This window comes from Rhizobium sp. CCGE 510 (genome assembly GCF_000292525.1).
In the GTDB taxonomy this organism is placed as follows: domain Bacteria; phylum Pseudomonadota; class Alphaproteobacteria; order Rhizobiales; family Rhizobiaceae; genus Rhizobium.
Genome location: NZ_AEYF01000045.1, coordinates 110,695 through 224,031, shown reverse-complemented (window position 1 = coordinate 224,031; position 113,337 = coordinate 110,695). Strand labels below are relative to the sequence as shown.

At 61.4% G+C, this 113,337-nt stretch carries 105 protein-coding genes (2 of these 105 cut by a window edge); 72 read left to right on the top strand and 33 right to left on the bottom strand.

The window, feature by feature from the left end; all coding sequences use genetic code 11:
- A protein-coding gene (locus RCCGE510_RS25140) for an aspartate aminotransferase family protein (RefSeq protein WP_007634618.1) crosses the window boundary here: on the bottom strand, positions 1-1,321 show its 5' portion. The gene continues 56 nt to the left of window position 1, outside the view; the window shows 1,321 of its 1,377 coding nt (coding positions 1-1,321); the start codon lies at positions 1,319-1,321; its stop codon lies beyond the left edge, outside the window.
- Positions 1,322-1,334: 13 nt separating this feature from the next.
- On the bottom strand, positions 1,335-2,168 hold the full coding sequence (locus RCCGE510_RS25135) for a GNAT family N-acetyltransferase (protein WP_007634616.1): 834 nt from the start codon (positions 2,166-2,168) through the stop codon (positions 1,335-1,337).
- Between the two features lie 394 nt (positions 2,169-2,562).
- Here RCCGE510_RS25135 and RCCGE510_RS25130 point away from each other — a divergent pair, with 394 nt between their 5' ends.
- The gene (locus tag RCCGE510_RS25130) at positions 2,563-3,231 is read left to right on the top strand and encodes a haloacid dehalogenase type II (RefSeq protein ID WP_007634614.1); all 669 of its coding nucleotides are present in this window, start codon (positions 2,563-2,565) and stop codon (positions 3,229-3,231) included.
- A 176-nt stretch (positions 3,232-3,407) separates the two neighbouring features.
- Here RCCGE510_RS25130 and RCCGE510_RS25125 read toward each other — a convergent pair whose 3' ends face one another.
- The 3 genes from RCCGE510_RS25125 to RCCGE510_RS25115 form a co-directional block, all read right to left on the bottom strand.
- On the bottom strand, positions 3,408-4,865 hold the full coding sequence (locus tag RCCGE510_RS25125; RefSeq protein WP_007634612.1) for an NAD-dependent succinate-semialdehyde dehydrogenase: 1,458 nt from the start codon (positions 4,863-4,865) through the stop codon (positions 3,408-3,410).
- Between the two features lie 269 nt (positions 4,866-5,134).
- Positions 5,135-6,589 (bottom strand): aldehyde dehydrogenase family protein, encoded by a 1,455-nt coding sequence (locus tag RCCGE510_RS25120; RefSeq protein WP_007634610.1) that lies wholly within the window; start codon positions 6,587-6,589, stop codon positions 5,135-5,137.
- Between the two features lie 126 nt (positions 6,590-6,715).
- Positions 6,716-7,993, bottom strand: coding sequence for an FAD-binding oxidoreductase (locus RCCGE510_RS25115; RefSeq protein WP_007634608.1), 1,278 nt, complete (start codon positions 7,991-7,993; stop codon positions 6,716-6,718).
- Between the two features lie 376 nt (positions 7,994-8,369).
- On the opposite strand from RCCGE510_RS25115, the gene RCCGE510_RS25110 reads away from it, so the two are divergent.
- Positions 8,370-9,089, top strand: a complete 720-nt coding sequence (locus RCCGE510_RS25110; protein WP_007634606.1) for a cupin domain-containing protein — start codon at positions 8,370-8,372, stop codon at positions 9,087-9,089.
- A gap of 87 nt (positions 9,090-9,176) precedes the next feature.
- On the opposite strand, the gene RCCGE510_RS25105 is transcribed toward RCCGE510_RS25110, so the two are convergent.
- From RCCGE510_RS25105 to argE, 3 genes are read right to left on the bottom strand one after another with little or no spacing between them, the layout of a single operon-like run.
- Positions 9,177-9,533, bottom strand: a complete 357-nt coding sequence (locus RCCGE510_RS25105) for a cupin domain-containing protein (protein ID WP_007634604.1) — start codon at positions 9,531-9,533, stop codon at positions 9,177-9,179.
- 14 nt (positions 9,534-9,547) lie between these two features.
- The gene (locus tag RCCGE510_RS25100) at positions 9,548-10,471 is read right to left on the bottom strand and encodes a glyoxylate/hydroxypyruvate reductase A (RefSeq protein WP_007634603.1); all 924 of its coding nucleotides are present in this window, start codon (positions 10,469-10,471) and stop codon (positions 9,548-9,550) included.
- A 15-nt stretch (positions 10,472-10,486) separates the two neighbouring features.
- A complete protein-coding gene (gene argE / locus RCCGE510_RS25095; RefSeq protein ID WP_007634602.1) occupies positions 10,487-11,614 on the bottom strand; it encodes an acetylornithine deacetylase in 1,128 nt (375 codons plus the stop codon).
- A 242-nt stretch (positions 11,615-11,856) separates the two neighbouring features.
- On the opposite strand from argE, the gene RCCGE510_RS25090 reads away from it, so the two are divergent.
- The 11 genes from RCCGE510_RS25090 to RCCGE510_RS25040 all read left to right on the top strand — a co-directional run bounded on the left by RCCGE510_RS25090 (position 11,857) and on the right by RCCGE510_RS25040 (position 23,367).
- A complete protein-coding gene (locus RCCGE510_RS25090; RefSeq protein ID WP_007634601.1) occupies positions 11,857-12,732 on the top strand; it encodes a GNAT family N-acetyltransferase in 876 nt (291 codons plus the stop codon).
- A 327-nt stretch (positions 12,733-13,059) separates the two neighbouring features.
- Positions 13,060-14,511 carry an NADP-dependent succinate-semialdehyde dehydrogenase gene (gabD, locus tag RCCGE510_RS25085; protein ID WP_007634600.1) on the top strand — a complete coding sequence of 484 codons (1,452 nt, stop codon included), beginning with the start codon at positions 13,060-13,062 and terminating at the stop codon, positions 14,509-14,511.
- Between the two features lie 247 nt (positions 14,512-14,758).
- Positions 14,759-15,025, top strand: a complete 267-nt coding sequence (locus RCCGE510_RS25080; protein ID WP_037079663.1) for an acylphosphatase — start codon at positions 14,759-14,761, stop codon at positions 15,023-15,025.
- A 152-nt stretch (positions 15,026-15,177) separates the two neighbouring features.
- Entirely contained in the window at positions 15,178-15,831 is a 654-nt protein-coding gene (locus RCCGE510_RS25075) for a Rieske (2Fe-2S) protein (RefSeq protein ID WP_007634598.1), read from the top strand.
- On the top strand, positions 15,828-16,673 hold the full coding sequence (locus RCCGE510_RS25070; protein WP_007634597.1) for an aromatic ring-hydroxylating dioxygenase subunit alpha: 846 nt from the start codon (positions 15,828-15,830) through the stop codon (positions 16,671-16,673). The genes RCCGE510_RS25075 and RCCGE510_RS25070 overlap by 4 nt, the downstream gene beginning before the upstream one ends.
- Positions 16,670-17,332 carry a glutathione S-transferase family protein gene (locus tag RCCGE510_RS25065; protein ID WP_007634596.1) on the top strand — a complete coding sequence of 221 codons (663 nt, stop codon included), beginning with the start codon at positions 16,670-16,672 and terminating at the stop codon, positions 17,330-17,332. Before RCCGE510_RS25070 ends, RCCGE510_RS25065 begins: the two co-directional genes overlap by 4 nt.
- 1 nt (position 17,333) lies before the next feature.
- Positions 17,334-18,713, top strand: coding sequence for an amidohydrolase (locus RCCGE510_RS25060; RefSeq protein WP_007634595.1), 1,380 nt, complete (start codon positions 17,334-17,336; stop codon positions 18,711-18,713).
- A gap of 24 nt (positions 18,714-18,737) precedes the next feature.
- Positions 18,738-19,835 (top strand): BMP family ABC transporter substrate-binding protein, encoded by a 1,098-nt coding sequence (locus tag RCCGE510_RS25055; protein WP_007634594.1) that lies wholly within the window; start codon positions 18,738-18,740, stop codon positions 19,833-19,835.
- A gap of 3 nt (positions 19,836-19,838) precedes the next feature.
- Positions 19,839-21,359, top strand: a complete 1,521-nt coding sequence (locus RCCGE510_RS25050; protein WP_007634591.1) for an ABC transporter ATP-binding protein — start codon at positions 19,839-19,841, stop codon at positions 21,357-21,359.
- Complete coding sequence (locus tag RCCGE510_RS25045; RefSeq protein WP_007634589.1) at positions 21,359-22,459, top strand: ABC transporter permease; 1,101 nt, start codon at positions 21,359-21,361, stop codon at positions 22,457-22,459. Before RCCGE510_RS25050 ends, RCCGE510_RS25045 begins: the two co-directional genes overlap by 1 nt.
- On the top strand, positions 22,456-23,367 hold the full coding sequence (locus tag RCCGE510_RS25040) for an ABC transporter permease (RefSeq protein ID WP_007634587.1): 912 nt from the start codon (positions 22,456-22,458) through the stop codon (positions 23,365-23,367). Before RCCGE510_RS25045 ends, RCCGE510_RS25040 begins: the two co-directional genes overlap by 4 nt.
- Before the next feature lie 130 nt (positions 23,368-23,497).
- On the opposite strand, the gene RCCGE510_RS25035 is transcribed toward RCCGE510_RS25040, so the two are convergent.
- On the bottom strand, positions 23,498-24,031 hold the full coding sequence (locus tag RCCGE510_RS25035; protein ID WP_007634586.1) for an NUDIX hydrolase: 534 nt from the start codon (positions 24,029-24,031) through the stop codon (positions 23,498-23,500).
- A 95-nt stretch (positions 24,032-24,126) separates the two neighbouring features.
- Between RCCGE510_RS25035 and RCCGE510_RS25030 the strand changes: the two genes are divergently transcribed.
- From RCCGE510_RS25030 to RCCGE510_RS25005, 5 genes are all read left to right on the top strand, one after another.
- Positions 24,127-24,771 (top strand): DUF47 domain-containing protein, encoded by a 645-nt coding sequence (locus RCCGE510_RS25030; protein ID WP_007634584.1) that lies wholly within the window; start codon positions 24,127-24,129, stop codon positions 24,769-24,771.
- Positions 24,771-25,775: an inorganic phosphate transporter gene (locus RCCGE510_RS25025; RefSeq protein WP_007634582.1), complete on the top strand. Its 1,005-nt coding sequence runs from the start codon at positions 24,771-24,773 to the stop codon at positions 25,773-25,775. The genes RCCGE510_RS25030 and RCCGE510_RS25025 overlap by 1 nt, the downstream gene beginning before the upstream one ends.
- 468 nt (positions 25,776-26,243) lie before the next feature.
- Positions 26,244-27,557 carry a CmpA/NrtA family ABC transporter substrate-binding protein gene (locus RCCGE510_RS25015; protein ID WP_007634579.1) on the top strand — a complete coding sequence of 438 codons (1,314 nt, stop codon included), beginning with the start codon at positions 26,244-26,246 and terminating at the stop codon, positions 27,555-27,557.
- Positions 27,558-27,616: 59 nt separating this feature from the next.
- Positions 27,617-28,510, top strand: coding sequence for a nitrate ABC transporter permease (gene ntrB / locus RCCGE510_RS25010; protein WP_007634577.1), 894 nt, complete (start codon positions 27,617-27,619; stop codon positions 28,508-28,510).
- Positions 28,511-28,521: 11 nt separating this feature from the next.
- Complete coding sequence (locus RCCGE510_RS25005; protein WP_007634574.1) at positions 28,522-29,319, top strand: ABC transporter ATP-binding protein; 798 nt, start codon at positions 28,522-28,524, stop codon at positions 29,317-29,319.
- Between the two features lie 86 nt (positions 29,320-29,405).
- Here RCCGE510_RS25005 and RCCGE510_RS25000 read toward each other — a convergent pair whose 3' ends face one another.
- A complete protein-coding gene (locus RCCGE510_RS25000; protein ID WP_007634571.1) occupies positions 29,406-30,080 on the bottom strand; it encodes a GntR family transcriptional regulator in 675 nt (224 codons plus the stop codon).
- Between the two features lie 339 nt (positions 30,081-30,419).
- Here RCCGE510_RS25000 and RCCGE510_RS24995 point away from each other — a divergent pair, with 339 nt between their 5' ends.
- Genes RCCGE510_RS24995 through RCCGE510_RS24955 form a run of 9 tightly spaced genes read left to right on the top strand, consistent with a single transcriptional unit; the run spans position 30,420 to position 38,984 of the window.
- Positions 30,420-31,547, top strand: a complete 1,128-nt coding sequence (locus RCCGE510_RS24995; protein WP_007634569.1) for a BMP family ABC transporter substrate-binding protein — start codon at positions 30,420-30,422, stop codon at positions 31,545-31,547.
- A 20-nt stretch (positions 31,548-31,567) separates the two neighbouring features.
- Positions 31,568-32,695: an ABC transporter permease gene (locus RCCGE510_RS24990; protein ID WP_007634567.1), complete on the top strand. Its 1,128-nt coding sequence runs from the start codon at positions 31,568-31,570 to the stop codon at positions 32,693-32,695.
- Positions 32,695-33,621: an ABC transporter permease gene (locus tag RCCGE510_RS24985; protein WP_007634566.1), complete on the top strand. Its 927-nt coding sequence runs from the start codon at positions 32,695-32,697 to the stop codon at positions 33,619-33,621. Before RCCGE510_RS24990 ends, RCCGE510_RS24985 begins: the two co-directional genes overlap by 1 nt.
- 12 nt (positions 33,622-33,633) lie before the next feature.
- Entirely contained in the window at positions 33,634-34,650 is a 1,017-nt protein-coding gene (locus RCCGE510_RS24980) for a formamidase (RefSeq protein WP_007634565.1), read from the top strand.
- Positions 34,651-34,661: 11 nt separating this feature from the next.
- Positions 34,662-35,363 (top strand): isochorismatase family cysteine hydrolase, encoded by a 702-nt coding sequence (locus tag RCCGE510_RS24975; protein ID WP_007634564.1) that lies wholly within the window; start codon positions 34,662-34,664, stop codon positions 35,361-35,363.
- A complete protein-coding gene (gene atzD, locus RCCGE510_RS24970) occupies positions 35,363-36,418 on the top strand; it encodes a cyanuric acid amidohydrolase (RefSeq protein ID WP_007634563.1) in 1,056 nt (351 codons plus the stop codon). The genes RCCGE510_RS24975 and atzD overlap by 1 nt, the downstream gene beginning before the upstream one ends.
- Before the next feature lies 1 nt (position 36,419).
- Entirely contained in the window at positions 36,420-37,970 is a 1,551-nt protein-coding gene (locus RCCGE510_RS24965; RefSeq protein WP_007634562.1) for an ABC transporter ATP-binding protein, read from the top strand.
- Entirely contained in the window at positions 37,970-38,638 is a 669-nt protein-coding gene (locus tag RCCGE510_RS24960) for a cysteine hydrolase (protein ID WP_007634561.1), read from the top strand. Before RCCGE510_RS24965 ends, RCCGE510_RS24960 begins: the two co-directional genes overlap by 1 nt.
- Positions 38,631-38,984: a cupin domain-containing protein gene (locus RCCGE510_RS24955; protein ID WP_007634560.1), complete on the top strand. Its 354-nt coding sequence runs from the start codon at positions 38,631-38,633 to the stop codon at positions 38,982-38,984. The genes RCCGE510_RS24960 and RCCGE510_RS24955 overlap by 8 nt, the downstream gene beginning before the upstream one ends.
- A gap of 51 nt (positions 38,985-39,035) precedes the next feature.
- Here RCCGE510_RS24955 and RCCGE510_RS24950 read toward each other — a convergent pair whose 3' ends face one another.
- From RCCGE510_RS24950 to RCCGE510_RS24935, 4 genes are all read right to left on the bottom strand, one after another.
- Positions 39,036-39,827 carry an amino acid ABC transporter ATP-binding protein gene (locus RCCGE510_RS24950; protein ID WP_007634559.1) on the bottom strand — a complete coding sequence of 264 codons (792 nt, stop codon included), beginning with the start codon at positions 39,825-39,827 and terminating at the stop codon, positions 39,036-39,038.
- The gene (locus tag RCCGE510_RS24945) at positions 39,824-40,492 is read right to left on the bottom strand and encodes an amino acid ABC transporter permease (protein WP_007634555.1); all 669 of its coding nucleotides are present in this window, start codon (positions 40,490-40,492) and stop codon (positions 39,824-39,826) included. Before RCCGE510_RS24945 ends, RCCGE510_RS24950 begins: the two co-directional genes overlap by 4 nt.
- Positions 40,489-41,130: an amino acid ABC transporter permease gene (locus tag RCCGE510_RS24940; RefSeq protein WP_007634553.1), complete on the bottom strand. Its 642-nt coding sequence runs from the start codon at positions 41,128-41,130 to the stop codon at positions 40,489-40,491. The genes RCCGE510_RS24945 and RCCGE510_RS24940 overlap by 4 nt, the downstream gene beginning before the upstream one ends.
- 98 nt (positions 41,131-41,228) lie before the next feature.
- Positions 41,229-42,056, bottom strand: coding sequence for a transporter substrate-binding domain-containing protein (locus RCCGE510_RS24935; protein WP_007634551.1), 828 nt, complete (start codon positions 42,054-42,056; stop codon positions 41,229-41,231).
- Between the two features lie 225 nt (positions 42,057-42,281).
- Here RCCGE510_RS24935 and hutC point away from each other — a divergent pair, with 225 nt between their 5' ends.
- The 4 genes from hutC to RCCGE510_RS24915 all read left to right on the top strand — a co-directional run bounded on the left by hutC (position 42,282) and on the right by RCCGE510_RS24915 (position 45,963).
- Positions 42,282-42,989, top strand: coding sequence for a histidine utilization repressor (gene hutC, locus RCCGE510_RS24930; protein WP_007634549.1), 708 nt, complete (start codon positions 42,282-42,284; stop codon positions 42,987-42,989).
- A gap of 30 nt (positions 42,990-43,019) precedes the next feature.
- On the top strand, positions 43,020-43,958 hold the full coding sequence (locus RCCGE510_RS24925) for a LysR family transcriptional regulator (RefSeq protein WP_007634547.1): 939 nt from the start codon (positions 43,020-43,022) through the stop codon (positions 43,956-43,958).
- A gap of 113 nt (positions 43,959-44,071) precedes the next feature.
- Entirely contained in the window at positions 44,072-45,427 is a 1,356-nt protein-coding gene (locus RCCGE510_RS24920; RefSeq protein ID WP_007634545.1) for an LLM class flavin-dependent oxidoreductase, read from the top strand.
- Positions 45,424-45,963, top strand: coding sequence for a flavin reductase family protein (locus RCCGE510_RS24915; protein WP_007634542.1), 540 nt, complete (start codon positions 45,424-45,426; stop codon positions 45,961-45,963). The genes RCCGE510_RS24920 and RCCGE510_RS24915 overlap by 4 nt, the downstream gene beginning before the upstream one ends.
- On the opposite strand, the gene RCCGE510_RS24910 is transcribed toward RCCGE510_RS24915, so the two are convergent.
- Positions 45,940-47,103 carry an aminotransferase gene (locus RCCGE510_RS24910; RefSeq protein WP_007634541.1) on the bottom strand — a complete coding sequence of 388 codons (1,164 nt, stop codon included), beginning with the start codon at positions 47,101-47,103 and terminating at the stop codon, positions 45,940-45,942. The two genes, RCCGE510_RS24915 and RCCGE510_RS24910, sit on opposite strands and share 24 nt — an antisense overlap.
- Before the next feature lie 96 nt (positions 47,104-47,199).
- On the opposite strand from RCCGE510_RS24910, the gene speB reads away from it, so the two are divergent.
- On the top strand, positions 47,200-48,255 hold the full coding sequence (speB, locus tag RCCGE510_RS24905) for an agmatinase (protein WP_007634540.1): 1,056 nt from the start codon (positions 47,200-47,202) through the stop codon (positions 48,253-48,255).
- A 78-nt stretch (positions 48,256-48,333) separates the two neighbouring features.
- On the opposite strand, the gene RCCGE510_RS24900 is transcribed toward speB, so the two are convergent.
- Both RCCGE510_RS24900 and RCCGE510_RS24895 read right to left on the bottom strand, forming a co-directional pair.
- Positions 48,334-48,918, bottom strand: a complete 585-nt coding sequence (locus tag RCCGE510_RS24900) for a cysteine hydrolase (protein WP_007634539.1) — start codon at positions 48,916-48,918, stop codon at positions 48,334-48,336.
- Between the two features lie 75 nt (positions 48,919-48,993).
- Complete coding sequence (locus RCCGE510_RS24895; protein WP_192815346.1) at positions 48,994-51,384, bottom strand: EAL domain-containing protein; 2,391 nt, start codon at positions 51,382-51,384, stop codon at positions 48,994-48,996.
- A gap of 103 nt (positions 51,385-51,487) precedes the next feature.
- Between RCCGE510_RS24895 and RCCGE510_RS24890 the strand changes: the two genes are divergently transcribed.
- On the top strand, positions 51,488-52,294 hold the full coding sequence (locus RCCGE510_RS24890) for a transporter substrate-binding domain-containing protein (RefSeq protein ID WP_007634536.1): 807 nt from the start codon (positions 51,488-51,490) through the stop codon (positions 52,292-52,294).
- A 102-nt stretch (positions 52,295-52,396) separates the two neighbouring features.
- Here RCCGE510_RS24890 and fdhA read toward each other — a convergent pair whose 3' ends face one another.
- Entirely contained in the window at positions 52,397-53,587 is a 1,191-nt protein-coding gene (gene fdhA, locus RCCGE510_RS24885; protein WP_007634530.1) for a formaldehyde dehydrogenase, glutathione-independent, read from the bottom strand.
- 656 nt (positions 53,588-54,243) lie between these two features.
- Here fdhA and RCCGE510_RS24875 point away from each other — a divergent pair.
- Entirely contained in the window at positions 54,244-54,678 is a 435-nt protein-coding gene (locus RCCGE510_RS24875) for a hypothetical protein (RefSeq protein ID WP_007634521.1), read from the top strand.
- Between the two features lie 162 nt (positions 54,679-54,840).
- On the opposite strand, the gene RCCGE510_RS24870 is transcribed toward RCCGE510_RS24875, so the two are convergent.
- Positions 54,841-55,746, bottom strand: a complete 906-nt coding sequence (locus RCCGE510_RS24870) for an EamA family transporter (RefSeq protein ID WP_007634519.1) — start codon at positions 55,744-55,746, stop codon at positions 54,841-54,843.
- Positions 55,747-55,858: 112 nt separating this feature from the next.
- On the opposite strand from RCCGE510_RS24870, the gene RCCGE510_RS24865 reads away from it, so the two are divergent.
- Positions 55,859-56,734, top strand: coding sequence for a LysR substrate-binding domain-containing protein (locus RCCGE510_RS24865; RefSeq protein WP_037079898.1), 876 nt, complete (start codon positions 55,859-55,861; stop codon positions 56,732-56,734).
- Here the strand turns inward: RCCGE510_RS24865 and RCCGE510_RS24860 are convergent.
- On the bottom strand, positions 56,709-57,767 hold the full coding sequence (locus RCCGE510_RS24860; protein ID WP_052029496.1) for a GlxA family transcriptional regulator: 1,059 nt from the start codon (positions 57,765-57,767) through the stop codon (positions 56,709-56,711). The genes RCCGE510_RS24865 and RCCGE510_RS24860 overlap by 26 nt on opposite strands.
- 38 nt (positions 57,768-57,805) lie before the next feature.
- Between RCCGE510_RS24860 and RCCGE510_RS24855 the strand changes: the two genes are divergently transcribed.
- From RCCGE510_RS24855 to RCCGE510_RS24810, 10 genes are all read left to right on the top strand, one after another.
- Positions 57,806-58,708, top strand: a complete 903-nt coding sequence (locus RCCGE510_RS24855) for a 3-keto-5-aminohexanoate cleavage protein (RefSeq protein WP_037079655.1) — start codon at positions 57,806-57,808, stop codon at positions 58,706-58,708.
- A gap of 7 nt (positions 58,709-58,715) precedes the next feature.
- Positions 58,716-60,206, top strand: a complete 1,491-nt coding sequence (locus RCCGE510_RS24850; RefSeq protein ID WP_007634515.1) for a carnitine 3-dehydrogenase — start codon at positions 58,716-58,718, stop codon at positions 60,204-60,206.
- A 10-nt stretch (positions 60,207-60,216) separates the two neighbouring features.
- On the top strand, positions 60,217-61,377 hold the full coding sequence (locus RCCGE510_RS24845; RefSeq protein ID WP_007634507.1) for an acyl-CoA dehydrogenase family protein: 1,161 nt from the start codon (positions 60,217-60,219) through the stop codon (positions 61,375-61,377).
- Between the two features lie 4 nt (positions 61,378-61,381).
- The gene (locus RCCGE510_RS24840) at positions 61,382-63,436 is read left to right on the top strand and encodes an acetate--CoA ligase family protein (protein ID WP_007634505.1); all 2,055 of its coding nucleotides are present in this window, start codon (positions 61,382-61,384) and stop codon (positions 63,434-63,436) included.
- 6 nt (positions 63,437-63,442) lie between these two features.
- Positions 63,443-64,225, top strand: a complete 783-nt coding sequence (locus RCCGE510_RS24835; protein WP_007634503.1) for a carnitinyl-CoA dehydratase — start codon at positions 63,443-63,445, stop codon at positions 64,223-64,225.
- A 117-nt stretch (positions 64,226-64,342) separates the two neighbouring features.
- The gene (locus RCCGE510_RS24830) at positions 64,343-65,932 is read left to right on the top strand and encodes an ABC transporter substrate-binding protein (RefSeq protein WP_007634501.1); all 1,590 of its coding nucleotides are present in this window, start codon (positions 64,343-64,345) and stop codon (positions 65,930-65,932) included.
- 88 nt (positions 65,933-66,020) lie between these two features.
- On the top strand, positions 66,021-67,028 hold the full coding sequence (locus RCCGE510_RS24825) for an ABC transporter permease (protein WP_007634499.1): 1,008 nt from the start codon (positions 66,021-66,023) through the stop codon (positions 67,026-67,028).
- Positions 67,025-67,852: an ABC transporter permease gene (locus tag RCCGE510_RS24820; protein ID WP_007634497.1), complete on the top strand. Its 828-nt coding sequence runs from the start codon at positions 67,025-67,027 to the stop codon at positions 67,850-67,852. Before RCCGE510_RS24825 ends, RCCGE510_RS24820 begins: the two co-directional genes overlap by 4 nt.
- Complete coding sequence (locus RCCGE510_RS24815) at positions 67,845-69,476, top strand: ABC transporter ATP-binding protein (RefSeq protein ID WP_007634496.1); 1,632 nt, start codon at positions 67,845-67,847, stop codon at positions 69,474-69,476. Before RCCGE510_RS24820 ends, RCCGE510_RS24815 begins: the two co-directional genes overlap by 8 nt.
- 21 nt (positions 69,477-69,497) lie before the next feature.
- Complete coding sequence (locus RCCGE510_RS24810; RefSeq protein WP_085989777.1) at positions 69,498-71,507, top strand: CocE/NonD family hydrolase; 2,010 nt, start codon at positions 69,498-69,500, stop codon at positions 71,505-71,507.
- Between the two features lie 356 nt (positions 71,508-71,863).
- Here RCCGE510_RS24810 and RCCGE510_RS24805 read toward each other — a convergent pair whose 3' ends face one another.
- Positions 71,864-72,775, bottom strand: coding sequence for an alpha/beta hydrolase (locus tag RCCGE510_RS24805; RefSeq protein WP_007634494.1), 912 nt, complete (start codon positions 72,773-72,775; stop codon positions 71,864-71,866).
- A gap of 262 nt (positions 72,776-73,037) precedes the next feature.
- On the opposite strand from RCCGE510_RS24805, the gene RCCGE510_RS24800 reads away from it, so the two are divergent.
- Together RCCGE510_RS24800 and RCCGE510_RS24795 are read left to right on the top strand one after the other, a co-directional pair.
- The gene (locus tag RCCGE510_RS24800; protein WP_007634492.1) at positions 73,038-73,562 is read left to right on the top strand and encodes an RNA polymerase sigma factor; all 525 of its coding nucleotides are present in this window, start codon (positions 73,038-73,040) and stop codon (positions 73,560-73,562) included.
- Positions 73,559-75,703: a VWA domain-containing protein gene (locus tag RCCGE510_RS24795; RefSeq protein WP_007634490.1), complete on the top strand. Its 2,145-nt coding sequence runs from the start codon at positions 73,559-73,561 to the stop codon at positions 75,701-75,703. The genes RCCGE510_RS24800 and RCCGE510_RS24795 overlap by 4 nt, the downstream gene beginning before the upstream one ends.
- 236 nt (positions 75,704-75,939) lie before the next feature.
- On the opposite strand, the gene RCCGE510_RS24790 is transcribed toward RCCGE510_RS24795, so the two are convergent.
- Positions 75,940-76,866, bottom strand: coding sequence for an SMP-30/gluconolactonase/LRE family protein (locus RCCGE510_RS24790; RefSeq protein WP_007634488.1), 927 nt, complete (start codon positions 76,864-76,866; stop codon positions 75,940-75,942).
- A 225-nt stretch (positions 76,867-77,091) separates the two neighbouring features.
- Between RCCGE510_RS24790 and RCCGE510_RS24785 the strand changes: the two genes are divergently transcribed.
- Positions 77,092-78,159, top strand: a complete 1,068-nt coding sequence (locus tag RCCGE510_RS24785; protein WP_007634486.1) for a LacI family DNA-binding transcriptional regulator — start codon at positions 77,092-77,094, stop codon at positions 78,157-78,159.
- Between the two features lie 58 nt (positions 78,160-78,217).
- On the opposite strand, the gene RCCGE510_RS33720 is transcribed toward RCCGE510_RS24785, so the two are convergent.
- The 3 genes from RCCGE510_RS33720 to RCCGE510_RS24765 all read right to left on the bottom strand — a co-directional run bounded on the left by RCCGE510_RS33720 (position 78,218) and on the right by RCCGE510_RS24765 (position 81,099).
- A protein-coding gene (locus tag RCCGE510_RS33720) for an IS5 family transposase (protein WP_085989775.1) occupies positions 78,218-78,969 on the bottom strand; the annotation gives its coding sequence in 2 pieces (ribosomal slippage) (positions 78,218-78,633 and positions 78,633-78,969; 753 coding nt in all).
- Positions 78,970-79,115: 146 nt separating this feature from the next.
- The gene (locus tag RCCGE510_RS24770) at positions 79,116-80,147 is read right to left on the bottom strand and encodes an L-idonate 5-dehydrogenase (RefSeq protein WP_007634479.1); all 1,032 of its coding nucleotides are present in this window, start codon (positions 80,145-80,147) and stop codon (positions 79,116-79,118) included.
- A 10-nt stretch (positions 80,148-80,157) separates the two neighbouring features.
- Positions 80,158-81,099 (bottom strand): 2-hydroxyacid dehydrogenase, encoded by a 942-nt coding sequence (locus tag RCCGE510_RS24765; RefSeq protein WP_007634477.1) that lies wholly within the window; start codon positions 81,097-81,099, stop codon positions 80,158-80,160.
- A 135-nt stretch (positions 81,100-81,234) separates the two neighbouring features.
- Between RCCGE510_RS24765 and RCCGE510_RS24760 the strand changes: the two genes are divergently transcribed.
- The 12 genes from RCCGE510_RS24760 to RCCGE510_RS24705 all read left to right on the top strand — a co-directional run bounded on the left by RCCGE510_RS24760 (position 81,235) and on the right by RCCGE510_RS24705 (position 93,163).
- Positions 81,235-81,999 (top strand): SDR family oxidoreductase, encoded by a 765-nt coding sequence (locus RCCGE510_RS24760; protein ID WP_007634475.1) that lies wholly within the window; start codon positions 81,235-81,237, stop codon positions 81,997-81,999.
- Positions 82,000-82,012: 13 nt separating this feature from the next.
- Positions 82,013-82,570, top strand: a complete 558-nt coding sequence (locus RCCGE510_RS24755) for a gluconokinase (protein ID WP_007634474.1) — start codon at positions 82,013-82,015, stop codon at positions 82,568-82,570.
- Positions 82,560-83,453: an NAD(P)-dependent oxidoreductase gene (locus tag RCCGE510_RS24750; protein WP_007634473.1), complete on the top strand. Its 894-nt coding sequence runs from the start codon at positions 82,560-82,562 to the stop codon at positions 83,451-83,453. The genes RCCGE510_RS24755 and RCCGE510_RS24750 overlap by 11 nt, the downstream gene beginning before the upstream one ends.
- 108 nt (positions 83,454-83,561) lie before the next feature.
- Entirely contained in the window at positions 83,562-85,058 is a 1,497-nt protein-coding gene (locus RCCGE510_RS24745; RefSeq protein WP_007634472.1) for a sugar ABC transporter ATP-binding protein, read from the top strand.
- A gap of 18 nt (positions 85,059-85,076) precedes the next feature.
- Complete coding sequence (locus tag RCCGE510_RS24740; protein WP_007634471.1) at positions 85,077-86,117, top strand: ABC transporter permease; 1,041 nt, start codon at positions 85,077-85,079, stop codon at positions 86,115-86,117.
- A 51-nt stretch (positions 86,118-86,168) separates the two neighbouring features.
- The gene (locus tag RCCGE510_RS24735) at positions 86,169-87,266 is read left to right on the top strand and encodes a substrate-binding domain-containing protein (protein ID WP_007634470.1); all 1,098 of its coding nucleotides are present in this window, start codon (positions 86,169-86,171) and stop codon (positions 87,264-87,266) included.
- 96 nt (positions 87,267-87,362) lie between these two features.
- Positions 87,363-87,701, top strand: coding sequence for a hypothetical protein (locus RCCGE510_RS24730; RefSeq protein WP_007634469.1), 339 nt, complete (start codon positions 87,363-87,365; stop codon positions 87,699-87,701).
- Between the two features lie 233 nt (positions 87,702-87,934).
- Positions 87,935-88,960, top strand: coding sequence for an ABC transporter substrate-binding protein (locus tag RCCGE510_RS24725; RefSeq protein ID WP_007634468.1), 1,026 nt, complete (start codon positions 87,935-87,937; stop codon positions 88,958-88,960).
- Positions 88,961-88,994: 34 nt separating this feature from the next.
- On the top strand, positions 88,995-89,903 hold the full coding sequence (locus RCCGE510_RS24720) for an ABC transporter permease (protein ID WP_007634467.1): 909 nt from the start codon (positions 88,995-88,997) through the stop codon (positions 89,901-89,903).
- Entirely contained in the window at positions 89,879-90,670 is a 792-nt protein-coding gene (locus tag RCCGE510_RS24715) for an ABC transporter ATP-binding protein (RefSeq protein WP_007634466.1), read from the top strand. The genes RCCGE510_RS24720 and RCCGE510_RS24715 overlap by 25 nt, the downstream gene beginning before the upstream one ends.
- Positions 90,667-92,034 (top strand): LLM class flavin-dependent oxidoreductase, encoded by a 1,368-nt coding sequence (locus RCCGE510_RS24710; RefSeq protein ID WP_037079650.1) that lies wholly within the window; start codon positions 90,667-90,669, stop codon positions 92,032-92,034. Before RCCGE510_RS24715 ends, RCCGE510_RS24710 begins: the two co-directional genes overlap by 4 nt.
- Positions 92,035-92,092: 58 nt before the next feature.
- On the top strand, positions 92,093-93,163 hold the full coding sequence (locus tag RCCGE510_RS24705) for an LLM class flavin-dependent oxidoreductase (protein WP_007634464.1): 1,071 nt from the start codon (positions 92,093-92,095) through the stop codon (positions 93,161-93,163).
- A gap of 4 nt (positions 93,164-93,167) precedes the next feature.
- On the opposite strand, the gene RCCGE510_RS24700 is transcribed toward RCCGE510_RS24705, so the two are convergent.
- Positions 93,168-94,844: a GGDEF domain-containing protein gene (locus tag RCCGE510_RS24700; protein WP_007634462.1), complete on the bottom strand. Its 1,677-nt coding sequence runs from the start codon at positions 94,842-94,844 to the stop codon at positions 93,168-93,170.
- 500 nt (positions 94,845-95,344) lie between these two features.
- On the opposite strand from RCCGE510_RS24700, the gene RCCGE510_RS24695 reads away from it, so the two are divergent.
- The gene (locus RCCGE510_RS24695; protein WP_037079647.1) at positions 95,345-97,330 is read left to right on the top strand and encodes a methyl-accepting chemotaxis protein; all 1,986 of its coding nucleotides are present in this window, start codon (positions 95,345-95,347) and stop codon (positions 97,328-97,330) included.
- Positions 97,331-97,410: 80 nt separating this feature from the next.
- Here RCCGE510_RS24695 and mctP read toward each other — a convergent pair whose 3' ends face one another.
- The 5 genes from mctP to RCCGE510_RS24670 all read right to left on the bottom strand — a co-directional run bounded on the left by mctP (position 97,411) and on the right by RCCGE510_RS24670 (position 101,927).
- Positions 97,411-98,886 carry a sodium:solute symporter family monocarboxylate transporter gene (gene mctP, locus RCCGE510_RS24690; protein WP_007634459.1) on the bottom strand — a complete coding sequence of 492 codons (1,476 nt, stop codon included), beginning with the start codon at positions 98,884-98,886 and terminating at the stop codon, positions 97,411-97,413.
- On the bottom strand, positions 98,876-99,073 hold the full coding sequence (locus tag RCCGE510_RS24685; protein WP_007634458.1) for a DUF3311 domain-containing protein: 198 nt from the start codon (positions 99,071-99,073) through the stop codon (positions 98,876-98,878). Before RCCGE510_RS24685 ends, mctP begins: the two co-directional genes overlap by 11 nt.
- 248 nt (positions 99,074-99,321) lie before the next feature.
- Positions 99,322-99,993 carry a response regulator transcription factor gene (locus RCCGE510_RS24680; protein ID WP_007634456.1) on the bottom strand — a complete coding sequence of 224 codons (672 nt, stop codon included), beginning with the start codon at positions 99,991-99,993 and terminating at the stop codon, positions 99,322-99,324.
- Positions 99,990-101,375, bottom strand: coding sequence for a cache domain-containing protein (locus RCCGE510_RS24675; RefSeq protein WP_007634454.1), 1,386 nt, complete (start codon positions 101,373-101,375; stop codon positions 99,990-99,992). Before RCCGE510_RS24675 ends, RCCGE510_RS24680 begins: the two co-directional genes overlap by 4 nt.
- 87 nt (positions 101,376-101,462) lie before the next feature.
- Positions 101,463-101,927: an Lrp/AsnC family transcriptional regulator gene (locus tag RCCGE510_RS24670; protein ID WP_007634452.1), complete on the bottom strand. Its 465-nt coding sequence runs from the start codon at positions 101,925-101,927 to the stop codon at positions 101,463-101,465.
- A gap of 161 nt (positions 101,928-102,088) precedes the next feature.
- Between RCCGE510_RS24670 and RCCGE510_RS24665 the strand changes: the two genes are divergently transcribed.
- The 8 genes from RCCGE510_RS24665 to RCCGE510_RS24630 all read left to right on the top strand — a co-directional run bounded on the left by RCCGE510_RS24665 (position 102,089) and on the right by RCCGE510_RS24630 (position 109,361).
- Positions 102,089-102,868, top strand: coding sequence for an ATP-binding cassette domain-containing protein (locus RCCGE510_RS24665; RefSeq protein ID WP_007634451.1), 780 nt, complete (start codon positions 102,089-102,091; stop codon positions 102,866-102,868).
- Positions 102,869-102,916: 48 nt separating this feature from the next.
- Positions 102,917-103,690 carry a transporter substrate-binding domain-containing protein gene (locus RCCGE510_RS24660; protein WP_007634450.1) on the top strand — a complete coding sequence of 258 codons (774 nt, stop codon included), beginning with the start codon at positions 102,917-102,919 and terminating at the stop codon, positions 103,688-103,690.
- A 12-nt stretch (positions 103,691-103,702) separates the two neighbouring features.
- A complete protein-coding gene (locus tag RCCGE510_RS24655; protein WP_007634448.1) occupies positions 103,703-104,428 on the top strand; it encodes an ABC transporter permease subunit in 726 nt (241 codons plus the stop codon).
- A gap of 10 nt (positions 104,429-104,438) precedes the next feature.
- Entirely contained in the window at positions 104,439-105,128 is a 690-nt protein-coding gene (locus RCCGE510_RS24650; protein ID WP_007634445.1) for an ABC transporter permease, read from the top strand.
- A gap of 120 nt (positions 105,129-105,248) precedes the next feature.
- Complete coding sequence (locus RCCGE510_RS24645) at positions 105,249-106,157, top strand: homocysteine S-methyltransferase family protein (RefSeq protein ID WP_007634443.1); 909 nt, start codon at positions 105,249-105,251, stop codon at positions 106,155-106,157.
- A 182-nt stretch (positions 106,158-106,339) separates the two neighbouring features.
- Positions 106,340-107,458 carry an ABC transporter substrate-binding protein gene (locus RCCGE510_RS24640; RefSeq protein WP_007634442.1) on the top strand — a complete coding sequence of 373 codons (1,119 nt, stop codon included), beginning with the start codon at positions 106,340-106,342 and terminating at the stop codon, positions 107,456-107,458.
- A 65-nt stretch (positions 107,459-107,523) separates the two neighbouring features.
- Positions 107,524-108,576, top strand: coding sequence for an iron ABC transporter permease (locus RCCGE510_RS24635; protein WP_007634440.1), 1,053 nt, complete (start codon positions 107,524-107,526; stop codon positions 108,574-108,576).
- A complete protein-coding gene (locus RCCGE510_RS24630; protein WP_007634439.1) occupies positions 108,573-109,361 on the top strand; it encodes an ABC transporter ATP-binding protein in 789 nt (262 codons plus the stop codon). Before RCCGE510_RS24635 ends, RCCGE510_RS24630 begins: the two co-directional genes overlap by 4 nt.
- Positions 109,362-109,379: 18 nt before the next feature.
- Here the strand turns inward: RCCGE510_RS24630 and RCCGE510_RS24625 are convergent, their stop codons facing one another.
- On the bottom strand, positions 109,380-109,814 hold the full coding sequence (locus tag RCCGE510_RS24625; RefSeq protein ID WP_007634438.1) for a helix-turn-helix domain-containing protein: 435 nt from the start codon (positions 109,812-109,814) through the stop codon (positions 109,380-109,382).
- A gap of 198 nt (positions 109,815-110,012) precedes the next feature.
- Between RCCGE510_RS24625 and RCCGE510_RS24620 the strand changes: the two genes are divergently transcribed.
- The 3 genes from RCCGE510_RS24620 to RCCGE510_RS24610 all read left to right on the top strand — a co-directional run bounded on the left by RCCGE510_RS24620 (position 110,013) and on the right by RCCGE510_RS24610 (position 112,652).
- A complete protein-coding gene (locus RCCGE510_RS24620) occupies positions 110,013-111,824 on the top strand; it encodes a chloride channel protein (RefSeq protein ID WP_007634437.1) in 1,812 nt (603 codons plus the stop codon).
- Positions 111,825-111,966: 142 nt separating this feature from the next.
- The gene (locus tag RCCGE510_RS24615; RefSeq protein ID WP_007634436.1) at positions 111,967-112,233 is read left to right on the top strand and encodes a type II toxin-antitoxin system Phd/YefM family antitoxin; all 267 of its coding nucleotides are present in this window, start codon (positions 111,967-111,969) and stop codon (positions 112,231-112,233) included.
- Positions 112,230-112,652, top strand: a complete 423-nt coding sequence (locus RCCGE510_RS24610) for a type II toxin-antitoxin system VapC family toxin (RefSeq protein WP_007634435.1) — start codon at positions 112,230-112,232, stop codon at positions 112,650-112,652. The genes RCCGE510_RS24615 and RCCGE510_RS24610 overlap by 4 nt, the downstream gene beginning before the upstream one ends.
- A 25-nt stretch (positions 112,653-112,677) precedes the next feature.
- On the opposite strand, the gene RCCGE510_RS24605 is transcribed toward RCCGE510_RS24610, so the two are convergent.
- A protein-coding gene (locus RCCGE510_RS24605) for an ABC transporter ATP-binding protein (RefSeq protein ID WP_007634434.1) crosses the window boundary here: on the bottom strand, positions 112,678-113,337 show its 3' portion. It continues 111 nt past the right edge of the window; only the last 660 of its 771 coding nucleotides appear in the window; its start codon lies off the right edge, out of view — the gene reads right to left on this strand; the stop codon is at positions 112,678-112,680.

Sequence of the window (113,337 nt, the reverse complement as noted above, 5' to 3'; positions counted from 1 at the left end):
TGCGCGTGCGCTCGATGATCGCGTCGATGTCGGCGTCGGTGCAGCAGAGCGGCGGCGCATAGCCGAGGACGCCGTTGCCGAAGGCACGGATGATCAGGCCGTTTTCCCAAGCGCGGTCGAAGACCCGGCGAGCCGGATCGGCGGCCGCCGGCAACGGCGTCTTCTTCTCCTTGTCGACCACGAGCTCGACGGCGGCCAGCATGCCGCGGCCGCGCACATCGCCGACCAGGGGATGGTCCTTGAGGCCTTCAAGCCCCTGCATCAGCCTTGCGCCGGCTTTCCGGCCGTTCGCCAGCAGGCCGGTTTCATAAAGGTTCAGCACTTCGAGGCCGACGGCGGCGCTGACGGGATGGGCCGAATAGGTATAACCGTGACCGACGGCTGCGCCACCGGCACCATCCGCAATGGTTTGGTAGACGTGGTCGGCCATGAAGACCGCCCCCATCGGCACATAGCCGGAGGTCAGCCCCTTTGCCGTGGTGATGAAGTCCGGAACGACCTCGTCCTCTTCGCATGCAAAGAGCGGGCCGGTGCGGCCGAAAGCGGTGATCACTTCGTCGGCGACAAACAGGATGCCGAGCTCGCTGCAGAGCGCGCGCATCGCCTTCATCCAGCCCTTCGGCGGCACCAGCACGCCGCCCGAACCCTGGATGGGTTCGGCGTAAAAGGCGGCGACACGATCGGAGCCGATCTCTTCGACCTTGCTCCGCAATGCTGCGAGGGAAGCGTTGATGATAGCCTGCGGATCCTGGCCGACCGGGTTGCGATAGGCGTAGTGGGAGGGGATTTTATGCTGCCAGTCGAAGGGAATGCCGAAGCCGGCGTGGAACGACGGAAGCGCCGTCAGCCCTGCCCCGACAGTCGAAGAACCGTGATAACCTTGCTCGAGCGAGATGAACTGGTCGCGCTGCGGCTGCCCGCGGGCGATCCAGTAGTAGCGGATAAAACGGATCGTGCTGTCGACGGCATCGGATCCGCCCAGGGTGAAGTAGACATGGTTGAGGTCGCCTGGGGCCCGTTCGGCCAATGCCGCGGCAAGCCGGATCGCCGGTTCCGAGCCGAGACCGAAATAGGTTGTCGCATAGGGCAGGTCGCGCATCTGCCGCGCCGCTGCCTCGACGATCGATTCATGACCGTAACCGGCATTGACACACCACAGGCCGGCAAAGCCATCGACCAACTGCTTGCCGGAAGCATCGGTCACCGTCGCGCCTTTGGCGGAAGCGAGCACACGTACGCCGAGCTTTTCATGATTGCGGTAGGAGGCAACGGGGTGCACGAGATGGGCGCGGTCGAGTTCGACAAGGGAATTGCTGTGCATCATACTCTCCGGATCAGCCGAGCGCCTGGTTGGCGAGGGCGAAGATGGTGGCGGCGGAATCGGCGTCTGGAATCGATGGCTTCATCATGGCGATGCCGCCGCCGACATGGGCGAAGCCCTGTTCGACCAGCCAGTCGGACAGGCCGGCGGCAGCGGTGGTATCGACCCTGAGAAACACGCCGGGCCGCCGGGCGATGAAGTGAGCGACGAGCGCTTTGGCGTCCTCCAGGTTGCCGGCAATGACGGGGCCGATGACCTCGCCCCGGCCGAAGGTGCGAAGGACCGCAAAACCGGTGACCCGTCCGTTGCGGCGGACCACGGCAAGTTCGCCGACCTTGGCGAGATATGCGATCAGATCGGCGCGATCGGCGCCGAAGGCCTGTCGATCGAGTTCGGCAATAGGGGTGAAATCGGCCTTAGCGGCGGCCGAGGTGGTCTTTGGCGCCACGACCTCGCCGGCGATGCCTTGGTGCTGCAGAATGCGGCCGGTCTGGCGGAAGCCGAGCTTCTCATAGAGCGGCAGGCCATCGGCGGTCGCAACAAGCCTGAGCGGGCGTTTGCCGGCAAGCTCCATTGCAGCATCCATGAGCCTGCGGCCAAGCCCGCGGCCGCGCATGGCTTCATCGACGATGACCATGTTGATCGTGGCGCAGTCTTGCTTGTAGGAGGTTACGAGCACGGTGCCGACCACCCGGTCGTTCTCGATGGCCACGACGCCTTCGCTCAAGGCAAGCGCCATCTGCCAATCCTCCGGACGATGGGGCCAGCCTGCCTGCCGCGACAGGTTGAGGGCGGCATCCAGGTGTTCGGTGCCGAAAGCGGCGAAATCGATCTGGCTTGTCTGCATGACACTTCCTTCATTTCCTGGGTGGAAGTGTGAAGGAGTGCCGGTTGCCTAATCGTCTGAAGGCTACGCTCTGAGCGGTATCTTATCGTTTTCCCTTTATCGCCCGCCGCATCTTATGCTGGCATGTGGGCTCACGGGGTGGATCGCGCGCAAAATTCGCTGCACTTACTGCGACGAGCCGGTCAAAACAGAGGGATATAACATAGGGTGACCTAGCCGATGGTCCCCCGTCCTTCCGCATCCGCCGGCGGCAGGAACCCGCAACCATCTGCCAAAGCCAGCTTTCGACACGAAATAATCTGCTTCGATAGCCGTCACATTCAGGCGAGCCGCGGGGCGGGCCGCGTTTATCATGAGTTCAAATGCCCCGGTCCACTCTCCAAAGGATATGCCCATGACCCTCGCGCGTCCGAAATACATCACCTTCGACTGCTACGGCACGCTGACCAACTTCCAGATGGCGGAAGCGGCGCACGACCTTTACAGCGACCAGCTCGATGAACCCCGCATGGCCGAGTTCATCCGGAATTTCGCCGCCTATCGCCTCGACGAGGTCCTGGGCGACTGGAAACCCTATGCCGAGGTCGTTCACAATTCGATCGAGCGCACCTGCAAGCGCAACGGCGTCAAGTTCAACGACGAAGACGCCCGCACGGTCTACGAGCGGGTGCCGACCTGGGGTCCGCATGCGGATGTACCGGCTGGCCTTGCGAAGGTTGCCAAGAAGATCCCGCTGGTGATCCTGTCGAACGCGATGAATTCGCAGATCATGTCGAACGTCGAAAAGCTCGGCGCTCCCTTCCATGCGGTCTACACGGCCGAACAGGCGCAAGCCTACAAGCCGCGCCTGCAGGCCTTCGAATACCTGTTCGACATGCTCGGCTGCGCCCCCGAAGATGTCGTCCATTGCAGTTCCTCGTTCCGTTACGACCATATGTCGGCTAACGATATCGGCATCAAAAACAAGGTCTGGGTGAACCGCGGCCATGAGCCCGCCAACCCGTTCTATGGTTACGTCGAGATCGCCGACATCTCCGGCCTCCCCGGTGTTTTCGGCCTCTAAAGCCGAAGGAAAGCGCGGGCGGCTTTTCCGCCAGCGCTATCTTTAAGTGGTCGGCCGTGCTCGCGGGCCGACCGAAGCCGAAGGATTGCCAAGCCCGTGTGTTGCGATGGCTGCAGAAAAAATGGCGCACCCGCGTGCGCCACATCGCTGGTTCTCATCTCGTAATCGTTTCAGGCTCAGCTCAGCCCACCGATGTGGAAGCTCTTCATTTCGAGATATTCCTCGATGCCAACCTGCGCTCCCTCCCGGCCGAGGCCAGACTGCTTGACGCCGCCGAACGGGGCGACTTCGGTCGAGATCGCGCCGGTGTTGAGCCCGATCATGCCGAACTCGAGGGCTTCGCCGACACGCCAGGAGCGCTTCAGGTTTTCGGTGTAGAAATAGGCAGCCAGACCAAACGGTGTGCCGTTGGCGATTGTGATCGCCTCATCTTCCGTCTCGAAGCGGAAGAGCGGTGCAACCGGGCCGAAGGTTTCTTCGCTGGCAAGCAGCATATCGGTCGTCGCCTCGGTCAGCACCATCGGGGCGGCGTATTGCGAGCCCTCCGCCACGGAATTGCCCCGTGCGGCGATCTTGGCGCCTTTGGCCAGAGCGTCATCGACATGGCGGGTGATTTTCTCGATCGCCGCCGTGTTGATCATCGGGCCGATGACATTGCCAGGTTCCGTGCCGGGGCCGACCTTCATGGCGTTGACGCGGGCACCGAGTTTCTCGGCAAAGGCATCATAGACGCCGGCCTGCACCAGGATGCGGTTGGCGCAGACGCAGGTCTGGCCGCCGTTGCGGAACTTGGACAGGATTGTGCCTTCGACCGCGAGATCGAGATCCGCGTCATCGAAAACAATGAAAGGCGCATTGCCGCCAAGTTCTAGCGAGAGCCGCTTGACGCTGTCGGCGGCGCCGCGCATCAGAAGTGAGCCGATCCGGGTCGAGCCCGTGAAGGAGATCTTGCGCACCGTTGAGTTTTCCATGAACTCGTTGCCGATCTCCGTCGGCAGTCCGGTGACGATGTTGATCACCCCTGCCGGAATGCCGGCGCGCTCGGCAAGAATACCCATGGCGAGCGCCGAATAGGGGGTGAACTCGGAAGGCTTGATGACAACCGTACAGCCGGCCGCCAAAGCGGGCGCCACCTTTCGGGTGATCATCGCGATCGGAAAATTCCACGGGGTGACGATGGCGCAGACGCCGACCGCTTCCTTGAGGACGAGGATGCGGCGATCCGGTGTCGGCGAGGGAATGGTGTGGCCGCCGATGCGGCGGGCTTCTTCGGCAAACCATTTGACGAAGGAAGCCCCGTAACGGACCTCGGCGCGCGATTCATCGAGAGGCTTGCCCTGCTCGAGCGTGATGAGAAGCGCCAGATCCTCGAGATTTTCGATCATCAGCGCATACCAGCGCTCGAGCAGAACCGCACGCTCGGCATGCGTCCTCTTCTTCCATAGGGTGAAAGCGGCCCGGGCTGCGTCGATCGCCGCGCGGGTCTCGGTGGTTCCCATGTCTGGAACGATGCCGAGGTTCTCCTGAGTGGCGGGATTGACGACATCCACCGTCTTGCCCGAGGCTGCACGCGACCAGATCCCGTCGATCAGGCCGGCCTGCTGGAAAAGGTCTTTGTCTTTCAACTCAAGCATATCGTTTCCTCTCTGACCGTCAGTTTGAGCCAAGCCTACCGAAACAGGACAAGCAGCATGCATCGACCGTGGCTGCCGGCGCGGTGGAAAATAACGTTTTGGGCGATGCGACAGTCATCTTCGGCTGTTGCCCGGAGGCTCCCGCAGTTGTCGTCGAGAGTTTCTTTTGGAAGTGCCGAGGGGCCGATAAACCGGTGAAACCCGGCGTCGGCGAGAAGGTGCCGGATAGGAATATCAGCGGCCTGCACGGCAGAGAACGATGCGATACTCTAGAAATAGCCTAGAATGGATTTGACCTCGAGGTATTCGAGCATGCCCTCAATGCCGAATTCGCGTCCGTTTCCAGATTGCTTGAAACCGCCGAAAGGCGCGTGTGGATCCCAGGCCGGATAGTTGAGATGCACTTGACCGCAGCGGATCCGTGACGCGACCTCCTTGACGACGTCTATATTCTTGCCCTGCACATGCGCACCCAGGCCGTAGACGGTATGGTTGGCGATGGCGATGGCTTCCTCCACCGTTTCGTAGGGAATGAGACAGAGGACCGGGCCGAAGATTTCCTCCTGGGCGATGCACATGTCCGTGCGCACGTCCGAGAAAACCGTCGGTTTAACGTAGAACCCGGCATTCAGACCGGCTGGGCGACCCTCTCCGCCTGTGATGAGCGTCGCGCCTTCCGCAATACCGACGCCGATCATGGCTTGGATCCGGTCGTACTGGGCGCGGTTGGCGATCGCACCGTGCGTGGTGGCGTTTGAACGGGGATCACCGACGACGATCTCATCTGCAGCTCTCTTGGCAATTGACTCGATCTCGGACAGCCGTGCGCGCGGCACGATCATCCGGGTCGGCGCGCTGCATGATTGGCCGAGATTGCGGAAGGCAGCCGCTACGCCCATGGAAACGGCTCGATCGAGATCGGCGTCCGGCAGGACCACGTTTGGTGACTTGCCGCCAAGCTCCTGCGCAACGCGCTTGACGGTCGGCGCGGCTGCCTGAGCCACTGCGATACCGGCGCGGGTGGAACCGGTAATGGAAATCATGTCGACATCCGGATGGGACGCAAGGACCGAACCGACGGAGGGGCCGTCACCATTGACGAGGTTGAAGACGCCGTTGGGAAAGCCGGCTTCCTCGATCGTCTCGGCAAACAGCAGCGCGTTGAGCGGCGAAAGCTCGCTGGGCTTCAGCACCACAGTGCAGCCCGCGGCGAGTGCCGGCGAAACTTTGGCGGTGATCTGGTAGAGCGGCCAGTTCCATGGCGTGATCAGTGCGCAGACACCGATCGGTTCGTGGGTGATGGCGGTGTGGCCGCGCTGCTTGACGAAGGGGAAGGCTTCCAGGACCTCGCGAGCGACCTTGACATGGGCGATCGCCAGCGGCACCTGCGCGGTGCGCGCATATCCGATCGCCGCGCCCATTTCGAGGCTCAGGCATTGCGCAAACAGTTCGCTACGTGCTTCGAGCAGCGCCTGCAGACGATCAAGCAGACCCGCACGGTATTCCGGTTTGGTGCGGCTCCAGGTGGCGAAGGCCTGTCGGGCGGCGGAAACCGCCGCCTCGACATCCCAGCCGTTTCCGAGCGCAAAGTGGGTCACCACCTCTTCCGTGGCAGGATTGACCACGACGCCCTTGGCGCTGCCCCTGGGTTCAAGCCATTTGCCGTCGATGAAGAACTTGTCCAGACGGCCGTTGCGGGACAGGTGTTCGAGAGGCGTGATCATCTTACAAGGTCCTTCATGCGGCAATTGCGCGGAGGATCGGCAGGGACCATGGGTGCCCGTCCATAACGTCGTCGGCCGTCCCCAGGTGAGGCCGTCTAGCCGCGACCGGCGCGGCGCCAGGATCGGTCAGGGCAGCAGGTCCTTCATGCGGTAATAGGTGCCGACGATCGGCAGGAACCACGGATTCCCGGTATGCATCGGAACGGCGGGCCAGGCGAAGCCGTCGAGTGGATTGGCGCCCTTGCGCCCCATCGCCATATTGGCCAGCGCACTACCCATGAAGGTCGACAACTGGGCTCCGTGGCCGGAATAGCCCATGCTGTAAATCACACCCTCGGCGCTGCCCGCGCGGGGATAGCGGTCTTGCGTGCAACCGACGAGGCCGCCCCAGCAATAGTCGATCTCGACGTCTGCAAGCTGCGGAAACATGCCGAGCATCTGCTGGCGCAGAAGCTGGCCGGAGCTGACGTCGGTTTTCTGGTTCGACACAGCCGAAAATCTCGCCCTCCCCCCGAACAGCATGCGGTTGTCGGGCGTCAGGCGGAAATAGTTGGCGATGTTGAGCGAGTTGGTGAAGTTGCGGTTGCCCGGCACCGTCGCGGCGACCTCCTGCGGGGTAAGCGGGCGCGTCGCGATGATAAAGGAAGCAATCGGCATCAGCCTTCGGCGGAAATAGTTAAAGACGCTTGGCGTATAGGCATCGGTCGCCAGGATGACCTGGCGGGCGGTGAGCGAGCCGGTCGGGGTGGTCAGCCGCCATCCATTCGGCACGGGCTCGCGGGCGGTGACCGGGTTTCGCTCCCAGATCGCCGCGCCATGGCGGCAGGCGGCCTGCGCCACGCCATTGGCGTAGTGTCCCATGTGCATCATGGCGGATTTCGGATAGAGAATCCCGCCATGAAAGGCATCCGATACCACCTCCTTGCGGAGGTCCTCGCGCGTCAGCCATTCGGCTGACGGGTCGACCTCGCGGCGGATTTCTTCTGACATCGCCTGCAGCTTGCCGACATGAGAGGGCTTCGAGGCAAGCTTGAGCTTGCCGCCTCTGCGAAAATCGCAAGCGATCTTTTCTTCCTCGATGATCTGTTCGATCATGTCGATCGAGTCATCATAGGCTCGCCACAAGCGGCGCGCCCGGTCTTCCCCGAGATGCTGCCTGGCGGCGCTGAAGCTTGCGAAATGACCGCTGTTAAGGTGCCCGCCATTGCGGCCGGACGCACCATAACCAACGTGCTCGGCTTCCAGCAGAACGACCTTCACACCGGATTGCGCCAGCGTGCGCGCGGCGTTGAGCCCGGTGAAGCCGGCGCCGATCACCGCAACCTCGAAATCTCCCGAGACGGGGTCGGCGATGGCTCCGGCGAATGGGATCGAGGTGTCATGCCAGTAGGAAGCAAATTTCATTGGCGCATGCCCTTATGCTCGTCTGATCCGATGCATGAAGTATAGGCCTGCTTGCGCTGGAGAGGTGCGGCGCTGGCAGCCTTGTTTCGCAACAATTGCCTGTGTTGCGGGCAGTAAACCAAAGGATATTCTGTTTATGCGCCAACTCCGCAGCCCACCCCTTGAAGCCACAGATTAGGATCTAAGCAGAATTCGGTCCCCCGGGCTTCCAGGAGCAGGCCATGCCCAATGATGCTCAACTGTTGCCGAAGTGCTGCTGCATCGGGGCGGGTCCAAAGGGCTGGGAACGAGCCTGGTCTGGTCTGGTAAATCGGCTTGCGGCCCATCGGCACCAGCACCGGACATATGAATGTCGCACCAAATTGGGAGTCAGACGATGACCGGTAAGACCATTCTCCTCTACGAGGCGAAAAGCCGAACCATTCCGGAAGGCCAGCGAAGCACTTTAGGACCAGACGACATATTCGGCGCCGGCCGCGATATCGTCTGGAGTGCTTCCGGCGGGGTTTCTGCCGGATCGGTGCATTGGAACGGAAAAGCCTCAATCGCCAGCTTTCCTCATACGGAATCCCTGGTCGTCGTGGCAGGGCGACTTGTCCTGCATTCGGGCGGCTCAACGTTTGATCTCACATCCGGCGACAGCGCGGTCATCGGCCGGGGCAAGGACGTCGCGGCGGAAGCGGAAAAAGGCACTCGCTGGATCTTCTGTGCGACGACTGCGCCAACATTGAGCACGCAAGGGGTCGTGACGATCGACAGGGATGTGGCACTTGCCCCCTCCCCGCCGCCTCCGGCGCAGTTCCTGGAAGGGGACACGCCTCAGTGCAGTTACTTCAGGGCATTTTCCGACGAAGCCGCCGGCTTTCGGGCTGGTGTCTGGGCGACGACGCCGCACGTCCGGCTGTCGCGCCCTCATCCCGTCCATGAATTGATGTACATACTGGAAGGCCAGGCTGATGTGACCGATGGAGACGGCACGAAAACGGCGGTCGAGGCGGGAGACGCGATCTTCGTCGGCCGCGGAACCGTCAACCGCCTATCGATCCACGGCAACCTCAAGAAGATCTTTGCCATCGTCGAAGGCCTGGAGACTTAACCGGATCCACGGCCTCGTCTGCCAATAGTTGGGTGCTTCTATTCGGCAGGCGCGCCCATCTTTCGGGCGCGCCCCATTGGCGCTCGCTCAGCCGTAAACGCAGACGTAGATCTTGCGCACGGTTTCGATGGTACGCCAGACGCCGACAAAACCAGGCTTCATCACGAAGCTGTCGCCGGTGCGATAAGTCTTCGTCTCGCCGTCTTTTTCGTCGATTTCAACGACACCGGAGATAATGTGGCAGAATTCGTAGACCGTGCCCTTGATGGAATGGTGCTCGCCGGGCGTCGCTTCCCAAATGCCGGTCAGCACCTTCTCGCCTTTTGAGGCGTCTTGCGCCCAGGTCTTGTAGACGGGATTGCCTGAAATCAGCCGCTCTGCGTCCGGCACGGCCTGTTTTGGGGTGAAGTTTGGATCGGTATCGATGGTCAACAGAAGCGACATGTCATTTTCCTTGTTTAATAACCGCGTGTCCGATCGACCAGGCCGATCAGCTTTTCGCCGGCGCGGTGGCGCCGAATATTTTCGGTGACCGATTGCGCTGCCGTTTCCGGTTGCGTGACGGAGGCGATGTGCGGCGTGATCGCTACTTTCGGGTGTTGCCAGAGGGGATGTTCTGCCGGCAGCGGCTCGGGATCGGTGACATCGAGCATTGCCGCGGCAAGATGACCGCTATCGAGAGCCTCGATCAAAGTTGCGTGGTCAAGGTGCGGCCCGCGGCCCACATGCAACAGCCGTGCGCCGGCCGGCAGCTGTGAGAAGAGTTCGGCATTGAGGATGCCGCGCGTCTCGTCGGTCAGCGGCAGCAGACAGACCAGAATGTCGGTCTTCGCCAAAAAGTCCGCCAGTCCATCCGTGCCATGGTGGCAGGTAACGCCGTCAATTTGCTTCTTGCTTCGGCTCCATCCTGCGAGTGGAAATTGGAACGGCTTCAAGCGTTCGATCGCCGCCTGCGCCAGGATGCCGAGGCCCAGAAAACCTATGCGGCGCTCGGCGGCCTGCGGCGCGGCGAGCGTCTGCCAAACAGACTGTCTCTGCAGCTCCCGGTAGGCGAGAATATCGCGGTGGAGCGTCAGGACGCCGAGAGTGACGTATTCCTGCATCATCCGGATAATGCCGTCCTCGACCATGCGGACGACCGCTACGTGGTCCGGCAGGCTTTCCTGTTTGAGCTGATCGACGCCAGCGCCGATACAAAACAAAACCTCCAAATTGCGGTAACGCGACATATCGCCTGGGATCGTCCATGTCAGCAGATACCGCACCCTTTCCGGATCCACCGGCTGGCCCTGCGCGACGAACTCCAGATCCGGCAGTTCGCGCGCAAAAATCTCCTGGAAAACCGCACCGCGTGTGGCATCGGAGTTGAAGAGAAAAGCCATAAAAATCGCCTTCGTTCAGTTTTCGGCAAGATGGGCGCCGAGTTCCTCGATCATCGTCTGGCATGCTGCGAGCTCGCCAACTTCGATGTATTCGTCAGGCCGGTGTGCACGACCAATATCCCCGGGTCCGCAGATGATGGAAACGATGCCAGCCTGCTGGTAGAGCCCGGCCTCCGTGCCATAGCTTACGGCAGCAAGCGGCTCCAGCCCCGTCAATTCCTTCAGCAGCGTTGCGAGGTTGCTGCCTTCGGGGAGCGCAAGTCCGGGATAAGCGCTCAGCTCGTGCCAGCCGACGTCGAAGCCCTGGTCTCTGAAAGCAGCGAGCCTAGCCCTTACCGGCTCCAGCAGAGATGATGGGGAGATACCCGGCACAGCGCGGACCTCGATATCGGCGGTGCAGCGATCCGGTATGATGTTGACCGCCTGGCCGCCGGTAATGACGCCAACTTGCAATGACGAGTAGGGAGGCGCAAAATCATCGTGGAAGGGACCGTTCGTCAGGGACTTGCCGTATTCCGCAACCTCGGTGATCAAACTGGCCATGGCATGAATGGCGTTTAGTCCAAGATCCGGACGGGAGGAATGCCCCGAGCGCCCGATCACCTCGAGGCGGACGGCTGCCTTGCCTTTGTGCGCCCGCACTGCCTGCATCCGGCTCGGTTCACCGATGATCGCTCCCAGCGGGGCATTGCACAGGTTTGGCAGCTCCGCAATGAGATGCGGTACGCCACGGCTGCCTGCCTCCTCGTCATAGGAGAAGGCAAGGTGAATTGGCCGCCGCAGCTTCATGGCGGCAAGCTTCGGCAATGCGGCCAAGGCGCAGGCGAGAAAGCCTTTCATATCGCTGGTGCCACGTCCGAAAAGTCTGTCCCCCTCAGCGCGCAGGACGAAGGGATCCGAACTCCATTCCCGTTCGCCGGCCGGCACGACATCCATGTGCCCGGACAGAATGTAGCCTTGGCCATCGCGCGGTCCGATAGTCGCAAAAAGGTTGTACCGGTCACCTTCCGGGCCGAGATGGACCGTCACATCGGCTCCCGCCTTCTGACAGTAATCATGTACCCAGTCGGCAATCTCGCCGTTGGGCGTGCCGACAACGGAGGGGAATGCGATCAATCTTGCAAGAATTTCTTTGACGTCCATGGGAGCGAGCAAGTTGCCTTCAGAGTGGTCGAGATGTTACCTAACCTAATGCCGGGGATGCGTGTTACCTGCTGAGTAGGGCTTCGGTTCAGCTGAAGATTTTGAATTGTGGTGATGAACAAGCCAATCCTGCCGGCCTTGGCGTGCAATATTGTGACTTGGTTGCAATCGGCGCATGATCAAAGACACTGTCTTCCTCCAGTGGAGCTTGTTGATCCGGCGAACGGAGCGGATATCCGAAAATGCAAAAATCAGTGCGCCTGAAATCATTCGAATTGATCGCGCAGGATATAAACAGTGTCGATGTCAGCCTGCTTCACGCGCTGTCGATCGGCGTCGGCTGGCCGCACCGGCCCAAAGACTGGGATCTCCTGCGGCGCGCTGGGCTGGGTATCGTTGCGGTCGATGGCATAGGACGCGTCTTCGGAAGTGCGATGTGGTTTCCGCATGGCGATGATTTCGCCACGATCGGGCTGGTGATCACCTCGCCTCGCACGCAGGCGCAGGGGACCGGGCGATGGCTCATGGACCAAGTATTCGAACAATGCGGCGACCGTAATCTGAGTTTGAATTCAACCCATGCAGCTTACAGACTTTATGTTTCTCTCGGTTTCACCAAGGAGGCGATTGTCTATCAATACCAGGGCGATGTTGGGTCGAAGCTTCCTCCGCTGCCGGAGCTGAATGGGCAGTTGAGCGAACTGTCCAGCGACAAAATCGAGGAGATCAATGCTCTCGATACGCGAGCCTTCGGCGCCGATCGCGGCAAGTTGGTCGCTTTGCTTGCTGAGGGGGCGTCCATTTGCACACTCCGGCGAGGCGATGAAATCGTCGGCTATTCCATGTGTCGCGAGTTCGGGCGCGGCCATGTGATTGGTCCGATCGTGGCAGGCAATGATCAGGACGCGATCAATCTTGCCGCAGTACATCTCAAGGATTTGGCAGGCGGGTTCGCACGTGTTGATACCCGAGCGAAAGGCCTGTTCGCCGAGTTCCTTCAACAGAGCCGGCTCGCCGTCTCCGATACCGTTACGACCATGTCCAAGGGGCGTAATTTCTTGAATAGGCAGAGTGGCGAACCGGCGGTTTATGGTTTGGCCGGCCATGCGCTAAGCTAATATGATGGACTGGCGAAATCTAATTTTACGCTGATGGATCTCCTTCTCCCCGTTCTGACGGGCAGAAGGAACGTGCCCTACAAGACGCTGGTGACGGAGAGGCTGCGGCATGTCTTTTCGCCCGTTTACGGGGTCCGAAGGACGGGTCGCGACCCGTGGCTCGACCCCGGTCGGTCGCGGCAGCCGGATGGGCAGTTGTCCGCGATCGCGTGCCTGAGGTGTCGAGCGCGTTCCCGCAAAATTGTGTGGTGGTTGCACAAACACGAAAAGAGATAGAGCATCCCTGCGACTCGAAGAAACAGAAATGGTCTATCTGAGGAGACAGTCATGGAATTGAAGGACGCAACGTTGTTTCGGCAGGCCGCATTGGTCGGCGGCGATTGGATCGAGGCCGGGGACAATGCGATCGCCGTGGATAACCCCGCAACCGGCGAGATCATCGGCCGCGTTCCCAATCTGGGCGCCGCCGAAACCAAGGCGGCGATTGCCGCAGCCGAGATTGCGCAGAAGGAATGGGCAGCCCGCACCGCCAAGGAACGGTCGGTCATCCTCCGTCGCTGGTTCCAGCTGATGATGGACAATCAGGACGATCTCGGCCGCATCCTGACATCAGAGCAAGGCAAGCCGCTGGCTGAAGCCAAGGGTGAGATCGCCTATGGCGCGAGCTTCATCGAATGGTTTGCCGAGGAAGCGCGGCGTCTCTATGGCGACATCATTCCCGGCCATCAGAAGGACAAGCGCATTCTGGTGATGAAGCAGCCGATCGGTGTCGTTGCCGCCATCACCCCGTGGAATTTCCCGAATGCGATGATCACCCGCAAGGCGGGCCCGGCCTTTGCCGCCGGCTGCGCCATGGTGTTGAAGCCGGCCTCGCAGACGCCGTTTTCGGCAATTGCCATTGCTATCCTTGCCGAGCGCGCCGGCTTCCCCAAAGGCCTCTTCAGCGTCTTGACCGGCTCGGCGCGCGCCATCGGCGGCGAGATGACCGCAAGCCCCATCGTACGCAAACTGACCTTCACCGGCTCGACCGAAGTCGGCACCGAGCTTTACCGGCAGAGCGCCCCGACCATTAAGAAGCTCGGGCTTGAGCTTGGGGGCAATGCGCCGTTCATCGTCTTTGACGACGCCGATCTCGATGCAGCCGTGGAGGGTGCTTTGATCGCCAAGTTCCGCAACAACGGCCAGACCTGCGTCTGCGCCAACCGCCTCTATGTGCAGGAGGGTGTCTATGATGCCTTTGCCGAGAAGCTGTCGAAGGCCGTCGGAACGCTGAAGACCGGCAACGGCTTCGACGAGGGCATCAATCTCGGCCCGCTGATCGACGAGGCAGCACTTGCCAAGGTCGAAGAGCATGTCGCCGATGCGCTGTCCAAGGGCGGCCGGGTCATTGCCGGTGGCCATCGCCATCAACTCGGCGGGCGCTTCTATCAGGCGACGGTGCTCGCCGACGTCACCCCTGGCATGGCTGTTGCGAAGGAAGAGACCTTCGGACCGGTGGCGCCGCTCTTCCGCTTCGAGGACGAGGCCGATGTGATTGCCCAGGCCAATGACACCGAGTTCGGTCTCGCCTCCTATTTCTACGCCAAGGATCTCGCCCGGGTCTTCCGGGTCGCCGAAGCGTTGGAATACGGTATGGTCGGCGTCAATACCGGGCTGATCTCGACGGCTGAAGCTCCCTTCGGCGGCGTCAAGCTTTCCGGCCTCGGCCGCGAAGGCTCGAGATACGGCATCGAGGAATTCACCGAAATCAAATATGTCTGCCTCGGCGGCATCGCCTGAGGCCAAGAGAAGGCCCGAGACAAGCATAACGCATCCACGATTCCGGTTCTTTTCGAGAAACGGCCGTCATGGCTATGGCTTGCCGTCGAGGGCGGCGTCATCGACCTGTCGGCTCGCCACGATGCAAGCTGGGCATCGTGGCGGGTCGCAGGGCTTTTGCAGACAAACTCCGACGGCGTATCCTCGATTCGGCGGTACCCTTTTGCAAGTTCATCCAGGCGCTATGGTTCAGGAAAGCAGGGCGAGCATGGAACGAGATTCAAGCCACCTCCAGCAGCGGATGACGATCGTCGGTGATCTCGAGGCGGCCTCCTTTGTGCCCTGGATCCAGCGCCACGCCGCCAAGCTCGGGCTCTCGCACACCATATCTCATACGAGTTCGATGCGGATCGAACTCGAGCTTTCAGGACCGGAGGACTTGATCGATATGATGGAAGTCGGGTGCTCGCTGGGGCCGATCGACATATGGGTCGAGAGCATTGAACGCAGGGCGATCATCGCCGAAAAGGCCTGACACCAAATGCGAGTTTTTGCGATGTGCATATTATTTAATCAATGTTGCCAATGCGAAATAACTATGCAAACGTGAGGGCTGGAGCGTATCTGCCTTGAGGCCAAGGTGGAGCTCCGTTTGACAAAACATAGTATGGTTCAGGAAGTCTAGTTATGCCATCCGATACGACCGGCTTTTGGACGCCAGTCGCCCTTTCCCGGGATCTGCCGGCCGCAACCGTCATGCCGGCCCGGACGGCATCCGGATCGATTGCCCTCTGGCGCAGCGCTTCGGGGCGTATATCGGCATCGGCGGATCGCTGTCCGCACCGCGGCATGCGCTTATCCCATGGCTTCGTGCGCGGCGAGGCGCTTTCCTGCATCTACCACGGCTGGAGCTATGGCCAGACCGGAAACTGTCTGCGCATTCCCGCCCATCCAGGGCTGGCGCCGCCGGAAACCATCCGTGTCGCCACCCATGAAGTCGAGGAAGCGGGCAGCCTGATCTGGGTGGCCGTCGGGACGCCCGCGTCGAAGCCGCCGAGGCTCGACGGCCTCATTCCCCAGCGCTCGCTGACGGCGTTTGCCGGCATTGCCGCGATCGAGGCGGCAGCCGGCGCGAAGGCGAACCCTGACGGACTTGTCAAGATCGACGCATCCACCGGCAGCCTCTGCCTGCTATTATCTGCTCAGCACGACGGGCAGACGCTGATCCATGTGCTGCTGAAGGGTGACGCCGGCCCTGCTGCAGCCATCGACGCTTCGCGGGCCGCCGAAAGCCTGCGCCGCGGGGCTGAGGATCTTCAGAAAAAGGAGATCGCGCGGTGAGCATGCAGGCGATGATCGACGAATGGTATCCGGTCGGGCTTTTCAGTCAGCTCGACAGCGCCGGTCGCAAGACGGCGCTGATGGGCGAGCCGATCGACGTGGCGCGCGACGCCGATGGCAATGCGCGGGTGACGGGCGGCAACGGCCGTGTTCTGCCGGTGCGCGTACGTTACGGCCATGTCTGGTCTTCGCTCGGCGAGCCGAAGAAGGAAATTTTCCCGATCCCCGAGGCCGACCAGCCCGGCCGCCGTTTCGTCGACGTCGGCGTGGTGCGGGTACGCTGCTCGCCGCTGCGCGCCGTCGAGAACTTCCTCGACGTCGCCCATTTCCCCTTCGTCCACACCGACATTCTCGGCGCGGAGCCGCACACCGAAGTTCAGAACTACAAGGTCGAGATCCGCGAGGAGGAAGACGAAGTCTGGGCAACGCAGGTGAAGTTTTACCAGCCGCAGGCCGCCAAATCGGCAAGCGGCGGGATCACCACGGAGTATATGTACCGCGTGCCGGCACCGACCTGTTCCGTGCTTTACAAAACCTGCCCGCCGCGCCCGAGCGAATGGGATGTCATCACGCTCTTCGTGCAGCCGCTGGCCGAGGACCTGTGCGACGTCTGGCCGTGGATGGCGCTTTTCGATGACGAGACCGCGATGACCGACCTCATCCACTTCCAGCAGACGATCTTCCTGCAGGACCGTTCGATCCTGGAAAACCAGATACCGCCGCTTCTGCCACTCGATCCCGGCATGGAAATCCCGACGCGGGCCGATCTCACATCGATCGCTTACCGGCGCTGGCTGAAGCGTCACAATTATACCTATGGCGCACAGCTGGTGGCGCAATGAAGCTCTACGACTACATTCTCTCCCCCAGTTGCTACAAGGTGCGGCTGATGGCGGCGCTGACCGGCGTGAAGCTGGAACTCCGGCCGGTGGATTTCCATCCCGGCGCCGAGCATCGCGGTTCCGCGCTTCTCGCCCTCAATCCGGCAGGCTCCATTCCAATCCTGGAGGATGGCGATCTGATCCTGACCGAATCGTCGGCAATCCTCGTCTATCTCGCCGCCAAGGCAGCGCCCGAATGGCTTGGCAGCGGCAAGGCCGAAGAAGCGGCAAAGGTTCAGCAATGGCTGTCGTTCTCCGGCCGGCTGACGGCAAGCCTTGGCGGCGCGCGGCTTCATGAGATGCTGCTGCGGCCGGGCGATATCGGCGTGCTGCAGGCCCAGGGCATCGCAGCACTTCGCGAGCTCGAGGCGGGGCTTGTCGAGCAGGGTCTTCGCGGCATGCGCTTCCTCGCCGCCGACCGGCCGACAATTGCCGACATCGCCTGCTTTCCCTACGTGGCGCTGGCGCCCGACGGGGGCGTGACGCTGGATTCCTATCCCGCCATCCGGCTCTGGTCGCGGGCGCTGCGCGCGCTCGACCGGTTTATCGAAATGCCGGGCATTCACCGGCTGCACGAATTGAAGCCCGAACCTCATATCGAAGAACCGGGCGAGGCGTGACATGGCTGGATATCTCCTGAAGAACTGCGCGGCCGTGATCGTCGACGAGGGCAAGGGGCCGGTCGTCCGTCGCAATGTCGATCTGCTGACCGATGGTCCGGCGATTGTGGCGATCGGCGAAAATCTGGCGGCGGACGCGCTTCCCGCCGGCACGACCGTTCAGGATGCTGCCGGCTGGTTCGTCTATCCAGGACTCGTCAACACCCATCATCATTTTTTCCAGTGCTTCGTGCGCAATCGCGCCGATCTCGACTGGACGAAGCTCTCGGTGATCGAGTGGCTGGATCGGATCTACCCGATCTTTTCGCAGCTCAACGAGGAGTGTTTTTACCACTCCTCCGTCACAGCGATGGCCGAGATGATCAAACATGGCTGCACCACGGCCTTGGATCACCAATACAATTTCCCCCGCCACGCCGGGAAGCGGTTGATCGACCGCCAATTCGAGGCAGCCGAGCTGCTCGGCATGCGCTTCCACGCCGGCCGCGGCGGCAATACCCTGCCGAAGTCGGAGGGCTCGACCATTCCCGACGAGATGCTGGAAACGACCGACGAATTCATCGCCGACTGCGCCCGGCTGATCGACACTTACCACGATGCCAACCCGTTCAGCATGCGCCAGGTGGTAGTGGCGCCCTGCCAGCCGGTGAATTGCTATCGCGAGACCTTCGTGGAATCGGTGGCATTGGCGCGTGATCGCGGCGTCATGATGCACACCCATGTCGGCGAGGGCGAAAGCCCGGTCATGCAGGTTCGTCATGGCATGCGCACGGTCGATTATCTGGAAGAACTCGGCTTTGCCGGGACCGACGCCTTCTATGCCCATTGCTGGGAGCTGACCCACGACGAGCTGAGGCGGATGGCGGCCAGCGGCACCGGCGTGGCGCACTGCCCCGAACCGGTCTATCTGGTCGGCGCCGAGGTCACCGACATTCCCGCCATGGCTGGCTTCGGCCTGCGCATCGGCCTTGGCTGCGACGGGGCCGCCTCCAACGACAATTCCAACCTGATGCACTGCCTGCACTCCGCCTACATGCTGCAGTGCCTGGTATCCTCCAGCCGCGCCCATCCCGTGCCACCGCCCGTCGATTTCCTCGGCTACGGCACGACGGGGGGTGCCAGCCTGCTCGGCCGACGCGACATCGGCCGGCTGGCGCCCGGCATGGCAGCCGACCTGTTTGCGATCGACACGCGTCGCATGGATTATGTCGGTACGCGGCACGATCCGTTGAGCCTGATTGCCCGCGTTGGCATCGGCATGGCGACCGATATGACGATGATCAATGGCCGTATCGTCTGGCAGGAGGGGGAATTCCCCGGTCTCGACGAGGCCAAGCTCTCTGCCGACGCCGAGGCTGCACTCGCAGCCGTGAAATTCTAAAAACCAAAAAGGGAACCCGTGAACATGACCAAACTGACCCGTAGAAACCTGATGACGGCCGCTGCCGCCACCGGCCTTGCCGGCGCGCTCGGCAGCCGCCTTGCTTTCGCCGCCGACCAGCCGCTCGGCATCACCCTCGTCGTTCCGTCGCCGATCGGCGATGTCGGCTGGGGTCACGCTCTCGCCGCCGGTCTCGAGCCGATCAAGGCCGCTTACGGCGACAAGGTGAAGGTCACCGTGCTTGAGAATATCGCCGAAGGCCCGGACGCCGACCGCATCATGACCAAGACTGTCGCCGACGGAAACAAGTTCCTGATTGCCGGCTCGTTCGGCTATCAGAACGGCGCCCTGCAGATCGCCCGCCGTGATCCGAGCGTGACGGTCCTGCATGCCTCCGGCTTCCAGGTTGCTCCGAATTTCTCGCCGTTCGCCGCCAAGTATTTCCAGGGCACCTATCTGCTCGGCATGGCCGCGGCAGCACTTTCCAAGACCGGCAAGCTCGGCTCCGTCTCGGCCTTTGCCATTCCCGAGCTTATTACCTCGATCAACGCCTTTACACTCGGCGCCCAGGCGGTGAAGCCGGATATCGAAGTCTCCGTCGTCTGGGTCAATTCCTGGTTCGACCCGGCCAAGGAGCAGGAGGCCGCCAAGGCGCTGATCGCACAGAAGTGCGACGTGATTTTCTCCAATGCCCAGGACACGCCATCCGTCATCTCGGCCTGTGAAGACGCCGGCGTCTACGCCTTCAACCTCAACTCGTCGATGAAGAAGTATGCGCCGAAAACCTATCTCGGCTGCGTCTCGACGGACTGGTCGCCCTTCTTCAAGGCTTCGGTCGATGCCCATCTCGCCGGTACGTTCAAGGGAGCCAATGCGTTCCTCGGCGTCGCCGACAAGGTCGTCGAAGTGGTCGACTGGAACCCCGGTATTCCGGCCGACGTGATGACCAAGATCAAAGAGGTCGAGGCAAAGATCGCCGACGGCAGCTTCTCGCCCTTTACCGGGCCGCTCACCAAGGCTGACGGCAGCGCAGGTGTCGCATCCGGCGCAACCATGGCCGACCCCGAGATCATCGCCATGAACTGGCACGTCAAGGGCGTCTCGACGCCGCTGCCGAAATAAATCATGACCACCCCGCTCCTGTCGCTGCGCAGCATTTCGAAAAGCTACGGCCAGATCCACGCCAATCAGGCAATCGATCTGGACGTAGCTCCGCAATCGATCCATGCGATCCTCGGGGAAAACGGGGCGGGAAAATCGACGCTGATGAAGCTGATCTACGGTGTCGAGCAGCCGGATGACGGAGATGTCGTCTGGGAAGGAACACCCTTGCGCCTCGCCTCCCCCGCGGAGGCGAGGCGCAAGGGCATCGGCATGGTCTTCCAGCACTTTTCGCTGTTCGAGACCTTGACGGTCATCGAGAACATTCAGTTGGTGGTGCCGGGCCGAAAATCTGATCTCAGGGAACGTATCCGGACGCTTGGACGGGAGTTCGGCCTCGAAGTCGATCCGCTTGCCCATGTGCATGCGCTGTCCGTCGGCGAGCGGCAACGGGTGGAGATCATCCGAAGCCTGATGACCAATCCGAAGCTGCTGATCCTTGACGAGCCCACCTCTGTCCTGCCGCCGCAATTGGTGGAGAAGCTCTTCGACACCCTGCGCCGGTTGCGCGACGGTGGCGTTTCGATCCTGCTGATTTCCCACAAGCTCGAAGAAATTCGGGCGATCTGTGATCGCGCGACGATCCTGCGCGGCGGACGCGTGACCGGCGATGTCGACCCGCGCGAGCATGATGCCCATGACCTTGCCCGGATGATGATCGGCCGCGATATGCCCGCACCCACCTCGGCGCTGCCGCTGTCTGGCGGGGAAAAGCGGCTGGAGATCATCGGTCTGGACCACCAGCCCGACGATCCTTTTGCGGTGCCGCTCTCCGGCCTTAGCCTCGAGGTCCGTGCCGGCGAAATCCTCGGGATCGCCGGTATTTCGGGCAACGGCCAAAGCGAGCTTGCCGCGCTGATTTCAGGCGAGACCATGCTGGGGCGCGAACAACGCGACCGGATCTACATGATGGGAATGGATGTCGGCAGGCTCGATGCCGCAGCGCGGCGGCAGCTCGGATTTGCCTTCGTTCCGGAAGACCGGCTCGGACGCGGCGCCGTGCCCGAAATGTCACTTGTCCTCAACAGCCTGCTGACGGCCCACCCGCTCAAGCTTTTACGGCGTGGTCTCATCGAAAGGGCACGGGCGATGACGTTCACCAAGGATTGTATCCGTCAGTATGATGTCCGCACATCCGGCCCGGATGCGGAAGCCGGCACCCTGTCCGGCGGCAACCTGCAGAAGTTCATCGTCGGCCGGGAAATCATGCTGTCTCCGAAATTGCTTTTCGTGGCGCAGCCGACCTGGGGCGTCGACGTCGGCGCTGCATCCGCCATCCGCAGCCGCCTGGTCGCGTTGCGCAATCAGGGCATGGCGATCCTCGTCATTTCCGAGGAGCTGGAAGAACTGTTCGAGCTCTGCGATTCCATCCAGGTGCTGCATCACGGCCGGCTCAGCCCGCCGCTCGCAACGCGGGACATCAAGCCCGAGGAAGTCGGCCGATATATGATCGGGGCACATACCTCGCCCGAGAAAGTTCAATAATGAGTGTCTGGTTCCCTGCTTCCGTTCCCACCCTTGTCCGCCGGGAGCGCGCCTCGCTGGCTGCGGCCTTGGGCGCACCCGTCATCGCGCTCGGGGGTGCGATCGCACTTAATCTCGGGCTCTACGTTTTGATGGGTCGCGACCCCGTCGCGGTCGTCTACGCGATGCTTTTCGAGCCCTTCCTTTCCTGGGCGTCGTTTTCAGAAGTGCTGTTAAAGGCGGGGCCCCTCCTCCTCATCGCCCAGGGGCTGGCAATCGGCTTTCGCGCCAAGGTTTTCAATATCGGCGCCGAAGGCCAGTTTATCCTTGGCGCGATCTTCGCCTCAGCCATTCCGGTCTGGTTTCCCCAGGCGACGGGCCAGTGGATCTGGCCGGTGATGCTGCTGCTCGGCGCCATCGGCGGGGCGATTTGGGCTTCTCTCACCGCCTTCTGGCGCGTGCGCCTTAATGCCAATGAGATCCTCGTTTCGCTGATGCTGAGCCTCGTTGCCGCGCAATTGTTGAACTATCTGCTGCTCGGCCCCTGGAAGGATCCGAACGGCTTCAATTTCCCGCAGTCGGTGATGTTCCAGTACGATGCGATGGTGCCGACCCTGATTGCCGGTACGCGCGTCAACGTCTCCTTCCTCATCACCCTCGTTTTGTCGGTTGCGGCCTGGGTCTTCATGCAGAAGAGCTTCATCGGCTACAAGCTCCAGGTCGGCGGCCTGGCGCCGCGGGCTGCCGGCTACGCCGGCTTCAGGGAGGGGTGGGCGATCTGGCTTTCGCTGCTGATCGGCGGTTTTGCCGCCGGCCTTGCCGGCGCCGCCGAAGTTGCCGGTCCGCTCGGCCAGCTGCAGCGTTCGGTCGCGAGCGGTTATGGCTATGCCGCCATCATCGTCGCCTATCTCGGCGGCCTGCATCCGATCGGCATCGTGGTCTCGGCGCTGGTCATGGCGGTTATCTATATCGGCGGCGACAATGCCATGGTCTCGGCCGGCCTGCCGATTGCCGCCGTCCGTGTCTTCCAGGGTAGTCTGCTTCTCGCCTACCTGATCGCCGTCGCCTTCGTGCGTTATCGTCTTGAATGGCGCCGCACCGCCCAGCGGAGCCTGCCATGAACGCCATCGAGTTCATCCTTGCCGGCATGCTTGCGGCTGCGACACCGTTTCTTCTGGCAGCCCTCGGCGAACTGGTGGCCGAGCGCGCCGGTGTCCTCAACCTCGGGGTCGAGGGATTGATGGCCCTTGGCGCCGTGCTCGCCTTCATCGTCGTTTATCATGGCGGCGGACATCTTCTCGGCTTCATCGTCGCAGGGCTTGGCGGCGCCGCGCTTTCCCTGCTTTTTGCCTTCGTTACGCTCGGGTTCCGGGCAAACCAGGTGGCCGCCGGCCTTGCCATCGGCATTTTTGGCCAAGGCCTCTCGGCCCTCTTCGGCAAGACCTATGAGAGCCTGACGGTCAAGGGTCTTCCAAAGCTCGCTATTCCGGGGCTTTCGGAACTGCCGGCGATTGGCGGCCTTTTCGTCCAGGACATCGTGGTGTGGATTTCGCTCGCCGCGACCCTCGCTCTTTGGGCCATACTTGCCCACACCAAGCTTGGTCTCATCGTCCGCGCCGTTGGCGAGAACCCGAAGGCCGCCCACGCCATCGGCTATTCGGTGATATCGGTCCGTATCCTCGCCATCGCCTTCGGCGGCGCGATGGCCGGCTTCGCCGGTGCCTATGCGGCGGTCGTCTACACACCACTCTGGGCTGACGGGATGATCGCCGGACGCGGCTGGATCGCCATCGCCCTCGTCGTCTTCGGGACTTGGCTCACCGGTCGCATCTTCCTCGGCGCCTGCCTCTTCGGCGCTGTCTCGCTGATGGGGCTTGCGGCCCAGGCAACCGGACTGGACGTTCCCTCGCAGCTACTGTCGAGCCTGCCCTATCTCGTCACGATCATCGTGCTCGGCGTCATCTCCGCCGATCGGCGCCTACTGAAATTGAACGGCGTCGCTTCGCTCGGCGAACCATTCGAGCGATAATGCATGTCGCCGGGAAGTGTGCAGCGGTTCCCGGATAACGACATGCATAAAAACAAAGAGCTAAAGCGCGTCGAAGGAATCAAGTTATATGCGACGCGCTTTAGAGCATCGTGCGGAAAGGTGTCAGCGGTCAGCCGCGATCGCGTTTCTTGCGACCGCGCACTTCAAATTGGACGAGTAGCGACTTGAGTTCGATCTCGCGAACGCGTCGTGCCGCTTCATCCGGGCTGACCCATTCGAGAATACGCTGACCCCGCTCCTTGAAATCGCCGCTGATTTCCGTGACTTCAAGCTGAAACATGTCGACGATACAGGGGGCTACGTCGCCATTGTCGAATTCTTTGAGATAGGTATAGCGTCCGACCGGCTTCTTCTTCACCAGCCCGCGCACGCCTGCCTCCTCCCATGCTTCGATTGCTGCTGCTTCGAAAGGCTTTTTCCCTTTCATCGGCCACCCTTTCGGGATGACCCAGCGTGCGCTCTCGCGCGATGTGATCACCAGGATTTCGACCTCGGATCCGGCATTGCCATGGCGGAAGCAAAGTGCGCCATATTGTTGGCGGAATGCGCCGGCGAACAACGTGTCAGGAACAGCAGCGAGCTGCCGCAGCAGTGGCTGGGATTTGTCCAGTCGAGGCTTCCTGCCTTTTTTGCGAGGCGTCATAGCGATGGAGTAGCCGATTTGCTTGTTGCTTCAATTGCGTGGGCGTGTTTATGACACATTTATGACAGTCGGCCGCACGAGAAAGGTTCGCAGGCATGATGAGCATTTTTCGCAAGCTGATGCCACGGGAAGACAGATTCTTTGAAATGTTTTCCAAGCATTCGAAGACCGTCGTTGCCGCGGCGCACGCCCTCGATCAACTCCTGAAGGGCAATGACGTTCAGAAAAACTGTGAACGTATCGTCACCTTGGAAAACGAGGCCGACGACGTCACGCGTGAGGTTCTTCTTGCCGTTCGGCGAAGCTTCATCACGCCCTTCGACCGGGGGGACATCAAAGACCTTATTCAGTCGATGGATGATGCAATCGACATGATGCACAAAACCGTCAAGACGATCCGTTTGTTCGAGCAATCCTGCTTCGATCCGCTCATGCAGCAGATGGGCAGTGAAATCGTCAAGGCGGCAAATCTTGTCGCCGAGGCGATACCCCTTCTCGACAAATTGGGAGCCAATGCGCAGCGTCTCGCAGCCATCGCGGAGGAGGTCACCCGAGTGGAGGGACGTTCCGATGAGCTCCACGACCAAGGCTTGAAGGATCTGTTTGTGCGTCATGGCGCCAGCGGCAATGCGATGGCCTACCTGATCGGAAGCGAAATCTACGGAGAGCTGGAGAAAGTGGTCGACCGCTTCGAGGATGTCGCCAACGAGATCAGCGGCATTCTCATCGAGAACGTCTGATGGATGCCACCCTCGCTTTGCCGCTGCTCGTCGGCCTGGTCGTTGTCGCCCTGTTCTTCGACTTTCTCAACGGTCTGCACGATGCGGCCAATTCGATCGCCACGATCGTCTCGACCCGCGTCCTGCGGCCACAATATGCGGTCGCCTGGGCGGCGTTCTTCAATTTCATCGCATTCCTGTTCTTCGGTCTGCATGTGGCCGAAACACTGGGAACCGGCATCATCGATCCTGTGATCGTTTCGCCTCAAGTGATCTTCGCCGCACTGATGGGCGCTATCATTTGGAATATTCTCACCTGGATTTTCGGGATTCCGTCCAGTTCGTCGCATGCGCTTGTCGGTGGGCTGGTGGGGGCCGGCCTGGCAAAGGTAGGTTTCAGCTCAATCGTCTGGAACGGCCTCCTAAAGACCGTCGGTGCCATTTTCCTGTCGCCAGCCCTCGGCTTCCTGCTCGCCCTCGTGCTGGTGCTCGCCGTCTCCTGGTTATTCGTCCGGCAAACGCCGTTTGCGGTGGATCGGACATTTCGCGTCATGCAGTTTGTGTCCGCGTCGCTCTACTCGCTTGGCCACGGCGGGAACGATGCGCAGAAGACGATGGGCATCATTGCGGTACTGTTGTTCAGCCAAGGATATCTTGGCCCGACATTCTACGTGCCGTTCTGGGTGGTCATTTCCTGCCAGTCGGCAATGGCTCTCGGGACGCTTTTTGGCGGATGGCGGATCGTTCATACCATGGGGTCGAAGATCACTCGGCTCAACCCCATGCAAGGTTTCTGCGCAGAGACGGGCGGAGCGTTGACACTCTTCGGGGCGACGTGGCTCGGTATTCCCGTTTCGACGACGCATACCATCACCGGGGCAATCGTTGGAGTGGGCGCGGCTCGTCGTGTTTCAGCCGTGCGCTGGGGATTGGCCGGCAACATCGTGATAGCCTGGATCGTAACGATGCCGGCGGCTGCGGCAATATCCGCAGCGTTCTACGGCCTCGTAGCTTTGCTGCAATGAAATGAGGTGATCGCGAGGCAATCACCTCGCATTGGCCTTCCCCTCTTGCGCCCTCCCAGTGGCAATACCGACGAATAGGGCGGGCAGAATCCATTCTCCCGTCTGCCTCATCGCGACTTCCATATTGCGTGCACTGCACAAATAGAGCGCTCCCATGACTGTGGTCACGGCAGTAATCGCACAAAACGAAAGCAAAAATAATAACGCCCAAGAAATAGGCATTTATTAATTCTTCGCATTTCTCCTTTTGCTTCATACCGTTACCAACTCTTCTCGAAATTGGCACGCTGCTTGCAAGTTCTAAGACGCACCGGTCAACGGCGACCGGTGCGGATAGGCGCGGCATAAGCGCCTGCATTAGACACCGACGTCGCAAGGTCTTTGCACTCCAGGATTCTCCCATCCCTGGACGTAAATTCCGGCGGCGTTTTTTTGTGTCCGAATTCGGCCAGCAGAGGGAACCTGCGCATGACGAAGACTTCGACCACTGGGATTTCAACAACCGGCATCACCCGCCGCAGCATGCTCAAGACGACCGCAGCGGCTGCCCTCATCGGCGCTGTCAAGACTGCCTTTCCCTCTGGCGCTTTTGCCGCCGGGGCGGGCCCTGAAGTGAAAGGCGTCAAGCTCGGCTTTATCGCTCTCACGGATTCCGCGCCGCTGATCATCGCCAGAGAAAAGGGCTTTTTCGACAAACATGGTCTTCCGGAAACGGATGTGGCCAAACAGGCATCCTGGGGCGCAACCCGCGACAATCTCGTGCTGGGCGGCGCAGCAAACGGCATCGATGGTGCCCATATCCTCTCGCCGCTGCCCTATCTGATGCATACCGGCAAGGTGACGCAGAACAACAAGCCGGTGCCGATGGCGATCCTCGCCCGGCTCAACCTCGACAGCCAGGGCATTTCCGTCGCCAAGGAATATGCCGATACCGGCGTGCAGCTCGATGCCTCCAAGCTGAAGGCCGCGTTCGAGAAAAAGAAGGCGGAAGGCAAAGAGATCAAGGCCGCCATGACCTTCCCGGGTGGCACCCACGACCTCTGGATCCGCTATTGGCTCGCCGCCGGCGGCATCGATCCAAACAAGGACGTTTCGACCATCGTCGTGCCGCCGCCGCAGATGGTTGCCAATATGAAGGTCGGCAACATGGACGTCTTCTGTGTGGGCGAACCGTGGAACGAGCAGCTCGTCAACCAGGGCATCGGCTTCACCGCGGCTACCACCGGCGAGCTCTGGAAGGGTCATCCCGAAAAGGCGCTGGGGCTCCGCGCCGAATGGATCGAAAAGAACCCCAATGCTGCCAAGGCCCTGCTGATGGCTGTCATGGAGGCCCAGCAGTGGTGCGACAGCATGGATAACAAGGCGGAGATGGCAGATATCCTCGGCAAGCGCCAATGGTTCAACGTCCCGACCAAGGACGTGCTCGGCCGCCTCAAGGGTGACATCAATTATGGCAACGGCCGCGAGGTCAAGGCCACCGACCTCTACATGAAGTTCTGGAAAGATGGCGCCTCCTATCCGTTCAAGAGCCACGATACCTGGTTCATGACGGAAAACATCCGCTGGGGAAATCTGCCGGCGAGTACCGACATCAAGGCGCTGGTCAACCAGGTGAACCGCGAAGATATCTGGCGCGAGGCCGCCAAGGATCTCGGTGTCGCGGCGGCCGATATTCCCGCCTCGTCTTCCCGGGGCAAGGAGACCTTCTTCGACGGCAAGGTCTTCGACCCTGAGAATCCGTCCGCCTATCTCGACAGCCTTTCGATCAAGGTTGTCTCCTGACCCCCGCCACCGGCGCGCCACCGGCGCGCCGGCCTTTCATTCATGTGAGGAGCGCGTCGATGTCCGCCCTGGCAAATAAAGTAAGTCCCTCCACTGCCGTCTCTGCCAAGCCGGCGGCAAAAATTCTGCCATTGTCCGGCAAGCAAAGATCACGGATCGATTTTCGTCATGCGGCAATCGCCGCGTTTCGCAACGTCGTTCCGCCAGCCGTCGTGCTGGCACTCATCCTGCTCGTCTGGCAGGCGCTCTGTTCATCGCCGGATGCGTCTTTGCCTTCGCCGCATCGGGTCTGGCAGGAGAGCTACGACCTGATCGCCCATCCGTTCTTCAACAACGGCTCCCAGGATATCGGGCTTGGCTGGCGCGTGCTCGTTTCGCTGCAACGCGTGCTCTATGGCTTTGGCCTTGCCGGCGTCACCGGGGTTATCGTCGGGGCGATCATCGGCCAATCGGTTTGGGCAATGCGCGGTCTCGATCCGATCTTCCAGGTGCTGCGAACGGTTCCGCCGCTCGCCTGGCTGCCGCTATCGCTCGCAGCCTTCCAGGATTCCAATCCCTCGGCGATCTTCGTCATCTTTATCACCTCGATCTGGCCGGTGATCATCAACACCGCCGTCGGCGTACGCAATATCCCGCAGGACTACCGCAACGTTGCCGAGGTGTTGCGGCTCAATCAGTTCGAGTTTTTCTGGAAGATCATGCTGCCTTCGGCGGCCCCCTACATCTTCACCGGCCTGAGGATCGGCGTCGGCCTCTCCTGGCTCGCCATCGTCGCAGCCGAAATGCTGACCGGCGGCGTCGGCATCGGCTTCTTCATCTGGGACGCGTGGAATTCGTCGCGCCTGCCGGACATTATCGTCGCGCTTGCCTATATCGGCGTCGTCGGTTTCGCACTCGACAAGCTGGTGGCTGGGCTCGGCAAACTCATCACTCGCGGCGCCACCGCCAACTAAGGAACGTCCCGATGAATGCCTATCTGAAGCTCGATCATATCGACAAACATTTCGATCGCGGCGGCGTGCGCGCCGAAGTCCTGAAGGATATCAACCTGACGATTTCCGCGGGCGAATTCGTCTCGATCATTGGCCATTCGGGCTGTGGCAAATCCACCCTGCTCAACCTGATTGCCGGCCTGACCCCGGTTTCCGCAGGCGCCGTGCTCCTCGAAAATCGTGAGGTCAACGGACCCGGTCCCGAACGCGCCGTCGTTTTCCAGAACCACTCCCTGCTGCCCTGGCTGACGGTCTACGAGAACGTCAATCTGGCCGTCTCCAAACTCTTCAACCGAACAAAGACCAAAGCCGAGCGGCATGACTGGGTCATGGCCAACCTCGATCTTGTGCAAATGGCGCATGCGAAGGATAAGCGGCCTTCGGAAATTTCGGGCGGCATGAAACAGCGTGTCGGCATTGCCCGCGCGCTTTCGATGGAGCCGAAGATCCTGCTGCTCGACGAGCCTTTCGGTGCGCTGGATGCGCTGACCCGCGCGCATCTTCAGGATGCAGTGATGGAAATCCACGCCCGGCTCGGCAACACGATGGTGATGATCACTCATGACGTCGATGAGGCGGTGCTGCTCTCCGACCGCATCGTGATGATGACCAACGGCCCGGCGGCCCGCATCGGCGAAGTGCTCGATGTGACCATGCACCGCCCCCGCAACCGCATCGAACTCGCCTCCGACCGCACTTATCTGAAATGCCGGGAAGCCGTGCTGAAGTTCCTTTACGAACGCCACCGGTTCATCGAAGCTGCGGAGTAACCGGGAAACAACCGGGCTTTTTGCCGGTGGTGATTTTTGTCTTGGTAGCGGGTGCGGGACGCGTGATTTTAGGCGTCGCGCCCTCTCTATTCCCCAGGCGTTGCAAATACCGCGCTGGCATCGCTGACAATTTCCACGTGGGAATATGCCGCCTGCCCCGCGGCGGCGGCGTCCGCGCGCATGATCGCGGTCACGATCCGGCCGTGCTCTTCATAGGATTTCGCCAGACGCCCGGGCAGACGGAACTGCGCCCGCCGAAAAGCCGCGAGCCGCGCCCGCGTCTGAGTCACCATCTCGAAGACATGATCGTTATGCGCGCCGCGATAAAGCCGGGTGTGAAATTCGGTGTTGTGAGCCGAATATTCCTCTTCCGCACCGGCATGCACCAGCTTCACCGATCCCCGATGATCCAGTTCCAGCGCCCGCCGTTCATCGACCGTCATACGCTCGGCCGAGAGCCTGGCGCAGATCGCTTCGAGTTCCGCCATCGCCTCGAACATCGAATGCAGGTAGGCCTCGGTGACATTGGTAACGACGGCACTGCGGTTTGGTTCGCGCGCAACCAATCCCATCGCGCTGAGTTCACGCAAGGCTTCTCTGACCGGCGTGCGCGAAACGTCGAAACGAGCCGCAAGCGACACCTCGTCCAGCTTTCCACCCGGCAGGATTTCGCCTGTGACGATCATGTCGGAAATCGCCCTCACCATCTGTTCAACGGTGGTTCCGGTGCGGATGACTTCTCTGCGTTTGGCCTGCTTCACGATACGAATCTGCTCACATCAACACTCTGCATACAGATGCCGTTCACCACTCGATAAGTCAAACTAGGTGGCGAAGATATTGTTAGATTTTCACTTTTCGATGCAAGGCGCAGTCCGAAACTGCTGCCGACACGCTGACTCCGCAGCTAAAATGAGCAAAAAAGATAGCGTGGTTATTTTTTATGCGCTTCTGCGGTCAATCTGCATGCACTTTAAACGTCGCAGGTTGCTTCTACAGGAATAATATATATAAAACAATAAGTTGGTTTTTGGCACATGCATTGCATGCACTTTGCTGTCCTGTTTCGCAACCGGCCCAGCGCCGCAAGGAGCATTCCAATGACCAAACTCCTTTCCATGAACCGCCGCAATTTCCTGCAGGCTTCCGCTGCCGGAGCACTCGCCAGCGCCATGCCCGGCCTGATCGCCTCCTCCGCCGCAGCCCAAACCGCGCTGACCGTCGGCTTCATCTATGTCGGCCCCAAGGACGACTACGGGTATAACCAGGCGCATGCGGAAGGCGCGGCCGTCATCAAGGCGCTGCCGGGCGTGACGCTGGTCGAAGAAGAGAATGTGCCGGAGACCGTCGATGTCCAGAAGACCATGGAGTCGATGATCAATCTCGATGGTGCGACCCTGCTCTTTCCGACCTCGTTCGGCTATTTCGACCCACACATGCTGGCCATGGCCGCTAAACATCCCGACGTTCAGTTCCGCCATTGTGGCGGCCTCTGGCAGGAAGGCAAGCACCCGGCCAATACGGGCTCCTATTTCGGCTATATCTTCCAGGGCCAGTATCTGAACGGCATCGCCGCCGGCCATGCGACAAAGAGCAAGAAGATCGGCTTCGTCGCCGCCAAGCCGATCCCGCAGGTTCTGCAGAATATCAACGCCTTCCTGCTTGGCGCGCGCGCAGTCGATCCTGGTATCACCTGCCAGGTGATCTTCACCGGTGAATGGTCGCTCGCCGTCAAGGAAGCCGAGGCTACCAATGCGCTGGTTGACCAGGGCGCCGACGTCATCACCTGCCACGTCGACAGCCCCAAAGTGGTCGTCGAGACGGCTGCCGGCCGCGGCGCCTTCGTCTGCGGCTATCACGCCAACCAGAGCCCGCTTGCTCCCGAAAAGTACCTCACCGGCGCCGAATGGGCCTGGGGCAACGTCTACAGCGACTTCGTCAAGAAGGCGCAGGCCGGCGAAAAGCTCGGCAATTTCGTGCGTGGCGGCCTGAAGGACGGCTTCGTGAAGATGAGCGCGCTCGGCCCCGCCGTGTCCGCGGAGGGCCGCAAGGCTTTTGAGGCCACGCAGGCGGAGATGATGAAGGGCGGCTTCTCGGTCTTCAAGGGTCCGTTGAAGGACAACAAAGGCGACACTGTCGTGGCTGCCGACAAGAGCTACGCCGAAGACGCAATTGAGCTCGAGAGCATGAATTATCTGGTCGAGGGCGTCGTCGGGTCCACGGCGTAAACCGCGAAGGGAGAAGCGCCATGACCATAGAGGCCAATGATCCCGCAATAGCCATCGTGGAAAAACCGGCTTCCCTGCGCCCCGTCCTCGAATGGATCGCGCGGCGAGCCGAGCCTGTTGTCATCGGGCTTTCGGCCATCCTGATCGGTCTTGCGCTCTTCTCCCTCTTCATCCTGGCGGTCGGCAAGTCTCCGGCCACCCTCTTCCAACTGATGTATACCGGCGGCTTCGGCAGCTGGTTTTCGGTGCAGAACAGCTTAAGTCGTGCCGCACCCCTTCTCCTGACGGCACTCTGCGTCGCCCTGCCCGCCCGTCTCGGCCTCGTCATCATCGGTGGGGAAGGAGCGGTCGTGCTGGGCGGCGTTGGCGCCGCAGCCATGGCTCTGCCGCTCGCCGGCACCGCGCCTGTTTTCCTCACCCTCATTCTGATGGCAATCGCTGCCATGGTGGTCGGCGGTATCTGGATCGGCCTTGCCGGTTTCCTGCGCCATTACCGCGGGGTCAATGAGACCATCTCCTCGCTGCTGCTCTCCTATATCGCCATTGCCCTGATGAACCAGTTCGTCGAAGGGGTGCTGCGCGATCCGGCGAGCCTCAACAAGCCGTCGACCAGGCCGCTGCCGGCGGAATACATGCTCGGCAATATTCCCGGCATGGACGTGCATTGGGGTCTCGTCATCGGCATCCTCGCCTGCATCGTTTCGTGGATCGTGATCGAGGCGACGAGCTACGGTTTTGCCGCCCGCATCGCCGGCGGCAACGTGCGCGCTGCCCAGATCCAGGGGCTGCCTGTGGGCAAGCTGATCGCCGGATTTACCGCGCTTGCCGGCAGTTTTGCCGGCCTGGCGGGCATGATCGAAGTGGCGGCGGTGCAGGGAAGCGCCAATGCCTCGCTTGCCGCCGGCTATGGTTATACCGGCATCCTCGTCGCCTTCCTCGCCAGGCACAATCCGCTGGCGATCATTCCAGTGGCGATCCTGCTCGGCGGCATCGACGCCTCGGGCGGCCTCATCCAGCGGCGCATGGGCCTGCCGGATGCGACGGTTCTGGTGCTGCAGGGCACGCTCTTCATCGTCATTCTGTTCTGCGAGACCTTCTACGGCCGCTTCAAGATCTTCAATCCCGACCTCTGGAAAAGGAGCCTCTGATGGAAGGGACAGGCATCGGCGTCTGGGGCGTGCCGCTGGCGATCTTCGCAGGCGCCATCCGCGTTTCCACCCCCTTCATCTTCGTCAGCCTTGGCGAGGCGATCACCGAACGCTCCGGCCGCATCAATCTCGGCCTGGAAGGCACGCTCGTCTTCGGCGCCATGACGGCCTATGCGGTGGCCGTCATCACTGGCTCGCCCACCCTCGGCGTGCTGGCCGCAATGGTGGCGGGCGCGATCTTCGGCCTCATCCACGGCTGGATCTGCAAGTTCCCGAAGGTCAACGACATCGCCATCGGCATCGCCATGATGCAGTTCGGTCTCGGCATGGCGTTCTTCCTCGGCAAATCCTTCATTCAGCCGGTGGCGCCGAAACTGCCCTCGATCGCGCTCGGCGGCTGGTCGAGTACTCCGCAGATCCAGGCGGCGCTCAATATCAACGTGCTGTTCTTCATCGGCGCGGCACTTGCCCTCTTCCTGTTCTGGGCCTTCAAGAATACCAGGATCGGCCTGATCCTGCGCGTTGTCGGCGATAGCACCGACGCGGCCCGGGCCATGGGCATCCACCCGGACCGGGTTCGCCTGCTGGCGACGGCCGCCGGCGGCTCGCTGGCGGCAATCGGCGGCGCTTACCTCTCGCTCTATTATCCGGGCTCGTGGAACGAAGGCATTTCGTCGGGCCAGGGCCTGATGGCCGTGGCCCTCGTCATCTTCGCCCGCTGGAACCCGATCGGCTGCTTCCTCGCCGCCCTGCTTTTCGGCGGCGCCGGCGCGCTCGGTCCGGCGCTGCAATCGGTCGGCGTCACACAAGGCTACTACCTTTTTTACGCCGCGCCTTACGTGCTCACCCTCGTCATCCTGATCGCCACTTCTTCGCCCACCCGCTCGCTCGCCGGTGCGCCGGGTGCGCTGTCGCTCACGAAATAACGGAGCTTTCCGATGAACGGACTTGGTGGTCTCAACAAATCCGAACACGGCGTCGGCATCGGCCTCGTTCAGCTCCAGCTGCCGGTGACCGTCACCAAAGCGGACTTGGCAAAGCAGACGCAGGTGATCGTCGATCTGGTGGCCAAGGCGCGGCGCAACCAGCCGGGCATGGACCTCGTCATCTTTCCCGAATACGCGCTGCACGGCCTCTCCATGGACATCAATCCGGAGATCATGTGCACGCTCGACGGGCCGGAGGTCGCGGCCTTCAAGCAGGCCTGCAGCGACAACCGGATCTGGGGCTGCTTCTCGATCATGGAGCTCAATCCCGGCGGCATGCCCTATAATTCCGGCATCGTCATCGACGACCAGGGCGAGCTGAAGCTCTATTATCGCAAGATGCATCCCTGGATCCCCGTCGAGCCCTGGGAGCCCGGCGATCTTGGCATCCCTGTCATCGAGGGCCCGCGGGGCGCCAAGCTTGCGCTGATCATCTGCCATGACGGCATGTTCCCGGAGATGGCGCGCGAATGCGCCTATAAGGGCGCCGAAATCATGATCCGCACCGCCGGCTACACGGCGCCGATCCGCGATGCCTGGCGCTTCACCAACCAGGCCAACGCCTTCTGCAACCTGATGATCACCGCCAATGTCTGCATGTGCGGCTCGGACGGCACGTTCGATTCCATGGGTGAAGGCATGATCTGCAATTTCGACGGCGCGATCATCGCCCACGGCACCTCCGGCCGGCCTAACGAGATCATCACCGCCGAGGTGCGTCCTGACTTGGTGCGGGAGGCCCGGCTCGGCTGGGGGGTGGAGAACAACATCTACCAGTTCGGCCATCGCGGCTATGTCGCCGTCGCCGGCGGCGCCCAGGATGCGCCCTACACCTACATGCACGACCTTGTCGCCGGCAAATACCGCCTGCCATGGGAAGACGAGATAAAGGTCAAGGACGGCACGTCCTGCGGATTTGACAAGCCGATGCGCCGTTACGGCGAACCCCTCAAACCTGCCGCGGAATAGGAGAGAGAATGATGGACGCGATGGTCGAAACCAAAGGGCATTTTATCGACGCCGATCCGTATCCGTGGCCCTATAACGGCGCTCTGAGGCCTGACAATACCGCCCTCATCATCATCGACATGCAGACGGATTTCTGCGGCAAGGGCGGCTATGTCGACCATATGGGCTACGACCTGTCGCTGGTGCAGGCGCCGATCGAACCCATCAAACGCGTGCTTGCGGCCATGCGGGCCAAGGACTACCACATCATCCACACCCGCGAGGGCCACCGCCCCGACCTCGCCGATCTGCCGGCAAACAAACGCTGGCGCTCGCAGCGGATCGGCGCCGGCATCGGTGATCCCGGCCCCTGCGGCCGCATCCTGACGCGTGGCGAACCCGGCTGGGACATCATCCCCGAACTCTACCCGATCGAAGGCGAGACGATCATCGACAAGCCCGGCAAGGGTTCGTTCTGCGCCACCGACCTCGAACTCATCCTCAACCAGAAGCGCATCGAGAACATTATCCTCACGGGGATCACCACCGATGTCTGCGTTTCGACGACGATGCGCGAGGCAAACGACCGCGGCTATGAATGCCTGCTTCTGGAGGACTGCTGCGGTGCGACCGACTACGGAAACCACCTCGCCGCCATCAAGATGGTGAAGATGCAGGGCGGCGTCTTCGGCTCGGTCTCCAGTTCCGCGGCTCTAGTCGAGGCGCTGCCCTGATGCCGTCATTGCGTGCCCATGTCTTTCGCGTGCCGGCCGACGGCCCCGATGACGTTGCCGGCGTCGAGGCGCTCTTTGCTAGCGGCCTTCAGGCGAACAACGTTGTCGCCGTTCTCGGCAAGACGGAAGGCAATGGCTGCGTCAATGATTTTACCCGCGGTTATGCCACCCGCAGCTTCGAGACATTGTTCAGTAGATATGGCGTCGACGGCGTCTCGATCATCATGTCCGGCGGCACCGAGGGTGGGCTCTCGCCGCATTGGACGGTTTTTGCGCGTGAAACCGTAGAAACCCCGGGCGAACGGGCGCTGGCCATTGGTGTGTCGCGTACCCCCGCGCTGCCCACCGAACATCTCGGGCGCCGGGAACAGATCCTGCTCGTTGCCGAAGGCGTGAAGTCCGCGATGAGGGATGCCGGCATCGGTGATCCCGCCGATGTCCATTTCGTGCAGATCAAGTGCCCGTTGCTCACCTCGCGCCGGATTGCCGAGGCCGAGGCAGCAGGCAGGACGGTCGCAACCCACGACACGCTGAAATCCATGGGCCTCTCGCGCGGCGCTTCGGCTCTCGGCGTCGCCGTGGCCCTCGGCGAGATAGATGCGACATCGATCGGCGATGCCGACATCTGCACACGTTTCGATCTCTTTTCCCGCTGCGCCTCAACCTCGTCCGGGGTCGAACTCACCGATCACGAAATCATCGTCCTCGGCATGAGCGCAAAATGGTCCGGTCCGCTGTCGATCGACCACGCGGTCATGCGGGATGCGATCGACGCGCATTCCGTCAGGAAAGCCCGCGAACGCCTGCCGGAAAACGGCCGGCTGGCGGCGGTTCTCGCCAAGGCCGAGCCGGATCCGTCCGGCAGGATCGGCGGCAGGCGCCACACGATGCTCGATGACTCGGATATTGCAGGCACCCGCCATGCCCGTGCCTTCGTCGGCGGCGTTCTCGCCGGCATCTTCGGCATTACCGATCTCTATGTGTCCGGCGGCGCCGAACACCAGGGTCCGCCCGGCGGCGGTCCCGTCGCCATCATCGTCGAAAAGGAGCAATGAAGTGAGCACAGTCCGCGACACGCCCCTTCCGCAAGCCGGCAAGGCCGTCGGCATTGAGTCTCTCGATATGACCATGCGTTTCGGCAGCTTCACCGCGCTCGACAACGTCTCGATCGCCGTTCCGGCCGGCTCTTTTCACGCGCTTCTCGGCGAAAACGGCGCCGGCAAGTCGACACTCGTCAAATGCATCATGGGTTTCTATCACGCCACGTCAGGCTCGCTGTCGGTCGACGGCCGCGAGGTGGCGGTTGCCTCACCCAAGGATGCCGCGACCTATGGCCTCGGCATGGTCTATCAGCATTTCACGCTCGTTCCCTCGCTGACAGGCGCCGAGAACCTCGTCATCAGCCGCACCGAGGTGCCTTCAATCATCAACTGGGCGAAGGAGCGCAAGGACCTCGCAGCCTTCATGGAGCGCATGCCGTTCAAGATCCCGCTCGACAGGCCGGTGAGCGAGCTTGCCGCCGGCGAGAAGCAGAAGCTCGAAATCGTCAAACAGCTCTATCTCGGCCGCTCCTTCCTCGTGCTCGACGAGCCGACCTCGGTGCTGACGCCCGCCGAAGCCGATGAGATGCTCGGCATCGTGCGCGGGATGACCGAGCGCGGCGAGCTCACCGTGCTGATGATTTCCCACAAGTTCCACGAGGTGACGAAGTTCGCTGATGCCGTCTCGATCCTGCGGCGCGGCAAGCTGGTCGGCACCGGCAAGGTCGGCGAGGTCTCCACCGCCGAGATGGCGGCCATGATGATCGGCGACGTCAAGCTCGCCGAGCTCGACAGCCGTCTGCCGGTGGCGGAAGCGGCAAGACCCGTGCTGACCGTCAGCCACGTGAGGGCCCCGGATCGCTCCGGCCTGAAGACCATCGAGATCGACGCGCTTACGGTCCGCTCCGGCGAGATCGTCGGCATTGCCGGCATATCGGGCAACGGCCAGAAGGAGCTGACCGAAATTCTGGCAGGCCAGCGCCCGACCGATAGCGGCCAGGTCATGGTCAATGGCGAGGCTTATGGCGCCACCCGCGACGAGACCCGCAAGAACAGGGTGCGTTTCATCCCCGAAGAGCCGTTGCAGAATGCCTGTGCGCCGAAAATGACCGTGAGCGAGAACCTTGCGTTCCGCACCTTCGACTTGAAGCAGGACGGCAAGGACGCGATCTGGCTGAACAAGGGCAGCATGAAGAAGCGTGCCTCGGCGCTGATCTCCGACTTCAAGGTCAAGACCGCCTCTTCCGCCTCGCCGATCGCAGCGCTTTCGGGCGGCAACGTGCAGCGGGCGGTGCTCGCCCGCGAACTGACCGGCGATGTCGATCTGCTGATCGTCTCGAACCCCTGTTTCGGTCTCGATTTCTCGGCCGTTGCCGAAATCCGCGCCCGCATCATGAAGGCACGCAATCTGGGCGCCGCCGTGCTGCTGCTTTCCGAAGACCTCGACGAACTGCTCGAGATGTCCGACCGCATCATGGTCATTTCGGAAGGCAAGCTGGTTTACGAAACGCCGGCGCGCTCGGCCGATATCGGCGTGATCGGCGCCCACATGGCGGGACATCATTGATGGCACAGATCAAAGCCGAACCTTTCGCCTTTCCGGTGAAGCACGATGAGCTCGCCCTCATCGTCATTGACATGCAGCGCGATTTCGCCGAGCCCGGCGGCTTCGGTGCAAGCCTCGGCAATGATGTCAGCCGCATCACCAGGATCGTGCCCGATGTCAAACGCCTCATCCAGGGCTTCCGCAATGCCGGCCTGCCCGTGATCCATACGATGGAGTGCCACCGGCCGGATCTTTCCGACCTGCCGCCGGCCAAACGCAACCGCGGCAATCCTTCGCTCAGGATCGGCGACGAAGGCCCGATGGGCCGCGTCCTGATCTCCGGCGAACCCGGCACCGCAATCCTGCCGGAGCTCTCTCCTGTGAAGGGCGAAGTCGTCATCGAAAAACCCGGCAAGGGCGCCTTCTACGCCACCGAACTTGGCACCGTGTTGCAAGAGAAGGGCATTCGTCAGCTCGTCTTTGCCGGTGTCACCACCGAAGTCTGCGTGCAGACGACGATGCGCGAAGCAAACGACCGCGGCTATGAATGCCTTCTCGCCGAGGAGGCGACGGAGAGCTACTTCCCCGAATTCAAAGCCGCAGCCATCGCCATGATCCGCGCCCAAGGCGCGATCGTCGGCTGGACCGCGCATGTCGACGACATTCTGGAAAGCATCGCCCATGCCTGAAACGACCCGCGAAAGCCTGACGTCAGGCGGCTGGAAGGCGCTGGAATTCGGCCCCTTCCGCGATGCCGTCACCATTCACTGGATCCGCCCCTTCGAAGGTGATCAGCCGGGCGTGGCGCTGCTGAAATATGAGCCCGGCGCCTCCGTTCCCCGCCATCGCCACGAAGGGCTCGAGACCATCCTGGTGCTCGACGGCGTCCAATCCGACGAGACGGGCGATTACATCAGTGGCAGTTATATCGTCAATGCGCCAGGCAGCGAACACTCGGTCTGGAGCGATACCGGCTGTGTCGTGCTCATCCAGTGGGACCGGCCCGTGAAAATACTCGAAGAGGAAATTGCCTGAACCCGGCACCCGTCTTGGAGATCGGCCCGACGATCCGGAAGGACATGAGCTTCACAGCAGCATCGAGGCTCCACGATCGATATAGGTATCCAGAAATTGCTCGAGCCGGGGGTTTCTCGGTCGTTTGAAGACGTCCTGCGGCGAGCCGGTGAACAGCACCTTGCCGTGATCGAGAAAGACGATCTGCTGGCCGACCGTTGCTGCAAATCCGATCTCGTGGGAGACGACGACCATCGTCATGCCCTCGGCGGCGAGATCGCGCATGACGTTCAGCACCTCGCCGGTCAGCTCGGGATCGAGTGACGAGGTCGGCTCGTCAAACAGCATGATCTTCGGGTTGAGGGCGAGCGCCCGGGCGATAGCGACGCGCTGCTGCTGCCCCCCCGAGAGCTGCGACGGATAGTGCCCTGCCCTGCCCTCGAGGCCGACCTTGACGAGCTGGGCCATTGCCCGCTCCTCGGCATCCTTGCGGCTCATCTTGTGAACGGTCTTCAACGCTTCGCTGACATTGCCAAGCGCCGTCATATGCGGCCAGAGATTGAACTGCTGAAAAACCATGCCGATCTGCGATCGAATTTGCCGGTTCGTAGCGGCCGGTACCCGCTCCCGGACGCCCTTGGCGTTTTCCGCAAAGCCAAGCACCTCGCCATTGACGGTAATCGTCCCCTTGGTCGATTCCTCAAGAAAGGCCATGCAGCGCAGCAGCGTACTCTTGCCGGAACCCGACGGGCCGATGACGCAGGAAACCTGGCCCTGCACGATATCGAGGTCGATGCCGTGCAGCACAGTAGAGCCGCCGAAGGTCTTGACGAGATTTTTGACTGCGATCGCAGGAACGCTCATATGTTGAAAAACCTGAATCTGGTGAGTTTCGTTTCGGCGAGATGGCCGAGCCAGCCGGTGATTTCGACCAGTACCCAATAAAACAGCGCAAGCACGAAGAGCGCCTCGACGAAAGCATATTGCTGCGAGCCGATGGCGCTGAGTGTCGCCGTCAATTCCGGCACGGTGATGATGGACAGAACGGCCGTCTCCTTCATCAGGATGATCGTCATGTTGACCGACGGCGGCAGCACCAGCATGGTCATCTCCGGCAGCAATATGCGTCGGATGATCTGCCCTTGTGTCAGGCCAACGCATATCCCGGCCTCGATATGTCCCTTCGGGACCGCAGCAAAGCCCGAGCGGAATATTTCACTGAAATAAGCCGCGCCGTAGATGGACAGGCCGATGATGCCGGCCGGGATCGGATCGAGCGACAATCCGACGAATGGCCCGCCGTAGTAGACGAGGAATATCTGAATCAGGAAGGGCGTGCCGCGGAGCACTGCGATGACAATGCCGAACGCCTTGTCCAGGATCACCCCGCCAAAACGTCTGGCGACGGCGACAAGGAAGCCGAGCACGGCAGCGGCCGGGGTGGTGATGATCCAGATGACGATGGTGACCCATGCACCGCTGAGGATTTCCGGCAAGTTGCTGAAGATCACATTGATGTCGAAGGTCATCGTGGCACTCCTGGCAGGGAGCGTTCGATCAGGCCGCCCGCAAGGGCAACGATCCAATTAATGACGAGATAGATCAGCCCGGCGGAAGCGAAAATCTCGAGCGGCAGGAAGGTGCTGCCGGCAAGGTCCTGGGCCATGCGCGTCAACTCGATGACCCCGACGACCGAGACCAGCGAAGACGCCTTCAGGATAAGGATCGCTTCGTTGACGAGCGCCGGAAAGGTCAGGCGCAGGGCGATCGGCGCCTTGATACGGCGGAAGATCTGAACGGGTGTCATGCCGACCATTTCGGCAGACTCGACAAGGCCCGCGGGAACGCTGGAAAAACCGCCGCGCAGATTTTCAGCCTGATAGGCTGCCGTACACAGCGAAAGACCAATGATGGCCGCAATAATGCTCGGTACGTTGATGCCGATCGCCGGCAGCAGGTTATAGATCAGCAGCAGTTGCACCAGCAGCGGCACGCCGCGAAAGAAGCTGATGAAAATCCGCGCCTGCAGCGCCAGGAGCTGTTGCCGCGACAGCAGCATGGCGGAAACAATGATGGCGATCGCAAAGCCGATCAGGATAGAAACCACGCTGATCGTCACCGTGTAGATCGCGGCTTGCAGAAGCAGTTCGAAAAGCTTGATGGACATGGGCGGTGTTTGCCTGGGCGCTGCGGCCGCGAACTCTGATGCCACGGCATATTGCGCCCCGACCACTGGCGGGGCGCGTTCGTTTCACTGGCAGCTGATCAGAATGCCGGGTCCTTGACAGAATCCGGCGTATCAAAAGATGCACCGAACCACTTCGTCTGCAGCGCTGCCATGCGTCCATCTGCCTTGATCTTGAGCATCGCGGCATCGATCGCGTCCATCAGAGGCGCATGATCGGCATCCTTGAGACCGATGAAGCCGAAATAGGACTTCTTGCCGAATGGGGGCAGGACGACTTCGAACGTGCCCTTTCGCTGGCTGGCGACGAAGGCGATATTCGGCAGCGAATTGGCAACGCCGGCAATACGGCCGGCTGCGAGATCGGCGTAGGATTCGGTAAAGGCCGGATATTCGCGCACGTCGACTTTGGTCGGCAGCGTGCCGGAGAATTCCTTCAGCTGGTCGAGCTGGGCAGTTGCCTTGCCGACACCGATCGTCTTGCCAGCAATATCCTCCGGCTTGCTGATCGTGGTGTCGCCGGCCTTTTTCAGGATGGCAATCGTCGCTTCTGCAATCGGCGGCGTGAAGCGATAGCGCTCCAAGCGCTTCTTGGTGATCGTTGCAGGACCCGCGACGACGTCGAACTTGCCGGCCTCAAGCGCCGGGAAGACGCCGTCCCAAGGAAGCGCTACCCACTCGATCTTGACGCCGAGTTCCTTGCCGATCTCGGCAAAGAGGTCGACGTTCAAGCCCGTGTGCTCGCCGGCATCGATATAGTCAAACGGTGCGAAAGCCGTCTCGGTGCCAACCTTGAGGGTGCCGGCTGCCTTGACGGCTGCCAGGGTGTCGGCTGCGTGGGCGGAAACGGCTGCTCCGATGAGGAACGCAGCGCCGACCAGACCCTTCAGCAGTGAATGTGCCTTCATGATCATCTCTCCAGTTTTATCCCCCGGCGGAGGAGTTTTGGTTCCCGACTTCGATTTCCTCTGCGCGGACTTCTGTGCTCCGCTTTTGACTATACAAATAGATATAGGCTGGCCTAGAGTGTCAATGTAAAAGACGAGGAACGCAAAATTTGTGCCGGATGGCAGCGATCTCGCCGGCATGACCGTTCCGCATTCATGATCGTTGACGCCTAATGAGGTGCGGGCTTGGTGTCGATTTATCAGCGGATTTTCACGGATATCGAGACGAAGATCATCAGCGGTGATTGGCGGCCCGGCGACCGCATTCCCGTCGAGCACGAGCTGGTGGCCGAATATCGGTGTTCGCGCATGACGGTCAGCAAGGCGCTGTCGGCGCTGGCCGAGCGTGGCATGATCGTCAGACGGCGCAAGACCGGTTCGTTCGTCGCATCGCCCCAGATCGACCGCACGGTGATGGATATCCAGGATATCAGCACCGAAGCGGAACTGGCCGGGCACGAGCACCGCTTCGAAATCCTCGCCCGCAAGATCGAGCGCCTTGGAGAGGCGGAGGCGCAGCAGCTGTCGGAGCCTGCCGACGCAGAGGTCCTCAGGCTTCAATGCCTGCATATCGTCGACGGCAGACCGAATGCCATCGAGCGACGGATCATCATGCTCGATGCTGTCCCACGGGCGAGAGAGGAGAGCTTTGCTTCAATTCCGCCCGGCAAATGGCTGCTTGAGCAGGTGCCCTGGTCCAAGGCCAAACATGTCATTCGTGCCGTCTCGGCCGATACCGTGACGGCCCGAATCCTGCAGACGAAGAGGGGCGAGGCCTGCCTTAGCCTCATCCGCCAGACCTGGCAGAACGGCCGCACGGTGACATATGTCGAGTTTACCCATCCAGGCGACCGGTTCCAGTTTGCGGGGACGTTTCATCCGGCAGCAAATTGAGTTCGACGCCAATCACGAGAGGTTCTGAAAGTGACCGACGAGCGCCTCAAGGCGATCCCACTGAAAAGTTTGCAAGCCTTCGAGGCGGTGGGGCGCTGCGGCGGCGTGACGGCCGCGGCACTGGAGCTGAGGGTTTCACCGGGGGCCATCAGCCAGCAGATTCGCAAGATCGAAAGCTTTCTTGGAATTTCGCTTCTGGAGCGTAGCGGGCGAACCGTCGAGCTGACCGCCTGGGGCCGGCTCTACCATCAGGAGATATCGAAGGGGTTCGAGCAATTTGCGCTCGCCCAGCAATTGTTGGAAAAGGCGCGCAACGAGACGGCGCTGGTTCTCAGTGCGCTTTCCTCCGTCGTCAACAAATGGATCGGCAGGCGCATCTTCGACTGGCAGGCGCTTCATCCCGAAGTTCCAGTGAGGATTATCGGACGCGACAAGGAGCCCCGGATCGGCTTCGACGATGTCGATTTCCGCGTCAGCTACGGGTCGGACGTGCTGCAGCACGAACATTATACCGAGCTGTTCCGCGATTGGGTGGTGCCTGCCTGCTCGCCGGCGCTGATGCAGGATCGCGCGCATGCGGCTCGCGATCTCTTCGAACAGCCTCTCCTTCATGTCGAGTGGGAGCGGCACTTCACCCCTTATCCCAGCTGGGCGGAGTTTGCCGCCAAGGCCGGGGTCTCCTTCGATGCGTCGACGCCGGGCCTTTCCTTCACCCTATCGAGCAGTGCGATTGATGCTGCTGTCAACAAGCGCGGCGTCGCGCTCGCACAAATGTCGATGATATCAGATGAGCTCGAGGCGCAAACGCTCGTCATTCCCGTCGACCTGCGCATTGCACTGCGCGAAAGCTATTTTCTCGCCTGGGATCGGGCGGCCTTGCAGAAGCCCCACGGGCGCGAATTCCGCGATTGGGTCGTCGCTATTTCCCGTCAGCAGGCCCTGGCGTCCGCGCCTAAGCCGATACTTTAGAAAAACTAAAACGGAACCTAGCTACGCGATATTGATGAAAATTTGAGCCTGGCGATAATTTGCGCAGTCGCCCTCCACCGTTGGCGGCGTGGCCGACATAGCAGGAGAGCTCGATGGCGCGAACCGACAAGATGAAACTCGGGACTTTCGTCTATACGTTCGGCTTTCATCCTGCCTCTTGGCTGCATCCGACAAGCGACGTCAACGGCGCCAACGACTTCGCTCATCTGCTCGCTGTCGCCAAACGATCCGAGGCGGCCAAATTCGATTTCATGTTCATGGCGGATTCTCCCGCCGCCGCCGTCGGCGATCCCAGTGCGCTTGCCCGCATTCCGACCAAGATGAACCGCTTCGAACCCCTCTCGCTGCTTTCGGCTCTCGCGGTCACCACCAACGATCTCGGTCTCGTGGCGACGGTGTCGACGAGTTATTACGAGCCATACAATGTCGCGCGCCTGTTCGCCTCGATCGACCATCTGAGCAAGGGGCGCGTCTGCTGGAACGTCGTAACCTCCGATCACGACGAAACCGGCTACAACTTCAATCGCGAAGGGCTCGACCCGCATCCGTTGCGTTACGAGCGCGGCAACGAGTTCGTCGATGTCGTGTTCGGCCTCTGGGACAGCTTCGAGGAAGGCGCGCTGCTTCTCGACCGCGAAACCGGTGTCTACTATGACAAGGACAAGCACCACACGCTCAATCACAAAGGCAAGCACTTCCAGGTTCGCGGGCCGCTCAACATTGCGCGAACGCCCCAGGGCCGCCCGGTCATCGCCCAGGCGGGCGGCTCGGAACCCGGAATGGACATGGCGGCACGCACGGCGGAGATCGTTTTCAGCCTCGCATCGAATATCGACCGCAACCGGGCCTTTTACGAAAACGTCAAGCGCCGGATGCCGGCCCATGGGCGCGATCCGGACGACCTGAAAATCATGCCGGGCATCGTGATCAACGTCGGTGAAACCGAAGCCGAGGCAAAGGCGAAGGTGGATTATCTGATCGATAAGATGCATCCGGATGTCGGTCGGCTGATGCTCTCCGAATTCCTCGAGGCGGACCTGCGCGACGTCGCTCTCGACAAGCCCTTCCCCATGGATCGGCTGCCGGCGGCGCCGAAGGGATCACGCGCGCTGTTCGACGAGCTGGTTGACTTCGTCAGAAGCGGCCGCACCGTCGGCGAACTCATCCGGCACTATGCCGAGAAGCATACCGGAAATGGCATGACAGGCACGCCGGCCCAGATTGCCGACTTCATGGAGGAATGGTTCGAGACGCGCGCCGCCGACGGCTTCATCCTGATGTTTCCCACCTTGCCGTCGAGTCTCGACGACTTCGTGCGGTTGGTCCTGCCCGAGCTTCGGCGCCGCGGGCTGTTCCGTGAGGAATACGAGGGCAAAACCTTGCGTGAAAACCTCGGTCTTTCAATGCCTGTAAACCGCTTTGCCAAAACGCAGGCGCCAGCCCGATGAGTGCCGAGGCTTTGATAAGCGAAGCAGACTTCAAGCTTTCGATGCGTCATCTGGCGGGTGCCGTCAGCGTGATTACGGTCGGCGACGGGCAACACCGCACCGGCTTCACGGCAACGTCGGTCTCCTCCCTTTCGGCGGAGTTGCCGTCCGTCATCGTCAGCGTCAACCGAGCGTCTTCCTCATGGCCGGCGCTGCAGCGGTACGGCTGCTTCTGCGTCAACGTGCTCGCCGCCGACCAGGAGCAGGTGGCGCAATCCTTTGCCGGTCTTGACGGGAGAAAGGGCGCCGAACGCTACGGCAACGCCGGATGGTATCGCCTCAAGACCGGCGCGGCGGTCCTTGAAAATGCCCTGACGGTCCTGGACTGCAAGCTCGAAACCGCATTTCACTACAATTCCCATGCCGTTTTGGTCGGACATGTCTGCGCGATGGAAATCCGGCAGGGCATAGGGCCGTTGCTATATTGGCGCGGCGGCTATCATGAACTTCCGGCGGAGGTTGATCAAAATGGTCTAGCGAAGGCGCTCGGACAATAGCCCTATCGAAGCGACACCCGCATTGGCAAAGGCAAGTCTGAGGTAGCGCTCCTGCCCTTCCCCGAAATAGGCTCCGGGCAAACAGACAATGCCGGATTCCTTGGCGAGTTTTTCGGCAACCTCGGAAGACGATCGATCGGCGTGGGGATGGCGGACAAAGGCGAAATAGGCTCCGATCGCTCCGATCTTCCAATCCGCCAGCCCGGAAAAGACCTGCCTCAAAGCGTCCGCCCGGCGAGCAATCTCCAGCCGGTTGCCGGCTCGCCACTCGGCGAGTGCGGGGATCGCCGATGCAACGGCGATCTGAGCCGAACGCGGCGCGCAGATTTGCATATTGTCCATCACCTTGGCGATTTCGGCGATGAGTTTGGGGCCCGCCGTGATTGCACCCAGTCGATGACCGGGAATGCAGAAGGATTTCGAAAAGCTGTAGAGAAGAACGAGCGTGTCCTCCCAGCCCGGCTCGGAGAGAAGAGAGTGTGGCCGTCCGTCATCCTCGCCAAGGAAATCGCGATAGGTTTCATCGAGGATCAACCAGGCGCCATATTTCCGGCAAAGCACAAAAAGCTCGTGAAGCAGGCTTGGCGGATACACGGCTCCTGTGGGATTGTTGGGTGTCACGACGGCAAGCATCTTCGCGCCAGCCGCAAGGGCCGCCTCGGCTGAACCCGGATCGGGAAGAAAGCCGCTGGCCGGGTCGCAATCGACCAATCGACGCCCGATCCCCAGCATCGACAGCGTCGTATCGTGATTGAAATAGAAGGGGTTGGTCAGGGCTACGGTATCGCCGGCGCCCGCAAGCGCGATCGCTGCGCACATGAACGCCTGATTGCAGCCGGCGGTAATGTGGATATTACTGGCGGAAAGGTCGGCGCCGTAAAGCTCGGCAACGTGAGCCGCGTAGGTCTTGCGCAACAGAGGTTCGCCCTCGATCGGCCCGTATCCCGTCATCGCCTGTTGTCCGGCCGCCTCAGCAAGAAGCCGAAGCATCTCCGGATGCGCGGGATAGCCGGGCACGGCTTGCGACAGATCGATGAGCGGCCCTTTTTCTCCTTTGTATTCGCGGCTCCAGGCGGCGACGGAAGGAATGGGCGGGGCAGAGAGGCGGGCAACGAGCGAGTTGGGTTTTGCAGCGATCATATCGATTTCTCTTTGATACCGATTGCTACAACGATACCAATTGTTTTCTCAACCTCTTTGTCTGACGAGACGGACCTGAAGCGGAGACATATGCGCATGATGTGGGACAAAATGCGGCTGGAACAGCTGCGCGCAGAATTTGCAGATGCCAATGGCGGCGAGATATTCGATGAGAAGTTTCGCAAAGTGGCGGAGAAGATCATCTCCAAGAGCGGCACGAGACTGGCGCCCTATGCCGGAGTGCCGACCTTCCTCAGCGCACCCTACATGCAGGTTGAAGCCGATGATCCGGATTTCGGCAATCTCCAGGTTGCGATTACCGGTATCCCCATGGATCTTGGCGTCACCAATCGCCCAGGCTCGCGTTTCGGGCCGCGAGCACTTCGCGCCATCGAAAGGATCGGCCCCTATAATCACGTTCTCGCAACGGCGCCGGTCTTCGATCTTCGGGTCGCCGATATCGGCGACATATCGTTCCAAAGCCGCTACCGGCTGGAGCTCAGCCATGACGACATCGAAAAGCGCGTCGGCCAGATCGTCGATGCCGGCGTTGCCCCGCTTTCCGTCGGAGGCGATCATTCCATCAGCCACCCGATTTTGAAGGCCATCGGTCGGCAGCAACCGGTCGGCCTCATTCATATTGATGCCCATTGCGATACAAGCGGTGCCTTCGATCAGACGAAGTTTCATCACGGCGGGCCGTTCCGCAATGCGGTGCTGGACGGCGTGCTCGATCCGACACGGACGATCCAGATTGGAATCCGTGGTTCAGCGGAATATTTGTGGGAATTCTCCTATGCGTCGGGGATGACCGTGATCCACGCAGAGGACATCAGCGGAATGGGGATTGCGGCCGTCGTTGCCAAGGCAAAATCCATCGTCGGCGACGGCCCTACCTATCTTTCCTTCGATGTCGACAGCCTCGATCCGAGCTTTGCGCCCGGCACTGGCACGCCCGAGGTCGGTGGATTGACCACGCGTGAAGCCCTTGAACTGATACGCGGGCTGAAAGGGATAAACCTGGTGGGCGGTGACGTCGTCGAAGTTGCCCCGCAATATGACGCAACGACCAACACAGCGCACGCTGCAGCACAGGTGCTCTTTGAGATCCTGAGCCTGATGGTGTTTAGTACATCGATCGGCAAGCGCTAAGGCCGACCTCTCGGTCATCTCCATGTCATTCGCGGCGATGAGCAGTATTGCTGCGAAGGCTGCATCGCCACACTAGCTCTAGATAACCCCGCTCAAAAACTCTTCGGTTTCCATGAGTTCGAGCTGTACGGAAAACCGATCGTGCAGAAGTTCCAGTGAGGCGTCATGCGTATCGTCGGCGCCGCTGCAGACGGCGTCTTTCAGCACGATGACCCGATAGGCGAGATCAATCGCGCCGAGCGTCGTGGCAAGCACGCAGACATCCGTTTCACCGCCTGTGATCACAAGCGTATCGACCCGCTCCGATTGAAGGATCGAATGAAGGCGGCCGTCAATCCAAGGCGAATAGGTGCGTTTGTCGAAGTGCTTTGCCGGCGGAACCAGCGATGCCAGCGATGGGGCGAGATCGATGAAGCCGCGCGGAAGATGTTCGCCCGTCATCATCCACCATTTCCGGTAATAATCCCGCCATTTTCCCGGCATGTCGTCGGCATGTTCGGGTGGCACGAAGCGGGTAAAGATCGTTCGGGACGGGTGCCGCCCGGCCAGCTCTTCGATCTGCGGAGAGACCCGCGCCATCCAGGGAACGTGCCACGGCGTGTCTTCGGCAAACATCCGCTGCATGTCGACGCAAAGGTGCCGCCACTCCCCGATCTCGCCCATCACATCCTCCGTTCTCCGGGCGTCAACCTCCGCCTGCGGCGAAAGTTCCGGTGACCGGCGGATGACATCAGGCTTTCAGCCGACGGCGCCTCGAGCGATCGTCAGCAATCCAGCGGCGCTCTCAGCTTGCTGGAAACAATCGAGTTCGCGAAGAGGAACGGGTTTGGAGAAGAAGTAGCCTTGGAGGTCGGTGCAGCCGAGGGCGGCCAGAAAGTCGCGTTGATATTCGGTTTCAACCCCTTCCGCCGTCGTCGAGATCCCGAGGTTGCGGCTGAGCGCGACGATGGCACCGATGATCGCTGCCCCGTTGGCTTTCGTGCCGAGCAGCGAGACGAAGGAGCGATCGATCTTGATGCGGTCGATGTCGAAGCGCATCAGGTGGCTGAGGCATGAAAAGCCGGTTCCGAAATCGTCGAGCGAAATCTGGATGCCCCGGCTGCGCAGCGACTTCAGCACCGAATAGACGTCCGAGTTATCCTCAATCAGCGAAGATTCGGTGAGCTCGAGTTCGAGCCGGGATGGCGGCAGGCCGCTCTCCTCAAGCACGGCGAAGACTTCCTCGGCAAAATTCGGTCTTCTCAACTGGGCGGGAGATACGTTGACGGCAACGAACGTATCTTCAGGCCATTTGCAGGCGGCTCGGCAGGCTTCGCGCAGCACCCAGAAGCCGAGCGCATCGATGAGACCGCCCTCCTCGGCGACAGGGATGAAGCTGACAGGCGCCAACAGTCCGCGCTGGCTGTGACGCCAGCGCACCAGAGCCTCCGCGCCCGACGCCGAGTATCCGCCCTCGGCACGATGCACGGTTTGGTAATAGACCTCGAGCGATCCGAAGTCCGGCCTGTTCGCAGCCGGATCTGAGCGTAGACCGTCGGCGGACGAGGCCATGCTTTTGGCCAGAACGTCCCGCAACTCGTTCTTGAGAATGTCGCGCGCATTCCTGCCGCCGTCCATGGAAGGCGAATAGAACCGCCATTGACCTCTCCCGCCCATCTTGGCCTCGTAAAGCGCGACGTCGGCGTAGCGCATGATGTCGTCGGCATTCCGGCCGGCATCCGGCACGACCGTTATACCGATCGAACCGCCGACGCGGGCGACCGCCTCGCCCCGCAAGAGCGGGAAGGGTTTGCCAAGTTCGGCAACGATCGCTTCGCAGATTGCCGGCAAAACTTGATCATGGTCTTTGATGTCGCGGAGCAGCAGGGCAAATTCGTCCCCTCCGAGCCGGGCAAGCGTGTCGCCTGGGCGCAGTATGGAGCGGATCCGCTCCGCAGCCATCCTGATGAGTTCATCGCCGGCCGCATGGCCGAACGTGTCGTTCACCGCTTTGAAGCGGTCGAGGTCGAGAAGCGCAACTGCCGAGCGCTCGGCTGAATTTTTTGTCTCGGCCAGACACTCGTCGAACCGGATCGCGAACAAGGCGCGATTGGGAAGGTCGGTCAGCACATCATGCAGGGCAAGCTGCCGTGCATGCAGCTCGCTTTTCTTCAATTCGCCGAGACTGCCTCGCAGGCGCACCAACAGGACCGAGAACAGGATGGCGATCACCAGGGCGGCAATCGAAAGCGCCGGCATCAAGCGGCCGATCACCCTCGAACCTGGAAGATCGGGCCGCCAGACGATGAAGCCGATCGGTTCGCCATTTGCCGTGGCGTCGATCTGAAACGCAACCTCGTTCTCGTCTGCATCGGCGGTGCGCGCGAAGCGCGCGCCGTTGAGCCCCTGCTGCCGGCTCAATTCGTCCAGCGCCGCACCATCGATAAACCGAACGACGATCAGGAATTGCCGCGTCGGCTGTTGCTGTCCCTGGTCGGCCTCGTTGATGGCGACGACGCCGACGATCGTCGGCCGGCCTTCCAGCCGCATCAGGTTGGCCAAGGCACGGTTGGAGCGGGCGGCACTCGCAAGGCGGCTTTCCATCGAGGAAGGCGTTCGTTCGGAATACGTCCCTTGTCTGACCCCAAGGCGGGCATCCTGAAGGAGAGGCAAAAACAGAGGCTTCATCCAGCGGTAACGTTTTTCCGTCTGGGCGTCCGCCAGCATGAGCAGTTGAGCCTTCTCGTCGACGACGAAAGCCTGGTCGTAGCCGAAGGCGGACATTGCGGTCTGGCTGATCGCGCTTCCGGCCGCCGCCGTCAGCACTGCCTCGAGGCTTGAGGAGCCTCCGGTTGATCGGGCGGCAGGATAAACACGCGTGAGGTAGCCGTTGCCGAACTGGCCGATGACATGCGCGACCTGATCGACCTGTTCACGCAGACGCGCATTCACAAGCTGGCGTTGGCGATCAAGGGCGGCAGCGTCACTCTCGGTTCCTGCCCACAGCGCCGAAAGCACGACAAGTCCAATCGCTCCAAGGCCGCTAACGGCGATCAGAAAGAGAATTCTTCCCGAGGCGATCCAGGATTGCTGAAACGTATTGGAGCTGGAAGGAACAACGATATGCAAGCCTAGACCCCTGAACACCACGACACGGGCGCATGCGTCGACGCTAACAAAGAAGCGTTCACGTAGAATTAAAAGCTACGGCGCATTATGGGCGAGATCGAATACGCCCCAAGGAGCCCTGACGATGCTGCGCATATCCATTCAAACCACACTGCGCGCAGCGCTGATGGCAGGCGGGTTGGGTGTATTCTTGACTGCGGCCTTGCCGCTTCAGCTGGCTGCGCAAGATCGCACGCCGATGAGGGTTGCCGTCGAAGGTGCTTTTCCGCCCTTCAATTACCTCGATGCAAACAACAAGCTTCAAGGCTTCGACATCGATGTTGCCAACGCCCTTTGCGAGGTCGGCAAGTTCGAATGCCAGTTCATCATCGAGAAGTGGGACGACATAATTCCCGATCTCGTTGCCGATAAATACGACGCGATCATCTCATCCATGTCGATGAGCCTCGAGCGGCGTCAAAAGGTTGCTTTCACTGAAAAATACTACAACAGCCCGTCCGTGTTCATCGCTCGGAAAGAAACGCCGATCAGCGATGTCAGCCCCGCTGCCCTCAGCGGCAAGATTCTCGGGGTGACGTCGTCGACGGCGCAGGAATCCTACGCCAACCATCTCTATCCGGAGATGAAAAAGAAGGTCTTCCGGTCTTCGCCTGAACTGTACAAAGCGTTATCGGACGGCAGCGTCGATGTCATCCTGGAGGACAAGCTCGCCATCTACGACTGGATCGCCAACACCAAGGCCGGAACCTGCTGCGAGTTCAAAGGGCCGGATCTGGTCGACGTCACATATTTCGGCGAAGGTGCCGGCATCGCGCTGCGCCTGGATGACAAGGAGCGGCTGACGCGCTTGAACGAAGCGTTAAAGAGCATCAAGGCGGACGGGACCTATGACATGATCAACGCAAAATATTTCCCGTTCAGCATCGAGTAGTTTTGCCGACAGATTCTTAGTCATTGAGATACTCAAAATGTTACAGCGCCGCGCGTCTGAAAAGATGCGCGGCGCTGCAAGTTTGGTCTTCAGTCTTTTGCGTCAGGCGGCTTTCGCGACGTCTCCATGCGGATCGAGGACATATTTCGTCGCCGCTCCCTGGTCGAAGCTTTCATATCCGGCGGCGGCATCGTCGAGCGGGATGACCTTGGCATTGACGATATCGGCAATCGGCAGCCGGTCGTGGAGGATCGCCTGCATGAGCTGGCGATTGTATTTGAGTACCGGCGTCTGGCCGGTGTGGAATGACTGCGCCTTGGCCCAGCCGAGGCCGAAGCGGAGCGCAAGATTGCCGTGTTTGGCGGCGTTGTCGACGGCGCCCGGATCCTCGGTGACGTAGAGGCCGGGAATACCGATCGAACCCGCGGCGCGGGTAATCTCCATCATCTGGTTGAGCACGATCGCCGGCTGTTCGCCGCCCGAGTGGCCGCGTGCCTCGAAGCCGACCGCGTCGATGGCGCTATCCACCTCGTTGCTGCCGACGACCTGGGCGATCATGTCGCCAAGACGGTCGCTCTTCGAGAGATCGATCGGTTCGAAACCGACCCTCGCCGCATGCGCCAGGCGATCCTTGTTGAAGTCACCGATCATGACGACCGCAGCGCCGAGAATGCGGGCCGAAGCCGCAGCCGCAAGGCCGACGGGGCCGGCGCCAGCGACGTAGACGGTCGAACCGACGCCAACGCCGGCGCGCACTGCGCCATGGAAGCCGGTGGGCAGAATATCGGAGAGCATGGTGAGATCGCGGATCTTCGCCATCGCCTTGTCGCGATCAGGGATTTTCAGCAGGTTGAAATCGGCATAGGGAATGGTGACGTAGCGCGCCTGTCCACCGATCCAGCCACCCATGTCCACATAACCATAAGCGCCACCGGCGCGGGACGGGTTTACCGTCAGGCAGACACCGGTATCCTGGGACTTGCAGCAGCGGCAACGGCCGCAAGCGACATTGAAGGGTACCGAGACGATATCGCCGATGTCGAGCATCTCGACGTCGATGCCCTTCTCGATAATCTCGCCGGTGATCTCGTGGCCGAGCACCAGACCCGGCATTGCCGTCGTACGGCCGCGGACCATGTGCTGGTCGGAGCCGCAAATGTTGGTCGATATTACCTTCAAAATGACGCCGTGTTCGATGCGGCGGCCATCGGGCGCTTCCAGCTTCGGATCGTCGAGATCGCGAACTTCGACCTTACCCGGCCTCAAATAAACGACGCCTCTATTCTTGCTCATGGATTCCTCCCACTTGTTGATGCCTCGAGCTGCAACCGATGCAGTCAATGGCAACCCTTTCTCTCGGCCTGCCTCCTCTGCAGCCCGGTATTCACAACGCCGCATCGGGCGGTACTCGAATTTCGCAAATAGGCGGGGACAGATTGGATGGAGGGGAAGAGTGAAGACGATAGGCCTGGCCTGTCGTTCGCTCGTCATCGCCGCCGCAATCCGCCGATTTGCTGCGCAAAAAGCTGGTTTCCGGGCTCCAGAACCTCCTTTCGATTCGTCTTGGAATCTTCGGTCGGCCTTCCAACGGTTCTGTCGCCAGTGACGAGCGCTTTGAACACCACAAGAAACCATGCCCGGCGGAAAACAGCGCCCGAAAAAACGACATGGGTGCAACTCAAAGACGACAGTCGCCGAAGCCGCAGCAGCATGCCGCTCCAGAGAATGACTTGGCCTCCGGAATGGGGCGGTTTTCCGGATCGCTTCAGAAGATTTGATCCAAGCCTCCGATCAAATAGCTTGGGCAAGTGCAATGCACGCTTCCGCAGCCGCAAATCTGTTCGTCCACGGCAGATGCCGGTCTCAATCGTGATTGGACATCGGCTGCGACCTGAGCGACGCTATTTTTGGGAGCGGACCATCTATTTTTGAGAAGATAGGAGGCCGAAATGGAACAGTATGCGCTGGAGCAGTTGAAAACGATTGCAAAGGTCAGCACGACTTGTAAGCGCCTTGAACTAACGCGGCGCGAACGCATTGAACGGTGGGCCGAAAGTCTCGAACACAGCCCCAGACCGTTTCTTAGGACGCTTCACGAAACCGAATATCAGCCGATCGCAAATCGGATTGCCATGCGGGATGACGATACCCCGATCTCTGTTGCATTCGCTGATCCCATTCTGCGGGCGGCAGGAATGGAAAATGATAGTTATGGAGAAGCCAAACGGTTCTTCGAACTCAGCGACGAGCAGTTGCACGAGCTTGTCTGCTTCTGTCATTTTGGTGAAAGCGTCAGCGCGGCAGTAATCGCTCGTCGTGTACGAAAGATCGCAGATCCCAAACCAAGCGGTTTTTTCGCTCAGCTTCGTGCGTTCTTTGGCTGATTGGGGCTAAAGACCTCTTGGCGTAGCAAGGCTGACGCCTGCCATCGGGGTGAAAAGGCCGCCACGGCGGCCCGCCAGTGGCGGACGTCTCGTCCTGCGGCCTTGTCCGGCCTGCAGGGCACTTGCGCCGATCCGGCAATCGGGAGTCGTCGACCGGCCGGCTTAGCCGTCGTGCGACCGGCGGCTGCGCTTGGCGTCGATTGCCGTATGCCAGAATACGGCGCCGAGGATGATCGCGCCGCCGAAATAGGTGGCGAGGGGAGGCTTTTCGGAAAACAGCAGCCAGACCCAGAGGGGTGTCAGCACGATTTCCATCGTGCCGATCAGCGCTGCCTCGGCCGGCGGCATCCGCTTCGCACCGGCAAGGAAGAGCACCAGCGCGAGAGAAAAATTGGTAGCGCCGAAGGCGGCAAGGACGATCCAGTTGTGCAGGTCGAGCGAGCCGACCGAACCGAACGGCGCGAAGATGACCAGGGTCAGGAAAGCGCTGACGACAGTCGGCGGCAGGCTCGGCACGCCGGGATTGATGCGCGGAATGATGATGACCAGCGCAAACGACGCGGTCATGCCGAGCGCCAGCAGGTCACCCCAGCCGGTGCCCCCGCCGATCGACGAGGCGACGATCACCGCAACGCCGAAGAGCGAGACGCCGCCGGCAATCAGCGTCCGCATGGCGACCCTCTCCTTGAGGATGAGCCAGCCGAACAAGGCGGCGATGAACGGCGTCGTCGCATAGATCATGGCCACATTGGCGACGGTGGTCATGTAGAGCGCCCCGATGAAGCAGCCCTGACTGAAGGTCTGGCAGGCGATCATCGCAAGACCCGAGGGATGGAAGACGGAACGCCATTGCCGCCGCGAGATGCCCCCTTCGAGGAAAAGGCAGGGGATCAGCAGGAACAGGCCGCCGAACAACGACCGCCAGGCAATCGCCGTCCATACGTCGGTCGTGAGCAACCGCGAGTAAACGCCGCTCGCACTCCAGGCGAGCGTCGCGGCAACGATGAGAAGCACACCCTTCTCGTGCTCGCTGCCTGCGAGGCGCGTGGTCGGATTTTCAATGGTCACGCAGATATTCTCAAAGAAGGAAGTCGAACGCGGTTCTGTTCTGCGCCCGGAATTGACATTAGGCAAACGAATAGTAGTGATATCTGTCATCGATTTTTTCTATGGCTATTTCATGCAAGTATCAATCGAGAGCGACCTGCTCAGGACCTTCCTGGTCGTCGCCGAAACGTCGAATTTCTCCGCGGCTGCCCAGCGCATCGGGCGGACGCAATCGGCCGTCAGTACTCAGATCAAGAGGCTCGAGGAGGCGATCGGCGAAAGTCTTTTCGAGCGTGGCGCCCGCGGCGTGCTGCTGACGCGCCAGGGCATGCAACTGGTGCCTTATGCTCGCAGGGTGATCGATCTCTTGAACGAAGCCGCCGTGACAATCCGCAGCAAGCCGCTCGACGGGCCGGTGCGTATCGGAATTCCCGAAGAGTATAGCCAGACGGTGCTGCCGGCAGCCCTTGCGGCTTTCGCGGTGCGCCATCCGGCAGTCGAGGTCACCGTTTCCTGTGACTATACGGTTCGCAACCTTGCCGCCCTGGAACGGGACGAACTCGATCTGGCTGTCGTTTTCGACTGGAGCGATCAGAACAAGGGCGAGGTTCTCTGCATCGATCCCACCGTCTGGGTCACATCGATGGTCCATCGGCTGCACGACATCGATCCGCTGCCCGTTGCGACCTATCGCAACTCCACCTGGTCGCGCGATTTTGCGCTGCGGTCGCTGGAGCAGATCGGCCGCAACTACCGCATCGCCTTCATCGCGGATACCGGCTCGGGGCTGAAGAATGCCGTGACCGCAGGCCTTGCTGTCACCACGCTTTCCCGCAGCAGCATCCCGCCCGGCTGTCGGGAACTGACCGCCGAAGACGGTTTTCCGCCGGTCGATTCCTCGAAGGTCGTCCTCCGTCGCAGCACGTATCGCTCCAGCGAAGCTGTCCGGGTGCTTGCCGAGATGCTGCGCGAAGCTTTCCAGCCTATGGCGGTGCCTGCGATGGCGTGATGCGGCGGCGCAGGCGCCGCCTCGTCTCCGATGGGCTTTCGGAGAAACTCGCTCGGTAGCTTCTCGCAAAGGCCGAAGCCGAATTGAAGCCGGTCGCCGCGGCGATGTCGGCGAAGGAGGCTGTCGTCTCGATCACCTTGCGGCGCGCCGCGTTCAGGCGTAGCGCCAGATAATGCACATGTGGCGGCGCGCCGATGCTCTGCTGGAAAAGATCCTGCAGATGCCGGGCGCTGATGCCCACTCTGCGGGCAAGCCGCGCAAGCACCAGTGGCTGCTCGATATGCTCCTCCATCAGCCGCACCGCCTGCGTCACGCGTGAATCGTGCATGCGCAGTCCCGCCGAAGCCGCGGCAAGCGGCTCGTCCGCATGGAAAGACGGCTGCTCGTAACGGAACAGCCGGCTGACTTCGAGCGCCAGCGAATAGCCCTGCCGTTGCCTGATCACCTCCAGCATCAGATCGACGGTCGGCAGCGATCCCGATGTCGTCAGCCGCTTGCCGTCGATGACGAAACGATCCTTGACGGCCCGCACCTCGGGATAGGCCAACGCAAAATCCTCGTAGTCCTCCCAGTGAACGGTCGCCGACAGTCCATCGAGCAGGCTTGCCTCGGCCAGCAGCCAGGTACCGGATTCGATGCCGGCGATTGTCGTTCGGTAGCGGGCGGCCTGCGACAGCTGCATCTTCAGCGCCGGCGTCGCGTGGCGGTGCCAGTTGTAGCTCGCAAGCACAAACAGCGGCGTATCCACGGTCGTCGCCTGGAAAGTTCCCTGGGCCGGGATGGCGATGTCGCTGGTGGTCGGGACCGGCGCTCCGTCCAGCGTCAGCAGCCGCCAACGATAGAGTTCACTGCCGGCGATGCGGTTGGCGCCGCGCAACGGCTCGATGACAGACGCAATCAGGATCAGGTTCGAATCCGGCAGGACGAGAAGGTCGATATCAAGCCGTTCCGTCGATCGCTGCAGCAATACCACCTCCCTGTTGTTCCGATAATGTATCGATGAGTTCCGAGAATGCAAAGCATCTCCGCCCATCCTGCCGCGTAATGGTCGATAGACGGGAGAACAAAAACATGCCTCTTGCGATGAACCGCGATGTTTTCATCACCTGCGCCGTCACCGGCGCCGGCGATACGATTTCCAGATCCAGCCATGTTCCCATTACTCCCAAGCAGATCGCCGCCTCCGCGATCGACGCCGCCAAGGCTGGGGCGGCTGTTGTTCACTGCCATGTCCGCGATCCGGAAACGGGGGCCGCCAGCCGCCGCAACGATCTCTACAGGGAAGTCACCGACCGCATCCGCTCGGCGGATGTCGACGTCGTCCTCAATCTCACCGCCGGCATGGGCGGGGATATGATCTTCGGGGATATCGAAAGCCCCCTTCCCCTCAATCCGAAGGGCACGGATATGGCAGGGGCCACCGAGCGCGTCAGCCATGTCGCCGAATGCCTGCCGGAGATCTGCACGCTCGACTGCGGCACGATGAACTTCAACCTCGGCGACTATGTCATGACCAACACGCCGGCCATGCTGCGGGCGATGGCGAAGAAGATGACGGATCTCGGCGTGCGGCCGGAGATCGAAGCTTTCGACACCGGCCATCTCTGGTTCGCCAAACAGCTTGCTGAGGAGGGCCTCATCGAAGACCCGGTGCTGATCCAGCTCTGCATGGGCATTCCATGGGGTGCGCCCGACGATCTCAACACCTTCATGGCGATGGTCAACAACGTGCCCGATAGCTGGACCTTTTCGGCCTTCTCGATTGGCCGCAACGCCATGGCTTACCCGGCGGCAGCGGTTCTTGCCGGCGGCAACGTGCGCGTCGGCCTGGAAGACAACCTCTTCGTCGGCAAGGGCCAGCTCGCCACCAATGCGCAGCTCGTCGAAAAGGCCGTGCAGGTGGTCGAGGGCATGGGGGCGCGGATCATCGGTCCGGAAGACGTGCGCAAGAAACTCAAACTGACGAAGCGCTGAGGACGGCATGACAAGGATCAGCAAGGCGGCTTGTATCGGCGGCGGCGTCATTGGCGGCGGGTGGATCGCGCGGTTCCTCTTAGCCGGCATCGACGTCGACGTGTTCGACCCGCATCCGGAAGCGGGCCGCATCGTCGGCGAGGTGATCGCCAACGCCGAAAGAGCCTATGCCATGCTGACCGGCGCACCGCTGCCGCCGCGCGGCAGGCTTAGCTTCACCAAGACGCTGGCGGAAGCCGTCGCGGATGCGGACTGGATCCAGGAAAGTGTGCCGGAAAGGCTCGATCTTAAGCGTCGCGTGCTGGCCGAGATCGATGCCGCCGCCCGCCCGGACGCGCTGATCGGCTCTTCCACGTCGGGCCTGCTGCCGACCGATCTCCAGCGCGACATGAAGCATCCCGAACGCCTGTTCGTCGCCCATCCTTATAACCCCGTCTACCTGCTGCCACTCGTCGAAATCGTCGGCGGCGAGAAGACTTCGGCGGCGACCATCCAGGCGGCGATGCAAAGACTGGTCCCGATCGGCATGAAGGGCGTTCATATCGCCAAGGAGATCGAGGCCTTTGTCGGTGACCGGCTGCTCGAAGCGCTCTGGCGCGAAGCATTGTGGCTCATCCACGACGATATTTGCACCGTCGAGACGCTCGACGACGTCATCCGCTATTCTTTCGGCCTGCGCTGGGCGCAGATGGGCCTGTTCCAGACCTACCGCATCGCCGGCGGCGAGGCCGGGATGCGCCACTTCCTTGCCCAGTTCGGTCCCTGCCTTGCCTGGCCCTGGACCAAGCTCACCGATGTCGTCGATCTCGACGATGCGCTGATCGAAAAGATCGGCCGGCAATCCGACGAACAGGCGGCCGGTCTCTCGATCCGCGAACTCGAACGCATCCGCGACGAAAACCTCGTCGGCACCCTGCAGGCGCTGAAGGGCGGCGATGGCGGCAAGGGCTGGGGCGCCGGCAAGCTGCTGAAGGAGTTCGAACAATCGCTCTGGGCAGAAGGCGGCGGTGCGACCGCGTCTTTCGACCCGTCGAAACCACTGCGGCTCATCGAGACAAAAGTCAGCCCTGCCTGGGTCGACTATAACGGCCATATGACCGAGCACCGCTACCTCCAGGTTTTCGGCGACACCTCCGACGCATTGCTGCGCCTGATCGGCGTCGATCTCGCTTATGTCGAGGCGGGGCAGAGCTATTACACGGTGGAAACCCACATCCGTCATCTCGGCGAGGCGAAGCTCGGCCAGGCAATCCATACGACCTGCCGGATCCTGTCCGTCGACGAAAAGCGACTGCATCTCTTCCATACTCTCTACGACACGGCGACGAACGAAGCTCTCGCAACGGCCGAGCACATGTTGCTGCATGTCGACAGCAAGGCCGGCAGGACTGTGCCGGCGCCGGCCGCCGTGCTCGACAAGACGAAGGCGATCGCGAACGCCCATGCGGCGTTGGCGCTGCCTGAAGGCGTTGGCCGCCACGTCGGCCAGAAGCGCTAGGAGGATCGGGATGGATTTCGGTCTCAGCCAAGAACAGGAAATGATCGTCGAGACGGTCCGCACCTTCGTCGAAACCGAAATCTACCCGCATGAGAACGAGGTCGAGCGGACCGGCATCGTCCCGCCGGAGCTCGGCCGCGAGATCCAGCGCAAATGCATCGATCTCGGCTTCTACGCCTGCAATTTTCCAGAGGAGGTCGGCGGCGCCGGCCTCGACCATGTCACCTTCACGCTGGTCGAGCGCGAACTCGGGCGCGGCTCGCTCGGGCTGACGGTTTACTTCGGTCGACCCTCGGGCATATTGATGGCCTGCGAGGGCGAGCAGCGCGAACGTTACCTGCTGCCGGCGGTGCGCGGCGAGAAGATCGACGCGCTTGCCATCACCGAGCCCGACGCCGGCTCTGACATGCGCGGCATGAAGTGTGCTGCCCGCCGCGACGGCGGCGATTTCGTCTTGAACGGCACGAAACATTTCATCTCCCATGCCGACGTCGCCGATTTCGTCATCGTCTTTGCCGCGACGGGCGAAGAGGAAACGCCGAAGGGCATCAAGAAGAAGATCACCGCTTTCCTCGTGGATCGCGGCACACCGGGGTTTGAAATCCTGAAGGGCTACGATTCCGTTTCGCATCGCGGCTACCACAACTCGACGCTCAGCTTCGCAGATTGCCGCATTCCCGAAGCCCAGGTGCTGGGCGAGGTGCATTGCGGCTTCGATATTGCCAATCAATGGCTTTACGGCACGCGGCTGACGGTTGCCGCCACTTGCGTCGGCCGGGCGCGGCGTGTCTTCGAGATGGCCCTGCCCTATGCCGCCGAGCGCAAGCAGTTCGGCAGGCCGATCGGCGCCAATCAGGGCGTGTCGTTCAAGCTCGCCGATATGATCACCGAGATCGACGCGGCCGAGTGGCTGACGCTTTCAGCCGCCTGGCGGCTCGACGCCGGCCTGTCGGCGGACCGGCAGATCGCTTCGGCCAAGCTTTATGCCTCCGAAATGCTGGCGAGGGTGACAGATGAGGCGATCCAGATCTATGGCGGCATGGGGCTGATGGACGATCTGCCGCTTGCCCGCTTCTGGCGCGATGCGCGGGTCGAGCGCATCTGGGACGGCACATCCGAAATCCAGCGGCATATCATCAGCCGCGACCTGCTTCGGCCTCTGGGAGCATGAGCCGATGACAGCGAGCCCTCTCGACCGCCTGCTCAGACCGCAAACGATCGCCGTCTTCGGCGGTCGCGAGGCGCGCAGGGTGATCGAGCAGTGCGACCGCATGGGCTTTTCAGGCAGGATCTGGCCCGTCCATCCCAAACTCGACGAGGTGCTTGGACGGCCCTGCTATCGCTCGGTCTCCGATCTGCCGTCGGCGCCGGACGCCGCCTTCGTCGGCGTCAACAGGACGCTGACCGTCGAGATCGTGCGCAGCCTTTCCGAGGCCGGCGCCGGCGGCGCGGTCTGTTATGCCTCCGGCTTCAGCGAGGCGACCGGTGAACTCGGCGACGGTGTCGAGCTACAGCAAGCCTTGCTGGAAGCGGCCGGCGACATGCCGATCCTCGGGCCGAACTGCTACGGGCTGATCAACGGTCTCGACGGCGCACTGCTCTGGCCCGATCAGCACGGCATGCAGCGGATCGAACGAGGTGTGGCGATCCTCACGCAATCCTCCAATATCGCCATCAATCTGACAATGCAGACCCGTGGGCTGCCGATCGCCTATGTGGTCACGGCTGGCAATCAGGCACAGACATCGCTTGCCGATGTCGCCCGCGCCCTGATCGACGATCCGCGCGTCACGGCGGTCGGCCTTCATGTCGAAGGTTTCGGCGATCTTGCTTCTCTGGAACGCCTGGCTGCCGCAGCCCGCCGATCGAGGAAGCCGGTGGTCGTGCTGAAGGTCGGCAGGTCCGAGCAGGCAAAACGCGCGACGGTGTCACACACTGCCTCGCTTGCCGGCAGCGATGCAGTGGCAGACGCCGTGCTCGCTCGTCTCGGCCTCGGCCGTGTCCAGACCTTGCCGGCGCTGTTGGAAATCCTGAAGCTGCTGCATGTCGCCGGCCCGCTCGCAGGCCGTTCGATCTCGTCGATGAGCTGCTCGGGCGGCGAGGCTTCGCTGATGGCGGATGCCGCCGTCGGCCGCAATGTCGAATTCCCACCCCTGCAGCCGCAACAACTGCCGCGTCTGCGGCGGGTCCTCGGCGAGATGGTGACGCTGTCCAATCCGCTTGATTACCACACCTTCGTCTGGGGTGATTTCGCACGCCAGACCGAAGCCTTCAGCGCCATGTTCGAAGGCGGCTATGCGCTCAATCTCGTCGTTCTCGACTTCCCTCGTGGCGACCGCTGCGATGCTTCCGAATGGGCGATGACGGCAGACGCGGTGATCGCTGCTGCCTCTGCTACCGGGGCTCTGGCCGGTATTCTGGCGACACTTCCGGAAAATATGCCCGAGCCGATCGCCAATCGACTGATGGCAAATGGCATCATTGCCTTTTCAGGCATCGACGAAACCATCGCGGCCGTGGAAGTCGCGGCCGGCATCGGCCAGGCGTGGGGAGCACCGCCTCCCCTGCCGCTGCTCGATGTGCCCTGCTTGGACGGCGAGATCGAGACGCTGACGGAAGCCGATGCGAAGACCGAACTTGCTGCCTGCGGCCTTCCTGTTCCTCGGGGGCTGCAGGCTTTTTCTCCCCGTGAAGCCGCCGAGCAGGCCGAACGGCTCGGTTTTCCCGTCGTGCTGAAAGGTCTCGGCATTGTGCACAAGACCGAAGCCGGGGCTGTCGCACTCAACCTCAGGGATGTTGAGGCGGTGTCGAACGCGGCGGCGGCAATGGCGTCGGACCCTGGTTATCTCGTCGAGAAGATGATCGATCCACCGGTCGCCGAGCTCATTGTCGGCGCCATCCGCGACCCTGTCTTCGGATTGTCGCTCACGCTCGGAGCGGGTGGAATCCTCGTTGAATTGCTTGAGGATTCGGTCATTCTTCCGCTTCCCGCGACGAAAACCGAGATTTATGCGGCGATTTCTCGTCTCAAACTTGCAAAATTGATCTATGGCTATCGCGGGCGGCCAAAAGGCGATCTCGACGCCGCGGCCGTCGCTATCGCAGCAGCGGCAGATTATGTCGTAAGGAACGCGGCATGGCTGGAGGAACTGGACATTAATCCGTTGATGGTTCTTCCCGAAGGGCAAGGCGTTGCCGCAGTCGATGCGCTAATACGGCGGAGGAGGTAGCATAGGTTGAGCGACCACATTCGCACACGACATGACGGCGGCATCCTCGAAGTCGTTATCGACCGGCCGAAGGCGAACGCCATCGACCTGGCGACCAGCCGTGCCCTGGGGTTGATCTTCCGGGATTTTCGCGATGATCCTGAATTGCGTGTCGCCATCGTCTCGGGCGCGGGCGGGAAGTTTTTCTGTGCCGGCTGGGACCTCAAGGCGGCGGCATCAGGCGATGCGGTCGACGGAGATTATGGCGTCGGCGGTTTCGGCGGGCTGCAGGAGCTGCGCGATCTTAACAAGCCTGTCATCTGTGCGGTCAATGGCATCTGTTGCGGCGGCGGACTGGAGATCGCGCTCTCAGCCGACCTGATCATCGCCACCGAACATGCAACCTTCGCGTTGCCGGAAATCCGCTCGGGTACGGTTGCCGATGCGGCCTCGATCAAGCTGCCGAAGCGCATCCCCTACCACATCGCCATGGACATGCTTTTGACGGGACGCTGGCTCGACGTTCACGAGGCGCATCGCTGGGGCTTCGTCAACGAGGTCTTGCCGGCCGAGCGGCTTCTGGAGAGAGCCTGGGAGCTTGCCCGCATGCTCGCGAGCGGGCCGCCGCTTGTCTTTGCGGCGATCAAGGAAATCGTGCGCGAAGCGGAGGGTTCGACGTTCCAGACTACCATGAACAAGGTCACCAAGCGGCAGTTTGCAACGGTCGACCGGCTCTATTCGAGCGAAGACCAATTGGAAGGCGCGCGGGCTTTCGCCGAGAAACGAAACCCTATCTGGAAAGGACAATAACGAGGCGGCGCAACCGCAATGTTTTCCCGCATGATGCGGGCACCGGAGGCGGAGAGGAAACCGCTTGCGACCCTGCCCGGAAGTTCTGTCAACGCACAATAAAGAAGGAACTGGGGAATGAACGATTATACCAAATATCTTGCAAGCCGCGTCACCGCAGGCGGGCTCAGCCGCCGCGAATTCATGGGACGCGCCATGGCGGCGGGCATCACACTTGCCGTCGCCGACAAGCTCTTCACCGAAAGTGCGCAAGCCGCCGAACCGAAGCGCGGCGGCCACCTGAAGCTCGGCCTCGAAGGGGGGGCGGCCACCGATTCCAAGGATCCGGCAAAATTCCTGTCGCAGTTCATGTTCTGCGTCGGCCGCTGCTGGGGTGACATGCTGGTCGAATCCGACCCGCTGACAGGTGCCGCCGTACCGGCGCTTGCCGAATCCTGGGAGCCGTCGAAAGACGCGGTGACCTGGACCTTCAAGATCCGCAAGGGTGTCAAGTTCCACGATGGCAAGGAACTGACGATCGACGACGTCGTTGCGACGCTGAAGCGTCATACCGACAAAAAGTCGGAATCCGGCGCGCTCGGCGTTCTCGGCTCGATCAAGGAGATCAAGGCCGACGGCGGCAATCTCGTGCTGACGCTCAGCGAAGGCAATGCCGACATGCCGTTGCTGCTGTCGGACTACCATTTGGTCATCCAGCCGAACGGCGGCGTCGACGATCCGCTCGCCTCGATCGGCACCGGTCCCTATAAACTGACGAGCTTCGAGGCCGGCGTTCGCGCCACCTTCGAGAAGAACAAGGACGACTGGCGCAGCGACCGGGGTTATGTCGATTCGATCGAAGTCATCGGCATGAACGATGCGACGGCCCGCATCGCGGCGCTCTCGTCCGGCCAGGTGCATTACATCAACCGCGTCGATCCGAAGACCGTCAACCTGCTGAAGCGCGCGCCCAACGTCGAGATCCTCTCGACCGCCGGCCGCGGCCATTACGTCTTCATCATGCACTGCGATAAGGCGCCGTTCGATAACAACGACCTGCGCCTGGCCCTCAAATACGCCATGGACCGCGAAACCATGGTGCAGAAGATCCTCGGCGGCTACGGCAAGGTCGGCAACGACTTTCCGATCAACAGCACCTATGCACTGTTTCCCGAGGGCATCGAGCAGCGCGTCTACGATCCCGACAAGGCCGCCTTCCACTACAAGAAGTCGGGCCATAGCGGCTCGGTGCTGCTGCGCACCTCCGAAGTCGCCTTCCCCGGCGGCGTCGATGCGGCCGTCCTTTATCAGGAAAGCTGCAAGAAGGCCGGGATCGAGATCGAGGTCAAACGCGAACCGGGCGACGGCTATTGGACCAACGTCTGGAACGTCCAGCCGTTCTCGGCCTCTTACTGGGGCGGCCGGCCGACGCAGGACCAGATGTATTCCACCGCCTATCTCTCGACTGCGGACTGGAACGACACCAGGTTCAAGCGTCCCGACTTCGACAAGCTGCTGTTGCAGGCCCGCGCCGAGCTTGATGAAGCCAAGCGCAAGGACATGTACCGCGCCATGGCGATGATGGTGCGCGACGAAGGCGGCGTGATCCTGCCGATGTTCAACGACTTCGTGAACGCCTCCACCAAGCAGGTGAAGGGTTATGTCCACGACATCGGCAATGACATGTCGAACGGTTATGTCGCAACCCGCGTCTGGCTGGACGCCTGAGGGGCGCAACGCCCTTTGATCTCCGACGAAGCCGGGACCGCGGGTAAAACCTGCGGTCCCTCCTGACGTTTTACGAGAGGCCTTCGCCATGACCAATCCTGCCCCGAGCAAAATCCTGCCGGGCTTGAGGTTCCGGCAGCGTTTTCCGCTGCTTGCCCTCATCCTCGAGCGCTTTGTGCTCAGCATCGTCCTGCTTTTCGCCGTTTCCATCCTGATCTTCGGCGGGTTGGAAGCCCTGCCCGGTGATTTTGCCACCACCTATCTCGGCCAGTCGGCGACACCGCAGGCTGTCGCCAATATTCGTCAGGATCTCGGGCTGAACCGTCCGGTCACGACGCGTTATGTCGAATGGCTCGGCAACGCCGTTCAAGGGGACTTCGGCACATCCTGGGCCAGCAAGAATTCGGTGAGCGAGCAGATCGGCAAGCGCCTTGGCAATTCGCTTTTTCTGGCGGGTTTCGCCGCGGTGATATCAGTGCCGCTCGCCGTCGGCCTCGGTATGTTTTCGGTGCATTTCCGCAATCGCCTGCCGGACAAGATCATCAATGTGATCTCGCTTGCGGCGATCTCGCTGCCGGAATTCTTCATAGGCTACCTGCTGATCCTCTTCTTCGCGGTGAAGCTCGGTATCGCCACCTTTCCAGCGACCGTCTATGACGGCATGGGCTTCGTCGAGCGGTTGAAGGCGATCGCGCTGCCGACGGCGACCCTGGTGCTCGTTGTGCTCGCCCACATGATGCGGATGACGCGGGCCGCCATTCTCTCGGTGATGTCTTCGGCCTATATGGAGACTGCCGAGCTGAAAGGCCTCAGCGCTTTCCGCTCGATCGTCAAGCACGCCGCCCCCAACGCGCTGGCGCCGATCATCAACGTCGTCGCGCTGAACCTCGCCTATCTCGTCGTCGGCGTCGTGGTTGTCGAAGTGGTCTTCGTCTATCCCGGCATGGGGCAATATATGGTCGATGCGGTCACCGTGCGCGACATGCCGGTCGTGCAGGCCTGCGGCCTGATCTTCGCGGCGGTGTATATCTTCCTCAATATGACGGCCGATATTCTGGCGATCGTCGCCAATCCCCGGCTGAGGCATCCGCGATGAGATTGAGAGACATCCCCATCACCGCCTGGATCGGCATGACCGGCATCGCCATCGCCTTCATCTGCGCGCTCTTTGCACCCTGGCTCGCCCCTTATGGCGAGACGCAGGTCCTCGGCGACGTCTGGCAGTTGCCGGATGATCATTATATCTTCGGCCTCGACAACCTCGGCCGCGACATCCTCTCGCGGCTGATCTACGGCGCGCGCACGACGCTGCTGGTCTCGTCCGCCGCCACCATCATCTCCTTCTCGCTCGGTATCATCCTAAGCTTCACCGCCGCAGTCTCACGCGGCATCATCGACACGGTGTTCTCGCGCTTCAACGATCTGATGATGTCGATCCCGACGCTGATCTTCGCGCTGGTGGTTCTTGCGGTGCTGCCGCAGAACATCATCGTCCTGATCCTGGTAATGGCGATCCTCGATTCCACTCGCGTCTATCGTCTCGGCCGCGCCGTGGCGCTCGATGTCGCGGTGATGGAATTCGTCGAGGCGGCCAAGCTGCGCGGCGAAGGCAAGCTCTGGATCATCTTCCGCGAAATCCTGCCCAACACGCTGTCGCCTCTGCTTGCCGAGTTCGGACTGCGCTTCGCCTTCTCGATCCTGTTTCTTTCGACGCTTTCCTTCCTCGGCCTCGGCATTCAGCCGCCGGCGGCCGATTGGGGCGGCATGGTCAAGGACAACAAGGACGGCATTATCTTCGGCATATCCGCCGCGCTGGTGCCGGGCACGGCGATCGCCGTGCTCGCCGTCTGCGTCAACCTCGTTGTCGACTGGCTCCTGAAACGTACATCCAGCCTCAAGGGAGGGCGCGGCGATGCCTGAGCTTCTTTCGGTTCGCAATCTGAAGATCGAAGCAACCAGCTATCCCCCCGGCGAAGCGCCCAAGCGGGTGACGATCGTCGACGGGGTTTCCTTCGACCTGCAGAAGGGCAAAGTTCTCGGCCTGATCGGCGAATCCGGCGCCGGAAAGTCGACGATCGGCCTTTCGGCACTGGCCTATGGCCGGGGTGGTGCCGAAATCACCGGCGGCGAGGTACGCCTCGACGGCGCCGATATCCTGCCGCTCGGCAAGAACGGCATCCGAAAAATTCGGGGCGCCCGGGTCTGCTACGTCGCGCAATCGGCCGCCGCCGCCTTCAATCCCGCGCACCGGCTCGGCGATCAGGTGATCGAAGCGTCTCTCAAACATGGGTTGATGACGAGGGAGGAGGCGCGCAAACGGGCGCTTTATCTGTTCCGCGTCCTCGGTCTGCCCAATCCTGAAACCTTCGGCGAGCGCTTCGCCCATCAGGTCTCCGGTGGTCAGCTGCAGCGGGCGATGACGGCGATGGCACTCTGTTCCAACCCCGAACTCATCGTCTTCGACGAGCCGACCACAGCCCTTGACGTCACCACGCAGATCGACGTTCTGGCGGCAATCAAACATGCCATCGAAGAGACGCACACGGCCGCCCTCTACATCACCCACGACCTTGCCGTTGTCGCCCAGATCTCCGACGACATCATGGTGCTACGCCACGGTAAGCAGGTGGAATATGGCAACGTCCAGCAGATCATCGAGGCGCCGCGGGAAGAGTATACGCGTGCGCTCGTCAATGTCAGGCAGGCTTATCGCGAGGAGGCCGCCGACCAGTCGGCCGCCCTTCTCAAGGTGGAAAATGTCAGCGCCGAATATTCCAACGGCTTCAAGGTGCTGCACGATGTCTCGCTGCACGTGCCGAAGGGGCAGACGCTCGCCGTTGTCGGTGAATCCGGTTCGGGAAAATCATCCCTGGCGCGCGTTATTACCGGCCTGTTGCCGCCAAGCAGCGGCCGCATCGTCTTTGGCGGCAGACCGCTGATGCCTGGCCTCAAGAGCCGGCCGAACGACGACCTCAGGCGTATCCAGCTGATCTACCAGATGGCCGATACGGCGATCAACCCGCGGCAGACGGTCCGCGACATCATCGGCCGCCCGCTGACCTTTTATTATGGTCTCAGAGGTGCCGAGAAAACCGCAAGGGTGAAGGAATTGCTCGACCAGATCGAGATGAGCAACGGCTTCATCGATCGTTATCCGGCCGAGCTGTCCGGTGGACAGAAGCAGCGCGTGGCGATCGCCAGAGCCCTTGCCGCCAAGCCCGAACTCATCCTCTGCGATGAGCCGACCTCGGCGCTCGACCCGCTGGTGGCGGAGGGTATCCTCAAGCTGCTGCTCCGCCTGCAGGAAGAAGAACAGCTGTCCTATGTCTTCATCACCCATGACATCGCGATCGTCCGGGCGATCGCCGACAGTGTGGCGGTGATGCATCGCGGCAAGCTGGTGCGCTTCGGCCCGAAATCGACGGCGCTGTCGCCACCCTTCGACGACTACACCGATCTGCTTTTGAAATCCGTGCCGGAAATGGAAATCGGCTGGCTGGAACGTGTGCTCGCGACGCGACGCATGGAGAGCGCCGGCAATTGAATGGGCCGATCACTGAAAGGAATGAGCATGGGCTCGCGCGGCTTCGCCACCATCGAGAATGAATGGATCACGCTGAAGGACGGAACGCGGCTTGCCGCGCGCATCTGGATGCCCGACGGCGCGGAGCAGGATCCCGTTCCCGCCGTCTTCGAATTCCTGCCTTATCGCAAGCGCGATGGAACCAGCCCCCGGGATGAGTCGACCTATCCGGTATTTGCGGCTGCAGGCATTGCCGGCGTGCGCGTCGATATCCGGGGATCGGGAGAATCCGATGGCGTCATCGATGGCGAATATACCGAGCGTGAGCTCGCCGATGCCTGCGAGCTGATCGCCTGGATTGCCGCACAGCCATGGTCGAACGGCTCGGTCGGTATGATGGGCATCTCCTGGGGTGGATTCAACAGCCTCCAGGTCGCGGCATTGCGCCCACCGGCGCTGAAAGCGGTCATCTCGATCGCCTCGACCGTCGACCGCTACAATGACGATATCCACTACAAGAACGGCTGCCATCTTTCCGCTCAGCTTTCCTGGGCAGCGACGATGCTCGGCTACCAGTCGCGCGCTCCCGATCCGGCGCTGGTCGGCGAGCGCTGGAAGGAGATGTGGTTGGAGCGCTTGGCAGGCGAGCCCTTCTTCATGGAGGAGTGGCTGGCCCACCAGCGGCGCGACGATTTCTGGCGGCACGGATCTATCTCAGAGGATTTTTCGAAGGTGGAAATCCCGACGCTTGTCATCGCCGGCTGGGCGGACGGCTACCGCAATACGCCGCTGATGGCGGTCGAGGGCCTCGGCGATAAAGCCAAGGCGCTGATCGGCCCCTGGGTCCATAAATACCCGCACTTCGCCTGGCCGAAACCGCGTACGGATTTCCACGGCGAAGCGATCGCCTGGTGGAACAAATGGCTGCGTGGCGAGGACAACGGCATCGACCGCTTGCCGCAGGCCCGCGCTTATATTCTCGATGCCGTCCGCCCAGCGCCGCGACGCGACAGCGATCCGGGTTTCTGGATCGCCAGGGACGTCTGGACGCCGCCGCGTATGCAGTGTTTCTACGTCGAGCAATTCGGCAGGCTGACCGAAGGCATGCCGATCCCGCATGCGCCCGAGCATCCCGTCTATGTGAGATCTCCGCTCGACACCGGGACGGCGTCCGGCGATTATTTCACGCTGAAGCCCGATGTCGAAATGGCGATCGATCAGCGCTCGGACGACGCCGGCTCGCTGGTCTTCGATACGATGCCGCTTGCCGGCGATTGCGATTATCTCGGCCGGCCGGTGCTGACGCTTGCGCTACGTCCCGGCGCGGCGGGCGGCAATCTCTGCGCCCGGCTCGTCGACGTCCATCCGGATGGCACGGCAACGCGTGTCGCCTTCGGCGTCATCAATCTTACCCACCGTGACGGCAATGCCGATCCCAAGCCGCTGATCCCAGGCGAGACGGTGTCGATCCGGCTGGTGCTCGACGCCTGCGGTTATCGCTTCCGCAAGGGGCATCGCATCCGTCTTTCGCTTTCGACGGCCTATTGGCCGATGATCCTACCGCCGCCCGGGGATGAAGGGATCGCGATCGATATGGCATCGCTCGGCCTGGGGCTACCAGTGCTCGGCGACCATCGCAGGATCGAAATCGACGAACCGGCCAATCCCGATCCTTTGCCAAAATACATTGAGCATGCGGCGGCTGCGACGAAACGGCAGGTCGTTCGCGACCTGTCGGCCAACCGCACGGACTATCGTATCCACGAGGATACCGGGCTCCACGAACATCCGCAGACGGGCCTGTCGACCCGGCAGTTGCGCGAGGAAATCTGGTCGATTTCACCGGATGACCCGCTGTCGATGACGGGAATATCGACCTGGACCTGCGACATGCGCCGCCCCGATTGGTTCGTCCGCACCGTCGCCACGGCGCGGATTGCCTGCACTGCGACCGATTGGATCATCAGCGCCGTCGTCACCGCTTTCGAGGGCGACGTGCAGATCGTCGAAAAGGTCTTTGCGGAAAAGCGGATCCCGCGCGACCTGATGTGATCCGAGAGCCTTTCCTGGTTAGATTGAAGCATTCTGCCGGAGCAGGTTTTCGTCAGGGGCAGAGGCGATTGGCGACGGGCATACCCCTTGGTACGTCCGAGCCGATCGCCTCTGATCCTGGCTAGAGATGCCCGGCCCACCGGCCGCACCGCTTCGCTGTGGCGAAGCGATAAGTGCGTCCGGCTATTCTAAGTCTTGCAGATTTGCCTGGCAAATCTGCGGGAGGGTTGGCTGAAACGGGCCGCCTGCTCGACCGGCCGGCTTGGCCGTAGAGCCGCGCTACGACGCGCGCCGGCCGGTCGACCATCCGACTCCGTTTGAGCCAACAGAATGCTTCATGCTAACCAGGAAAAGCTCTAAGGCGCCGCGAAATGCCGGACGGCCTCGCAGATGGCATGGAAGCCATCGCGTGCGCCATCGCTGATGTGGCGGGCGCGCAGCCAGGCATGCACCATCTGCGGCTCTTCCCGGAACCAGACCTCGACGCCCTCCGCGGTGAGCCGCGCCGCATAGTGCCGGCCGTCGTCGCGGAGAGGATCGAAATGCGCCACCGTGATGAAGGCCGGCGGCAGCCCGGCCAGCGAAGCTGCCTGCAGCGGCTCGGCGATCTCATTGCCTTCAGGCGCCTGCAGGATGTCACGGTAGTAGGCGATATCCGACGTCGTCAGCCCTGGGGCCTCGGCCATCTCGACGTATGAGCCTGTCCTAAGGTCCCCGCCGAGCGCGGGATAAATCAGGACCTGGCCAACGAGGCCGGACAGGCCCTCGTTGCGTGCACGCAATGCAAGGCCGGCCGCAAGATTGCCGCCGGCGCTGTCGCCGATCAGCACGACCTTGCTGTTGGCGGAAAGCAGATGCTTCAACACCGTAAAGCCGTCATCCGTCTGTGCCGGCCAGCGATATTCAGGGGCCAGCCGGTAATCGACGGAAACAAGTTCCGCGCCGGCAAAATCGGCAATCTCGGCGCAGATGGCATGGTGGCTCTCGAGCGAACCGACAACGAAACCGCCGCCATGCAAATAAAGCAAGATGGTCCGCGTGAGGATCTTCCGCGGACGATAGCGCCGAATCGCTATGCGCTGGAGCATGCCGTCCGCAAAGATCATCTCCGGGGGCAGCGGGCGGTCAAAGCGGGCGCAAAGAGCGTCATACCAATGCCGCTGTTGCTCGACCGACGCTTCAACGGCGTCGGCGGGATAGAAGCTATCGCAAATCTCAAGAAACTGCAGGATGCCCTTTTCGGTGGGCGCAGGCGATGGAGCGGACATTGAAGGTCCTTTCGATTTGGAACATGCAGACCCATGTCCCTGGGCGACTCTGCGCTCATCATGCGTCAATGCGACGGAGGCGATCTGTCTGGCCGCGACCCATGAATGTCGCGACACTCCATTATTTTGAACCCGCATTTCCAGGTTTCGGCTTTTTTTCAAAAAACCGATATTTTTTCGTCGTCGACCCAAGGAAAGCCTTTGGAGAAACGTCTCAATTCCGAAATAGCATCTTGCTTGATAGCTTGGGGGTAGGTGCGCATTGGATGCGGAGCTCATAGAACGAGCGCGGGGCGGCGACCGGGAGGCCTTCGGGCAACTGATCTCGCGCCATTATGATTTCGTCCATGCGGCGGCATGGCGGTGGTCGGGCAGTTCCACCGACGCGGACGATATTGCCCAGGAAGTCTGCGTCAAACTCGGCGCAGCCATTCGCGGCTTTCGTGGCGCCAGCCGCTTCAGGACATGGCTCTATACGCTGACGCTCAACGCCGCCCGCGACCACAGACGCAAGCTTGCGCGAGAAGAGCAGACATTCCGCGCTTTCGCCGCCGAACCGCAGCAGGATGCGCCGGCCGCAAACGACGATGAGCTATCGAGCGAATTATGGGCAGCCGTGCGCGCCTTGCCGGAACGGCAATGCGACGCCGTGCTGCTCGTCTATGGCGAAGGCCTCAGCCATTCCGCCGCCGCCGATATCATGGGCTGTTCGGAAACGACCGTTTCCTGGCAGGTACATGAGGCGCGCAAAAGGCTGAAGGCCATGCTCGGCAAGGAAGAGGTATGACCGTGGACAAGGAACTTGAAAAGCTCTCCCGCCTCACTCCGCCGGCAGCCGATCCGGAGGGGCGCGCACGCGCCCTTGCCGCGGCGATGCAGGCCTTCGACGCCGCAGAAAATAATGCGACGGCAGCCCAAGGAAATGCGAGAGGCTGGCGTCAAAGCTCCATCATCAACTGGATATGGAGCCCAGCCATGAACAAGAAATTCCTTGCCGGTTCAGCGCTCGCGACGCTGCTTGTCATTCCCGCCGCCGGTTATCTCGTAGTCGAGCTGACCCGAAACGGATTGCCGACCATCGCCCAGACTGAGATTGCCGGTAATCTTTCGCAGAATGGGACGTCGAAACCGGCCGAACCGGCAGTCAAGCCTGCAGACCCAGTTGCGGCTGCGCCTCAACTTCCCGAGGCAGCGGCCGAAGAGAACAAACTGGCTCGATCGTCGGCGGCCGGCAACGCTCAAGCGTTGCAGGACAAGGAGCAGCAAGCTGCCGCGAAACCCAAGGCGCCGCAGACCTCTGAGTTCGATGCCGATGAAATGTCGACTCTTCTGAATAAGTCGGAGGGTTCCCCCACGGCGCTCGGCGGGGCCAAACGCTCCGTGACCGCTACACCCGGCATTGCCCCCCAGCAGCAGTTGGCCGAACCGATGGCTGCTGTCGCCCCTTCCCCTGCTTCACCGACGGACGGAGGTGTCCAGCTTCAGCTCGACCCCGGCCGCGAGCGCTTTGCCAATGCTGCGCCAAATCCGATCAAAAGTGTCGCGACCGATCCGGTTTCGACCTTCTCAGCCGATGTCGACAGCGCATCCTATTCCTTCGTCCGCCGGTCGTTGACGGGTGGGGCGATGCCCGATCCGCAATCGGTTCGCGTCGAGGAGATGATCAATTATTTCCCCTATGACTGGCCGGGTCCCGACAAGGCCGACCAGCCCTTCAAGGCGACCGTGACGGTGATGCCGACACCGTGGAATCACGACACGGAGCTGATGCATGTGGCGATCAAGGGCTATGACATCGCGCCGGCGACCGCGCCGCACGCCAATCTGGTCTTCCTGATCGACGTCTCGGGCTCGATGGATGAGCCGGACAAACTGCCGCTGCTGAAGAGCGCCTTCCGGCTGCTGGTCAACAGGCTGAAGGCCGACGATACCGTTTCGATCGTCACCTATGCCGGCAATGCCGGCACCGTGCTTCAGCCGACGCCCGTAAAGGAGAAGTCGAAGATCCTCTCGGCAATCGACAGGCTGGAAGCTGGAGGTTCGACCGGTGGCGCCGAGGGCATCGAGGCAGCCTATGATCTTGCCAAACAGGCTTTCGTCAAAGACGGCGTCAACCGGGTGATGTTGGCGACGGACGGCGACTTCAATGTCGGCCCGTCGAGCGACGAGGATTTGAAGCGCATCATCGAGGAAAAACGCAAGGATGGCATCTTCCTGACCGTTCTCGGCTTCGGCCGCGGCAATCTCAACGACGCGTTGATGCAGACGCTGGCGCAGAACGGCAATGGCAGCGCCGCCTATATCGACACCCTGGCGGAGGCGCAGAAGACGCTGGTCGAAGAGGCCGGGTCGACGTTGTTTCCGATCGCCAAGGACGTCAAATTCCAGGTCGAGTTCAACCCGGAACGGATCGCCGAATACCGGCTGATCGGCTACGAGACGCGCGCCCTCAAACGCGAGGATTTCAACAATGACCGCGTCGATGCCGGCGATATCGGCTCCGGCCACAGCGTTACGGCGATCTACGAGATTACGCCCAAGGGAAGCCCTGCGGTCATGAATGACGACCTGCGTTATGGCGCAGCCGACAAGGTGCCGGCCGAGACTTCAGATAGCACGCATCAGGGCGAACTCGCCTTCGTCAAGATGCGCTACAAACGGCCGGGCGAAGACAAAAGCGCTCTGATCACCACCCCCGTCGGCGACAGCAACACGGTCGCCACCATCGACGCCGCACCCCAGGATGTCCGCTTCTCCGTAGCCGTCGCCGCCTTCGGCCAGAAACTGAGCCGTACCAGTGCCCTCGATGCCTATTCCTATCAGGCGATTGCCGATCTCGCTGCGGCATCTCGGGGAACGGATGCCTTCGGCTACAGGTCGGATTTCCTCGGGCTTATCAGATTGGCTGACGGCCTCAGCCAGCAATAGAGAAGAAGCGCCCGTGCGCTGGTAAAAGGCGGCCGCAGCCTTGCGGGCAAACCACTGCAAAACCCGCGACGTCATCCTCGGCCTTGTGCCGAGGATCTACGCAGACCAAATTAAGCCACTGAAAATAAACGGTTTCCTGTCAAGCAATTAACGTGGTCAGATGCTCGGCACAAGGCCGAGCATGACGGAGGAGAGTTTATCAACAAACCAAGGCCGCCTGAGAGGCGGCTCAGCGATTATCCCAGTCTCGAGCCGTTGGCTGTGAGATAGACGGCATACAGGGACGTGGTTGCCGTAATGAAGAGACGGTTCAGTTTCTCACCGCCGAAAGCGACATTGGAGACGATCTCGGGAATGTGGATCTTGCCGATCAGCGTGCCATCCGGATCATAGGCGTGCACACCGTCGCCGGCGCTCGTCCAGATCCTTCCCGTCCGGTCGATGCGAAAGCCGTCGAAAAAGCCCGAGGTGCATTCGGCGAAAATACCGAGATCGGTCAGCTTTCCATCATCGGATACAGCGAGCTTTCGTATATGGTGCGGACCGCCCGGCTGGTGCGTACCTCCGGTGTCAGCGATATAGAGGAGCTTTTCGTCAGGCGAAAAAGCCAGCCCGTTCGGCTTGACGAAATCAGACGTCATCTGGTCTGTCGTGCCTGTTGCCGGGTCATGCCGGTAGACGTGGCATCCGCCGATTTCCTCTTCGCCGTAGTCGCCTTCATAGTCGTGAAGGATGCCGTAGCTCGGGTCGGTGAACCAGATGGTCCCATCGGATTTGACGGTAACGTCGTTTGGAGAGTTGAGTCGGCTGCCAGCAATTCGATCGGCCAGGATGCTGATCTTGCCGTTGAACTCGGTTCGCGTGACGCGACGCGTCAGGTGCTCGCAGGTGATGAGCCGGCCCTGGGTGTCGACGGTATTGCCGTTCGAATTGTCGCTGGGGGATCGGAAGACCGACGTATGGCCGCTGGTGTCGTCGTAGCGCATCATTCGGTTATTGGGGATATCCGAGAAAACCAGATAACGCCCGGCGGCAAACCAGGCCGGCCCCTCCAGCCAGCGGCCGCCGGTCCAAAGCCGCTCGACGCGTGCGTGACCGACGAAGCAGCTTTCAAAGCGCGGGTCGAGAACCTCAAAACCCGTACCGTCAATTTCTCCGAACATCTGTTCCTCCATTGCTTCGAGTGTTATCGATATCATAATGTCGTGTTTTGCAGGCTTCGTACAGCCATCCGACCTGACGTCGTTCCCGTGCTTTGCGCCGGGAACGTTGGTTTTTGCCGAGGGGAGTGACACATTCTTGTGAAAATATCGATTGTGCGATGATAGCGATAACTTTATCGTGTCTGGATTGTCGAGCGCAGGAAGCGTGATTGGAAGCGGAGACCAGTGAAAAACGAGGATGAGCCGAAAGACAAGCGTCTGAAGCCGGGAGACGCTCAAAAGCTGACGATGGCGGAGGTCGCCAAATATGTCGGCGTATCCGCCATGACCGTTTCGCGGGCCTTCCGCCAGGATGCAAGCGTTTCCGAGGAGACGCGAAAGCGCATCATGGAAGCCGTCGACGCGCTCGGCTACGTGCTCGACCTGTCGGCCGGCAGTCTTTCGTCAAGGCGCAGCGGCTTCATTGCCGCGCTGGTGCCCTCCATCAACAATTCGAATTTTTCCGACACCGCGCGCGGCATCACCGATGCGCTGGAGAACACCGGCCTTCAGCTTCTTCTCGGCTATACCGACTATGCGGCGGAGAAAGAAGAAGAGCTGATCGAGGCGATGCTGCGCCGTCGTCCTGAGGGCATTATCCTGACCGGTGGTTCGCACACGGCGCGCGCCCGGCGGATGCTCGCAAAAGCCGGCATTCCTGTTGTCGAGACCTGGGAGCTTCCGGAAGACCCGATCAATCATGTCGTCGGCTTTTCCAACAGCGAGGCGATGGCCCTGCTGGTGCGGGCGCTCGCCGGCCAGGGATACCGGAAGTTCGGCTATATCGGCGGAACGACGGCACGCGATACGCGCGGCAGCCAGCGACGAAGCGGTTTCCAGAAGGCTGTCGAAGAACTCGGCCTGGGACCGGGACGGATGATTTCCTTCGGTGTGCCGCCGATCACCATGGAACAGGGCGGCCAGGCGATCGTCAGCCTTTTGGAGCGCTGGCCGGACACGGAAGTCGTTCTCTGCGTCTCCGACCTTTCCGCTTTCGGTGCGATCATGGAATGCAAGCGCAGGGGAATGAAAGTGCCGGGTGATATCGCCATTGCCGGTTTCGGCGACTACGAGATCTCGTCGATCTGCCATCCCAGCATCACGACCATCAATGTCGACTGTTACGGCATCGGCCGTCAGGCCGCCGCCCGCCTGCTGGACGCGCTGCAGGGCAGCGGCGAGGCGACCGGCGACGATATCACATTGACCGGCTACAGGGTCGTCCTGCGCGAAAGCACAGACCGCAGCGCCTAGCTTTATGTTTTACGCAATTCCCGGGAAAAGTGCTTGGCGCTTTGCCTAGGGCCTGCCGTCAGTTGAGGGAAATGAAAGCGGCGACGAGTTGAACGGCTCCGAGAAAGGTGGCGGCGAGTTTGTCGTATCGCGTTGCTATAGCTCTGAATTGTTTGAGATTATTAAAGAAACGTTCGATGAGATTGCGCTCGCAATAAAGTGCGAAGTCTGTTGGTCTGGGCGTAATGCGATTGGCTTTTGGCGGAATCACCGGGGTGATGTGGCGGGCTTTGAGATGGTCGATGAGTGCGTCGGCATCATAGGCTTTGTCAGCCAAGAATGCCTGAGGATCAACTTCTTCTAGAAGAGGCTGGGCCTGTGCCAGGTCTGATGTCTGGCCCGGGGTCAGTGAGATCGCAACCGGATTTCCGAGCGCATCGGCGATCACATGGATCTTCGTCGTCAGTCCCCCACGGGATCGGCCGATCGCCTGGTCCCCCCTTTTTGCGCGCCAGCACTATGCTGGTGGGCGCGCACGACGGTGGAATCCAGCATCATATATTCATTGTCGTGATCGGCGGCCAAGTGTTTGAATATACGCTCGAAGACGCCGCCTTCGCACCATCGGCGCATCCGCTTGTGGACGATCTTCCAGTCTCCGAACCGCTCAGGAAGATCGCGCCAGGGTATTCCGGCACGGTATCTGTAAAGCACAGCTTCCACGAACAGGCGATTATCGGCCGCCGTGCCGCCAACATGACCTTCCCGCCCAGGCAGAAGGTCCTTGATCCGATCCCATTGATCGTCTCGCAATCCATAACGACGTGTCATAACCAGCCCTCCAGTGGCCGGTCTGCTATGAATCACATAAAATCCGATTTGGGAATCTTGCCCAGCAAGACATGGAACTGACGACACACCCTAGGGAAACCGCGCCACATTTTTCCTGGAATTGCTCCAATAGTTGGACGCCGACATCAGAAGGCGATCTGGACTTTCATCGATTTGCTGCGGTCACCTGCCAATTCGAAGGCGGCAACGGCCTCGTCGATTGCAAAAACGCCCGTCAGCAGCGGTTTCAGATCGACGCGGCGCGCGTTGATCAGCTCGACGGCGAGCGCGAATTCCTCGTGAAAACGGAACGTCCCGCGCATCTCGATTTCTTTGGCGACGATCATGTTCTGTGGGATGGAGACATCACCACCGAGGCCCAACTGCACCAGAACGGCGCGGGGCTTCAGCGTCTCCAGTCCGGCGCGCACCGCCCGCTCATTGCCCGACGCCTCGAACATGACGTCGAAATATCCTTTTTCGGCGCTGTAAGCCGCAAGGTCGGAAGCGTGAGTGGCGACATTGATCGTTCGATCCGCGCCGCTGGTGCGGGCGATGGTCAGAACGCTATCGGTCACGTCAGTTGCGACGATTTCGCGGGCGCCAAGAACGCGCGCCGCAACGATTGCCAACATCCCGATGGGGCCGCAGCCGGTGACGAGCACCCGTTTGCCGAGCAGCGATCCGGCGCGGTTTGCCGCATGCAAAGTTACGGCAAAGGGTTCGGCGAAGGCGGCTTCGTGAATGGAAATGCCTTCAGTGACCTTGTGGCATTGCCAGCGCTCCGCCACCAGCCGCTGGCGAAAACCGCCCTGAATATGCGGCATCGGCATGGCGCTGCCATAAAACCGCATGTTGAGGCAGTGGTTTTGCTGTCCCTTCAGGCAATATTGGCAATGGTTGCACGGCCGGCTCGGGGAAACCGCAACACGGTCTCCCACGGCAAGATCGGCAACGCCGGCGCCCAGTGCCTTGACCGTCCCGGCAATCTCATGGCCGAGGATCATCGGCTCGCGCAGGCGAACGGTGCCAAAACCGCCGTGATTATAATAGTGCAGGTCGGAACCGCAGATGCCGCCGGCTTCGATGGCAATCTCAACCTGCCCGACGCCGGCAACCTCCGGCTCACGCTCTTCGATCCTGAGATCCTTGGCGGCATGAATGACGATGGCTTTCATACCGAAATCCTCATACGACGGGAGTTGGAAGCGCGCGACCGGCAAAATGCGCAGCGAGATTGTCTCTGACCAGTTGGCCCATGGCCTTGCGTGTCTCGACGGTACCGGAGCCATGATGGGGCTGCAACACAACGTTTTGAAGCCCCAGAAAACGCGCATCGATCCTGGGTTCGTTCAGGAAGACGTCGAGGCCTGCAGCCTGAATGCTGCGGTCTTGCAGTGCGGCGATCAGTGCCTCTTCGTCGACGGTGGTCCCGCGCGAAACATTGATCAAAATGCCGTTGGGGCCGAGGGCTTTCAGCACATCAGCGTTGATGATCTTCACAGTCGCCTCCCCTCCCGGAACGATGACGACCAGGAAATCAGCCCAATCGGCAAGCGCCAACAGGTCGGACTGGTAGGCATAGGCAACATCCGCGTGCTCGTTGCGGGTGAAATAGGCGATATCGCAGCCGAAAGCAGCAGCCCTTTTGGCGATTGCCTTGCCGATCCGGCCCATGCCGACGATCCCGACCTTCTTGCCGGAGACGCGCGTCACCAGCGGCATGGCGATATTGCCCCACTGGCCGGCGCGGACGAAGGCATCCGCCTGCGTGATCTGTCTCGCCGTGGCAAGCAGCAGGCCGATGGCGATGTCGGCCACATCTTCGGTGAGCACATCGGGGGTATTGGTCACGCGAATGCCGTTGGCGCGGGCATAAGACAGGTCGATTGCGTCGGTGCCGACGCCATAACAGGAGACGATTTCCAGTTTCGGCAATTGCTTCATCAGTTCGGCGGACGCGCCGAGTTCACCACGCGTTGCGATGGCGCGAATATCTTTGCCGACCCTTGCGATCAGTTGCTGCCGGTCTGTCGCTTCCCACAGGCGATGGACGCGATACTTCGCCTCCAGATCGGTCATATCCCATTCCGGATAGGCTCCGGTCATCAAGATTTCTACCTCAGCCATTCCGTCTCCGTCCCGCATTTTGCCAGTTGATTATGTTATCGATAACATATAATTCGAAAGTGGGATGTCAAGTGAGTTTCACCGCGAGTGGCGGTATAAGCGGTCATTCGCAGCGACACTGGAGGAGTTATTTGCATGAAGAACCTGTTTGATCTGACTGGACGGCTTGCCCTGATCACCGGCTCCAGCCAAGGGATCGGCTATGCCCTGGCCGAAGGCCTGGCCCAGCACGGCGCCGAGGTCATCATCAACGGCCGCACGCCCGAAACCGTCAAACGCGCAGTCGAGAGCCTGAAGGCTCAGGGCCTGTCTGCCCATGCGGCGATCTTCGACGTGACCAGCAGGGATGCGGCCAAACAGGGCATCGACGCGGTCGAAGCCGATATCGGGCCGCTCGACATCCTGATCAACAATGCCGGCATGCAGTTTCGCAGCCCGCTGGAAGAGTTTCCGGCGGACAAATGGGAACTGCTGCTGAGCACCAATATTTCGAGCGTGTTTTATGTCGGCCAGGCGGCCGCCAAAGCCATGATCGCTCGCGGCCAGGGCAAGATCATCAACATTGCCTCGGTGCAGAGCGAACTCGCCCGTCCCGGCATTGCTCCCTATACGGCGACCAAGGGCGCTGTGCGCAATCTGACGCGCGGCATGTGCGCCGACTGGGCCAAGCACGGTCTGCAGATCAACGCGATTGCACCAGGTTATTTCAAGACGCCGCTTAACCAGGCGCTCGTCGACAATCCCGAATTCTCGTCCTGGCTCGAGAAGCGGACGCCGGCCGGACGGTGGGGCAATGTCGAGGAACTGGTCGGCGCTGCCGTTTTCCTGTCGGGCGGCGGTTCGTCCTTCATCAACGGCCACACGCTTTATGTCGACGGCGGCATCACGACCTGCCTCTGATAGAGACGAGACAATGGACTTCGAACGAAAGACACCGCCTCTTGCCGTCGTTGTCATGGGCGTAAGCGGCTGCGGCAAATCCTCGGTTGGAGAACGCATCGCCGCTGAATACGACATGCGATTTGTCGAGGGCGATCAACTTCACCCCGTTGGAAATGTCGCGAAGATGGCCGAGGGCATCCCGCTGACCGACGACGACCGCCTGCCCTGGCTCGACCGGATCGGTGCGGAAATAGCCACTGCGCAAAAAGCATCGCAGGGATTGGTGATTTCGTGTTCGGCGCTCAAGAAAACCTATCGGGACAGGTTGCGGCAGGCGGCGGGCGGGCGTCTTGCTTTCGTTTTCCTGGAGGGCTCCCGCGACCTTCTTTTGTCGCGGATGCAGGCCCGCAAGGGTCATTTCATGCCGGCGTCGTTGCTTGATAGCCAGCTGCAGGCGCTGGAGCCGCCGGCCGGCGAAGCTCACGTGGTGACGGTGGCGATCGATAATGCGTTGGACGACATAGTGGCGCTGGCTTGCAAAGGGCTGAGCGGCGCGGCCGTCAAGGGAGGAGACAATTATGCAGGATGACTACAGAGCCGATGTCGCGGTTATCGGCGCAGGCATCATGGGAACGGCAATCGTCACCCGGTTGATCGAAACCGGGCACAAGGTCTCCGTCTTCGATCTCGATGCCGAAAAGGTTGCGGCATTGACCGCCAAGGGTGCGCACGCGGCGAATTCCGTGCAGGCTGCGGTCTCGGCATCGGAATTCTGCGTGCTCAGCCTTAATCATGCGAACATCGTCCGTGCCGTCGTCTTCGGCGAGAAGGGCGTTGCGGCGGCGGCGAGCGCCGACAAGCTGCTGATCGACATGTCCTCCATCGACCCGGCCGACACCGGCGACATGGCGATGCGACTGCGCCGGGAAACGGGCATGGCATGGGTGGATTGCCCGCTGTCCGGCGGCGTGCCCGGTGCGCTGAGCGGGCGCCTGACGATCATGGCCGGCGGCAGCCCTGAAGATTTCGAACGGGCCCGTGTACTGATGCGGCATCTTGCCGCCAATTACACGCTGATGGGCGCATCCGGCGCCGGGCAGACCACGAAGCTGATCAATCAGCTGTTTTGCGCCGTGCTGTTTCAAGCCGTCGCTGAAGCCGTCAAGCTCGCCGAAGCCGGCGGCGTCGATCCCTCAGCCATCCCGGCAGCCCTTGCCGGCGGCCGGGCGGACAATCGGATCATGCAGGAATTCATGGCCAAATTCGCTGCCCGGGATTTCTCCCCGACTGGCAGGATCGACAACATGCTGAAGGACCTGGATTCGCTGCAGGCGTTTGCGCTGAAAACGAAGACGCCATTGCCGATGACCGGCGCGGTAGTCGAAATCCACCGGCTGCTCTGCGCCGCCGGGCTCGGGCCGAAGGATTCCGCCGAAATGATGCACCTTCTCGACGGGCTTCAGGCCGGCTGACGCCAATCTTCGTTGGAAATTCGAGATCGTCATCTTTCCGCTTGACCATCGACGAATGTTATCGATAACATACAGCCAATGACAACCGCAGCTTTGGGAGGAGCCACAGTGGAAGCCAAGAGACTGCTGGAGTTCCAATCGATCACCAAGTGCTTCGGCGGCACGCAGGCGCTGCGTGACGTCTCGATCGATTTGCGCGAAGGAGAAATTCTCGCGCTGCTGGGGGAAAACGGCGCCGGCAAGTCGACGCTGATCAAGACGCTTGCCGGCATCTACAAGCCCGATCATGGCGACATTCTTTTCCGTGGCGAGAGCTACCACCATCGTCCGCCGAAGCCGAACGAGCGGCAGCCGGTCGCCTTCATCCATCAGGATCTCGGTCTGATCGAGTGGATGACCGTCGGCGAGAATATGGGCCTGTCGCAGGGGTTTTCGATGCGTCGCGGCCTTATCGATTGGAACAGGACACAGGCGCGCGCCAAGGAAGCCCTGAAACTGGTCGGCTGCGATTTTGACCCCACCACGCGGGTCTCGACGTTGTCGCGCACCGAAAAATCGCTTGTCGCCATCGCCCGCGCACTTGCCGTCGAAGCCGATGTCCTGGTGCTCGACGAGCCGACGGCGAGCCTGCCCGCCGATGAAGTCGACCGGCTGTTCAATGCGATCCGACCGTTAAAGGATCGCGGTGTCGGCATGATCTACGTCTCCCACAGGCTCGACGAGATTTTCCGTATTGCCGATCGGGTCGCCGTTCTGCGTGACGGATGCATGGTCGGACAGAAGCCGGTCAGCGAGACGACCCCCGACGAGCTGGTGTCGATGATCATCGGTCGCAGCAGCGATAGTCTCTTTTCCAAGGCCGCGATCACGCCTGGTAAGACGATCGTTGAGGTGCGCGATCTCGTTTGCGCCGGTACGAGCCCGATATCCTTCGATATCCGCGAGGGGGAGCTTCTCGGACTGGCTGGATTGCGAGGCGCCGGTCAGGAACGGATCGGCCGGGCGCTGTTCGGCTGCGAGCCCTTCAACGGTTCCATTCTGCTGCACGGCGAGGCCCCTGATCTTTCGAGCCCGCTGCGGGCCATGGCGTCGGGCATCGGACTGATCGCCCGTGACCGGACGGAGGAATCCGTGGCGCTGTCGCTGTCCATCCGGGAAAATACCTATCTCAATCCGGGCGCCGTTGGCCGCGGGCTCTTTTCCTTTCTGTCGCCGCGTGGCGAAGCCGACCTTGCCCATGCGATCGGCCACACGGTCGGCCTCCGGCCGAACGATCCGGATCTGCCGGTGGAGGCGCTGTCGGGCGGCAACCAGCAGAAAGTGGTCGTCGGCCGCTGGCTGGCGACCGGGCGCAAGCTGCTGATCGCCGAGGATCCGACTGCCGGCGTCGACATCGGGGCGCGTGCGGAGATCTACCGTCTGATCACCCAGGCGCTCGAGGCCGGTCTCGCGGTCGTCGTCGTCTCGACGGATTTCGAGGAAATCGCCCATATCTGCCACCGCGCGCTGGTCTTCTCGCGCGGCAAAATCGTCAGCGAACTGACTGCAAGCGCTCTGACGACGGAGGCGGTCATCACAGCCGCCTCCGCATCGGAAGCCGCTTGAGCCATCGGGAGAACAGCCATGCAATCCATTGAATCCACGGCGCTGGAGCCGACCAAGAGTGAAATGGCCGGCCTGTCCACAGGACAGAAGATCGGACGCCTGATCCCGGTCTACGGGCTGGTGATCCTGACCGTCGGTCTGATCGTGATCTTCTCGATCCTGCTGCCCGATACGTTCCCGACCGTGTTGAACGTCCGCTCGATTGTCTCAGACAAGGCAATCATTGCTCTTCTGTCGCTCGCCGCGATGATCCCGATGGCATCGGGCCGGATCGATCTCACCGTCGGCTACGGCATCGTGCTCTGGCACATTCTCGCCATCAGCCTGCAGACGGCCTACGGCCTGCCCTGGCCGGTCGCGGTCCTTATCGTACTCGCGCTCGGCGTCTTCACCGGCTTCATCAACGGCCTGCTGGTCGAGGTTGCGAAGATCGACAGCTTCATCGCCACGCTCGGCACGGGAACGGTTCTCTACGCGCTTGCCCTTTGGCACACCGGCGGGCGGCAGGTGGTCGGGGTCTTGCCTGAGGGTTTCTATGCGCTGAACGGCACCATGCTGTTCGGCCTGCCGATCACCGGCTTCTACGTGCTCCTGATCGCGATCTGCATGTGGATCGTGCTCGAATACCTGCCGATCGGCCGTTACCTCTACGCTATCGGCGCCAATCCAAAGGCTGCGGCCCTCAACGGCATTCCGGTCCGCAAGTTCGTGATCGGCGCATTCGTCACATCAGGTCTGCTGGCGGCTCTGACCGGGGTCCTTCTCGCCTCGAAGCTGCGCATCGGCCAGGCGAGCGTCGGCCTCGAATATCTGCTGCCGGCGCTTGTCGGCGCATTCTTGGGATCGACGACGATCAAGCCGGGGCGGGTCAACGTCTGGGGCACCCTGATCGGCGTCATCATTCTTGCGGTCGGCATATCGGGAATTCAGCAATTCGGCGGGTCGTTCTTCGTCGAACCGCTGTTCAACGGCGTCACCCTGCTGATTGCCATCGGCATTGCAGGTTACGCCCAGCGCAAGCGCGGAGCTGTGAGGAGGATCACACCCGCATCCAAATGAGGATGCCGGCTCAGCCCGGCATCTCACAACAAACAAAATGGAGGAGTGAACATGAAGCGCAGGACTTTATTGCAGGCAACGGTCGCAACCGTCGCCGTTATGCTCAGCATGCCGGCATTGGCCGACTCGATGGCCGACGCCAAGGCGGTGGTCGACAAATATGCTTCCAAGGTGAGCGCCTGGGATGGCCCGACGAGCGGCCCTAAGGGCGCCAGCGGAAAGAACATTGTCATTCTGGCTGGCGACATGAAGAACGGCGGCATCCTCGGCGTGGTCAACGGCGTTCAGGAAGCGGCAGGCGCGCTGGGTTGGACCGTGAAAGCGCTTGACGGCGCCGGTTCGATCGGCGGACGGACGGCGGCGTTCGGCCAGGCGATGGCGCTGAAGCCGGATGGCATCATCATCAACGGCTTTGACGCCGTCGAACAGAAGCCGGCGATGGAAGCGGCCAAGGCGGCCGGCATTCCGATGGTTTCCTGGCACGCCGCTTCGGCTGTCGGTCCGGTTCCCGAAGTCGGCGTCTTCGCAAACGTGACCACCGATGCGATGGAAGTCTCGAAGTCCGCCGCCGATTGGGCCTTCGCCGACGCGGGCGGCAAGCCTGGCGTTATCATCTTCACCGACTCGACCTATGCCATCGCGATCGCCAAGGCCGACCGCATGAAGAAGGAGATCGAGGATCTCGGCGGCACCGTGCTCGAATATGTCGACACGCCGATCGCCGAAACCTCCCAGCGCATGCCGCAGCTGACCACGTCGCTGCTGCAGAAATATGGCGCCAAGTGGACACATTCGCTGGCGATCAACGACCTCTATTACGACTTCATGGGGCCTTCGCTTGCTTCGGCCGGCATTGCCGGCGATGGAAAACCGGTGAACGTTGCAGCCGGCGACGGTTCGGAGAGCGCCTACCAGCGTATCCGCGCCAAGCAGTTCCAGGCCGTCACGGTTGCCGAGCCGCTCAACCTGCAGGGCTGGCAGCTCGTTGATGAGCTTAACCGCGCCTTTGCGGGCGTTCCGTGGTCGGGCTACGTGTCGCCACTGCATGTGGTGACCAGCGCGAACGTCGAGTTCGACGGTGGACCGAAGAACAGCTTCGATCCCGATAACGGCTACCGCGATCAGTACAAAAAAGTCTGGGGCAAATAAGCATCACAGCGAGAGGGCGTATCGACAGATATGCCCTCTCCTCACGATATCGCTTCAAATCGATCCAGCTCTGGCGAGTTTTGGAAGAGAGAACTTATGATCATTCGTTATGCTTTGTTTGAAGGCGAAATCCATCCCGGCCGCGAAGAGGAATTCCGCGACTTCGTGAAACAGCGGCTCGTCCCGCTCTGGACGAAATTTCCCGGCGCCGAGGAAGTCCGGGTACTGGACGGGATGGAGCGCGACGAAGGCGCCCCGGTATACGCCATGGCCCTCGCCATTCGTTATCCGGATATGGATGCGGTGAAGGCGGCGCTTCTTTCCGATGTGCGGTCCGAAAGCCGCGAGGTTACCGGTGAGCTGCTGCAACTCTTCACTGGTAAGGTGCATCATCACGTATTCTCGGCCAACGAATACCCACCGCATATTGCCTGATATCCGACGATCCAAACCTAACGGGAGGCGCTTGCGACGAGTTGCGGGCGCTTTTTCGATTCTGGACACGCGCCCTCATGCGGGACCCAACAGTTACGGCGGCCCGGCTTTTCAGGACAATTTTTTATCGAAGGCGTTATTATTAAACTAAATAGTCTATCGATTTAGTAGATTATACCCGATCTTAGCGTGCATCGTTCCTGCAATCAGCAATCGAAACGGGAAGATCGACGATGACATTGGCTAAGACATTCAAAATTGCGTTGTTCAGTCTGCTCGGCTTCGGCGCCATGCACAATCCCACTGCGGCGCAGGCGGATGCTCCCCTGCTTGCCAAAGTGCCGCCAGGCACCGTACTGACGATCGGCGATCCGGTCACCCAGAAGGCGCTCGAAGTGTCCGGTCTCGATAAGGAGCTCACGTTCGAAGTGAAATGGGCCAATATCAGCGGCGGTCCGCAGACGTCGGAAGCTTTCCGGGCCCACGCGCTCGATGTCGGGTCGGTGGCCGAGATCCCCTCGATCTTCGCCAACTGGAACAACCTGCCCGTCCGCAACATCGCCTACCGCGAACGCCGCGACCCGATCGCCAATCCGATCTACCGCTTCGGCATTGCGCCAGGCGCTGAGGTCAAGACGCTTGCGGATTTCCGCGGCAAGCGCATCGCCTTTAGCCCCGGTCAAGCCCAGGGCACGCTCGTTCTGCGCGCTCTTCACGCTGCAGGTCTGAAGAGCGGCGATGTCACTCTGGTGGAACTGCCGAGCACCGGCGACGTCTATCCGAAAGCCTTGGCGAGCAAGCAGGTCGACATCGCGCCGCTCGGCACCGTCTATATACGGCGCTACATCACCCAATACGGACCTGACGGCGCCACGCTACTTGAACATGGCCTGCGGGATGATCCCGGCCATCTTTATGCGCCGCAATGGGTTCTGGACGATCCCGCCAAGGCGGCCGCTCTTGCCGAATATGTCGGCCTGTGGGCGCGCGCCACCGAATGGGTGAACCGCAACCCGGATCTCTGGATCAAGGAATATTACGTCGGTCAGCAGGGTCTCAGCCAGGAAGATGGGGAATATCTCGTCAAGATGACCGGCGAACAGATCGTTCCCTCCGATTGGAGCGACGTGAAGAAGCGCCACCAGGAAACCATCAACCTGCTGGCGGACGAGCTCGGCAACAAGCCGTTCGAGGTGGAACAGATTTTCGACAATCGCTTCGAAAAGCTGGGTGCGGCGGCTTTGGCCAAGAGCCTGTAATTTTCCACTTTCCGTCCAGGAGGAGATCTGAAGCATGGCAACCATTTGGGATGCGGACGAGGCGAAGCTATCGCTGACATCCGGCGGCAGAATTGCGCATCCAGGTCCACGCGCGGCGAAAACGGCCGGCCCGGCTACCTTCGCCGGCAAAACCGGCCCCCGCGTGCGGCGAAGATTGGGTCCTGGGCCCGCCATACCTTTCGGCTTGCAGATCGGGCCGGCATTGCTGGTCTTGACCTGGGTGGTCGGCTCGGCGCTCGGATGGATCGACCCGCGTATCCTGTCGGCGCCGTGGACGGTGATCGAGGCTTTCGCAAGGCTCATAGAACAGGGTCGCCTGCAGGACAATTTCGTGACCTCGGCGACCCGCGCTTTGCTCGGCCTTAGCATTGGATTGCTGGTCGGCACTATCCTGGCCCTTGTCGCCGGCCTCTCCCGGATCGGCGAAGCCCTGATCGACGGACCGGTCCAGATCAAGCGCGCGATCCCGACGCTGGCCCTGATCCCGCTGCTGATCCTGTGGTTCGGCATCGGCGAGAGCATGAAGGTCACGACCATCGCGCTTGCCGTCATCGTGCCGATTTACATCCACACCCACAATGCGCTGCGCAGCATCGACAGCCGTTATGTCGAACTGGCCGAGACGCTGCGCATGAGCCGGAAAGATTTCATCCTTCAGGTGGTGTTGCCGGGGGCGCTGCCGGGTTTCCTTCTCGGCCTGCGGTTTGCCGTCACTCTCTGCTGGGTTTCCCTCGTCGTCGTCGAGCAGATCAACGCCACCAGCGGGCTCGGTTATATGATCGATCTCGCCCGCAATTACGGGCAGACCGACGTCATCCTCGTCGGCCTGGTGGTCTATGTGCTGCTGGGTCTGGTCTCGGACAGCCTCGTCCGCCTCATCGAACGGAGGGCCCTTTCATGGCGCCGCACCCTGGCAAACTGAAGTCCCCAGCTAACGCCGTCCATATCCGAAATCTCACACGCCGGTTTGCGGCAAAGACGATCCTGGACGGCGTCGATCTCGATATCGCGGAAGGCGAATTCGTTGCCCTGCTCGGCCGCAGCGGCTCCGGCAAAAGCACATTCCTTAAAGCGCTTGCCGGTCTCGGTCACGGTGTCGAGGGGACCGGCACTCTCGATACGCCGGAAAGCCTTTCGGTGGTTTTCCAGGACGCCCGCCTGCTGCCATGGCGCAACGTCATCCAAAACGTCACGCTCGGCCTGCATGGGCCTTCCGGCCGGGAGGCCGGCAGGAAAGCTTTGTCGGAAGTGGGACTTGAAGGGCGGGAAACGGCGTGGCCGAACCAGCTTTCAGGCGGCGAACAGCAAAGGGTCGCGCTTGCCCGTTCCCTGGTGCGCGAACCGGCCCTGCTTCTCGCCGACGAACCCTTCGGCGCTCTCGATGCGCTGACCCGGCTGAAAATGCACGATCTGCTGCGGGAATTGTGCGCAAGGCACCGCCCTGCCGTGCTGCTTGTAACCCATGATGTCGAGGAGGCAATTTCGCTGGCCGACCGGATCCTGGTCCTCGATGAAGGGCGCCTCATCGAGGATCTTAAGATCGACCTGCCGACACCACGCGATCACGGCGATCCGCGCTTTGCAGAATTCCGGATCCAGCTTCTCCGCCGGCTCGGGGTCGACGTCCCGGGGCCGCAAGGCAGCCTGAAGTCAGCAACCACTCAATTTGCACTGGGATTAAGCCAATGAGCACATCGAAAAGACAAATGCGGCTTGGCGCCTTCATCATGGCGACGGGCCATCACATTGCCGCCTGGCGTCATCTGGATGCGCAGGCCGATGCCGGCCTCAATATCGATCACTACCGGGAACTGGCGCAGACAGCCGAGCGCGGAAAATTCGACCTCGTTTTCGTCGCCGACAGCCCGGCGGGATGGGAACGCGCCAAGGACCCGGAAGCGTTTCGCCGCATTGCCCAGGGCGCTCATTTCGAGCCCCTGACCCTTTGGGCCGCCCTCTCCCAGGCGACCAAATATATTGGTTTCGTCGCCACCGCATCGACGACCTACGAGGATCCCTATCTTCTCGCCCGCAGGTTCGCGTCACTGGATTATATTTCCAAGGGTCGCGCGGCATGGAACGTCGTCACGACGGGTGCCGACGTTTCGAAGAACTTCTCGATAGCAGGCCATCCCGCCCATGCCGACCGTTATGAGCGGGCCGAGGAATTCGTCGATCTGGTCAAGGGATTGTGGGATTCCTACGAGGACGATGCCTTTATCCGCGACAAGGAAAGCGGCGTCTATCTCGATCCCGACAAGGTGCATCTCGTCGATCACAAGGGCAAGTTCTTCTCGGTGGCCGGTCCGCTCAACGTCGGCCGTCCGGTTCAGGGTTATCCCGTTATCGTGCAGGCAGGTGCATCCGAACCGGGGCGCGAACTTGCCGCCCGCACCGCCGAGATGATCTTTACCGCCAACCAGACCTTCGAGGATGCGCAGGAATTCTATTCCGACGTCAAGGGGCGGCTCGCCCGATACGGAAGAAGACCGGACGAACTGCTGATCAGTCCCGGCATTTTCCCGGTTCTCGGCGGCACGGAAGCCGAAGCCCAGGCGAATTACGACCATATCCAATCGTTGGTTCATCCCGCCATCGCCTGGAATATCCTTGCCCGCCACTATAAGGGCGTCGATCTTTCCGGTTATTCGCTCGATGATCCCGCCCCGCCCTTGCCTGATAATACCGAACTCAACAAAAGTCGCCTCAAGCTGGTTTCCGATCTGGTATCGCGCAACAATCTGACGCTGCGCCAATTCTATCTGGCGGTCGCGACCGCACGCGGCCATCGCACCGTGGTCGGAACGCCAGAGCAGATCGCCGATGCGATGCAGATCTGGTTCGAGAATGGCGCCGCCGACGCTTTCAACATCATGCCGCCGGTCCTGCCCACCGCGCTCACCGACTTCGTCGATCAGGTCGTGCCGATCCTGCGCAAGCGCGGTCTGTTCCGCCACGAATATGAAGGTACGACGCTGCGGGAGAACCTCGGCCTCCAGCGCCCGCCGAACGGTTTTGCGCTTCAGGCGCAGGCGGCACAGGCAGCCGTATGATCTTCCCGGAGGCCCTCAGACTGGCCTCCTTCTTCCAATCGCGCAGAACCGGCATCGCATGAGCAATCATTCCGAATTTCTCTGGTATATTCCCAACGACGTCAAAGCCGGTCATCGCGGCGATTCCGCCGTCGAAAATCATAGTAGCCTCGATACGCTGACCAGCCATGCGCGGGCGCTGGAGGAGCATGGCTGGAAGGGCGCGCTGATCGGCACCGGCTGGGGCCGTCCCGACACCTTCACCGTCGCGGCTTCGCTTGCCGCCCGGACCACCACCTTCGAGCCGCTGATTGCGATCCGCCCGGGTTATTGGCGGCCGGCCAACTTCGCGTCTGCGGCGGCGACGCTGGACCACTTGACCGGTGGCCGGGTGCGGATCAACATCGTCTCGGGCAAGGACAACCTGGCCGCCTATGGCGACAGCGAGGGTGAGCAGGCGCATCGATATGGCCGCACTAAGGAGTTCATGCGGCTGGTCCGCAGGCTATGGACCGAAGAAAATGTCACCGTCGCCGGCGAGCACTTCCGCGTCGCCGAGTCGACCGTCGTGCCGCGCATCGAGATCCGCGGCGACCGCCGGCACCCCCAATTCTATTTCGGCGGCGCCTCCGAGGCGGCCGAACGGGTGGCGGCCACCGACGCCGACGTGCAGCTCTTCTGGGGCGAGCCGCTTGATGGCGTCAGGGAGCGGATCGGGCGGCTCAAGGGCCTGAGCCGGGCGCTCGATCGCGACCTTCCGCCACTAGAATTCGGGTTGCGGATAACGACGCTGGTTCGGGACACCACGGAACAGGCCTGGGCCGACGCCGAGGCAAAGGTGGCGGAGATGGCCAGAGGCAAGGGCGTCGGTTGGCACGATCACCAGCGCGCGCTCGCCGTCGGTCAGCAGCGACTGCTCGATCTCTATGAGCGCGGCGACGTTCTCGACGACAATCTCTATACCGCGCCAGGCAAGTTCGGTGGCGGCGGCGCCGGCACCACGTGGCTGGTCGGATCGGCTGCGGATGTCGCCCGCTCGCTGCGCAAGTATCAGGATCTCGGCATCACGCATTTCGTGCTGTCCGACACGCCCTATCTCTCCGAGATAAAGCGGCAGGGCGATCAGCTTCTGCCGCTGCTGCGCGACTGAAGCGTCAGGTCGCCGCTGCTACGCATCGGTTGCGGCCGGAATTCTTGGCGAGGTAGAGGTTGGCGTCCGCCACATGCAGCGCCGCCTCCAGGCTGTCGGCCAGGGACCAGTCCGCCAGGCCGATGGAGCAGGTGACGTCAAGCTTCGGGTCGACCTCAGACCATTCATGGTCCTGCACCAGCAGCCGTAGCCGCTCGGCATCGGTAAAGGTTTCCGTGGCTGTCTTGCCGGCAAGCAGAAGGAGGAATTCTTCGCCGCCCATGCGGATTGCCAGGCTGCCTTCCGGTCCGGTGTCGCCCAGCAACCCGGCAAGCCGGCGCAGGACGATATCGCCGATGGAATGGGAAAAGATGTCGTTGATGCGTTTGAAATAGTCGATATCGACCAGCATCAGGGCCGCATGGGTCACGCCGGATTCGACCCACTCCCTACATCTAAGTTGCAATTCACGGCGATTGCCGAGGCCGGTCAGCGGATCGGTGCGCGATGCCAGCACGGCCGCGCGCTGTTCGGCGGCAAGCCGCAGGTTTTCCTCCAGCAGACGCTCGCGCTCCAGCCGGGCACTGTCTTCCTTGCGGCGCATCGTCTCCAGGTCGAGCGCAAGCTTCATCGTATAGGCTCGTGCCGAGGCCAACCGCCGATAATCCTCGACCACCAGTTCATGAAAGATCTTGTGAGAGTCAAACGCCGCCTGCCAGTCGCCGGCCATTTCCGCAATCCGGAAGCGCATGTCGAAATGGCGCAGCTTCATGCGCGGCACAGCCAGAACCTGCTCCATCGCTTCGATACCTGCAAGCAGCGACTGTGCTTCATCGAAAGCGCCCCGCCCTGCCAGAAGATAAGCGTACCAGTAGGACGTTTCCGCCTCCAGCACTTCGTCCTGCGCGACCCGAGCGGCGGCAATGGCGGCGACATAGCGGCCCGCCGCGACGGCGTCATCGCCGTTTGTCCAGGCCAGAAGCCCGAGATAACAATGGCATTCGGCAATCTCATAGCTCAGCTTCTCTGCCTGAGCCTCGGCCAGGATCGATTGCAGCTGCGCTTGCGTGCGCGCAAGCAGGGACTTGTCGATGTCCTGTCGTGCCAGCCGATGTTCGCCGAGCGCACGCGCCGCCATGCGGCTCGCAATTGAGCGGGCGATCAGCACAGAGTCCTTGGCTAGGCCGCTCGCCTCCGCATAATTGAGGCTTTCAGCCGCTGCCTCGGCGGCGCGATCGAAGTCGTTCGAATCGAACAGCGCCACCGCATAGGCGGTTCGCGCCCGCCAGTTGGCTAACGGATCCCGGCAGGACTTGGTGCGTTTCTGGCAATCGGTCAGCAGGGTGAAGCCGGTTTCCAGATCGCCGAGCGCCACGAGAATGCCGCCATGGACCGATTGCAGGGAAATGATCGCAGCCTGATCCTGGCAATATCGGAGCCAGGTTTCGGCGCGCAGGCAGATCTTCAGGCCTTCAGCCAGCGTCTCCTTGTTGAAATGGATGAGCGCCAGTCGATGTGAAACACGCAAAGCTCCGGCAACATCACCCGCTTCGAGTGCTGCCTCATAGGCAGTCTCCGCCACCTCGAGCGCTTCGCCGGTGCGGCATTCCCAGTCTAGGCGCACGGCGCAATCGAGCAGTCCCTGCCAGCTCGCTGCCAGGTTCTGATCGTGCCTTGACTCGGAAGACGCCCGTTTTGCCACCTCTGCCCCGTTCTTTCCTCAACACATAGTCTTTGAGAACTTCTAACAATTCTCAAACAGTGGAGCTTAGCGGCGAATTTCATCGACGAACGTCACTGCTGGCAAGTGGATCCAAACGGTCCTTTTGCAACAGGAGATGTGCGTCAATTCAAACAAAACAACTTGGTGTATTGTTTTCCGCACCGACGTCGGGCCGTTCAAGGCGAAAAATCCGACAAAATAGACAAAAAGCGCAACATTGTGATGCCCTGGCGGCTTCGTTTACACTCTCTAAAATATCTACTCCTATTTTTAGGGATATCGGAGCGACGTTCTGAGGATCGTCACCTACGCCATGATGGCCGGCCAGGTATCCCGAAATCTCGCATGGAATCGACGTTGTTACCCTGACGCTCGCCCGCTTTAGACGCGACGCGCGCAGTGGTGCCCGGCGGACGCATTCGAGGACAGATCCTGGTCACAGACACCTTTAAACCTCGCCAACACGATGGAGCTTGGCAATGAATAGTAGTAAAAGTTTCGGGATCGCTATGCGTCTCGCCCTTGGCTTCAGCTTTCTGATTGCGCTGATGGCCGGCCTGAGCATCTACGCGACGATGCAGGTCGCTGAGATCAATAGCAACCTTGGAACGGTCAACGACGTTAACAGCGTCAAGCAGCGGTTTGCCATCAACTATCGCGGCAGCGTGCACGATCGGGCGATTGCCATTCGCGACGTCACTCTGGTCACCTCTGCCGATGAACGCAAGGCGGCCGAGGCATTGATCGAAAAGCTGGCGGCCACCTACGCCGACAATGAAAAGCGCATGGCGGATATGATTGCATCTCCGGCAGGTGCTACGGATCAGGAAAAGTCCATTCTGGGCGAGATCGCCGACATACAGGCGAAAACCAATCCACTGGTCGCTCAGATCATTGCGCTGCAGGAAAAGGGCGATGGCGAGGCAGCCCGCAAAATCTTGCTCGAACAGGCAAGGCCCGCCTTCGTTTCCTGGCTGGGCGCCATCAACAAATTCATCGACTATCAGGAAGCACTCAACAAATCGATTGGCGGCGAGGTTCGCAGCACGGCAAGCGGCTTTAAGCCGATCGTGCTGACGGCGCTGGGCATCGCGGCTCTTCTTTCGATCGTTGCGGCTGCGATCACCGCGCGCACGATCGTCGGCCCGCTGGGAAGACTGCAGCTTTCATTGAAAGCGATGGCGGAGGGCAATCTCGATGGCGATCGTCGCCTCGAAGCGCGAGGTGACGAGATCGGCAGGCTTGCGCGCGCCGTAGCCGGCTTGCGTGACGCCATTTCGACAAAGGCCGAACGGGAAGCTGACGTGGAAGCCAAGCGGGCTGTCGCGGAACGGCATCGGCTTGAGCAGGATGCCGATGAACGCCGCACGCTTGCCGAGCAGACCGACCGGGCGGTCGGCCAACTTGGCGATGCATTGCAGGCGCTGGCCAACGGCGACCTCACACAGCAGATCGACACGCCGTTCATCCCATCTCTGGAAAAGCTCAGAGCCGACTTCAACACGGCGGTCGAAAAGCTCCGCGCCGCCATGCAGAAGGTTGCCCAGAATGCGAGCGCGATTGCGGCCGGCGCACAGGAGATCCGATCTTCCTCGGACGATCTCGCCAAGCGGACCGAACAGCAGGCCGCATCCGTCGAGGAAACCGCCGCTGCGCTCGAGGAGATCACCACCACAGTCGCCGACTCAAGCAACAAGGCCCAGGAAGCTGGGCAGCTCGTTCGCAAGACGAAGGATAGCGCGGAGCGTTCGGGCAGCGTCGTCCGGGGCGCGGTCGACGCCATGGGCAAGATCGAATCTTCGGCGACTGAAATCGGCAGCATCATCGGCGTCATCGATGAAATCGCCTTCCAGACCAACCTGCTTGCGCTGAATGCCGGCGTCGAAGCCGCCCGCGCCGGTGAAGCAGGCAAGGGGTTTGCCGTCGTTGCCCAGGAAGTGCGCGAATTGGCGCAACGTTCCGCCAAGGCTGCGAAGGAAATCAAGGAACTGATCAACGCTTCGAACGGCCACGTGAAAAACGGCGTCGCCTTGGTCGGCGAGACCGGAAAAGCCTTGGAAGAGATTGTCGCACAGGTGCAGCAGGTCGACGGCAATGTCGGCGCGATCGTCGGTGCTTCGAAAGAGCAGGCAACGGGGCTGAAGGAGATCAACACCGCCGTCAACAGGATGGATCAGGGCACGCAGCAGAACGCCGCCATGGTGGAAGAAGCGACAGCCGCCGCCCATAACCTCGCCAAGGAAGCCGACGCATTGTTCCAGCTCCTGGGTCAGTTCAGCATCGGGGGCGCAGTGGCATCGAAGCGCTCAACGCAGCCCGCTGCCGCAGCACAGCATGCTCAGCCGGTGTCCTCGCCGGCGCGTCAGATGATTGCCAAGGTAGGCAGGTCGTTTCAGCGCAATGCGGGCCAGGGAAATTCGGCCCAGGGGAACGCAGCATTGGCCGGCGATTGGGAAGAGTTCTAAATCGCGCTGATTTCTCGCCAGCCTCTGCTGGAAAGCAATTTACAAAGGGCGGCGTATGCCGCCCTTTGCATTGATTGACCTTACGCCCGGGCTGGAACCTTGGTCGGAAGCAGGGCATTGATCACCACCGCGACCGCGATGTTTGCTGCAAGAGCCAGCAGTCCCGTATAGACGGTGAAGGGTTCGCCGCCGAAGCTGATCATATGCAGTGGCTTCCAACCGGCATCCCACACCAGGAAGGTGCCGCCGCAGAAGCCGACGAACCAGCCGGCAAGCAGGCCGGGTGCACGGAACCAGTTGGTATAAAGACCGAAGACCAGGGCCGGAAGCGTCTGCAGGATCCAAATGCCACCGAGCAGCTGCAGGTCGAGTGCGAACTGCGTCGGCAGGAAGATGATGACGAGCAATGCGCCTACCTTCACCACCAGCGACGTCACCTTCGCGACCTTGGCTTCGCCCGCATCGCTGACTTTCGGATCGACATAGGCTTTCCAGAAGTTGCGGGTGAAGAGATTGGCGGCACCAATGCTCATTACCGCCGCCGGCACCAGCGCGCCGATAGCGATCGCCGCAAAGGCGAAGCCGGAGAACCAGCCCGAAAACAGCGTCTTGAACAGCGTCGGAACGACATCATTGGCACTGTCGAGCTTCAGGTTGGCGGCATGGCCCATATAGCCGAGCAGTGCCAGAAGACCGAGCAGCAGCGTATAGGCCGGCAGCATGATCGCGTTCTTGCGGATCGTCTTGCCGCTGTTGGAGGCAAAGATGCCGGTCAGCGTATGCGGATACATGAAGGCCGCAAGCGCCGAACCGAGAGCGAGCGTCGCATAGGCGACATATTGATTGCCGCCGAGCAGCAGGCTGCCGGAGCCCTTGGCCTGGAAAGCCGCATCGGCCGAGGCGAAGACGTTGGCGTAGCCTCCGAGCTTCGACGGGATCAGCGCGACGGCGGCGATCACCACGATATAGATCATGATATCCTTGACGAAGGCGATCAGCGCCGGGGCGCGCAGACCCGCCGAATAAGTATAGAGCGCCAGCACGATGAAGGCGATCGCGAGCGGCAATTCGCCATGCAACCCGAGCGCCTTCAGCACCGCCGTCATGCCGACGAGCTGCAGGGCGATGTAGGGCATGGTGGCGATGATGCCTGTTGCCGCGACGGCGAGTTCGAGACCGCGCGATCCGTATTGGCCATGGACGACGTCGGCGGCTGTCACATAACCGAACTCCTTGGCGCGTTTCCACAGCACCGGCATGACCATGAAGACGAAGGGATAGACGACGATGGTGTAGGGCAGCGCAAAGAAGCCGTAGGCGCCGACCGTATAGACCAGCGCCGGGACGGCGATCACGGTATAAGCGGTGTAGAAGTCGCCGCCGACGAGGAACCAGGTGATCCAGGTGCCGAAGTTGCGGCCGCCGAGGCCCCATTCATCGATATGGGCGAGCGTCTCGGGCTTGCGCCAGCGGCTGGCGACGAAGCCCATGACGGTGACGAGGACGAAGAAGAAGATGAAGACGGCAAGCGCCTGGCCGTTGATATCAGTCGTCATGGCGGGTGCTCCGATAAGCGATCCAGGTCAGCGTCGCGGTGATCGGCACCCAGAGCAGCTGATACCAGTAGAAGAACGGAAAGCCCAAAAGAGACGGCTCGCGGACATTGTAAAATGGCGGCCAGAGCAGACCTATATACGGAATGATCAGCAGCCAGAGCGCTGCCTTGCTACGTGGTTTTTCCATATCGGAATACCTTTCAGGCGCCGCGGGCGGCGGTCGCCATGTTCCAGTTGTCGGCGTGGAAGGCAGGTGTGTCAGCCGGCCGCCGCAGCAAGCCCGCTTCGGGTCGCTCGCGCTTTTCCGATCGATCGGAAGCTGATGTAACGCATGTGAATTCCTCCCAACGGCTTGGCACTTGGCTAGCCGTGGATGAAGTCCTAGGCCGTCGGTTTTATCCTCACAAGATGGGCGCGGCGCTGAAATACCAGAGCCTACCCAGAAGTGGGTAGGTGCGGATTTCCTTCGGCTTTCGAGACGATGCCGTGATCGAGCGCATAGCGGATGAGGCCGGCTGTGGTGGCGATGCCGAGCTTTTTCTTGAGGTTCTTGCGATGTGTTTCGGCGGTGGCGGAGCTTATCCCCAACACTTCGGCGATCTCGCGGTTGCTCCTGCCGGCAACGATCAGCCCGAGCGTGTCGCGTTCGCGTGGCGTCAGGCGATCGCTCCCTTCCTCAGCGCGTTCGCCCATCAACACATCGAAGACACCCGACGAAAAATAGGTGCCCCCGTCGGCAACGGTCTCGATGGCCGCGACGATCTCGTCCGTCGAGACGTCTTTGAGGATGTAGCCGGCGGCGCCATGCATGACCGACGAGGAAATATACTCGCGGCTGTCATGCATGGAGAGCATAACGACGCGGGTTTGCGGAAGTTCGTTCCTGAACAACTCGATGGCATCGATACCGCTGAGCTTCGGCATATTGATGTCCATCAGCACCACCTGCGGTTGGACCTGCCGGGCGATCTCAAGCCCGGTTTGCGCCAAGCCGGCGGTGCCGGCGACTTCGATATGGTCGAATGTTTCGAGCACGGCTTTCAAGCCGTCCAGCACCAGCGGATGGTTATCGATCAGCAGCACCCTGATTTTCGGGCGTTCTCTCATGCGGCTTCCGCCTGCTTGCCGGCGGCAAGATTGGCCGATTTCGGCATCATTGCCGTCAGCGTTGTGCCGGCCTCGCTGCTATTGATCAACAGCAGGCCGCGGAAATGCGCCATCCGCTCCTGCATATTGCGTAGGCCGAGTCCCGCTCTGCCTGGGGCGCCGTCGTTGCTGCCGTCGAAGCCGGCGCCGTTGTCGGAGATGGTCATGCGGGCGCGGCCGCCGTCGCTCCAGAGCTTGACTGTAAGTCGGGAGGCGCCTGCATGGCGTTCGACATTGTTGAACGCTTCCTGCGCGACACGATAGAGCGCGGTGTTGGCTTCGGCTTTCAACGTGTCGGCGAAGTCTGAGGCGTCGATTTCAGTGTCGATTCCAGTCCGCTCGGCGAAATTGTAGCAGAGTGCCTCGATGGCCGCCTTTAGGCCGAGGTCGTCGAGCACGCGCGGGCGCAGGTCGTGCGAGAGCCGCCTGATCTCCTTGATGGCGCCGTTCAGCGCCTCGACGCCGCGGTCGATGGTCAGCGCCGCATCGTCGACATTGGTCCTGACCTTGCGGCCGGCAAGATCCATCGCATAGCGTACGCCGACGAGATTCTGGGAAATGCCGTCATGCAGCTCGCGGGCAAGGCGGGCGCGCTCTTCTTCCTGGGTGTCGATGACCCGCTGCGTCAGCGCCTTGAGCCGGCTGTCGGCCATGCGGCGCTCATGAAAGGTCAGCAGCATGCAAGTGGTAAACACGACGAGCACCGATGGCACGGCAATCAGTGCAACGATGACGAAGGTCCGTCTTATGTTGGCGCGCGTCACCTTGTTGGCGGCGGCACTCTGGGCAAAGACGTCGTCCAGATAGACGCCGGTACCGACGACCCAGTGCCATTTGTCGAGACTGACGACGAAGGAAAGCTTGTCGGCGATCTGCCCGGTCGATGGTTTCTGCCACTTATACTGATGCAGGCCGCCGCCCGCTCTTGCCGTGGCGATCAGTTCGGCGATGACCTTGTCGCCGTCCGGATCGGTGAGATCGAGCCAATTGTGCCCATGCCGAAAGCTCTGGCGCGGATGGACGATATTGTTGCCGTCATAGTCGTAGACGAAGAAATATCCATCCTTGCCGTAGTCGAGCGAAGTCAGGATCGCTGCCACCTGCTGCTTGGCAGCCTCGTCGTCGGCCCCGGCCTTGTCATAAATTGTCTGGATGGCGGAAAGCGCAAGGTTGGTCAGATTGAGGATCTCGGCTTCCTTGGTCTTCAGCATGTTCTGCTCGAACGTGTCGATGCTGTTCTTGGCGAGGTTTGCCGATTGCCAGGTGATGAAGGTGGTGATCGCAAGGATCGAGATGACGAGCGGGACGATCGCCAATGCGATGATCTGGTGTCGTAACGTCAACGGTCATTCCTCCCCGGGGATCTGCACGCGGAATTATGCCCTTTGTCCTATATGAGTCCAGTCGCTGCCGGTGAGACAGGATGATCGCTATTCCAGGGGCACGAACAGGCCGAGCTTGACGTCGCGCAGCACGACATTGGTATGCATGCGGCGGATCTGCGCGTTTTCCGCCATGATCAGAGCAGCGATGTCGTCATAGTGCTCGACGTCGCGGGCAGTGACGATCGCGATCAGATCGACTGCGCCGGTGACGTAATAGACCTGCTGGATATGATCCTGCTTCTCCGCCCAAAGGCGGAACTTCGCCAGTGCGTCGTAATTGTCCCGCTCGATCTCCATCCCGACAATGAACACCATCGATGTTCCCGTCGCCTTCCGATCGACGACGGCGACCTCCGCCTTGATGATCCCTTCCTCGCGCAGTCGCTTCAACCGCCGCTGCACGGCCGAGACCGACAACCCGATCCGTTCGGCTATTGTTTCGGCCTTCAACTGGCAGTCGCGCTGAACGATGTCGAGAATGTCACGGTCAAAACGATCCAGCTGTTCCATCATTCAGTCCAATTCCAGTTGCGGCACTCATACATTCTGCCGTAATCGATGCGCGAGGAAGATTATTTTGCACATAATATGCAAAAGAGGTGATAATTGCGCGAAAAAACCGCGTTATTTTATCATTATCCTTCCCAAATTCAGTTCAGCCGGACCCATGCATGTCGGATCAACCCTTTCCTGCTCTTCGCGTCGAAGATCTCCATAAAAGCTTCGGCTCGCAACAGGTTCTCAAGGGTATCTCGACCGAGGCCCACAAGTCGGATGTGATCTCTATTATCGGGTCGTCGGGCTCCGGCAAGAGCACTTTTCTCAGATGCATCAATTTCCTGGAAACGCCGGATCGTGGTCGTATTGCCGTGAACGGCGAGGAAGTCGCGATGAAGGCCGGCCGCGGCGGACGGCTGCAGCCGCAGAGCTGGCGGCAGATCGAACGGCTGCGGACGGGGCTCGGCATGGTCTTTCAGAGTTTCAATCTCTGGGCCCATCGCACCGTGCTGGAAAACGTCATCGAGGCGCCGGTGCATGTCATGGGCATATCAAGGCGCGAGGCGATCGAAAAGGCGGAGGCACTGCTCCATAAGGTCGGACTTTTCGACAAGCGTGATGCCTATCCCGCCTTCCTCTCCGGCGGCCAGCAGCAGCGCGCGGCGATTGCGAGGGCGCTGTGCGTCGATCCCGATGTCATGCTGTTCGACGAGCCGACATCGGCGCTCGATCCGGAGCTGGTCGGCGAGGTTCTCAAGGTCATCCGCGATCTCGCGGAAGAAGGCCGGACCATGCTGATCGTCACGCATGAAATGCGCTTCGCCCGGGATGTATCGAGCCGCGTCCTCTTCCTGCATCAAGGGCTGATCGAGGAGGAAGGTCCGCCCGAGCAGATATTCGGCTCGCCCGTCAGCGCCCGCTGCCGGGAATTCACCCGTCTCGGCGGCCATTGATCCACATCAGCCATCATCGATAACACGCTAACCAGGAGAATCCTGCGAATGAAACTGCTTCCCACGCTTTTTGCCGGCGCAGCACTTGTGCTTTCCGCCGCCACCGCACAGGCCGAAGTCCGCTTCGGCGTCATGAACGAATCCTATCCGCCCTTCTTCGCCAAGGACGCCTCTGGCCAGTGGCAGGGATGGGAAATCGACCTGATGAACGCCGTCTGCGAAGAGATGAAGGAGAAATGCTCCATCGTCGAGATTTCCTGGGATGGTCTCATTCCGGCTCTCCAGAGCAAGAAGTTCGACGTGATCTGGTCGTCGATGTCGAACACCGCGGAACGCTCGAAGGTGATCGACTTCACCGACAAATACTACAATACGCCGAGCACTTTGATCGGCCCGAAGGACCAGAAGCCGGGCGCCACTGCCGAGGATGTGAAGGGCAAGACCATCGGCATCCAGGTGTCGACGATCCAGTCTGAATATTACAAGAAGTATTTTGCCGCAGCCGCGGAGGAAAAGACCTACCAGACGCTCGACGAGGCTTTCCAGGATCTCGCCTCCGGCCGCATCGACTACGTTTTCGGCGATTCACTGGCGCTCGACGCTTTCCTGAAAAGCGACGGCGGCAAGGATTGCTGCGCCAAGATGGGAGATGTCGCCGACGACAAGGAGATTCTCGGAGCTGGCGTTTCGGGCGGGTTGCGCAAGGAAGACACGGAGCTGAAAGCCAAGCTGAATACGGCCATCGCTGCCGTCCGCGCCAACGGTCAGTATGACGCCATCAACAAGAAATACTTCGATTTCGATATCTACGGCGCGAAGTAAGCAGTCTCAGCGATGGCGACCACCCAACAAGGCATTCTGGACCTGCTGTCTCCCTATCCTCCGGGATGGGGCGGCGTTCTCTTGACAGGTGCAGTCTCCACGGTCGCCATCTCCGCTTGCGCCTTCGCCATCGGCCTGCTGCTCGGCACCGGCGGCGCGCTCGGAAAGCTTTCCGGCAATCGCCCGCTGCGCCTCGTGCTCGATCTCTATACCACGATCATCCGCGCCGTTCCCGAGCTGATCCTGATCGTCGGCCTCTATTATGCCGGCACCGACGGCCTCAACCGGTTGCTGGCCGCACTGGACCTGCCGCCGATCAACGTGAACGGCTTCGTCGCCGCCGTCGCGGTGCTGGGTTTCGTCCAGGGCGCCTATATGACCGAGGTGCTGCGCGGCGCGATCCTCGCCATTCCCACGGGCCAGATCGAGGCGGCCAAGGCCTTCGGCATGGGACCGATGCTGCGCTTCCGCCGCGTCCTGCTGCCGGCACTTTTGCCGAACGCGCTGCCGGGGCTCGCCAATCTGTGGATGTCGGTCACCAAGGACAGCGCGCTGGTCGCGGTCGTCGGCTACCAGGAACTGGCGCTCGCCACCCGCCTCGCCGGGGCAAGCACCAAACACTACTTCGTGTTTTTCCTGGCTTCGGCCCTTCTCTACCTCGCCATCACGCTCGTTTCCAACGTCGCCTTCAAGCTGATCGAGGGACGGGTGCGGCGGGGACAGCCGCGGCTTGCCTGAGGAGCATCTCATGAATTTCACCTGGATCTCCTCCTATTGGCCGCTTCTTCTGACCGGCGCCTGGCAGACCGTTTCGCTGCTGGTGATCTCCGTGGTGTTCGGCTTTGCCATCGCCGTCGGTCTCGCCTTCGCGCAGGTCAGCGGCGGCAGGCTGACGCGGCTGCTCGCCCGCGGCTATTGCACCTTCTTCCGCGGCACGCCGCTGCTGATCCAGCTGTGGCTTCTCTACTACGGGGTCGGCTCGCTGCTGCCCATGGTCCCCGGCATCCGCCAGAGCCTGTTCTGGCCGATCCTGCGCGAGGGCTTCTTCTTCGCCGCCGTCAGTTTCACGCTGAACTATGCGGCCTATGAGGCAGAGGTATTGCGCGGCGCACTGCTGGCCGTTCCCAAGGGTGAGCTGGAGGCCGGCCGGGCGTTCGGCCTGTCGCCCTGGAAGCTCGTCCGCCGCATCTGGCTGCCGCGCGCAATTCGTATCGCCCTGCCGACGATTGCCGGAGAGATCGTCATGCAGCTCAAGGCGACGCCGCTCGCCTTTACGGTGACGGTAATGGATCTCTATGCCGTGGCCAACAAGGTTCGCCAGGACACGCTGCTGGTCTATGAGCCGCTGCTTGTCGTCACCGTCTTCTATCTCGTTTTAACCGCAGTGATTGCCCGCGTCTTTCGAGGTGTCGAAGCGCAAGTGCCGGTTCGTCGTTAGGCCGACGAAAAAGGAACCGGCCATGAACCCCTTCGCGCACCAATCACTTGCAATCCTCCCACTTTGTTACAAAAAGCCCGCCGTCGATGACGGCGCGACAGCCTGAATGGAAACCTCTTCATGAGCACGACACGAATTCTCGATGGCGGCATGAGCCGCGAGTTGCTGCGGCTGGGCGCCGAATTGAAACAGCCGGAATGGTCGGCACTTGCGCTGATCAACGCGCCGGACATCGTCCGTGATGTGCACAAGGAATTCATCGCCGCCGGGTCTGAGGTCATTACCACGAACAGCTATGCGCTGGTGCCCTTCCATATCGGCGAGGACCGGTTCCAGAAGGAGGGGGCGGCGCTGATCCGTCTCGCTGGTCGTTTGGCGCGCGAGGCGGCCGATGCCGCCACCGATCGCAAGGTGCTGGTCGCCGGTTCGCTGCCGCCGATCTTCGGCTCCTACGAACCGCAGAATTTTCAGCCTTCACGGGTGCAGGACTATCTCAAGGTGCTGGTCGAAAACCTCGCTCCTTTCGTCGATGTATGGCTCGGCGAGACATTGAGCCTGATCGCCGAGGGAGAGGCTGTGCGCCAGGCCGTGGCGGCGTCAGGCAAGCCGTTCTGGATTTCCTTCACCTTGGCGGATGACGAGGCAGACATCGAAAGCGGGGAGCCGAAACTTCGCTCCGGCGAAAGCGTCGAGGACGCGGCATCCTGGGCGGTTTCATCGGGCGCGGAGGCTTTGCTGTTCAATTGCAGCAAGCCGGAAGTCATGCGAGGCGCGGTGGAAAGGGTAGCGGGCGTGTTCCGGAAGACGCACGCTCAGATTGAAATCGGCGTCTATGCCAACGCCTTCGAAGGCGAACAAGGCACATCCGCCGCCAATGAAGGCCTGCACGAGACCCGCGACGATCTGAACGACGACGCCTATTCGCGCTTTGCCTGCTCATGGGCCGAAGCCGGTGCGACGATCATCGGCGGCTGCTGCGGCATCGGCGCCGCCCATATCCATCGCCTCGGCAAGACGCTCTCACGCTGAAACACTGGGGGAGCGGCGGTTCGTTATGCCGCCGCTACCGCACACCGATCGGGATGATGCGCGCCGTTATTTTCCATGCCGGAACTCATATTTTTCCGGGTGAAGCGCCCGTCGATAAATAACTTGATTTATTTGATCATCTTTTATAACTCGACCTCGTATTTAACCGATGGAAGGTCGTCATGAATTTTAGATCCGTAGCCGGTTGGCTGGCTGCCTCGCTTGTTTCCGTTTCCGCTGTTTTGTTCGCATCCTCTGCCATGGCGGAACAGAAGACGATCACCGATGTGATCGGCCGCGAGGTGAAGGTCGACCTTCCGGCCAAGCGCGTCGTTCTCGGCTTTTATTTCGAGGACTACATGGCCGTCGGCGGCGAGAGGGCCTATGATTCCGTCGTCGGCATTTCCCGCGAGGCATGGGAAGGTTGGGTTCCCGCGAATTGGAAGATGCACCTTGCCCACCGCCCCTCGCTCGGCGACATCGCCGATGTCGGCGAAGTGGAAGCGCAGACCTTTTCGATCGAGAAGGTGTTGAGCCTCAACCCCGATCTGGTCATCCTTGCGGACTGGCAGTATCAGGCGCTCGGCCAGGACGCCCATCGCTTGGAAGAGCAGGGTATTCCGGTCGTCGTGGTCGACTACAATGCCCAGACGATTGAGCGCCATGTTGCTTCGACCGTGCTCTTCGGGCAGCTCACCGGCCAGGACGCACGCGGCAAGGAAATCGCCGATTTCTATGCCGGTGCGCTGAAGGACATCGCTGCCCGTGTCGCCGCGTCGGGCAAGCCGAAGCCGAAGGTCTATGTCGAATTCGGCAATAAGGGGCCATCGGAATATTCCTTCACCTACGGCAAGAACATGTGGGGCGCCATGTCCACCGCAGCCGGCGGCGACAACATCGCAGCACCCTTCGTCGAATGGTGGGGTCCGATCAATCCGGAGCAGGTCCTGGCGTCCAAGCCCGATGCCATCTTCATTTCCGGCCGCGAGAACAACAAGAGCGAGACCGCGCTGCCGATGGGGCAGGATGTGAAGGCTGACGAAGCCCGCGAAAAGCTGAAAGCCTTCGAAACCCGCCAGGGATGGAGCGAGCTGCCGGCCGTCAAGAACGGCCAGCTCTTCGGCGTCTATCAGGGCGCGTCCCGCACGTTGTCGGATTTTGCAATGGTGCAGTATATCGCCAAGCAGCTCTATCCCGAGCAGTTCAAAGACGTTGACCCCGTTGCCGACTACCTCGGTTACTACAAGAAATATCTGCCGGTGGTTCCCGAAGGCACCTTCGCCATCGCGGTCAAGGGTTGATCCTAACCTACCCCCGCGAGCGCCATCTCGCATGGCGCTCGTTTCCCGTCGAGACAGGTTTTCCGATGACAGTGACCGCCCGCAATGCCGAAGCGATCGGCGCGCACCGGCTGCGTGAGCGCAGGCGCTGGCGCAGCCTGATGATTTTCGTGCTTCTGACGGCGGTATGCCTGGTTCTCGATATCGCCACAGGCCCCTCGCTGCTGTCGCCGGCGGAAGTGATGCGGTCGCTCACGGGGCTTGGCGAGCGCGCAGCCATGACGGATTCCATCGTTCGGGGCCTGCGCCTGCCCATGGCGCTGATGGCGCTTGCCGTCGGCGCGGCGCTGGGGGCTGGAGGCGCGCAGATGCAGACGCTTCTCAACAATCCGATGGCGAGCCCCTATACGCTCGGCATGGCGGCTGCGGCGGGCTTCGGGGCAGCGCTCGTTCTGGCGCTCGGCGGTTTCGGCCTCAATGCGATGATCGCCGTGCCGCTCGGTGCTTTCGTCTTCTCCATGCTGGCGGCGCTCTTTCTCTTCACGCTGGCTTCGATGCGCCGCATGACGACGGACACCATCATTCTCGGCGGGATCGCCCTTCTGTTCCTGTTCCAGTCGCTTCTGTCGCTCATCCAGTTCCTCTCCTCGCCGGAACTGTCCCAGCAGATATTGTTCTGGCTGTTCGGCAGCCTGACGAAAGCAACCTGGCCGACGCTTGGTCTGACGGCCACCGTGACGCTGGTTTGTTGCGCCATGCTGATGGCGGATTCCTGGAAGCTGGCAGCCTTGCGCATGGGCGAGATGCGGGCCGCAAGCCTCGGCGTCAATGTCCGGCTGTTGCGCATGAAGGTCCTCGTCATCGTTGCGATCATGACGGCGACCGCCACAAGTTTCGTCGGCGTGATCGGCTTCATCGGTCTCGTCGCCCCGCACATTGCCCGCATGACGGTGGGCGAGGATCAGCGCTTCTTTCTGCCGATGTCGGTTGTGAGCGGTGCGCTGATGCTGTCGGCGGCCTCGGTCGTGTCGAAGTCGATCATTCCCGGTGCGCTGTTTCCGGTCGGTATCGTCACCGCCATCGTCGGCGTGCCGTTCCTGCTATGGCTGATCTTTGCGCCGAAGAGGTCCGGTGCATGATCCGCCTCGAAAACATTGCTATCGAGCGCGGCGGGCAGAGAATAGTGTCCGGTATCGACACCTGCCTGGAGGCCGGCAAGATCCACGCCGTCATCGGCCCGAACGGCACCGGCAAGACCACGCTTCTGCGGGCGCTCTTCGGCGACTTGCCGCTCGCCGAGGGCAGGCTGACGCTTGGCCGCGACAGCCTTGCGGCCGGGCGGACGGGTGCGCGGGCGCTGAAGTCATGGCGTGAGAGCTTCGCCTATATGCCCCAGGACACCGCCACGGATATTGCGCTGACGGTTCTCGAAGTCGTGGTTCTCGGACGGCTTGGCCAGCTCTCGCTGTACATCGACGACGAGACGCTCGAGATGGCGATGACTCGCCTTTCGCAGGCCGGTATCGCTCATCTCGCCGGGCGCGACATCGCTTCGTTGAGCGGCGGGCAAAGGCAGATGGCGCTGTTTGCGCAGGTGCTGATGCGCGCGCCGAAAGTCATGCTGCTGGACGAACCCGTCAGCGCCCTGGATCTGAAGCACCAGATTGCCCTGCTCGACCTGGTGCGCCGCGAAACGCGCGCCAATGGATGGGTGACGATGGTTGTGCTGCACGATCTCAACCTTGCCTGCCAATATGCCGACAACCTGCTGGTGATCGCTGAGGGAACGATGAAGGCGAGCGGTCACCCGCAATCGATCGTCACACCGTCGCTGATAGCGCAGACCTATGGCGTGGATGTCGAAGTTTTGCGCGATCGCCGCGGCCAGCCCGTCATTCAGCCGCTGATCGCCGACAATCTGTGAGCCCCGCTGCGGCCGCGTTTATTCCGCTTTCGGCGCCGTCCTCTGGAGTTCGAGGAGAAGCTTGATCAGCTTCGGCGCCATTTCCCTTATTTCCGAGAGGTGAGCGGCGCTCAGTCTAGTCAGAAGCGCGTCGGCCTTCTCGGTCAGGCGGATCGTCTGGCGGCGCCTGTCGGCCGGATCGGCATGGCGTTCGACCAGTCCGGCATCTGAAAGCCGCCCGATAAGCTCGGTCGCCGTATGCGGCGCGATGATCAGCCGCTCGGCAAGCATGCCGACGGTCATGGCATCGCCGCGTTGGCCCTTGATCGCCAGCAGCGCCTGATGCTGCTGCGGGGGCAGCCCTTCCACCTGGGCAGCAGAGGCGCTGAAATCCATGAATTGCCGAAGCGCGAATCTGAGATCGGCGAGCGCCTCGTAATCCTCCTGTCTCAGCGTCGGCACGGTTTTCTTCAAACGTATTCTCCTTTGCCGCAACGGCTGCCAAGGTGAGGAGCCGTTCCGCCATCTCGAATAGAGGGGCATCCGACAGCCGGTCAAGTGAGGCATCTTTACAGACATTCTCACCTTCATGCTTCACCCATTGATTTATATCGTATCACGATATATTGACGCGCCTCAAGCGTATCCATTTCCGGCGTAGCAGAGGCTTCCATGGCGCAGCATCAACAAAGCAACCGGCCGCACGATTTCACGGGCGGTCTTTCCCGGCGCGAGGCCGGCGATTTCACCACCGACAGGCGGGTGCTCCTCCTGATCGGCATGTCCATCATCATCGGCACGGCAGGCGCATTTGCGGCCTGGTGTCTCGTCAGCCTCATCGCGCTGGTGACCAATGTCATCTGGTTCGGGCAGATTGGCATTCAGCCTAACTCTCTGGCTTCAGTGCCGCGCTCGTTGTGGGTGGTACTAATACCGCCGCTCGGCGGACTGGTCATCGGCCTGATGGCCCGCTTCGGGTCGGAGAAGATCCGTGGCCACGGCATTCCAGAGGCGATCGAGGCTATTTTGATCGGCGGCAGCCGGATGTCGCCGAAGGTCGCGGTCCTGAAGCCGTTGTCGTCGGCAATCTCCATCGGAACGGGCGGCCCGTTCGGCGCCGAGGGGCCGATCATCATGACCGGCGGGGCGATCGGATCGCTTTTCGCGCAGTTCTTTCACATGAGCGCGGCGGAGCGGAAGACGCTGCTCGTCGCCGGTGCCGCCGCGGGCATGACGGCGATCTTCGGCTCGCCGATCGCCGCGGTCATGCTGGCGGTAGAACTCTTATTGTTCGAATGGAAGCCGCGCAGCTTCATTCCCGTCGCCGTTGCCGCCTGCGTGTCGATCTGCTGGCGCCCGCTGCTTTTCGGCACTGGCGCGCTGTTTCCGATCCATTTCCAGGTGGATTTGCCCTGGTGGGGGATTTTCGCTTGTGCGGCGATGGGCATCATATCGGGGCTGCAGTCGGGATTGCTGACGACGCTGCTCTACCGGATCGAGGACCTGTTCGAGGCACTGCCGATCCACTGGATGTGGTGGCCGATGCTTGGCGGTCTCGTCATCGGCCTCGGCGGCCTGATCGAACCGCGGGCCATGGGCGTCGGCTACGATATTATCGATGGCCTGCTCAACAACCGACTGCTCGCACCGGCGGTGATGTCGATCCTGCTGGTGAAGACCGTCATCTGGCTGTTTGCCCTATCTTCGGGCACTTCGGGTGGCGTGCTCGCGCCGCTTCTAATCTTCGGCGGCGCTCTTGGCTGGCTAGTCGGCCTTGTCATGCCGGGCAATGATCCCGGCTTCTGGGCACTGCTCGGAATGGCGGCGATGATGGGTGGAACCATGCGCGCACCGCTGACCGGAACCTTCTTCGCAATGGAGATCACCGGCGATGTTGGGACGCTTGTTCCGCTGCTCGCCGCAACGGTGGTGGCCTATGCCGTCACGGTCCTTCTGCTGCGCCGTTCGATCCTCACCGAGAAGATCGCGCGCCGCGGGCAGCACATTACCCGCGAATATGGCGTCGACCCGTTCGAACTGTCCCGGGCACGGGAGATCATGATCGGCGATGTCGACACGCTTCCGGTCACCATGACGATCGGGGAAGCCTGCGATTTCTTCGCCTCTCAGGAGAAAACCCATCGGATCTACCCGGTGGTCGACGCGGAAGGCAGATTGGCGGGCATCGTCTCGCGCGCCGATGCCCTGCTCTGGCAGGGGAAGACGGATCTGGCCCTCCAGACGCTTGCCGAAAACATCACGGACGATTCCGTTCCCGTCGGGCATCCGGATGATACCGTTGCCTTTATCGCCGACCTGATGCTGTCGACGGGCGATGGGCGCATTCCGATCGTCGATCCCACTTCTGGCAAGCTGTGCGGTTTGATCGCCCGCAAGGATCTGCTGCGGCTGAGAAGTTCCTTGAGGTCGGCGGAACTGGATCGGCGGCCTTATCTTACCGCTGGGGTGAGGAGCAAGCCTTGATCGCCGCCTCTGGTTTTTCAGCACAATTCGGGGCCGAGGGTTTTCAGCCCCGTCAGTTGAACCGGTGACCCGTCAGCGTCACTTGTCACTTACCGGTCTCGGCTATATAGTCACGATAGTCATTCTGGTCAGGAATTGAGCGATGCACCCATCACGGCAAGACGATGAAAGCTGGACCGTTGCCAGTGCAAAGGCGAAACTTTCCGAGGTCATCGAACGCGCGCAATCCGCGCCTCAGACAATTACACGAAACGGCAAGCCGAGCGTCGTCGTTGTATCTGCCGAGGAATGGCAAAGAAAGACCACGCGCAAGGGGACGCTTGCAGAATTTCTGATGGAATCGCCGCTGCGCGGCGCCGATCTTGACCTCGAGCGTCGACGCGACGAACCGGATGATCCGGCGCTGTGAGGCTTCTGCTGGACACCAACCTTCTGTCCGAGGTGACGAAGCCGAAGCCTGATGCGCGCGTCTTGCAATGGCTGGACAGGCTGGACGAGGATCGCTCCTTCATCAGTATCATCTCGGTCGCAGAGATCCGGCGCGGTGTTGCCCTGATGGACGAGGGACGAAAACGCGACGCGCTGGCGGAATGGCTGGCCCGGGACCTGACGCAACGCTTCGAGCACCGCATCATCCCGGTGGATGAACCGGTTGCGCTCGCCTGGGGGGACCTCATGGGCCATGCAAAGCGGAGCGGTCGTGGCCTGTCGTCGATGGATGGCCTGATCGCTGCCACCGCGGTTGCTCACGATCTCACCCTCGCGACGCGCAACACGAAGGATTTCGGCGGCTTGGGGATCGAACTGATCGATCCCTGGATCCTATAGTCCTGGCGAGGCTGCCGCGCAGCCGTCAATGCAATCCGAACAGATTTAGCAGCTCTTCGCGGTGGCGAACGAATTCCGGGGCGCTGCGGTCGCGCGGACGGGGCAGATCGATTTCGATCAGGCGTGGCTCGCCGCCTTTCTCCCGCGGCAGGATCAGGATCCGATCGGCCAGGTAAATCGCCTCCTCGAGATCGTGGGTGACGAGGATGGTGGTGACGTCCTCATCGCGCCAGATCCGGGCGAGCTCCTGCTGCATGCCGATCTTGGTCATCGCGTCGAGCGCGCCGAGCGGTTCGTCGAGCAGGAGGATCTCGGGCTGGACGGCAAGCGCCCGGGCGATGCCGACGCGCTGCGCCATGCCTCCGGAGAGTTGCCGGGGATAGGCGGCCTCGAATTGCTGCAAGCCGACGAGCTTGACATAGTGGCGTGCCCGCTCCCTCGCCTGCTGACGGGTGAGACCACTTGTTTCCAGCCCGAAGGCGACATTGTCGAGCACATCAAGCCAGGGAAGAAGGCGCGGTTCCTGGAAGATGACGGCGCGCTCTGTGCCGACGCCCCGCACCACCTCGCCGTCGACGAGCACTTCTCCGGTGTCGGCATCCTCAAGACCGGCCAGGACCCTGAGCAGGGTCGTCTTGCCCGACCCGCTGGCACCGACGATGGCGAGGCTTTCGCCGGAGCGAAT

Excerpts from the sequence above, each read along its gene's own strand:
- RCCGE510_RS24790 (WP_007634488.1), bottom strand. The coding sequence starts at position 76,866 with ATGTTCGGAGAAATTGACGGTACGGGTTTTGAGGTTCTCGACCCGCGC.
- RCCGE510_RS24855 (WP_037079655.1), top strand. The coding sequence starts at position 57,806 with ATGCCTCTTGCGATGAACCGCGATGTTTTCATCACCTGCGCCGTCACC.
- RCCGE510_RS24890 (WP_007634536.1), top strand. The coding sequence starts at position 51,488 with ATGCTGCGCATATCCATTCAAACCACACTGCGCGCAGCGCTGATGGCA.
- RCCGE510_RS24715 (WP_007634466.1), top strand. The coding sequence starts at position 89,879 with ATGGCGCCGCACCCTGGCAAACTGAAGTCCCCAGCTAACGCCGTCCAT.
- RCCGE510_RS25065 (WP_007634596.1), top strand. The coding sequence starts at position 16,670 with ATGAAGCTCTACGACTACATTCTCTCCCCCAGTTGCTACAAGGTGCGG.
- RCCGE510_RS24735 (WP_007634470.1), top strand. The coding sequence starts at position 86,169 with ATGAAGCGCAGGACTTTATTGCAGGCAACGGTCGCAACCGTCGCCGTT.
- RCCGE510_RS24975 (WP_007634564.1), top strand. The coding sequence starts at position 34,662 with ATGGACGCGATGGTCGAAACCAAAGGGCATTTTATCGACGCCGATCCG.
- RCCGE510_RS24760 (WP_007634475.1), top strand. The coding sequence starts at position 81,235 with ATGAAGAACCTGTTTGATCTGACTGGACGGCTTGCCCTGATCACCGGC.
- RCCGE510_RS24740 (WP_007634471.1), top strand. The coding sequence starts at position 85,077 with ATGCAATCCATTGAATCCACGGCGCTGGAGCCGACCAAGAGTGAAATG.
- RCCGE510_RS24985 (WP_007634566.1), top strand. The coding sequence starts at position 32,695 with ATGGAAGGGACAGGCATCGGCGTCTGGGGCGTGCCGCTGGCGATCTTC.
- RCCGE510_RS24960 (WP_007634561.1), top strand. The coding sequence starts at position 37,970 with ATGGCACAGATCAAAGCCGAACCTTTCGCCTTTCCGGTGAAGCACGAT.
- RCCGE510_RS24730 (WP_007634469.1), top strand. The coding sequence starts at position 87,363 with ATGATCATTCGTTATGCTTTGTTTGAAGGCGAAATCCATCCCGGCCGC.
- RCCGE510_RS24920 (WP_007634545.1), top strand. The coding sequence starts at position 44,072 with ATGGCGCGAACCGACAAGATGAAACTCGGGACTTTCGTCTATACGTTC.
- RCCGE510_RS24710 (WP_037079650.1), top strand. The coding sequence starts at position 90,667 with ATGAGCACATCGAAAAGACAAATGCGGCTTGGCGCCTTCATCATGGCG.
- RCCGE510_RS25045 (WP_007634589.1), top strand. The coding sequence starts at position 21,359 with ATGAGTGTCTGGTTCCCTGCTTCCGTTCCCACCCTTGTCCGCCGGGAG.
- RCCGE510_RS25060 (WP_007634595.1), top strand. The coding sequence starts at position 17,334 with ATGGCTGGATATCTCCTGAAGAACTGCGCGGCCGTGATCGTCGACGAG.
- RCCGE510_RS24845 (WP_007634507.1), top strand. The coding sequence starts at position 60,217 with ATGGATTTCGGTCTCAGCCAAGAACAGGAAATGATCGTCGAGACGGTC.
- RCCGE510_RS25075 (WP_007634598.1), top strand. The coding sequence starts at position 15,178 with ATGCCATCCGATACGACCGGCTTTTGGACGCCAGTCGCCCTTTCCCGG.
- RCCGE510_RS24830 (WP_007634501.1), top strand. The coding sequence starts at position 64,343 with ATGAACGATTATACCAAATATCTTGCAAGCCGCGTCACCGCAGGCGGG.
- RCCGE510_RS24645 (WP_007634443.1), top strand. The coding sequence starts at position 105,249 with ATGAGCACGACACGAATTCTCGATGGCGGCATGAGCCGCGAGTTGCTG.
- RCCGE510_RS24955 (WP_007634560.1), top strand. The coding sequence starts at position 38,631 with ATGCCTGAAACGACCCGCGAAAGCCTGACGTCAGGCGGCTGGAAGGCG.
- RCCGE510_RS25090 (WP_007634601.1), top strand. The coding sequence starts at position 11,857 with ATGCAAAAATCAGTGCGCCTGAAATCATTCGAATTGATCGCGCAGGAT.
- gabD (WP_007634600.1), top strand. The coding sequence starts at position 13,060 with ATGGAATTGAAGGACGCAACGTTGTTTCGGCAGGCCGCATTGGTCGGC.
- RCCGE510_RS24940 (WP_007634553.1), bottom strand. The coding sequence starts at position 41,130 with ATGTCCATCAAGCTTTTCGAACTGCTTCTGCAAGCCGCGATCTACACG.
- RCCGE510_RS24865 (WP_037079898.1), top strand. The coding sequence starts at position 55,859 with ATGCAAGTATCAATCGAGAGCGACCTGCTCAGGACCTTCCTGGTCGTC.
- RCCGE510_RS24680 (WP_007634456.1), bottom strand. The coding sequence starts at position 99,993 with ATGAGAGAACGCCCGAAAATCAGGGTGCTGCTGATCGATAACCATCCG.
- RCCGE510_RS24810 (WP_085989777.1), top strand. The coding sequence starts at position 69,498 with ATGAGCATGGGCTCGCGCGGCTTCGCCACCATCGAGAATGAATGGATC.
- RCCGE510_RS24995 (WP_007634569.1), top strand. The coding sequence starts at position 30,420 with ATGACCAAACTCCTTTCCATGAACCGCCGCAATTTCCTGCAGGCTTCC.
- RCCGE510_RS24815 (WP_007634496.1), top strand. The coding sequence starts at position 67,845 with ATGCCTGAGCTTCTTTCGGTTCGCAATCTGAAGATCGAAGCAACCAGC.
- RCCGE510_RS24755 (WP_007634474.1), top strand. The coding sequence starts at position 82,013 with ATGGACTTCGAACGAAAGACACCGCCTCTTGCCGTCGTTGTCATGGGC.
- RCCGE510_RS25125 (WP_007634612.1), bottom strand. The coding sequence starts at position 4,865 with ATGCTTGAGTTGAAAGACAAAGACCTTTTCCAGCAGGCCGGCCTGATC.
- RCCGE510_RS24840 (WP_007634505.1), top strand. The coding sequence starts at position 61,382 with ATGACAGCGAGCCCTCTCGACCGCCTGCTCAGACCGCAAACGATCGCC.
- RCCGE510_RS24670 (WP_007634452.1), bottom strand. The coding sequence starts at position 101,927 with ATGGAACAGCTGGATCGTTTTGACCGTGACATTCTCGACATCGTTCAG.
- RCCGE510_RS24910 (WP_007634541.1), bottom strand. The coding sequence starts at position 47,103 with ATGATCGCTGCAAAACCCAACTCGCTCGTTGCCCGCCTCTCTGCCCCG.
- RCCGE510_RS24770 (WP_007634479.1), bottom strand. The coding sequence starts at position 80,147 with ATGAAAGCCATCGTCATTCATGCCGCCAAGGATCTCAGGATCGAAGAG.
- atzD (WP_007634563.1), top strand. The coding sequence starts at position 35,363 with ATGCCGTCATTGCGTGCCCATGTCTTTCGCGTGCCGGCCGACGGCCCC.
- argE (WP_007634602.1), bottom strand. The coding sequence starts at position 11,614 with ATGGACGTCAAAGAAATTCTTGCAAGATTGATCGCATTCCCCTCCGTT.
- RCCGE510_RS25135 (WP_007634616.1), bottom strand. The coding sequence starts at position 2,168 with ATGCAGACAAGCCAGATCGATTTCGCCGCTTTCGGCACCGAACACCTG.
- RCCGE510_RS24945 (WP_007634555.1), bottom strand. The coding sequence starts at position 40,492 with ATGACCTTCGACATCAATGTGATCTTCAGCAACTTGCCGGAAATCCTC.
- RCCGE510_RS24725 (WP_007634468.1), top strand. The coding sequence starts at position 87,935 with ATGACATTGGCTAAGACATTCAAAATTGCGTTGTTCAGTCTGCTCGGC.
- RCCGE510_RS25080 (WP_037079663.1), top strand. The coding sequence starts at position 14,759 with ATGGAACGAGATTCAAGCCACCTCCAGCAGCGGATGACGATCGTCGGT.
- RCCGE510_RS25115 (WP_007634608.1), bottom strand. The coding sequence starts at position 7,993 with ATGAAATTTGCTTCCTACTGGCATGACACCTCGATCCCATTCGCCGGA.
- RCCGE510_RS24720 (WP_007634467.1), top strand. The coding sequence starts at position 88,995 with ATGGCAACCATTTGGGATGCGGACGAGGCGAAGCTATCGCTGACATCC.
- RCCGE510_RS24640 (WP_007634442.1), top strand. The coding sequence starts at position 106,340 with ATGAATTTTAGATCCGTAGCCGGTTGGCTGGCTGCCTCGCTTGTTTCC.
- RCCGE510_RS24765 (WP_007634477.1), bottom strand. The coding sequence starts at position 81,099 with ATGGCTGAGGTAGAAATCTTGATGACCGGAGCCTATCCGGAATGGGAT.
- RCCGE510_RS24825 (WP_007634499.1), top strand. The coding sequence starts at position 66,021 with ATGACCAATCCTGCCCCGAGCAAAATCCTGCCGGGCTTGAGGTTCCGG.
- RCCGE510_RS24665 (WP_007634451.1), top strand. The coding sequence starts at position 102,089 with ATGTCGGATCAACCCTTTCCTGCTCTTCGCGTCGAAGATCTCCATAAA.
- RCCGE510_RS24850 (WP_007634515.1), top strand. The coding sequence starts at position 58,716 with ATGACAAGGATCAGCAAGGCGGCTTGTATCGGCGGCGGCGTCATTGGC.
- RCCGE510_RS24695 (WP_037079647.1), top strand. The coding sequence starts at position 95,345 with ATGAATAGTAGTAAAAGTTTCGGGATCGCTATGCGTCTCGCCCTTGGC.
- RCCGE510_RS24900 (WP_007634539.1), bottom strand. The coding sequence starts at position 48,918 with ATGGGCGAGATCGGGGAGTGGCGGCACCTTTGCGTCGACATGCAGCGG.
- RCCGE510_RS24655 (WP_007634448.1), top strand. The coding sequence starts at position 103,703 with ATGGCGACCACCCAACAAGGCATTCTGGACCTGCTGTCTCCCTATCCT.
- RCCGE510_RS24750 (WP_007634473.1), top strand. The coding sequence starts at position 82,560 with ATGCAGGATGACTACAGAGCCGATGTCGCGGTTATCGGCGCAGGCATC.
- RCCGE510_RS24860 (WP_052029496.1), bottom strand. The coding sequence starts at position 57,767 with ATGGGCGGAGATGCTTTGCATTCTCGGAACTCATCGATACATTATCGG.
- RCCGE510_RS25055 (WP_007634594.1), top strand. The coding sequence starts at position 18,738 with ATGACCAAACTGACCCGTAGAAACCTGATGACGGCCGCTGCCGCCACC.
- RCCGE510_RS24795 (WP_007634490.1), top strand. The coding sequence starts at position 73,559 with ATGACCGTGGACAAGGAACTTGAAAAGCTCTCCCGCCTCACTCCGCCG.
- RCCGE510_RS25040 (WP_007634587.1), top strand. The coding sequence starts at position 22,456 with ATGAACGCCATCGAGTTCATCCTTGCCGGCATGCTTGCGGCTGCGACA.
- RCCGE510_RS24990 (WP_007634567.1), top strand. The coding sequence starts at position 31,568 with ATGACCATAGAGGCCAATGATCCCGCAATAGCCATCGTGGAAAAACCG.
- RCCGE510_RS24620 (WP_007634437.1), top strand. The coding sequence starts at position 110,013 with ATGGCGCAGCATCAACAAAGCAACCGGCCGCACGATTTCACGGGCGGT.
- RCCGE510_RS24980 (WP_007634565.1), top strand. The coding sequence starts at position 33,634 with ATGAACGGACTTGGTGGTCTCAACAAATCCGAACACGGCGTCGGCATC.
- RCCGE510_RS25105 (WP_007634604.1), bottom strand. The coding sequence starts at position 9,533 with ATGTCGCTTCTGTTGACCATCGATACCGATCCAAACTTCACCCCAAAA.
- mctP (WP_007634459.1), bottom strand. The coding sequence starts at position 98,886 with ATGACGACTGATATCAACGGCCAGGCGCTTGCCGTCTTCATCTTCTTC.
- fdhA (WP_007634530.1), bottom strand. The coding sequence starts at position 53,587 with ATGAGCAAGAATAGAGGCGTCGTTTATTTGAGGCCGGGTAAGGTCGAA.
- RCCGE510_RS25015 (WP_007634579.1), top strand. The coding sequence starts at position 26,244 with ATGACGAAGACTTCGACCACTGGGATTTCAACAACCGGCATCACCCGC.
- RCCGE510_RS25110 (WP_007634606.1), top strand. The coding sequence starts at position 8,370 with ATGACCGGTAAGACCATTCTCCTCTACGAGGCGAAAAGCCGAACCATT.
- RCCGE510_RS24820 (WP_007634497.1), top strand. The coding sequence starts at position 67,025 with ATGAGATTGAGAGACATCCCCATCACCGCCTGGATCGGCATGACCGGC.
- RCCGE510_RS25120 (WP_007634610.1), bottom strand. The coding sequence starts at position 6,589 with ATGATCACGCCTCTCGAACACCTGTCCCGCAACGGCCGTCTGGACAAG.
- RCCGE510_RS24950 (WP_007634559.1), bottom strand. The coding sequence starts at position 39,827 with ATGAGCGTTCCTGCGATCGCAGTCAAAAATCTCGTCAAGACCTTCGGC.
- RCCGE510_RS24915 (WP_007634542.1), top strand. The coding sequence starts at position 45,424 with ATGAGTGCCGAGGCTTTGATAAGCGAAGCAGACTTCAAGCTTTCGATG.
- RCCGE510_RS25005 (WP_007634574.1), top strand. The coding sequence starts at position 28,522 with ATGAATGCCTATCTGAAGCTCGATCATATCGACAAACATTTCGATCGC.
- RCCGE510_RS25025 (WP_007634582.1), top strand. The coding sequence starts at position 24,771 with ATGGATGCCACCCTCGCTTTGCCGCTGCTCGTCGGCCTGGTCGTTGTC.
- ntrB (WP_007634577.1), top strand. The coding sequence starts at position 27,617 with ATGTCCGCCCTGGCAAATAAAGTAAGTCCCTCCACTGCCGTCTCTGCC.
- RCCGE510_RS24935 (WP_007634551.1), bottom strand. The coding sequence starts at position 42,056 with ATGAAGGCACATTCACTGCTGAAGGGTCTGGTCGGCGCTGCGTTCCTC.
- RCCGE510_RS24630 (WP_007634439.1), top strand. The coding sequence starts at position 108,573 with ATGATCCGCCTCGAAAACATTGCTATCGAGCGCGGCGGGCAGAGAATA.
- RCCGE510_RS24685 (WP_007634458.1), bottom strand. The coding sequence starts at position 99,073 with ATGGAAAAACCACGTAGCAAGGCAGCGCTCTGGCTGCTGATCATTCCG.
- RCCGE510_RS25130 (WP_007634614.1), top strand. The coding sequence starts at position 2,563 with ATGACCCTCGCGCGTCCGAAATACATCACCTTCGACTGCTACGGCACG.
- RCCGE510_RS25100 (WP_007634603.1), bottom strand. The coding sequence starts at position 10,471 with ATGGCTTTTCTCTTCAACTCCGATGCCACACGCGGTGCGGTTTTCCAG.
- RCCGE510_RS24875 (WP_007634521.1), top strand. The coding sequence starts at position 54,244 with ATGGAACAGTATGCGCTGGAGCAGTTGAAAACGATTGCAAAGGTCAGC.
- speB (WP_007634540.1), top strand. The coding sequence starts at position 47,200 with ATGATGTGGGACAAAATGCGGCTGGAACAGCTGCGCGCAGAATTTGCA.
- RCCGE510_RS24615 (WP_007634436.1), top strand. The coding sequence starts at position 111,967 with ATGCACCCATCACGGCAAGACGATGAAAGCTGGACCGTTGCCAGTGCA.
- RCCGE510_RS25050 (WP_007634591.1), top strand. The coding sequence starts at position 19,839 with ATGACCACCCCGCTCCTGTCGCTGCGCAGCATTTCGAAAAGCTACGGC.
- RCCGE510_RS24635 (WP_007634440.1), top strand. The coding sequence starts at position 107,524 with ATGACAGTGACCGCCCGCAATGCCGAAGCGATCGGCGCGCACCGGCTG.
- RCCGE510_RS24805 (WP_007634494.1), bottom strand. The coding sequence starts at position 72,775 with ATGTCCGCTCCATCGCCTGCGCCCACCGAAAAGGGCATCCTGCAGTTT.
- RCCGE510_RS24705 (WP_007634464.1), top strand. The coding sequence starts at position 92,093 with ATGAGCAATCATTCCGAATTTCTCTGGTATATTCCCAACGACGTCAAA.
- RCCGE510_RS25030 (WP_007634584.1), top strand. The coding sequence starts at position 24,127 with ATGATGAGCATTTTTCGCAAGCTGATGCCACGGGAAGACAGATTCTTT.
- RCCGE510_RS25035 (WP_007634586.1), bottom strand. The coding sequence starts at position 24,031 with ATGACGCCTCGCAAAAAAGGCAGGAAGCCTCGACTGGACAAATCCCAG.
- RCCGE510_RS24660 (WP_007634450.1), top strand. The coding sequence starts at position 102,917 with ATGAAACTGCTTCCCACGCTTTTTGCCGGCGCAGCACTTGTGCTTTCC.
- RCCGE510_RS24650 (WP_007634445.1), top strand. The coding sequence starts at position 104,439 with ATGAATTTCACCTGGATCTCCTCCTATTGGCCGCTTCTTCTGACCGGC.